Below are 115,343 nucleotides of genomic sequence, written 5' to 3' on the forward strand. Positions count from 1 at the left end.
CAAGATCATAACATTCCTATCAGATCGCTGGCAGCTACATCCAACAGTAATCACAGTAGATGTGGAAGGAGGGGATTAGTACAAGGTGGAAAAGAAAAATCAAGATTTCATTCCATGGTTAAAATCTCTTTTATTTGATTCATCTAAAGATAAAAAGTCTTCTAAACGACAATATATTATCGTTGTACTCGTTGTTGGGGTTGGCTTTATGCTTTTTAGTAATTTGTTTTTTGGGAAGCAAGAGGGTTCTTCATTAAACGCTGCGCTTCAAACTTCGGGTCAACCGGAGTCTGAATCACCAGTATTTAGTCAAAAAGATGACAACGTCCCTTCTACTATCTCTGACTATGAAACTCATTTTGAGAATCAGCTGAAAGAAGCACTGGAAGCAATAATCGGGGTTGGAAATGTTAACGTAGTCGTAAATGTCGACGCCACCGAAAAGCAAGTGCTTCAGAAAAACGTGAACACCCGCACGCAAACAACTGAAGAGAAAGACAAAGAGGGTGGAACTCGTAGTGTTCAAGAGAATTCAAAAGATGATCAAGTTGTCATGTCAAGAAAAGGGAATGATGAGCACCCAATCGTACTGGAAACGAAAAAGCCAGCTATCAGAGGTGTGCTTGTGGTAGCACAGGGCGCTGAAAATATAAATGTGAAGAAAATGATTTTGGAAGCTGTTACACGGATGCTTGATGTTCCGCAACACAAAGTTGCAGTCCTTCCAAAAAAATCTAAGGGGGAATAAGAATGTTATTGAAGAAACAAACAGTTTGGCTACTAACCATGTTAAGTTTAGTATTTGTTTTATCTGCATACTATTTTATTGGAAATCAAGCAGAAAATAACCAAATGGCTCAAGATCCTGCAAATGTACCTGGTATTAATGAAACTGCTGGTAATGAGGAAAACACAGATGGTGAAGATGGCGACAAGGCAGCAGGTACTGATGGAGAAGAGGCAGAAGGAAATACAGAAGAAGACGGTAGCGAAGTTGTCCAATATATTTCAGGCGATGAAGCCTTTGAAGAGTTACGACTGAATTTATCGAACCATAGAAGCCAAGTACGCTCTGACTTGAATGATCAAATTGCGAATACAGAATTACCAGCTGAGGTAATCTCAGAAGCAATCGATAAACGAAATGCCTTAGAGGAAACATCAGAAAAAGAGCAAATGCTAGAGCACAGCATCAAATCAAGAAAAGATGTAGAGGATGCAATCGTTCGAGTTACTGGAGAGCAAATCAAAGTATCATTAAAGGTAACTAGTGAGCCTAGCTCTAAAATAGCAAATGAGATCTATCACTTAGTACGTACTGAATTTACAAATGTTCGAAATGAAAACGTTGTGTTTGATTTTTCAGCGAGTAATAACTGAGGAAATTCGGGTGGTAACTAGCCACCCGAATTTTTGTGTTAAAGTAAGAAATGATAAAAAACGCTCCAGTGTTAAGTAAGGGATAAAAGCAAGGGTGCGACGCAGATACCCCTATTTATCTAACAAACAGGAAAAGAGCCATATAAAAAAGCTATCTTTCGAATTATCAAGTCCTTAAGAGGGGCCACATTGAGAGAGAATCCTTAGTAAAGGTAATCACTTCATTTCCACCCCGCCCGAACTTCCCCTATCAAAAAAGCAGGAAAATCCCTCAGAGATGTCCAACTTAACTAGTAGACAAAAAATAAAGCGTTTCCATTAAAAAGTCCTATTTAGCACTAGGTAATAACATCTATTACTATTTTAAAGTTGAATTTACATGTTCCGTATCGTATGATGAATATGAACTATTGGTGAAGTGTACATAATAAAAACACCGACCATCATCTAATGAAAAGAACAGGAATCGAGGAGTGAAAGAAATGTTAAAGATTCAAGAAATTAGAGAAATTATTAAACTGATCGACCAATCCAATATAGATGAATTCTTGTATGAGCAAGAAGGAACAAAAATTAAGTTGAAAAAACAAGGTGCTCAAACTGTAGTTAGTACGCCAGTAATTGCTGCACCACCTGTAGCAGCACAAGCTGTGGCTGCGCAAGCGACACAAGTGCCAGTAACTGAGGCTAAAGTCGAAGCTTCTGCTGCTCCAAAAGAAACAGCAAAGGTCGAAGACGAAAACCTACATAAAATTACTTCCCCTATGGTAGGAACGTTCTATTCTTCTCCATCACCAGATACTGCTGCTTATGTACAAGCAGGAGATAAAGTTGGAGAAAATTCCGTTGTTTGTATCGTAGAAGCGATGAAATTATTCAACGAAATCGAAGCGGAAGTTAAAGGCGAGATAGTAGAGGTATTAGCTGATAACGGACAGCTAGTGGAGTACGGACAACCTTTATTCCTTGTAAAAACAGTATAAGGAGAGGGTATTATCATGATAAAAAAGTTATTAATTGCAAATAGAGGAGAAATTGCGGTTAGAATTATTCGCGCATGTCGTGAAATGGATATAGAAACGGTCGCAATTTATTCAGAGGCTGACAAGAATTCGCTTCATGTCCAATTAGCGGATGAAGCATATTGTGTTGGCCCTACTGCATCCAAAGATAGTTATTTAAATTTCACGAACATTATTAGTGTCGCAAAGTTAACAGCTTCCGATGCGATTCATCCGGGTTACGGATTTTTAGCGGAAAATGCTGATTTTGCAGAGCTATGTAGAGAATGTAACATCACATTTGTTGGACCAAGTCCAGAAGCTATTACAAGAATGGGAACAAAGGATATTGCTCGTGAAACGATGAAAGAAGCAAACGTCCCAATTGTTCCAGGTTCGCCGGGAATCATTGAAACTATTTCAGACGGTATGAGCATTGCCAACGATATTGGTTACCCAGTTATCATCAAAGCAACAGCTGGCGGTGGTGGAAAAGGTATTCGTGTTGCCAGAAATGAAGAGGAATTAAAGAAAGGTATCTCGATTACACAACAAGAAGCTGCCACAGCATTCGGTAACCCGGGAGTATACCTTGAAAAATTCATTGAAGACTTCCGACATGTTGAAATACAAGTCCTTGCCGATACATTTGGAAACACAATTCATTTGGGTGAGCGTGATTGCTCGATCCAAAGAAGACTGCAAAAGCTCGTTGAAGAAACACCATCTCCTGTACTAGATGCAGAATTACGTAGTCAAATGGGAGAAGCTGCAGTGAAAGCGGCGAAAGCAGTAGACTATACAGGTGCAGGTACGATAGAATTTATATATGACTATCAAAACAAGAAGTTCTATTTTATGGAAATGAACACTCGAATTCAAGTGGAGCATCCTGTTACAGAAATGGTAACAGGGGTAGATTTGATTAAGGAACAAATTCGAGTAGCATCTGGTGAAAAGCTAACTTTAACACAAGAGGAAGTTACCTTCACTGGTTGGTCCATTGAGTGCCGCATTAATGCAGAAAATCCAGCAAAGAATTTTATGCCTTCTCCTGGTAAAATAGAAATGTATTTACCACCGGGTGGTTTCGGGGTTCGAGTAGATTCAGCTGTATACCCTGGCTATGCGATCCCGCCATATTATGATTCTATGGTGGCAAAGCTGATTACTTACGGAGCGACACGCGAAGAAGCCATTTCTAGAATGAAGCGGGCACTTAGCGAATTTGTAATAGAAGGTGTTCATACCACCATCCCGTTCCATCTAAAATTGATGGATCACGAGAAATTTAAAGACGGTAATTTTAATACGAAATTCCTTGAAATGTATGATGTCATGAATTCTTAAATTTTTAGGAGGGTTCTATAATGAGCGAAAGAAACTTATTAGAAATGGATAACAATGGTACACTCGGCAAAGTGGAAATTGCTCCAGAAGTAATTGAAGTTATTGCAGGTATTGCCGCTTCAGAAGTAGAAGGAGTTTCACAAATGCGTGGAAACTTCGCGGCAGGAGTGGTAGAAAGATTAGGGAAAAAGAATCACGGTAAAGGTGTGAAAGTAGACCTTTCTGAAGAAGGAATCAAAGTGGACGTATATTGTGTGATGCAATTTGGTATCTCTATTCCTACTGTGGCTCAAAAAGTTCAAGATAATATCCGTCAAGCGCTATTAAATATGACAGCACTTGAAATTACAGAAGTGAATATTCATGTTGTTGGAGTTCAATTTGAAATCCAAAAGAATGAAGTGGAAGTAGAACAAGAAATTTAAATCAGATGATCAAACTTACTTTGTAGGCATTCAAGAAGGAATGAGTGCCTACATTTTTTTTGTTTCTAGCAAAGATTAGCAGTAGCAAATTTCAATACATGATAGTTGCTGGACACGTGAAAGGGTATGCTAGTTGGAAAAGTTTCAAGTGTCAGTAGTATCTTGGTGGCTCGCTTTTCTAAATTCTCCTTGTATTCATCGCTAATGTTCGGTACAATTTTAGGCGCTTTCCTTTTTTATAAAAGAAGGCTTGAGCTAGGTATCTGACCGTATAACACGCATCAATCTAGGCTATGATGATGTTGAATTAACAAAAAAGTAAACATGTCTATTTGGATAAAGATGCTTCCCCAAAGCCTGTCGAATATCCAAAACACGAATGAAGCATTTGAGTGCTTTTAAAAATGTATGTGTTTTATGTGAAAAACGAATGAAAAATGTGTGTTTTTTTATAAAAATGTGCTATTATCTTATTATACTAGTTGAGCACGATAAGGAGATTATGAATGAAACGAAGTAAATCAAGAGAAAAAGCTTTTCAAGCTATCTTCCAAATGGATGTTAGTGAGTTTGAGCCTCAAGAAGCAATTGATAACGTGTTAGAAGAAGGAGAAAAAGCAGACGAATTTCTAAAAGGTATTGTTTATGGAACGATGGAGCATCGTCAAGAAATCGATTCCACGTTGATAGCACATTTAGAAAAATGGTCGCTTGATCGTCTTGGGACTGTGGACCGTACGATTCTACGTATGACGGTCTATGAAATGAAGTATGAAACAGAAATACCTATCAATGTAAGTATTGATGAGGCTATTGAATTAGCAAAGATTTATGGTGATGAGAAGTCAAGTGGTTTTATCAACGCTGTCTTATCAAAAGTAAAAACAACATTTGAAAAATAGTGAAATGCAACAGGCTAAAGGGGGAGCTATTCATGTCAGCAGTAATCATATCTGGAAAAGAACTAGCAACAGAGAAAAGAGCCTTTATTAAAGCGGAAGTTCAGAAATTGGTAAAAGATCAACAAATTCAACCAAGCTTAGCTGTTATATTAGTTGGTGATAACCCAGCATCTCACTCCTATGTGAGAGCGAAACAAAAGGCTTGTGAAGAAGCTGGAATGGAATGTATTCTAGATCATTATCCTTCGACATTAACAGAAAAAGAATTGCTCGATCGTATTGCACACTATAACCATGAAGGATCTGTTCATGGGATTTTAGTACAGCTGCCATTACCAGATCATATTAATGAACTTGCTGTCATCGAAAGTATTTCCCCAAATAAGGATGTGGACGGTTTCCATCCGGTGAATATCGGAAAAATGATGATCGACCAAGAAACATTTTTACCGTGTACACCTTATGGCATCGTCGAAATGATTAAATCGCTAAACGTGTCCATCTCTGGAAAACATGTGGTCGTTATCGGTAGAAGTAATATTGTAGGCAAACCTGTTGGACAATTATTATTAAAAGAGGATGCTACGGTTACATATTGCCATTCTCGGACAAAAGACTTAGCTTCTATTACGAAACAGGCAGACATTTTAATTGCTGCAGTAGGAAGAGCAAATCTTATTGGCCCTGAATTTGTGAAGGATGGGGCAATTGTTATTGATGTTGGCGTGAATAGGCTAGATTCTGGAAAACTTTGTGGGGATGTAGATTTTGACAAAGTGAAAGAAAAAGCGAGCTTTATCACACCGGTTCCTGGTGGGGTCGGTCCAATGACAATCACGATGTTATTGCAAAACACCCTGCAATCCGCACAAAAATCCGAAAGCGAAAACAAGACGTTTTCATGTTAATATGGTATGTTTAGAGATGGAGGGAACATTATGTTCTTCCGTCTTTTTTCATATACTTTTTTCTTAGTAAGAGCTATCGACTAAAGGGGCTATTTAAAAATGAGTGAACGCAGATACTTAACTGTTACTGCTTTAACAAAATATATTAAAAGAAAATTTGATGTCGATCCTCACTTGCAGGATGTTTGGTTAAAGGGGGAAATATCTAACTTTAAGCAACATAGCAGAGGACATATGTATTTCACTTTAAAGGACCAAAATGCTCGCCTTCAGGTTGTTATGTTTGCAGGACAAAATCGCAATCTTGTTTTTAAACCCGAAGAGGGAATGAAGGTGCTAGTTCGCGGAGAAATTACTGTTTATGAGGCAAATGGATCTTATCAGATGTACATAAAGGAAATGCAGCCAGACGGGGTAGGTAGTCTCTATCTTGCTTACGAAGAGCTGAAGAAAAAGCTAGCTAACGAAGGTTTATTTTCTGATACATATAAACAAAGCTTACCTAAATACCCTCAGGCAGTAGGAGTAATAACCTCCCCAACTGGTGCAGCAGTGCGTGATATTATCACCACTATTAAACGAAGGTACCCACTTACACAAATCATTGTCATTCCGGCACTTGTTCAAGGGGTAAATGCTGGACCCTCCATTGTCTCAGCGATCAAGCAAGCTAATACCATGAAAGAATTAGACGTATTAATTGTCGGTCGTGGCGGAGGTTCGATTGAAGAGTTATGGGCATTTAACGAAGAAATTGTTGCGAGAGAAATTTTTACGTCAGCTATTCCGATCATATCGGCAGTTGGACATGAAACGGACTTTACAATTGCAGATTTTGTAGCAGATATGCGTGCGCCAACTCCAACCGCAGCAGCAGAATTAGCAGTTCCACATATAAACGAATTGCTTGAGCGTCTTTCAGACAGGAAATTTCGCTTACATAGAGCATCAACCAAATTGATGCAAAGCTATAAGGATAGATTGACGCATCTTCAAAAATCGTATGCCTTCCGTTTTCCAAAAAATCTCTACGTTCAAAAAGAACAAGAACTTGATCGTTTACTAGAAGACCTTGACGTTGCAATGAAAAGATTGGTCGAAAAGAAACGTGACAAATGGGAGCAAATATCTACATTACTACAACGCAATCACCCAAGAAAGCAATGGGAAATGGAGAAAGTTTCTCTAGAACAGCAAACGAAAATGTTAACAAAGTACATGCAACAAGCCTTACAAAAGAAACAATGGGAGTTTCAAAATCAGTTAACAAAAATAGATGGATTGAGTCCACTTAAGATCATGAGTAGAGGGTATAGTGTTGCGTATGCATCAGATGGTGAAATTATCAAAAATATTGCCCAAGTTAATAAAGGAGACTCCATACAAGTTCATCTACAAAACGGGACATTAGACTGTGAAGTTCAGGAAATGAAGGAGCGGAAAAATGATGAGTGAAAAAAAGACAAAAAAAGTGGTTAATTTTGAGGAAGCAATGAAAGAATTAGAATCCATTGTAGAAAAGCTAGAAGAGGGTGATGTACCATTAGAAGAAGCTATTTCCTACTATAAAGAAGGAATGAAGCTATCAAAAATTTGTCATGATAAGCTTACCCATGTTGAGGGAGAAATGGAAAAAATCCTAAAAGAAAATGGCGAGTTAGAGTCATTTGCAATACAGGAGGATGAAGGTTAATTGTCCACTCATATAGACTTACAAATTTTTTTACAAGAGCGTAAAATGCTAGTAGAGGATCAGCTGTTTTGCTATATGGAAAACATGCAAGTCCCCGAGGTCCTTTTAAATTCTATGAAGTACTCCCTAAAAGCTGGAGGAAAAAGGCTAAGACCAATACTCGTACTTGCTACGTTAAATTCCTTTGGAAAACAAGAGGATATTGGCTTGCCTGTTGCCTGTGCCATCGAAATGATCCATACTTATTCGCTTATTCATGATGATTTACCAAGTATGGATAATGATGATTTCCGTAGAGGAAAGCCGACCAATCATAAAGTGTATGGTGAGGCAATGGCGATACTAGCTGGAGATGCCCTTTTAACTTATAGCTTTGAAGTAATGGAAGACTTAGTCACTAAAGGAATCCCTGCAAATACAATTGTTTCCTTAGTAATGGAAATGGCGAAAGCGGCTGGCCCGACTGGAATGGTTGGAGGGCAAGTGGCAGATATGGAAGGGGAAGGTAGAAGTTTAACGCTTGCTGAACTTGAGTATATACATAGAAATAAAACAGGAAAATTATTAGGCTATAGCATACATGCTGGTGCAGTTCTGGCAAATGCAACAAAAGCTCAACAAGAAATTCTAAAAGAGTTCTCTGATCACATTGGGTTAGCATTCCAAATAAGAGATGATATTCTTGATATTGAGGGAGAAGCAGAAAAAATTGGAAAACCGATTGGGTCTGATACGATAAATGATAAAGTTACTTATCCCTCACTTTTAACGATGGATGGAGCGAAAGAAAAATTAAACTATCACATTTTAGAAGCAAAGCGCTTACTTGAAAATTTACCTCTAGAGTCTGATTTATTATTCCAACTCTGTGATTTAATTGCCAAAAGAGATCATTAATCGACAAAAAACAGACGAAAATTGAGCATTTCATCTATTTATGATATAGTATATGATTGAATGGGTTGTAGAATATGCAAGTTCTAGGCATTCCTAATACTAAACGATCTATATGATCACGGTATGCACCCGATTTTTACATAATAAATTCACAACTTTAGAATGTTTTATTATTTTAATACAAATGCTTAACATATAAGGTGCAGAAATATACTATGTTTTAAAAAATGGAAAGAATCCATTAATTGGAGTTTAGCTATCGCCGTTATCACACTCGTGTTAGCGGCTATTTTTTCAATAAATCGTTTTTTAAAAGATAATGGGAATAATTAGCGTTAGCAGGTTTTAGCGATTATAAAAACTAAGTAAGCTGAACCAATTTGGAAAATAAGCGAAATTTAGCAAGGAAAGAGAGTGATCCCTTTTGGATCTTACAAAGATAACAAGTCCGCAATTTCTTAAGAATATGTCAATAGCTGAATTGGAGGAGCTCAGTGCAGATGTGCGTAGTTTTCTAATTGAGCAATTATCTACGTCTGGAGGACATATTGGCCCTAATCTCGGTGTAGTAGAACTAACCATTGCTCTCCATAAAGTATTTGATAGTCCTAAGGATAAATTTTTATGGGATGTTGGCCACCAAGCTTATGTTCATAAGATTTTAACAGGAAGAGCTTGTGAGTTTGATACACTTCGTAAATATAAAGGGCTCTGTGGTTTCCCGAAACGGAATGAAAGCGAGCATGATGTATGGGAAACTGGTCACTCCTCGACTTCCCTTTCGGGTGCAATGGGTATGGCGTTAGCGCGGGATATTAAAGGAACGAAAGAATATGTTATTCCAATAATTGGCGATGGCGCTTTAACTGGTGGGATGGCTCTTGAAGCTTTAAACCACATCGGGCATGAGAAAAAAGATATGATTGTTATTTTAAATGACAATGAAATGTCTATCGCGCCGAATGTTGGAGCTTTGCATAGTGCGCTTGGAAGAATGCGTACAGCCGGCAAGTATAACTGGGTAAAAGATGAGCTAGAAGTCTTTTTAAAGAAAATCCCTGCAGTTGGCGGGAAGTTAGCTTCTACAGCAGAGAGAATTAAAGACAGCTTGAAATACCTAGTGGTTAGTGGCATGTTTTTTGAGGAATTAGGGTTTACTTATCTTGGTCCAATTGATGGTCATAATTACAATGACCTTATAGATAATTTAAAGTATGCAAAGAAAACAGAAGGACCAGTTATTATCCATGTCGTAACGAAAAAAGGTAAAGGCTATCAACCAGCTGAAACCGATACAATCGGTACGTGGCATGGGACGGGACCTTACAAAATCGAGACGGGTGATTTCTTAAAGCCAGTTGGAGCACCACCTGCTTGGAGTAGTGTTGTTAGTGAGACGGTTAGAAAGTTAGCTCGAGAAGACGAGCGAATTGTCGCGATTACTCCAGCGATGCCTGTTGGCTCTAAATTAGAGAACTTCGCGAAGGAATTTCCTGAACGAATGTATGATGTCGGAATTGCGGAACAGCACGCCGTTACAATGGCTGCAGGACTTGCTACGCAAGGGATGAAACCGTTCTTAGCCATTTATTCGACATTCTTACAAAGAGGATATGACCAAGTAGTTCACGATGTCTGTCGTCAAAATCTAAATGTTTTCTTTGGAATTGACCGTTCAGGGTTAGTTGGAGAAGATGGAGAAACGCATCAAGGTGTGTTTGATATCGCCTTTTTAAGACATTTACCAAATATGGTACTCATGATGCCGAAAGACGAAAATGAGGGCCAACACATGGTTTATACGGCTAATAAATATGAACTTGGTCCCATCGCCCTGCGTTATCCACGTGGGAATGGATTAGGTGTGAAGATGGATGAAGAGTTAAAAGAACTGCCTATTGGCTCTTGGGAAGTTCTAAAAGAAGGTACAGATGCAGTCATTCTAACATTTGGAACAACCATTGGCATGGCTTTAGAAGCAGCCAAGCAATTAGCCAAAGATAATTTATCGGTAAAGGTAGTAAATGCTCGCTTTATTAAACCAATGGATGAAACCTTATTACATGATTTAGGTAAATCTGGTATTCCATTTGTAACCATTGAAGAGGCAGTTCTGCAAGGTGGGTTTGGTAGTGCGGTTTTAGAATTTATAAGTGATCATGGCTACTCGAATCGCGTTGTGCGGATGGGTATTCCTGATCGATTTATTGAACATGGAAGTGTGAAGGAACTACTCAATGAAATTGACTTAACATCAGAGAAAGTCATAGAGAATATTAAATTAATCACATCAAGAAGAAAACAAAAAAGGGCATAAAACTAATGGCGAAAAAAGAAAGACTAGACGTATTATTGGTGGAGCGTGGGCTGATAGAAACACGTGAAAAAGCAAAACGATCCATCATGGCAGGACTCGTATATACGAATCAACAAAGGTTAGACAAGCCTGGGGAGAAGGTAGCGATAGATGCCCCTTTAACTGTTAAAGGGAATCTTCTTCCATATGTAAGTAGAGGCGGCTTGAAACTAGAAAAAGCGTTAAAAATCTTCCAACTAGATGTAAAAGATAAGATTTTGTTGGACATTGGTGCTTCGACAGGTGGTTTTACTGATTGTGCTTTACAAAATGGTGCGAAGCTAAGCTATGCGTTAGATGTGGGATACAATCAATTAGCTTGGAAGTTACGTCAGGATGAACGCGTTGTTGTGATGGAACGAACCAATTTTCGCTATGTGACACCTGTTGATTTGGCGGAGGGTATGCCAGAGTTTGCAAGCATTGATGTATCCTTCATTTCCTTAAAATTAATTTTACCTGTCTTAAAAACGCTTTTAGTTCCAAACAGTGATGTGGTTGCTTTAGTAAAGCCTCAATTCGAAGCAGGTCGAGAACAGGTCGGGAAAAAAGGGATTGTCCGTGAACCCAAAATCCATGAAGCAGTTTTAGGAACCATCATCGAATTTAGTAGGAAACAGGGGTACGATGTGATGGATCTATCCTTTTCACCAATAACAGGGGGAGAAGGAAATATTGAGTTTCTCCTGCATCTGAAATGGAATGGCCCAAAAGATGAAGGGGTTAATCATTTAAAAGAAACGACTCAACAAGTAGTAGCATCCGCTCATCAACAATTAAAGGTAGAAAAAGGGGAATGACTGTTAGTAGTTATTCCTTTTTTTGCGAAAAAGATAGTATTCCTATAAATACTTTTACATACTGTTGTGTTTGAATTAACATAAAACATAGATAATGTCATGCTACATAGATAATGTAAGGGGTGTCGAAATGACCAAGGGGCAAAGACATATAAAAATAAGAGAACTAATTGCAAATAGCGAAGTAGAAACACAGGATGAGCTAGTGGATCGGTTGAAGAGTGCAGGTTTTAATGTTACTCAAGCAACTGTATCGAGAGATATTAAAGAACTCCACCTCGTAAAGGTGCCAATGTTAGATGGAAGGTATAAATATAGCTTACCGGCAGATCAGCGCTTTAACCCACTACAAAAACTTAAGCGCTCCTTAATGGACGCATTTGTGAAATTAGATATCGCTGGACATATGATTGTGATGAAAACTATGCCAGGAAATGCCAATGCAATAGGTGTCTTGATTGATAACCTCGACTGGCAAGAAATATTAGGAACTATTTGTGGGGACGATACATGTTTAATTATTTGTCGTACACCAGATCAAGCAGAAGAGCTTGCGGATAGATTTATTAATATGCTGTAAAAAGAACGATTCCGTAAAGGGTGTGATAGGATGATTGCAGAATTAACGATTAAAAATTTTGCTATTATTGAATCTCTTTCTGTCTCCTATGATAGAGGTCTTACTGTTTTAACAGGGGAAACAGGTGCAGGTAAATCGATTATTATTGATGCTATTCACCTTTTAGCCGGTGGAAGAGGTTCGCATGAATTTGTTAGATTTGGCGAAAAAAGAGCAGAACTTGAAGGGTTATTCTTGTTAGAAGATGAAAGTCATCCGTGCTACCGAGTATGTAAAGAGCTAGGTATCGACGTGGAAGATGAAATGGTCGTATTAAGAAGAGAAATTCATGCAACAGGGAAAAGTGTCTGCCGAGTAAATGGAAAGCTTGTCACGATAGCTTTATTAAGAGAAATAGGACAAACCTTAGTTGATATTCATGGGCAGCATGAACACCAAGAATTGATGGATCCAGACCTTCATCTCGCGCTTTTAGATCAATTCGGGGGAAAAGCCATCCAGAAAGAGTTACAAGCCTATACAGACGTATACAAGCGTTATAAGGAAGTAGAAAAGCGACTTTTGCAATTAACAGAGAACGAACAGAAGGTTGCGCATCGTTTAGATTTACTTCAATTTCAGGCAGAGGAAATAAACAATGCACAATTGACTGTAAATGAGGATGAAGTGCTTCTAGAGGAACGAACAAAAATCAGTAATTATGAGAGGCTTTATCAATCCTTAAACAATTGTTACTATTCCATGCATGGGGAACAAAAGGCATTAGATTGGATAGGCAAAGCGATGTCAGAAGCAGAAGGTTTAGAAGAAATTGATAAGAATTTAAAAGATGTGTATGATACGATATCGAATTCTTATTATCAGCTCGAAGAATTGTCTTATCGACTTCGTGATGAAATTGATCAACTTGAATTTGATCCGAAACGCTTAGACTTTATCGAGAGTAGATTAAACGAGATTAAGCAACTAAAGAGAAAGTATGGAAACTCAGTTGTAGAAATTCTAGAATATGCTTCTAAAATTGAAGAGGAATTAGAAACTTTACAGAACCGTGACTCTCACATTCATCAGCTACAAGAAACTCTTCAATCGTTAAAGGAGGACTTAGCACTAGAGGCAAGATCCTTAACGGAAGCCCGGATGAAAGCTGCAATGAAGTTGACGAAGAGCATTCATAAAGAATTGAAGGATTTATACTTAGAAAAAGCGATTTTTGATGTCCATATTCAACCTAGAAAAGACAAAAAGGACAACTCCTTTCTTTATCAAAAAAATGGTGTCGATAATGTGGAATTCTATTTAACAACAAATCCTGGTGAGCCCTTAAAGCCAATGGCTAAAGTCGCATCAGGAGGAGAATTATCGAGGATTATGCTGGCGCTCAAAAGTATTTTCTCTAAACATCAAGGTATTACATCGATTATCTTTGATGAAGTCGATACCGGGGTAAGTGGGCGAGTTGCTCAAGCGATCGCGGAAAAAATATACCAGGTTGCAGTTGATTCTCAAGTATTGTGTATATCTCATTTACCACAAGTAGGTGCAATGGCTGATACGCATCTTTTTATTAGTAAAGAGGTTACTGGAGAACGGACAAAAACGAAAGTGAAAGTCCTGAATGAAAGTGAAAAAATTAGAGAAATCGGTCGGATGATTTCGGGCGTGGAAATTACGAACCTTACGAAAGAACATGCCAAAGAATTATTAGAACTTGCTGGAAGCATGAAACAAGCGTAATACCTAAAAATGCGGTCCTCTTTTACGAGATGGAGCGCATTTTTTTGTTAAGCAAATTAATTTTCGATACGAAGACAAAAAACTACCTCAGTCGGAAGTGTAATGCCGCCTATTTCAGTTAAATAGCATACAGATAGAGGTGTATTTCTGCATTCTTAATTTATTCACAATCCTCAGCTAGAATAACTATCCATATTGGGTAGCTTTTTTATTTATATATTGGTTATAAATGTGGCGTGAGAAGGCAAAATTATATAATGTAGCCATGAAAGGTGTGGGTTAGGAGCGAGGAGAGTGAAAAAGTTTGAGAGAAGATTTAATTAGAAAAATAATTGGTGTATTTCTCCTTGTTTCAGTCATGGTGTTGTGTGTAAGTCAACCATTTAAAGAGTTTGTCCAAATTCCAAATAAATTAACGATATTTGAAGGGCAAGGAATACATTTCCAATCATCTGTTCCGGTAGATGCAACAATATCGGGTGAAAATCCTTCTGTTGGAATTGAGACGAAAAATGGCGGAGTAGCGGTTAATGGAACACAGAGTGGGGAAAGCAAAGTGATATTAGAGCTGGCTGGTATCCCCATTAAACAAGTTAATGTTGATGTAATTCCCGAATATAAGGTATATCCCGGTGGACAATCAATTGGAGTAAAATTAAATACTTTGGGTGTATTAGTTGTTGGACATCATCAAGTAGACACGGTTGAGGGAAAACAATCTCCAGGTGAAATTGCAGGGATTCAAGTTGGTGACATTATTACAAAAATTAATGGTGAATCCATTGAACAAATGAGTGATGTAGCTCCTTTTGTTCAAGAAGCAGGAAAAACTGGTAACGCACTTGACATTGTCATTACAAGAGATAAAGAAACCATTGAAACAAAACTAATCCCATTAAAAGATAAGCAAGATAGCTCATTTAGAATTGGTTTATATATTCGAGATTCTGCTGCTGGAATAGGCACAATGACTTTTTATGATCCTCTTACGATGAAATACGGTGCGCTTGGCCATGTAATATCAGACATGGACACAAAGAAACCAATTGTCGTACAGGACGGTCAAATTGTTCGTTCAACGGTTACGTCAATTGAAAAAGGAAGCAATGGAGTGCCGGGTGAGAAACTAGCCCGTTTCTCTAGTGATCGTTCTTCCATTGGTAATATCACGCGAAATAGTCCATTTGGAATTTTTGGGACACTTCATAAGGATATTGAAAACGGAATTATGGATCAAGCACTACCGATTGCACTTTCACACGAAGTGAAAGAAGGCCCAGCCAAGATTTTAACCGTTGTAAACGATGATAAAGTAGAAGAGTTCGATGTAGAAGTAATCAGTTCAATTCCGCAAAAATTCCCTGCAACCAAAGGGATGGTAATCAAAATTACCGACCCAGTTCTTTTAGAGAAAACAGGTGGTATCGTACAAGGAATGAGCGGTAGTCCAATCATTCAAAATGGAAAAGTTATTGGTGCGGTAACACATGTTTTTGTAAATGATCCAACATCAGGATATGGTGTTCATATCGAATGGATGTTAAATGAAGCGGGAATTAATATTTATGAAAAGGACAAACAGAAGAAAGTGGGCTAACTAAGCTCGCTTTTTTTTCTTTTAAATAGTAAGAATATACGATATGATGAACACGTAAAGATTATTCGACAAAACGTAAAATGATAAGTGGATTTATGCGTAATTAGTCGAAAAAAGCAGTTATCTGAAGAAAAACATTGATTTTATAATAAATTTAAGGATTATCGATTTTTTTAGAGGAATTGTAGTTGCATTGTCGAATTTAACATTTAGAATAGAAAATAGACTTATATAAAAAAGAATAGAATGTATAGGGACTGAGGAGGAAATTATCTGTGGGAATTAAAGTATGTGTGGTAGATGATAATCGTGAATTGGTTGGTCTATTAGAGGAGTATATTTCTGCCCAGGAAGATATGGAAGTAGTGGGAGTTGCGCATAATGGTCAAGAGTGTCTTCAATTACTACAAGATAAATTACCTGACGTATTAGTTTTAGATATCATTATGCCTCACCTTGATGGACTTGGCGTATTAGAAAAAATGCGTTCTTTAAACTTAACGAAACAGCCAAATGTTATTATGTTAACAGCCTTCGGTCAGGAAGATGTAACGAAAAAAGCTGTAGATTTAGGAGCGTCATATTTCATTTTAAAGCCATTTGATATGGAAAACCTAGTCGGTAACATTCGCCAAGTGAGTGGAAAATCATCACCAATATTACAACGTTCAAGCTCATCTTTACGATCTTCCAGCCCAGAACCTAAAGGTAGAAATCTTGATGCAAACATTACGAGTATTATCCATGAAATTGGCGTTCCTGCGCACATTAAAGGCTATCTATACTTAAGAGAAGCAATTTCTATGGTGTACAATGATATCGAACTATTAGGATCTATTACAAAAGTTCTTTATCCAGATATTGCAAAGAAATATAACACTACAGCCAGTCGTGTAGAACGTGCTATTCGTCATGCAATTGAAGTTGCTTGGTCCCGTGGAAACATCGATAGCATCTCCTCGCTATTTGGCTACACCGTATCCATGACAAAAGCAAAACCAACAAACTCCGAGTTCATCGCCATGGTTGCTGACAAGCTGCGCTTAGAACACCGCGCTTCTTGAAAGGGTAAGGAATAAGACGAATCAAGGGATTGATCCCATTAGTGAGTTTTGGGTAAGTGACACTACTGACCAATAACTATATATTCTGTGGGCTTTAAATATTATAAAAAGCAGTTAATAATGAACACCTTCTATTTGTTGAGTTTTTTCAACATTTGGGAGGTGTTTTTTGTTTTGCTGGATTTTTATTATCCTAAAAACACTTAAAGCTTTGAAGTGTAATGAGCAAGTGAAGGAACTTGTTATTGAATAACAGGATAAATTTTGTTAATTCTAAATATTTAAAAAACATATTGTGCATTGTATACAATATGTTATATAATGAATTCAATCTCAAAGAGGAGGAGCAAAAAATGCGATGAAGTTAAACAAGATTGAATCCGTTTCAATTGCCTCAGAAGTATTTGACCAGCTAAGAGTGAAAATTATAAGTGGTGAATTAAAAAACGGAGAACGCTTAGTCGAAATGGAGTTAGCAAAATATTTAGGTATTAGCAGAACTCCTGTAAGAGAAGCAATACAACGATTAGAACAAGAAGGATTAGTCGAAATACTCCCTAGAAAACATTGCCTTGTTAAAGGAATTACCTTTGAATCTATCAATGAAATTATCCTCATACGTTCTTTATTAGAACCTACAGCCGCTAGAGTTGCAGCAACTAAAATCACCGATGAACAACTACTAAAACTAAAAAGCTATTTGGAAATGTCTGAAATGTACTTTCAACATGGAAGAGTTGATGAGCTTATAAAGGTTCATGATTTATTCCATGCTGAAATCATTAAAACATCAGGTTTGAATAGATTAGTCAGCATTTTAGAAAACCTGCATGACTATATTGTTCATTTTAGGCTATCTTTTTTGAGTAGACCCCATCTTGTAGAAAGATCCATCAAAGAACATTTTGAAATTTATGAAGCTTTATGTAGTCGTGATCCTGACAGGGTCGAAAAAGTATTTATTAAGCACCTTAGCGGAATTAAAGATTATGCAAAAGTTGTAATAGAAGATAATGCGCTTTTCGAACAAGAAAAAAATATAGAGTAGGGGGATTTTAATGAGTAATATTAAAGCGAAAATTGTATCCGAGGAAATTAAAGAAACAATTCGAGTATTAAGTGAGGAAGTTGGTCAACGGTTTGCTGGTACTGAAGGTGAGTGGGATGGTACTGAGTATATATATCAACGCCTTAGCGAGTTAGGAGTAAAAACAGAAAAGCAAGTATACCCATTTGTAGGGTGGGAGCCTAAAGGAACACCTGAATTAGAAATTCTGTCACCGGTGTCTCAAGTACTAAAAACTGCCTATTTACTATTTTCTGGATCTACGCCAAACACAGGAATTAAAGGAAAGCTTACATATCATGGAGTAAAAGGATTGATTCCTGGTGTTTATGACATGCCGTGTTACAATGTTTTAGGTGTTGAAGGGGATATATTGGCTCAAGTAGTTGTTAATAGCGGTGGTGATCCGATTGCACTATTGAATCCAAGAGCAAAGTTCCCAATTCCTGCAGTCGTAATGAGTAATGAAGATCATCTTAAAATCCAAAAGCTATTAAATGAAGGACAAGATGTTGAGGTGTTTGTAAAGGTAGAGGGACATATAAAGACGTGTAAATCTGCCAATATCATCAGTCACCCATATAAAACAAACAATACAACAAATAGGAAAAAAGTGATTATCTGCGCTCATTCTGATACAACATTGAATACTCCAGGAGCTTATGATAACGGTTCTGGTGTAGCTGGAATCATTGAGATTGCAAGAAAATTAAATAAGAATCAATATGATTTTCCTTTCGATATAGATGTTATCGCATTTTCCAATGAAGAAGTGGGTTTCATTGGTGCAGATTATTATGTGAACAATTTGAAGGAAATGGGAAAAATTGATGAAATAGCAGCTGTTATAAATTTAGATCAAATCAGTGCTGGGGATAAAATATGGTCATGGGTTGGTCCTGAGGATTTCCGTCAAAAAGTGGAGGAAAGTTTTAGAGAATCTGGGGCTTATGACAGAAATGACTTCACAGTTGATGTGGATACGCCAAAAGCTGGTGCAGACGAATGGATGTTTCATTTAGAGGGTATTCCGACTGCTTTACTTATGTTTTGGAGATTACCAGACTATCATCGCCCGACAGATACCATTGAAAAAATCGAATATGACAAAGTGGAACTTATTATCGAAACTGTCTTTAATTTACTCAATAAAATAGAGTAAAGGGGATTGTTATGTCGAAAAAAACCATCTTTTTCTTATTGGCTCCATCAATCTTGATTTTACTGGGATTATTCATCCTTCCCTTAATAGTAGTTCTTAATAATTCTATCTTAGATGAACATGGAAAAATAACTCTCCAGCACTATCTTTCATACTTTAATGATCCATATTATTTATCAATTACATGGAGGTCAATAAAAATTTCTTTATTGACAACTTTTATAACATTGTTCGTCGGGTACTTTATTGCCTACTTTACTACTAGATATATTCAAAATAAAAAGCTTAAGAGAATTGCTTATATAGTCATTATTTCACCTTTATTTACGAGTGCGGTCGTCAGATCATTTGGCTGGATGGTTATCTTGGGGAATAACGGATTTATTAACAAAACGCTATTAGGATTAGGTATCATCTCACAGCCTTTAAAACTACTTTACAACGAGACTGGTATCATTATTGGTTTAGTGTATATATTAGCCCCTTTTATGATTTTATCAATTTCAACTGTATTGGAAAATATAGATGCAAGATTAGAAGAGGCGGCTGCTGATCTAGGCTTGAGTCCGCTTCAAACCTTCCTAAAGGTAACATTGCCTTTAACAGTCCCAGGAATATTAGTTGGAAGTGTGATGGTTTTTTCTCTGGCGATTAGTGCATACGTAACCCCTGCTATGCTTTCTGGTGGCAAAGTGCAATTGATAGCAACCGTAATTTATGAACAAATGATGCAGGTTTTTAACTATCAATTCGGTTCTGCAATTGCATTTGCAGTGTTGGTTTTTAGCTTATTAATTATTAGTATGAATCATTATTTATTAAAAACAGATTGGGTTGAGGAGGGGAGACGTTGATTTCTAAAGTGGTTATGTGGATAGTAGGAAGCTCGCTACTTTTATTTCTAGCCTTCCCTTTACTAGTTTTGATTAATGTTTCATTTACTGAACTAAATTATTTAAGTTTTCCTGGAGAAGGATTTACATTGAAGTGGTACAGAAAACTATTTGAAGATGCATCATATATTGAATCCTCTATATACAGTTTTAAGTTATCAGGTACTGCTACTTTTTGTGCGATATTAATTGGTATTCCTGCTTCTTATGGTTTAGCAAGGAATAATTTTAAAGGCAAAGGTATTGTGATGAATTTTATTTCGTCCCCACTTTTGCTTCCTCAAATCTTTTTAGGTTTAGCTTTACTGCAGTTTTTTTACTACTTTATGAATAGTCCTCAGAATTTCTTAACCTTAGTGTTTGCTCATATAGTTATTACGTTGCCGTATATTGTTCGGACGTGCGTGAACAGTTTTATAGGGATTAGCCCTTACATTGAAGAAGCAGGAAGAGATTTAGGAGCAGGCGCATGGAAAACATTTTTCAGTGTGACTTTACCTCTTATGAAATCTAGTATTATTGCAGCTGCTTTGTTTGCGTTTGCTGTTTCTTGGATCAATGTAGAAGTAACGATTTTCTTAACCTCTGCGGATCAAATGGCGCTTCCTGTGAAAATGTTCAATTATGTTCAGTACAGTATTGATCCGATGATAGCTGCTGTTTCAGCAATGACGATTTACCTTGCTTTTTTCTTAATTCTCATTATTGATAAGTTAGTAGGAATTGAAAATATTGCTTCAAAATAAACAATGAGACTAGGGGAGATTCTATGAAAAATCGAGGTTTGTATATAATGTTATTTGCAGCTCTTTTAGTATTTCTTGCTGGATGTGGAAAGCCTGTTCAGCCGAAAAGTGAAGCGACAAAAGCAAATACAAATGTCAAAGAAAATGAAATATCCATTGCTATTTTTGGTGGAGATTGGGGAGAAACGATTAAAACTCATATCATTAAACCTTTTGAAGAAGAGACTGGTATAAAGGTCAATATCATTGAAGGGAATTCAACGACAACGTTCTCCCGTTTATTACAGGAAAAAGGATCTCCTACTATTGATTTGGCCTTAATGGATTCTGGTATTTCTGAACTGTCATATGAAGAAGGGATTGTCGAAAGTATAGACAAAAATAAACTTAAAGAAAGCGATAAACTTTTGCCAGAAGCTTATCAAGTTCATGGTGAAGATATATTTGGTATAACTTTAGGTTACTGGGGATTAGGAATTGTATATAACAAGGAAATGATAAGTAACCCTCCAAAATCTTGGGAAGATCTTTGGAATGATGAATACAAAGGAAGATTAACAGTCCCTACACCAGCTACTACAGGTGGGCTTCCTTTGTTGGTACAAATCTCTGAGCTTGAAGGGGATGTGGAAGGCACAGTCGAAAAAGGGCTTGGTAAAATGAAGGAATTAGAAGTAGTTGCTTATTTTAATGGATCCGGTGCGGCGACAAATCTTTATCAAAGTGGGGAAGCTGCAGTTGGGGCTCATTATGGAGGACCAGCATATGTAATGAAAGATCAAGGTTTGCCGTATGAATTCATCATTCCAAAAGAAGGAGTTTTGGGAGCAGGAAGCTTTTGGCATATAGTGAAAGGTACAAAAAAATCTGACCAACTGTATAAGTTTTTGAATTTTGCTACAACTAAAAAGGCGCAAGAAGGTATTGCTAATGATTTATATTTGGCCCCAGTTCATAAGGAAGTTGAATTAGAAGAAAAAACCCTAGAAAGAATGCCATATGGTAAAAATGGTTCAATCCAAGATTTAAACATGCCGGACTATCATCTTATAAACCAGTATAGAGAAGAATGGAGTGAACTCTGGAACAGAGAAATCGGAAATTAAGGGGGAGTTATAGTGTTAGCTGTTCCAACCATAGTAAACAAAACATTACATGAAACCGAAGAAAAAAACAGCATTATCGAATTTAATGGTGTTACAAAGAAATATGGTCAAGCGATTGCAGTAGATAATATATCTTTCAGTATAAAAGAGGGAGAGTTTTTATCTCTCCTTGGGCCAAGCGGATGTGGGAAAACAACTACTCTTAGAATGATTGGTGGATTTGAACTTCCAAGTCACGGAAGTATAAAAATTGACGGAAAAGAAGCAGGTAAATTACCACCTAACCATCGTCCGGTAAACACGGTATTTCAAAATTATGCTTTATTTCCTCACTTAAGCATTTATGATAATATCGCTTTTGGACTGAAGCAAAAGAAAATATCCAAGGAACAAATCAAAAATGATACGAATGAAATGATTGAAATTATGGGACTACAGCAGCATATAGATAAATATCCAAGACAACTATCAGGTGGTCAACAGCAAAGGGTCGCGTTGGCAAGAGCTCTGATAAATAAGCCTAGAGTATTGCTATTGGATGAACCACTAGGTGCTTTAGATTTGAAGTTAAGAAAAAAGATGCAATTCGAATTAAAAAAACTTCACGAACAATTTAAGATTACGTTTATTTATGTAACACATGATCAAGAGGAAGCATTAATGATGTCGGATAGAATTGCTGTTATGAATCAAGGAAAAATCGAGCAAATCGATACGCCACAAAGGATTTATAACAACCCAAGCACTCTTTTTGTATCCGATTTTATAGGAGAAACGAATGTAATAGATGTAGAATTATTACAGGATCAGGATAAGAAAGAGGTTTTAAAAGAATTTCCGGAACTTAAAATCGAAAATAAAAAGCTTGTAATCAGACCTGAACACCTCACCGTATCCAAAAATCGCTTACAGTCTAATCGAATTTATTTAGAAGCAAAAATGAAAAAAATTCATTTTGTTGGATCAAAAAGAGTGATTGAGTTTACATCAGGGTCTCAAGAGATTATTGTAAATCTACCAGACGAGGAGATTTTAGATCAATTTAGCGAAAATATTTACCTATCTGCCAAAAGCAGTTTGGTGAGAATACTTTAGCGTACTATAACTATCTCTAGTAATGTTACATGTAGTAGGGTTTCGGTTCTTGCTGATTGTAACATCATAATTGAAAATTTTTAATGTACATGAGAATATTAAGAGGTTTGAAACATAGCAGATGATGGTATGTACTAAACAAGATACAAAAGAAAAGGAGTAGATGGTTATCTACTCCTTTTCTTTATGTTTAATATAACAATTCTGTTAGCATCCTTGTTATTAAGAAGAAAACAATTCTGTAAAGATTATTCATTTGATGGTTTATTTTAACTCTAGTTTACATAGTATCATTATTAATAATTGTAACGAATAGCAGAGTTCGTTCAGTGTGAAATGTAAAAAAAGTAATATATAGAACTCTTTACTAAATCTTAATACAGCGTTCTTAAAGGTAAGTTATACTTTTAACAAGTGCAAGTTTTGTTAGTTGCTTTCTGATTCTTGACGCTCTAATTCCACAAGTTTTTGCACTAAAATATGCTGTGGAATGTGCATGATTTGCTCGATGGGTACATCTAATGCTTTTGCGAGTTTTTGAGCAGTTTCAGCTGAAATTTGTAATGGGCGCATCAAAATCACCTCGATTTTTAATAATATTGTGCACTTTCAAGATATTTACTAAATAGTACATTAGTTGATCAAAAAATGTCGGTAAAACGAGAAAGGTGTGAAAATATGACGAAAATTTTTGGTCATCGTGGGTCAGCGGGTACACATCCGGAGAATACGATGATTAGCTTTAAACAGGCTGTTATCGATGGTGCTGATGGTATTGAGCTTGATGTACAATTAAGCAAAGATGGGATACCTGTTGTCATTCATGATGAAAAAGTAGACCGGACAACGAATGGTAAGGGTTTTGTTCAAGACATGACACTTAAAGAATTGCAAAATTTAAATGCTGTCTATAAATTTGCAAATAAATATAAGACTGCCACGATTCCAACCCTAGAAGAGGTCCTAAGCTGGGCGTCAAATAATAATATTTACATCAATATTGAACTGAAAAACGGAATCATTGCTTATGAAGGCTTAGAAGAAAAAGTAGTGGCACTTGTAACAAAATTTAAGCTACAATCGCGTATCATTTTCTCAAGCTTTAATCATTATAGTATAGCAAAGCTACATGTGCTAGTACCAGAGATAGAAAAAGCAGTATTATATATGGAAGGTATCTATAAGCCGTGGGAATATACAAAGTGGGTGGGTGCGCAATCTATTCATCCTAATATTAAAGCTTGCCCTGCTGAATTGATTGAGCAATCTCAAGTGGAAGGGGTGCCAGTCAGACCTTTTACCGTAAATGATCAAAAGGTAATGCAAAAGCTATTTACGATAAAGTGTGCAGGTTTCTTCACGGATTATCCAAAAATTGCTGTGCAATTAAAAAACTAGGCTGCCATGAAGATAAATTGTCTTTTTTTAAAGACTCTGTTTATTTCCGTATCAGGTATAGGCTTGGCTGCTCGATTTAACGAGTCGAAAATAAGAGAAAAACCGGATTTAGCAATAGCTGATCCGGTTTTTATTTTTGGAATTTTTTTTGAACTTTACTGCGTTTTCGATCACGATAAAAAATAAAGCCTGCTACAAACCATAGTCCAATTAGGAAGAAGAGTAGCCCGATTAAAAACTGAAGCCATAGGGCTGGAATCAATGGGTGGGAGATACTAAATACCATATCTCTCATTAGCTTTATTCCATAAACAGCGATACATCCTGGAATTAGTATGATGATTAATGCTATAAGTCGTTGCATAAGCAGATGGGCCTCACTTTCAAAGCGTTTCGTAAATATTATAACAGATTTTCACTTGCTTAGAAGAAAAATAACGTTTATGATGTAAGTGTGCAAGATATTTCATATGTTTTTAAGAACACTATGAATTTTCTTTCAATTTACAACTGGATGACATAAAAGTAGAAAATGATTTAGCTAGTCGTTCTTAACTTGATAAAGGGGTTTGTTATGCAGACTGTACTTATAGTTGGCGCTGGTAATGGTGGCTCTGCGATTTTAAAAATGTTAACGCATTCAGGGATGTTTAACCTAATCGGAGTAGTTGATGTTAATAAGAATGCTGCGGGGTTAGCGTTAGCAAACCAAATGGGGATACCGGTTGGAGAGAAGTGGGAGAGTTTTCTTGCGGAAAAAATTGATATCATCATTGAAGCCACCGGATCCGAAGTTGTTTTTCAAGAAATCAGAGAAAAGAAAGATAAAAAAACAGTACTTATCCCTGGAACTGTCGCCCATATTACGGCGAAGTTAGTGGAAGAAAAAGAAGAACTAATCGCTAAGATGAAATATGAGTCTCACAAACGAGATTTAATTTTTAATCTCCTTAACGACGGGCTATTGGTAGTGGATCAAACGGGCAGGGTCATTCTTTTTAATAAGAGTGCTCAAAGAATATCCGGGATAAAAACAGAGCATATCCTTGACAAGCACGTTTTAGATTACATTCCTTCCAGCAGATTAATTGATGTAATACATATAAAAAGAGTAGAAAAGAACAAAGAAATGTTGCTTGAGAATGGAAAAAAAATCATTACCACAAGATCACCATTAATTGATGAGGATGGTAATGTGATTGGAGCATTTGCTGTTTTCAAGGATATTACAGAAGTGGTTAATTTAGCGGAGGAAGTTACAAATCTAAAAGGTATTCAAACGATGCTTGAAGCAATAATTCAATCATCTGATGAAGCTATTTCTGTGGTAGATGAATTCGGACGTGGGTTGATGATTAACCCAGCTTACTCTAGACTTACTGGCTTAAGAGAAGAACAAATCATTGGGAAGCCTGCAACAGCTGATATTTCTGAAGGTGAAAGTATGCATATGAAGGTACTTGAAACAAGGAGAGCTGTTCGTGGGGTGAATCTGAAGGTAGGTCCAAGTAAGAAAGAGGTTATTGTAAATGTTGCTCCGATAATCGTTGATGGAAAGTTAAAAGGAAGTGTCGGAGTAATCCACGATGTTTCTGAAATTCAAACCCTGACGACAGAACTAGATCGGGCTCGCCAAATTATTCGGACACTTGAAGCAAAATACTCTTTTGAGGATATCACCGGAACTTCTGAGGAAATGAGCTTAGCGATTGAACAAGCGAAGTTAGGGGCAAAAACACCTGCTACTGTTCTTTTAAGAGGCGAATCGGGAACAGGAAAAGAGTTGTTTGCTCATGCGATCCATAATGGAAGCAGCAGGAAATATAATAAGTTCATTCGTGTGAACTGTGCTGCCCTTTCGGAATCGCTCCTAGAAAGTGAACTCTTTGGTTATGAAGAAGGTGCATTTTCTGGTGCGAAACGTGGTGGGAAAAGGGGATTGTTTGAAGAAGCAAACAACGGTAGTATTTTCCTTGATGAAATTGGAGAATTGTCTGCTAATACTCAAGCAAAACTATTAAGAGTGTTACAAGAAAATGAAATCATTCGAGTTGGGGGAACGAAATCATTCTCCATTAATGTTCGAGTGATTGCAGCAACCAACGTAAATCTTGAAAAAGGAATAGCAAATGGTACGTTTCGTGAAGATTTATATTATCGCTTAAATAGAATGCCGATTCATATCCCTCCATTAAGAAGGCGGAGAGAGGACATTGAATCACTGGCTAAACATTTAATCAGAAAAATAAATCAAGACTATGGTAGAAATGTGGAAGGGTTAACGCCACATGCGATTAGTTACTTATCTTCATATAACTGGCCAGGTAATGTTAGAGAACTAGAAAATGTTCTTGGACGAGCCATCATTTTTATGAAATTTAATGAAGTTATGATTGATACAAATCATATCCCGCCTTTGACTCAAGGAGAAATGGTAAGTCAAGAATCATCGGAAGTCATTCCAGAAAACCATACACTTGTAGAAATGGTTGAAGGATATGAAGCGAAAATCATTCAGAAGACATTGCGTAAAAATAAAGGAAACAAAACGAAAACAGCAAAAGAGCTAGGAGTATCTATCCGAAATCTTTATTATAAGATGGAAAAATTCCACATTGAATAAATATGCATGCAAGAATATGCATATAACGCAAAAATCTGCATGATTCTATAATGAGAAATAAAGCGTTTTCAAGGAATCGGTGTTGGCACGCTTCTTGCATAATGTAAAAGTGGAGTAGAAAGGAAGGGTCGAATAAATGAAATTAGAAGAACTAATCAGCCAAGCAACCCAATTACCATCTAAGGTAGTGGCGATTGCTGCTGCTGAGGATGCAGAGGTCATGGAAGCTGTGGCACATGCCTTAAATAAGGATTTAGCTTCCTTTATCCTGTATGGTGATGAGGAAAAGATTGTAAGCTTACTTTCGACTCATCAAATCGATAGCACAAATCCAAATTTGCGCATCGTTCCAGCAAGCAACCCAAAAGAAGCAGCGCAATTAGCAGTAAAGGCTGTTTCGAGTAAGGAAGCAGATGTATTAATGAAGGGGAATGTTCCCACTGCAACTATTCTTAAAGAAGTACTAAATAAAGAATATGGCCTTCGAACCGGTAGTGTTCTATCACACGTCGCTGCGTTTGAAGTACCAGGGTACGACCAATTACTATTTGTGACAGATGCAGCAATGAATTTAGCTCCAACCATAGAACAAAAAGTACAAATTGTACAAAATTCTGTCGCAGTAGCTCGTTCACTAGGAATTGAAAATCCTAAAGTTGCTCCACTTGCTGCAGTAGAAGTAGTGAATCCTGCTATGCAGGCTACTGTAGATGCAGCACTATTGACTCAAATGAATCAACGTGGGCAAATTAAAAACTGTATCATTGATGGACCTTTAGCATTAGACAATGCGGTTTCTGCATTAGCTGCAGAACATAAAGGGATTAAAGGTGAAGTTGCCGGACAAGCGGATATTCTGTTTGTTCCTACTATAGAAGTAGGAAATGTCCTTTATAAATCACTTATTTATTTTGCTAAAGCAAAAGTTGGCGCCATCATATCGGGTGCAAAAGCTCCGATTGTATTAACATCTAGAGCAGACTCAGCAGAGAGTAAATTAAATTCATTAGCATTAGCTGTCTGTTCTGTTAAATAATATAACAAACTAAATTTTTTAACTATCTTGGGGAGGAATTAAATCATGGAAATTTTCAAATATATGGAGACTTACGATTACGAGCAATTAGTTATTTGTCAGGATAAAAAATCAGGCTTAAAAGCAATTATTGCGATTCACGACACTACGCTTGGACCAGCACTAGGTGGAACACGTATGTGGACTTATGCTTCTGAGGATGCAGCGATTGAAGATGCACTTCGACTCGCAAAAGGGATGACATACAAAAATGCAGCAGCAGGTTTAAACCTTGGAGGAGGAAAAACGGTTATTATCGGAGATCCTCGTACAGACAAAAACGAAGAAATGTTCCGTGCTTTCGGACGTTATATTCAAGGCTTAAATGGTCGTTACATCACTGCTGAAGATGTTGGAACAACAGTAGCGGATATGGACTTAATTTATGAAGAAACTAATTATGTAACTGGAGTTTCTCCAGCATTTGGTTCATCAGGTAACCCATCACCTGTAACAGCATATGGTGTATACCGTGGGATGAAAGCAGCAGCAAAAGCAGCATTCGGAACTGACTCTCTTGAAGGAAAAGTAGTTGCAGTTCAAGGTGTTGGAAACGTAGCATTTAACCTTTGCCGTCACTTACATGAAGAAGGCGCACAACTAATTGTTACTGATATCAACAAAGAAGCAGTACAACGTGCAGTTGAAGAGTTTGGTGCAAGAGCGGTTGATCCAAGTGAAATCTACAGTGTAGATTGTGACATTTACGCTCCGTGTGCTCTAGGTGCAACAATTAACGACGAGACGATTCCACAATTTAAAGCAAAAGTAATCGCTGGTGCTGCAAATAACCAATTACTTGATACAAAACACGGCGACATTATTCATGAAATGGGTATTGTTTACGCTCCTGACTATGTAATCAACGCTGGTGGAGTAATCAACGTAGCAGATGAGCTTTATGGTTACAATCGTGAGCGTGCTATGAAAAAAGTAGAGGGTGTTTATGATAACATCGCAAAAGTAATTGAAATTGCAAATCGTGACAATATCCCGACATACAAAGCTGCTGACCGTTTAGCTGAGGAGCGCATTGAGCGCATGAGAATGTCACGTAGCCAATTTTTACAAAACGGACATCATATTTTAAGCCGTCGTAACGGACGCTAATATATAGAAAAATTAGGAACGTGGGGCTGTCCTTATCAATTTTAGGGACACCCCTGTTACCTGTTAATAATGGAGGTTTCCACATTGTTAGAAAAGGAATATCGCATACTTGTCATCAATCCAGGATCAACATCAACGAAAATCGGCGTCTATGATAATGAACGTTCTGTTTTTGAAAAGACGTTACGTCACGATAGTGAAACGATAAATTCCTTTGAATCGATCTTTGACCAGTATGAATTCAGAAAAACAACCATTCTAGAAACATTAGACCAAGAAGGCATAAACATCTCAAAGCTTCATGCTGTATGTGGACGTGGGGGGCTTCTTCGCCCGATTGAAGGTGGAACTTATGCGGTCAATCAAGAAATGCTACATGACCTAAAAGAAGGATTTGCAGGGCAACACGCCTCTAACTTAGGTGGAATTTTAGCTTATGAAATTGCAACAGGATTAAACATTCCATCCTTCATCGTTGATCCAGTAGTAGTAGACGAGTTATCAGATATTGCAAGAATTTCCGGATTCTCTCTTATTGAACGCAAAAGTATTTTCCACGCGTTAAATCAAAAAGCAGTTGCACGTAGAGTTGCAAAAGAGCTAGGTAAAAACTATGAGGACCTAAACCTGATTGTGACACATATGGGTGGTGGGATTACCGTAGGAACACATATTGGTGGACGTGTTGTTGATGTGAACAACGGATTACATGGAGACGGACCGTTCAGTCCTGAACGTGCGGGTACAGTACCAGCTGGTGAACTTGTATCCCTATGTTTCTCAGGAGATTACTATCGCGATGAAGTTATGAAAAAGCTTGTTGGACAAGGTGGACTAGTTGGTTACCTTGGCACAAATGATGCCGTACAAGTTGAAAAAATGATTGAAAAAGGCGATAAGCAAGCTGAGTTAGTTTATGAAGCAATGGCCTATCAAGTAGCTAAAGAAATAGCTTCAGCTAGTGCTGTCTTAGCAGGAAAAGTAGACGCAATCATTCTAACTGGTGGTCTTGCTTATGGAAAAGGATTTGTTAAGTCTATTTCTGATCGTATTAGCTGGATTGCGGATGTTATCGTACAACCAGGTGAAAATGAGTTGCAAGCACTGACAGAAGGTGCGCTTCGAGTTCTACGTGGAGAAGAGAACGCAAGGGTTTACCCAGGCAATAAAGTAGAAAACAAAGTACGCAGCTAAGAAGGGAGAGGCAAACATGGCACAAGAATATGATTTAGTCATTCTAGGTGGGGGAACAGGTGGTTATGTAGCAGCTATCCGTGCATCTCAGCTTGGCTTAAAAACAGCAGTTGTAGAAAAGAAAAAAATTGGTGGAACATGCTTACATGCAGGTTGTATTCCAAGTAAAGCATTACTACGCAGTGCTGAAGTTTTTGCACAAACAAAAAACAGTGAAGAATTTGGAGTAATTTCTGGTGAAGTGAAATTAGACTTCTTCAAAGTACAAGAGCGTAAGCAAAAAATCATCGACCAACTTCATGGTGGAGTTCAGCATTTAATGAAACAAGGGAAAATTGATGTTTTTTATGGTACAGGACGTATACTAGGACCATCGATCTTCTCTCCAATGCCTGGAACAATTTCCGTTGAATTCGAAAATGGCGATGAAAATGAAATGCTAATTCCGAAAAACGTAATCGTAGCAACAGGCTCTCGTCCTCGTTCTTTACCTGGACTTGAAATTGATGGTACACAAGTAATGACATCTGATGAAGCACTTTCTCTTGAAGAGCTTCCAAAATCTATCATCATTGTTGGTGGTGGAGTTATTGGAATCGAGTGGGCATCTATGTTAGACGATTTCGGAGTAGAAGTTACGGTTTTAGAATATGCGGACCGCGTTCTACCAACAGAAGATAAAGAAGTGTCTAAGGAAATGCAACGACTACTTAAAAAGCGTGGAATTAAAGTCGTTACAAGTGCCAAAGTACTTCCGGAAACATTAGAAAAAGCAACAGATTCCGTTACGATAAAAGCAGAGCATAAAGGAGAAGCGAAATCCTTTACAGCAGAAAAAATGCTAGTATCTGTCGGTCGTCAAGCAAACGTTGAAGGCATCGGAATTGAAAACACAGACATTCAGGTAGAAAAAGGGTTTGTTAAAACGAATGATTTCTTCCAAACAAAAGAATCTCACATATATGCAATCGGTGATGTAATTGGCGGATTACAACTTGCACATGTTGCTTCTCACGAAGGAATTGTCGCAGTTGAACACATTGCTAATGAAAAACCGGCTCCAATTGATTACTCAATGATTTCCAAATGTGTATATAGTAGTCCAGAAGTGGCAAGTGTAGGATATACGGAAGAAGAAGCAAAAGAAAAAGGATTTGACGTGAAAATTGGGAAGTTCTCATTCCGTGCGATTGGGAAAGCGCTAGTTTACGGAGAATCTGATGGATTTGTGAAGCTTGTGGTAAACAAAGAAAACGATGATATTCTAGGCGTTCATATGATCGGTCCTCACGTAACAGACATGATCTCTGAGGCTGGCTTAGCAAGAGTTCTTGATGCAACACCTTGGGAAATCGGACACACAATCCACCCACATCCGTCGCTTTCAGAAGCAATCGGAGAAGCGGCACTAGCAGTAGACGGCAAGGCAATCCATTCTTAATAAAAAGAATCTGTTAAAGTACAGTGTTATTTTTTTAGGTACCTAGCTGTTGATTGGAGCACGAGGCGAAGACTCCTTGCTCAGAGATAGCGTTTTGTGGAGACCCCACAGGCAAAGCCGAGGAGGCTCCACAAGCGCCCTCTGGATAAGCGCAGCCTCGTGCGGAAATCAACAGCGGTGTATAACAGAGCTAATAAAAAAAGTAAAAAAGAAAATAAGGGAGCAGTTCTTGCTCCCAACTTTCTACATAATAGGAGGTAAAACACATGGCAGAAAATCGCCACCAAGCTTTAGGGCTAAGTGATGAAAATGTATTAGACATGTTTGAAACAATGTTATTAGCGCGCCGTATTGACGAGCGTATGTGGTTATTAAATCGTGCAGGAAAGATTCCATTCGTAATCTCTTGTCAAGGTCAAGAGGCTGCGCAAGTAGGAGCTTCCTTCGCATTAGACCGTGAGAAAGATTATGCCCTACCATACTACCGCGACATGGGTGTAGTATTAGCTTTTGGTATGACTGCAAAAGAATTAATGCTTTCTGGTTTTGCGAAAGCCGAAGATCCAAACTCTGGTGGTCGTCAAATGCCTGGTCACTTTGGACAGAAGAAAAATCGTATCGTAACAGGTTCATCCCCTGTAACAACGCAAGTACCACACGCTGTAGGTGTCGCACTTGGTGGCCGTTTAGAAGGGAAAGATCTAGTAACATTCGTAACTTTTGGTGAAGGTTCTTCTAACCAAGGAGACTTCCACGAAGGTGCGAACTATGCAGCAGTTCACAAATTACCAGTAATTTTCATGTGTGAAAATAATAAATACGCTATCTCTGTCCCTTACGAAAAACAGGTGGCTTGTGAAAAAATTTCTGACCGTGCCATTGGATACGGAATGCCTGGTATTACAGTAGATGGTAACGATCCACTTGAAGTTTATGCTGCAGTGAAAGAAGCAGCAGACCGTGGTCGCAGAGGCGAAGGTCCAACACTTGTTGAGGCTATCTCTTACCGTTTAACTCCTCACTCCAGTGATGACGATGACAGAGCTTACCGTGAGCGTGATGAAGTAGCAGCAGCGAAACAAAATGATCCAATTATTAGCTTTGCAGCTTACTTAAAAGAAGCTGGCGTGTTAACTGATGAAAAAGAAAAAGAAATTAACGATAAAATTATGAACACTGTAAACGAAGCTACAGAATACGCAGAAAATGCTCCATATGCAGATGCAGAATCAGCTATGAAGCATGTTTATGCAGAGTAAGGGGGAACCATCATGGCAGTTATTTCTTATATAGATGCAGTAACAATGGCCATCCGTGAAGAGATGGAACGTGATTCAAAGGTTTTTGTACTTGGAGAAGACGTAGGACTTAAAGGTGGAGTATTTAAAGCAACTACTGGCCTTTACGACCAATTCGGAGAAGATAAAGTTATCGATACACCACTTGCAGAATCAGCAATTGCTGGGGTAGCTATCGGTGCGGCAATGTATGGAATGCGTCCAATTGCAGAAATGCAGTTCGCTGATTTTATCATGCCTGCTGTTAACCAAATTATCTCAGAAGCAGCGAAAATTCGTTACCGTTCTAACAACGACTGGACTTGTCCATTAGTTGTACGTGCGCCATACGGCGGTGGAGTTCACGGTGCGCTTTACCATTCTCAATCTGTGGAAGCTATTTTTGCAAACCAACCTGGATTGAAAATCGTTATGCCTTCTACACCTTATGATGTAAAAGGTTTACTAAAAGCTGCGATTCGTGACGAAGATCCTGTATTATTCTTCGAGCATAAGCGTGCGTACCGTCTAATCAAAGGTGAGGTACCAACAGACGACTATGTACTTCCAATTGGTAAAGCAGATGTTAAGCGTGAAGGTGAAGATATCACAGTCATCACATACGGTCTGTGTGTACACTTTGCATTACAAGCGGCAGAGCGTCTTGCACAAGATGGTATTTCTGCTCACATTCTTGACTTACGTACAGTTTATCCACTAGATAAAGAAGCGATTATGGAAGCTGCTTCTAAAACAGGAAAAGTACTTCTACTTACAGAGGATACAAAAGAAGGAAGCATCATGAGTGAAGTATCTGCAATCATTGCGGAAAACTGCTTATTCGATTTAGATGCTCCAATTATGCGTCTTGCTGGTCCAGATGTACCGGCGATGCCTTATGCTCCAACGATGGAGAAATATTTCATGGTTAACCCAGATAAAGTTGAAAAAGCAATGCGTGAGTTAGCACAATATTAATCAGAATACGATCTTTCAGTATAAGAAAAGATAGTGGTTTAAGCTTGCTTCTTTACTGAAAAAGGAGGTAAACATCATGGCAGTTGAAAAAATTACGATGCCACAGCTTGGGGAGAGCGTAACTGAAGGTACAATCAGTCGCTGGATCGTAAGCGTGGGCGATAAAGTTAATAAATATGACCCTCTAGCAGAGGTAATGACAGATAAAGTAAATGCAGAAATCCCATCTTCTTTTACAGGTACTATTAAGGAACTTGTAGCAGAAGATGGCGACACATTAGCAATTGGAGAAGTTATCTGCTATATCGAAACAGAAGGTGGAGGAGTAGCAGAAGGTACTACTTCTGAAGCACCAAAACAAGAGGCTTCTGCACCGAAAGCAGAGGCTGCGGCAGCACCTGCTGAAACAGATGCAGACGCGCCGAACAAGAGCCGTTATTCACCAGCGGTTCTACGTCTAGCTCAAGACAATAATGTTGACCTTGCGCAAGTAAAAGGAACAGGTGCCGGCGGACGTATTACACGAAAAGATATTCAAGCAGTTATTGCATCTGGTAATATTCCAACTGCAGACTCAAAACCAGAAGCGGCAGCAGCGCCTGCTCCAGAAGCGGCACCTACGAGCAAGCCAGCAGCACCAGCAGCAACGAGTGCTCCAAAAGCACAACCAGTAAACGTACCAGTGGAAGCTGGCGATATCGAGATTCCTGTATCAGGTATCCGTAAAGCAATCGCGACAAACATGCTACGTAGTAAGCATGAAGCTCCACATGCTTGGACAATGATTGAGGTAGACGCAACAAACCTTGTTGGATACCGTAACTCATTAAAGAACGAATTCAAGAAAAAAGAAGGTTACAACTTAACGTTCTTTGCTTTCTTCGTAAAAGCAGTAGCTCAAGCGTTGAAAGAATTCCCACAAATCAACTCTATGTGGGCTGGCGACAAAATCGTACAGAAGAAAGATATTAACATTTCCATCGCGGTTGCGACAGACGACGCATTATACGTTCCTGTTATCAAAAATGCAGATGAGAAAACAATCAAAGGTATTGCTCGTGAAATTACCGATTTAGCTAACAAGGTTCGCGCTGGTAAATTAACATCTGCAGAAATGCAAGGTGGAACATTTACAGTGAACAACACTGGCTCATTCGGATCTGTTCAATCCATGGGTATCATTAACTACCCACAAGCAGCAATCCTACAAGTAGAATCTATCGTAAAACGCCCAGTTGTCATGGATCACGGCATGATCGCAGTTCGCGACATGGTTAACCTATGTATGTCCCTAGACCACCGCGTTCTTGATGGATTAGTATGTGGTCGCTTCTTAGCTCGTATTAAAGAAATTATTGAGAAAATGTCTAAAGAGAATACTTCTATTTATTAATAGAGTGATGAGAGAACTGACGGGCTTAAGTGCCTGTCGGTTTTTTTGATTTGCTAGGAAAAGGAGGGGCGGCTCGGAAAGATGGACAGCTGGCTCAGAAAGGCGAGGGTCTGGCTCATAAATGTATGAGACTGGCTCAGATAAGAGTAATCAGCTCACAAAATAGTCAAACCGGCTCAGAAAAGTGTAGAGTCCGCTCACAAAACTGGCAAACCAGCTCACAAAAACGAAAAACCAGCCCAATAACCCAGAAAACATTCCTCCACTCCAAATGTTTTCTTTCATTGCCGTCTCCCCATAACTATATTAAAATAAAAATAAGGAATTTTTAGTTTTATGTGAACTTTTTGATAGATTTTATTGGTTTTCGCCTTTTTTGAAAGCGATTACTAATGAGAGTTAGAGGGGGATGGGACATGAATCAGTTAAGTAAAATGAGAGTCAACAGCTTCCCTGAAGCAACTATTCAGGATTGGACTGAGCAAGCGGAGAAGGCATTAAAGGGTAAGCCAGTTGAAAAGCTTTCGACTCATACATATGAAGGTATTACTCGTAAGCCAGTATACACCGATACTGATTTAGAAGAATTACAATCGGTTAACACGGTTCCTGGAAGCTTTCCTTTTATTCGTGGAAGTCAACCAGTACAGTCACAGAAGGCAAATTGGACAGTAAGCCAGCAGCTTTCACCATTGGAAACTTTCGCCCAACTTAATCATCAGCTACAGCATGAATTAAAAAATGGTCTTGAGGCAATTAACTTTTCTATCTATCCAGCAAGTTGCCATAGAGCCCTACCAATACGAAAAAGTAGTGACATAGACACTCTTTTAACCAATCTTCCTCTAGATACTGTTCCAGTTCAAATCTATGCAGGAACTAGTTTATCAACTTTTTTACAATTATTAAAAAATAGCACGATATCATCACTTAAAGGCATTATCGGAGTCGATCCAATCGGCGAGCTAGTAAAAGAAGGGAAGCTAACAGCTACTCTCAATGACTTATACGATGAATTAAAAAGTAATTTAGATTGGAAGCGTGAGCACTTACCAGAAGTTAAAACTCTTTGGGTTCAAGCAACTCCATATCATAACAGTGGCGCTAGTGCAGTGGAAGAACTTGCCGTGACCATGGCAACGGCAACAGAATACTTACAAGCACTTGTAGAACGAGGAGTACCTATTCAAGAAGCGGCAAGTGAATTTGCATTTACGTATCCTGTTGGAAGTGACTTTTTCATGGAGATTGCAAAGTTAAGAGCAGCAAGGCTTCTATGGGCTAATATAGTAGAAGCTTTTGGTGGAGATGAGCATGTACAAAAAATGACAATCCATGGGACAACGTCTCCTTTTACTAAATCAGAGCTAGATGTGCATGTTAACATGCTACGTACGACAACAGAGGCCTTTTCTGCCGTTATCGGGGGAGTGCAAAGCTTGAATGTCGATAGCTTCCAATCAGAAGCAGATACATTTTCGAGAAGGATTGCGCGAAATACGCACTATATTTTAAAAGAAGAAAGCTTCCTATCTCATGTAGTAGATCCAGCAGCGGGTTCTTATTATGTGGAATCCCTAACTCATCAACTAGCAGATGATGCTTGGAAACTATTCCAAGGAATTGACGAAGCTGGTGGTATCGTAGAAGCTTTAAAAGCGGGTTTTCTTCAAGAAAGAATAGCGAAAGTAAGAACGAAACGCTTACAAGACATCGAAGGTAGAAAGAAAGTATTAGTTGGAACAAATATGTATGCTAATTTGGCTGAAAAGCTTGAAAAAATGAGTCATAGTAATGTTCAAACAGAGTCTGGATCAGAAGCTGGTGTAACGATGACTATTACCCCATTAAAGCCTATTACTTTAGCACAACCATATGAACAGTTACGTTTTCAAGCGAAGCAATTTGAAGAGAATACCGCTAAAAAACCAACGATTAGTATGATTAATTTAGGTACCTTAGCGGCACATAAGCCACGAACCGATTTTGCCTCTGGCTATTTCCATGTTGGTGGATTATTTACAATAGGTAGTCCGAGCTTTACAAATGTGGAGGAGTTTCAAGCATGGCTATCTACTAATCTAAAGACAAATTATGTTTGTATTTGTGGAAATGACGACTCGTATTCAACCATGCTAGATGACGTGTTAATGACGATCAAAAGAAATAGCCCTCATACAAATATCTTACTAGCAGGATTACCAGATCAGCAGAGAAAAGAGGAGTTGTTAAGCTTAGGTGTTACCGATTTTATTCATTTAAAATCCAATTGCTATGAGCAGCTCTCCGCGATTCATCAAGAAATGGGGTTGACACTAAATGAAGCCTAATTTTTCTACTAAACCATTAAACAAGAAAGCTAGTAGTTTACCTGAACATGCAGTAAGCCAGGACAACTTGGATGAATTGCTTTTTGAAACGAATGAGCAAATAAAATTAAAAGCAATTTATACAAAAGAGGATACGAAGGATCTAGGACATTTAGGGACGCTTCCGGGTATTGCCCCATATTTACGTGGACCTTATCCCACTATGTATGTGAATCGTCCTTGGACCATTCGCCAATATGCTGGATTTTCAACGGCTGAGGAGAGTAATGCCTTTTATCGTCGTAATTTAGAAATGGGACAAAAGGGACTTTCTGTAGCCTTTGATTTAGCAACGCATCGCGGCTATGACTCGGATCATCCACGAGTGGTAGGGGATGTTGGAAAAGCAGGGGTTGCCATCGATTCTATTTTAGATATGAAGATACTATTTGAAGGTATTCCATTGGATCAGATGTCGGTATCGATGACGATGAATGGCGCAGTTCTTCCGATTATGGCATTTTATATCGTAACAGCCGAAGAGCAAGGCGTTAGTCAAGAACAGCTATCAGGAACGATTCAAAATGATATTTTAAAAGAATACATGGTTCGTAACACGTATATCTATCCGCCAGAGATGTCGATGCGAATCATTGGTGATATTTTTTCGTATACGTCAAAGCACATGCCAAAGTTTAATAGTATTAGTATTTCCGGGTATCATATGCAGGAAGCGGGGGCGCCAGCGGATATTGAGCTTGCTTATACACTTGCAGATGGACTAGAATATGTTCGCACAGGCTTAGAGGCTGGAATTGAAGTAGACGCGTTTGCGCCACGTCTTTCCTTCTTCTGGGCAATCGGAATGAACTTCTTTATGGAAGTAGCAAAAATGAGAGCAGCTCGTTTTATTTGGGCCAAAATGATGAAGGAATTTAACCCGAAAAATTCGAAATCGTTGGCACTTAGAACGCATTCGCAAACTTCCGGCTGGAGCTTAACCGAGCAAGATCCATTTAATAATGTGGCTAGAACATGTATCGAGGCGCTTGCTGCAGCAAATGGTCATACGCAATCCTTGCATACGAATGCTTTAGATGAGGCGATAGCCTTGCCAACTGATTTCTCAGCAAGAATTGCACGTAACACGCAGCTTTATTTACAAGAAGAGACAGCGATAACGAAGGTGATTGATCCTTGGGCAGGCTCTTTTTATGTGGAGTCCCTCACCAATGAATTAATTGAGCGGGCGTGGAAGCATATTGAGGAAATCGAAGAGCTAGGCGGAATGGCCAAAGCAATTGAGACAGGTCTACCGAAAATGAGAATTGAAGAAGCATCTGCTCGCCGACAAGCGAAAATTGACTCTGGTAAAGAAGCGATTATCGGTGTGAATAAATTCCGTTTAGACAAAGAGGATACGGTCATTGATGTTTTAGACATTAATAATGAAGAGGTTCGCAAAAAGCAAATTGAACGTCTGGAGTCGCTTCGTGAAAATCGTGACGAAGTAAGGGTGGTAGCTGCACTTGAAGCGATAACTGATGCTGCAAAATCAGGAGAAGGAAACCTATTGGAGCTTGCAGTGGAAGCGGCAAGAGCCCGAGCAAGTCTGGGAGAGATTTCCTTGGCAATAGAGAAAGTAGCGAATCGCCATCGTGCCATTATACGTTCGATTAGTGGTGTCTATAGTAGTGAATTTTCTAATGAGGAAGAGATAAATGGCGTGAAACAACAAATCGAAGAATTTTATGAATTAGAAGGTAGAAGACCAAGAATTATGATTGCGAAAATGGGGCAGGATGGTCATGACAGAGGGGCTAAAGTCATTGCCACTGCCTTTGCAGACTTGGGCTTTGATGTGGATATCGGACCTCTTTTCCAAACACCAGAGGAAACTGCCCTGCAAGCAGTTGAAAATGATGTGCACGTAATAGGAATCAGCTCCCTTGCTGCCGGACATAAAACTTTATTGCCGCAGCTGGTAGATGAATTGAAAAAATTAAACCGTGAAGACATTATTGTCGTGATTGGTGGAGTAATACCGGCTCAAGACTATGAATTCCTATATAGCAAAGGTGCTTCCGCTATCTTTGGACCTGGAACGGTCATTCCTCGAGCAGCCGAGAAGGTATTAGAGGAAGTCTATCATCGCCTTGGTTATGAGGATGTGGAAGCAACTAATGAGTAAAGAACGCAAAAAGGTACTTCGTAAACAAGAACGAAGCGCTGAGGAAATAATTGCAGGAGTGAAAGCTGGTATTCGTTCTGATTTAGCGCAGGCGATCACCCTTGTCGAAAGTAATGCTGAGCGGCATTTTCAAAAAAGCCAAACCATTCTACAAGAGATTATGAATGCAACTGGTAAATCAGTCCGCATTGGGATTAGTGGCGTTCCTGGTGCTGGAAAAAGCACGTTCATCGAGGCCTTTGGTTTGTATCTATGTGGAATTGGAAAGAAGGTTGCTGTACTTGCCGTTGATCCAAGTAGTTCAAAGACTGGTGGAAGTATTCTAGGGGATAAAACGAGAATGGAACAGCTTGCAAGACATCCCCAAGCATTTATTCGCCCATCGCCTTCAAGTGGTACGCTTGGAGGAGTTCATCGAAAAACACGAGAGAGTATTCTTTTATGTGAAGCTGCTGGATATGATGTCATACTTGTGGAAACCGTTGGAGTTGGGCAAAGTGAAGCGATTGTAAGAGACATGGTCGACTTTTTCTTGTTACTGGTTTTAACAGGTGCAGGAGATGAGTTGCAAGGAATGAAGAAGGGAATCATGGAGCTAGTCGATGCTGTTGTCGTCAATAAAGCAGATGGGGATAATAAAGCTAAAGCCATGAAAACTGCGGAAGAGTATAAGCAGATTCTCCATTTTTTGCAGGCAGCTACAAAAGGGTGGGAGACCCAAGCCTTTACTTGTTCTGCCTTACATAATGTCGGGATCGATAAAACCTGGGACGTTATCACGGATTTTCTGGAGACAACAAAAGCTTCAGAAGAGTTTTACGAACGGAGAAACGAGCAAAAGAAGACTTGGCTCTATACATCGTTAAAACATCAGCTAGAAATGCTGTTTTTCCATAATAGCTCGATAAAAAAACAGTTACCAGAGATAGAAAAACAGATTAAAGAAGATCAAGTTTCCGTCTCCATTGCTGTGAATCAGTTAATGGAAATGTATAAAAAAGAGCAATAAAAAAAGGAAAGTGAACGTTCACTTTCCTTCATCTAGGGAGAGTTGGGGTATGGAATTCTAGATGTTACTTTTATAATACCCCATCATTTTATAATTAAACTTGCATTTTATTTTCTTTATCCGTCAGAAATTGGTATGATAGTAATAGTTTAAAATAGAGGTGAGACAACATGAATATGGATTTTAATTTATTTATGAATGATGTTGTTCGTCAAGCTAGAGAAGAAATGGAAACGGCTGGCTACGAACAATTGAAAACAGTAGAAGATGTAGAAGAAGCATTATCACGCAAAGGCACCACGCTTGTTATGGTAAACTCCGTTTGTGGTTGTGCAGGTGGAATTGCTAGACCAGCAGCGTCACATGCTGTCCATTACGATAAACGCCCAACAAACCTTGTAACAGTATTTGCCGGGCAAGATAAAGAGGCAACAGAAAAAGCTCGTGAATACTTCGAAGGTTTTCCACCATCCTCTCCATCATTCGCATTATTAAAAGATGGAAAGATTATTACAATGGTAGAGAGACATGAAATCGAAGGACATGCGCCAATGTCTGTAATCACAAAGCTACAAGGATATTTTGACGAACATTGTGAAGAACTTTAAGAGGATCGCAGCGTAGAGACGCTGCGATTTTTTTTTAGTGACTAGAGCAAATGTAAAAGGAAGCCCTATATTAAAACCGGGCTTCCTCTTCATGACTAGTTAATACCTAAGTCGTTAAAAATATCCTTTAATGTTTTCCCATTTGTTTTATCTTTTGGCGTTGGAGGGTTATCTTGACTTGGATTAACCATTAAGTAATTCTTTTCGACAAACTTAATGTCCTTTTCATCGACTGTGCCATCAAAGTTAATATCAGCATGTCGATTATCTGATCCCCAATGTTCCTTAATTTCTAATGCATCATAGATATCGATTACACCATCACCATTGACATCTCCCGCGATAATGTCATGGGAAGGAATAGTGTATGTTTTTCCAAATAATTTTCCATTATGCTCAAAGCCAATAAATTGTTTACTCTTTGTTACAAAGTGACCAGGTACCTTAAACTCCACGGTATAGGCGTCTTTGTGTAATGGCAGTCTAGGAATTTCAAATCGACCAGTCTGGTTGAAAGTGTTTATCTCATATGCTTTGCCATCCGTATCGGAGAATTTAACTTTACCTCCAACTTTAGTCCAATCCTTTGCTTCAGCATAACCGTTAGCATTTTTAAATCCTTCAGGGATAAAATTTCCTACTATAGAGTTGAAGTTAGGCTGTATTTCTAACTGAAAGCCAGCACTTAGTAACGATTTTGTTGAGCTTGTTGAAGTACTATATGTTGCAGTTGGTTCAACTGCCCCTTCAAGAACTACTAAATCAGCGTCAACAGTTAGGGTAACGTCAACAATCGCTGTATGATCTAATACTGCGGTTGGACTATTAAATGTTACTTTTACTTTCGTTCCATTCACTTCAATAGTAGCATTGTCCGCAAATTCATCCGTGAGCTTAGCTTGTACATGTTTTGCATAATTAATATTAAATAATGGTACGAAATTCCATTCAACTTCTGTTACTTCGTCTAGATTATCTAAAACTAATTGTAAATCTAATTTTTCTCCAGTAACTATTTCTGTAATATCACTTTTCGCATAGGTAACTGGAGTACCTTCTTTCACAAAATAATAGCCTTTTCTTCCTGATCTATTTCCAGCAGCATCATAACCATCCATACGGAAATGTAGGGCTTCGACACTTTCATTCATTGCAATTTCTTCAACCAATTTCCCTTGCTTGTCCATGTAGATAGGAGAAGATGGGAATGTTGAGTTCCAAAAGTAAATCATTGCATTGTTAGATTGGTTAAGATCTATGCCGATATTTTCCATATACTCTGTCTCTGCATCTAATAGTTGGATTTCAAACGGATATGTTGCTTGACCAGGTTTGTACTCAATAAATGGTGACTGGCCATCTAACGAACTTACAAAAGTAGGTCGATCAACATCTATATACATGTCTCTAGTTTCTGTTATGACTTTACCAGTAACACTTTCTCCGATGAATTTTAATTTGTAATGTCCTGCTTTTGTAATGCTTCTCTCACTTGCAATAGGCTGAGTCGGATCTCCTGTAAATTTATAATAGGTACCGTTAAAAGCATTTAGTAGCATATTAGTATCCTCACGTACAGAATGAAGCGTTCCAAGAAATCCAAGATCTTCACCTGTTTTTCCATCTTGAATAACCACATCGATAGTGTTCATTGGTGCATTTAAGCTCATCTCTGCATACAATGCTGGCAGTTTCATGTAATTAAAAGGACCTTGGTGATAGTTTTGTGGAGAATATGCTGGATTTGCGATAGTAATATCTCGAAACCCGTCTTCGCCTATTTTCACACTAAATGGCATACGGTAGACTTCACTTGCATTTGCTTTGTTTGTAAATGTAAGATAGCCTTCATATACGCCAACCTTTGCTGATTTGGGAATCATGGCAAAGATATTGGTTTTTGTTACTTTATTTTTTGTTGCATTAATCACTTTACTTGCTTGGATGGAAATTCCATTTGCTTTTAAGCTATTGGATCCATTCGCGATATTTTCCTCGACTACGACATCAAAGGCTTTGTTTGTTGTACTAGAGTTTGTTAAGTGAATGCTTTTTGTTACCTTAATATGCTTTTCACCTACTCCATAATGGCTATCAAAGCTTAATCCACCCGTTTGTTCTTTGATGTTGATAAGGGTAGCCTCTTCTGGAATTAGAGTTTCATCTTGTACTTGAATCATCATTTGGCTGTGAATTGCTTCATATGGAGAAACACGACCAGCACCAACATCAAATACGCTATAATCCCCATTGAGTGGAACCGAAGTATTCATTAAGATTGTTTTAATCGCTGCAGGATCTAGGTTGGGATTGGATTCTAGTAAAAGCGCTGCAATTCCTGCTACGTGTGGAGTAGCCATGGAAGTACCATTCAGTCTTGCATAAGCAAACTCATAATCTGTTGGATCCTCTTTATTTACCATGAAACCTGGATAAGCAGAGAGGACGTTTACTCCTGGTGCGACTACCTCTGGTTTCATATCGTTGTTAATACGGACAGGGCCTCTAGAACTAAAGCTTGCTAACGTATCGCCTTCAGTATGACCCAATTTTTCATTGGAAAAAGTAAAGCTCGTGTTACCTGATTGGATGGCTGCTAGTAACTCCGATCCAGCTTTTTGTGTCATAGAGAAGGAAGGAATAAGATCCTGGTTTTCTCCGATATTTGGAACATGACCATCCATGTTGTTATACATAATGACAGCAACTGCACCGTTGTTCTTTGCGTTCACTATTTTTTCAAATAAGGTATAGGTGCCGCGAGCGATAAAGGCAATCTTTCCATTCACATCTTTACCTTCGTAATCCTGAACAGCCCCTAGTCCAACATCGACTAATTCAAGTGTTTGACCTTCTAAAGTTGAGAAATCATCGCTATAGCTTCTTCCTATACTGACAATTTCCGTATGCCAATCAGATCCTACACTTCCTTTAAAGGTTGTAATGGCAACAGGTACATCACTTGCGCCAACTGTTAAAGCCAAAGCTGCTGATCCAGGTGACCCTAATGTGAAAGGATTTGGTCCAGCATTTCCAGCTGCAACAACTGAAGTAACTCCCTGTAACACAGCATAGTTAATGGCTGTACTAGTAGGGAAGTAAGGATCATTGATTCCAGCTCCTAAAGAGAGGTTTAATATATCCATCCCATCTTCTACAGCACGTTCTATCCCGGCAATAACCCCATCTGAAGTCCCGCTACCATAAGGTCCAAGTACGCGATATGCATATAGATCTGCCCCTGGAGCAACCCCTTGTACGGAAATATCACTATTATTCCCACTATTCTGGCCAACTATGGTTCCTGATACATGTGTACCATGAGAGGTGTAGTAAGAGCTGCTACCAGCGAATTCTGGGGATCCAGATTCCTTCCAATCCTCATAAGTAGCTTCCATCGGATCATCGTCGTTATCAACAAAGTCATATCCGCCTTTATAAGCATCTTTTAAATCGGGGTGGTTGTAATCTACACCAGTATCTAGAACTCCAATCTTTATTCCTTCACCAGTAATTCCTTCCTCATGGAGCTTGTCAATCTTTAAATGGGAAATACTTTCTACTACGGTGGTAGGTGTTGTAGCTGGATCTGCATCAATTGCTGTTTCAATTGTTACAGGATCTACCGTGAACTCTGCATTTTTATAGACTGCTTGAACCACTTCGGATTGCATTAATGTTGCGACTTTACTAGCAGGGAGGGTCATTGCCACTCCATTATAGGCTGTCTTAAATTCACGGGTAATGTTGCCGCCCAATGCTTTCCCTTTTAGATTTTTAGCTGTAGGTAATATTTCCTGTAAGTCCTCTTTGAATTGCTTATGTTCCTTTTCTACCTGTGCTCTTGCATCGGCTTTTTTCAATTGTTTTCCTTTCATAGAAGCGGCTAGTACAGCTACTTCTCCTGGATCCGAGTTGAATTGGACGATAACAGAAACTTCCTTGTCTTCTTTAAGTTCCTTTTCGCTAAACCCTTGTACTCCGTAGCTTTGCGTTGCTTCTAATTGTTGTAGAGCTTGCCGTTGTTCTTCCGTAAGAGTCTGAAGAATTTGTTCCGCTCTAGTTGGTTGCTGCGCACTTGCGGTTGGTAGATACGCCTGGAAAGGACTTACAAGTAGCCCTACCGTTAAAGTAATAGCTGCAGTTCTCTTGACGAATTTTTCTTTAATTCTCATGATTCCACCTCAATCGTTTAATTTTCATACTAGTAAGAAAGACGTAATTTTCTGTAAATAACTCTTGTTTAAATTGTAAGAGAATTATCGAAATTTAGGTATCGGGGGAATGAAGATAAGTTAAAAGTCCTGATTCGTGAAGATATATAGATATAAGGGTTTCGATTTAGTGAAATTTTAGGGTATTTTGCTTATAAAATTAGGGGGATTTTTGATCGCAGTTCAAAGACAAGAAGTCCAATTAGGAAAAAACGGATAGAAAAAAGCTTATCTTACAAACCTGTAAGACAAATGTAATCTAGATAGATGGGAAGCGAACCGCGAAGTACCTATAATAAAGTCAATAGCGACGAGTTATTAGAAGGAGGGTTGAAAATGAAAATAGCCATAGAAATTATAATAGCCGTATTAGAAGTTTTAATGGATGGGAAGCAAGTAGCGAATCAATTAAACGAAGGAGAAATCTATCATTCAGTTAATTAGCCTGAATAATTTTAATACAAAATAGGAGCTGAACACATGAGAAAGTTAATAGGAGTATCTCTAACGGTAGTTATTGCAGGGGCTTTGATGATAGGGTGGAGTGCAATTAAAGATTCTTTTGTAAAAGCTAATGGGGTTATTTTATACGGCGACCATAATCAGATAGAAGAAGTATTAAATCAAGAGAAGAATGTTAAAGAAAAAGTACAATATAAATTTAAAATTTTTGAAGATGGTGAGCAAAAAATAATGATTATCGACGAAACAACAGCGAATGCTCTTGTGAATATATCGTTGATAAAAGAAGTGAAAGAAGAACCTGGCACTGAAGCGATTAAATCAATTCCCAGAGTGACAAAAGGTAAAGGACTTCTATTTGCCAAAGAAACTACGGACAATATCGATCTGGATGGACAAGTAATACAAGTGTCGTACGAAGGAAATAAGATTATTGGTGATGGAAGAGTTTATAGTGATATGTTCTTAATTATGAACGATATGGATTGGTCTGTTATGAAAGGAACTGAGAAATCGATGGGGATAATAGAATACGCTAAAGATCCAGCAAAGAAACTCGGTGAATTCAATGTGGAGGGAGTACAGTTGGTAAAAATAATTAACTAAATAGAAAAGGGTCTGCTCTATTTAAAATAGGACAGACCCTTTTCTTGAAAAATAGAAGGAAAGGCATATGATAAATTTCTGCAAGAAAAGAGGAGCAAGTGTTGGAAGTTATGCAATAACGCTTGAATATCCCTTGGTTTTAGGTTACTATCGTAGTGGTAACTTTTAATTATAGGGAAGTGATATGATGGATAGACGAGTTTATTTATTAACGATTGTTTCATTTGTTGTAGGAATGTCGGAATTGATTGTAGGTGGGTTGCTTGACTTAATCTCATCAGATTTAGGCGTGAGTCTAGGTGAAACGGGACTACTCATAACCGTGTTTTCACTTGTGTTTGCAATAGCAGCTCCTATTTTATTGACTTTAACGTCACGAATGGAGCGGAAACGTTTAACATTAATTTCCTTATTCGTTTTCTTTTTAGGGAATATGATAGCAGTCTTAAGTACAACCTTTAGTGTATTATTACTAGCGCGAATCATTTCAGCTGTGAGTGGATCATTGATCGTCGTTTTATGCGTAACGATAGCGTCCAATATTGTAACGGAAAAATACCGCGCTCGTGCCATTGGAGTGGTATTTATGGGAATAAGCGCTTCTCTTGTATTGGGAATTCCAATCGGATTAATGTTGGGAAATGCCTTTGGTTGGCAGGCTCCTTTTATCATGATCGCGGTGTTAACCTTGTTTTCCGCTATTGGTGTGCATTTCTTTATGGGGGAAATTGCTCCAAAGCCCCCCATTCCAATCGGAGTACAGCTACGTACATTAAAAAATCGCAAGATATTATTTACACAATTGACATCTTTTCTGTTTTTGGCGGGTCATTTAACCTTATATGGATATTTGACACCATTCTTAAAAATGACGTTAGGACTAGATGGAACTTGGGTTAGTATTGTTTATTTAATCTTCGGAGTTGCAGCAGTAGTTGGTGGAGGGTTAGGCGGAATGTTAGCTGATCGGTTCGGTACAAAACCTACCATTCTATCTGTAATTATCGTGTTTGGATTATCGATTTTTGCGATTCCCTACACAACATTCGCTTTGCCGTTATTTTTAATTGTAATGATTATTTGGAGTATGTTAAGCTGGGCAATTACACCAGCCATACAAGGCTATCTTATTGAGTCCTCACCTGAAACTTCTGATATACAGCAAGGCTTAAACAATTCTGCACTTCACTTTGGGATTGCTTTTGGTTCCTTAGTTGGTGGGATTGTTATTGAAAGTGCATCTGTTGAACAAAATGCTACAGTCGGCGGATTATTTATCATCTTAGCCCTAGGTACGGCCGTTATTTCTATGGCGAAAGCAAAGAGTAGTTCCATATCTTTTTTTAGGAATAGCGAAGTGAGTAAGTGAATTGATGCTAAAAAAGCTTGTGTATAAGGGCGATTGAATTGTTATATGAAAAAATGTAATATGAAAAAAGAGGCTGGTTCAGATGTTTGTTTTAATAACATTCTGAGTCAGCCTCTCTATGTATCAATTTCCGATTAGGAGAAAATAGCTACATTACTAGTAGCGTAATTTCATAAGTATAGTTCTAATCTCTTCATCATTCATTAATAATTCAGCGTGTTTATCGGTAATTTTTGCTAGGGCAACATCATGATAGAAGAACTCCGTGAATACTTTAATAAAAGGCTTCGACATTGTTTTCAAAGCTTGCCAAGATTGATCCTCCATACCAGCAAATATAACTTCTTTATCATCAATGATGATTAATCGGAATTGTTCTAATGATTGATGTTCTTTTGCAGGAATGAGGGTGTGTATATTCGAAAGATCTGTTTTCAATTCACCTACTACAAGTACTTCTACATGAACGCCTTGCTCTTCTTTTTCTTGTAAAATAGTTACATATTCCTTTATATCATCATTCCAAGCAGAGACTCGAACAGATTTTGTTGCATCTTTAATAAGCTGTTTACATTGTGCTCGAATAGATGAATCAACTTTTAAACTCCAGACTTGTTCATCATAAAAAGTCTTTTTGTAATTGTTGTTTTCTAATTGCTTCACATTATCCTGAAATTCAGTTGTCAGCTTTTCAATAACAAGTGATAACGGCAATGCAGTATACAACTTTTTCTTCTCAGAAACGGAATCGAATACCATCCCTTTTTCTATTAAACGTGAGATAATCTCATACACCTTAGATTTTGGTACCCCTGAATATTTAACGATATTCGTAGCATCCATTGGTTCCTCACTTGAGGCAAGGACATTAAAAACTTTACTTTCATACTGTGAAAAACCAAATTTTTGTAGCATATTTCCTCCTAAAAGATAACATTTAAACGAACCATTAAAAAAGTACTTCCTTTATAATAATAAAGGAAAATTGAAACCAAATACAACACATGTGTCATTCCACTAAAATAAGTTTTAAAAACAAGGCTTTGTTAAGTTTATGGTTTAACAGATTGAGTCTTATCATCAGGGAGTTTAAAGGTGACACTCTATTTTCAGGGTAGCCAAAAACATAAGAAAACTGCTCAAATTGGTATAATTCTACCTTTGAGCAGTCGCTTTACTAATTAATGAACATTCAGTGCTTTTAAAATATCCTCTAATGTTTTTCCGTTTGCTTCTTCCTTCGGTGTAGGTGTATTATCCTGACTTGGATTTACTTTCAAATAATTCGTTACAACATAATGGATATCCTTGGCGTCTACTACACCATCAAAGTTGATGTCTGGATTACGAGAATCAGAGCCCCAATGCTCTTGGATCTCTAAAGCGTCATAAATATCAATGACACCATCACCATTTACATCACCGGCAACGATATCATGGGAAAGAATATGGTGAGCTCTACCGTATAATTTTCCATTATGCTCAAAACCGATTAATTGTTCACTCTTCGTGATAAAGTGACCTGGTACAATAAATTCTACTGTATAGGGATCCTTACTCAAAGGAATCTTAGGGATGTGATATTGTGCTGCTTGATCAATGTAAGGCGTACCATCAAACACTTCTCCAGTTTGACTATACAGCTTAACTGTCGCACCAACTTTGCTCCAATCTTTGCGCTCATAATAGCCTGATCCACCATTTGAGCCTTCGATATAGAATCCTTTCGGTGTCACATGCCCATATGCTCTAGAAAAATCTGGTTGAACCTCGAAGTTAAACCCACTACTTAATAGCGTACTAGATTCACTAGTGGAAGTTTTATAGGTTGCTCTTGGTGCAACCTCACCGTAAACAAAGTACTCTTCATCCTGTACCTGTAGAGTTAGATTGATAGCTGCTGCCTTATCTAATTTTTCACTAGGGTTGTTAAAGGTTAGCTTTACCTTAGAGTCTTCCACTTTAATGGAAGCTTTATCTGCAAATGCTTCCGTTAGTGTAGCATCTACGAGATGTGTGAGTGAAATACCATTTTGTGAAGCAAAATTCCACTCAACTTCTGTTACGGCTTCAACATTATCTAAAACTAATTGCGCTGTAATTTCCTCTCCCGTTTCTGCAAATTTAACATCGCTCTTTGCGTAGGTAACAGGAGTTCCTTCTTTTACAAAGTAATAGTTTTTGGTAAGTGCTCTATTTCCTGCAGAATCATAGCCATCCATACGGAAGGAAAGGGCAGGAACGTTTTCATTCATTGCAATTTCTTCGACAAACTTTCCGTTTTCATCCATAGGTAATGGAGTGGAAGGGAATGGAGTATTCCAGTAATAGACCATTTGGTTTCTAGAATGGTCGATATCAACTCCTAAAGCCTGCAATTCTTCTACAGCTGTATCTGTAATTTGAATTTCAAAAGGATAGGTTGCTTGTCCTGGTTTATATTCAAGAAACGGCGAATCTCCATCTAAGGAGCTGGTAAACGTAGGTTTATCAATATCGATTAAGAAGTCACGAACTTCCGTGAACGTTTTACCCGTTACACTTTGCGAAATAAATTTGAATTTGTAATGTCCTGTACCAACTTTACTTTGCTCAGATGAAATCGGTTCATTTGGATTGCCTGTAAATTTATAGTAATGTCCGTTAAAAACATTCATTAGTAAATTCGTATTGTCGGGTCGAGAGCTTAAGTTTGCTGTTCCAATAATACCAAGGTCATTTCCCGTTTTCCCATCCTGTACGATAACGTCCATCGTATACATTGGTGCACTCATGTTGAATTCTGCAAAGACAAAAGGATTTTTCAAACTATTAAATCCCTCTTGATTTAAATAGCTCGGAGAATAGGCTGGATTATAAAGTTCTAAACTGTTGAATCCGTCACCGCCAATTTTGACACTAAAAGGCATCCGGAATACTTGCTTTGCATCCGCTTTATTCGTAAAAGTAAGGTAACCTTCATACACACCTGGCTGTGCTGACTTCGGTATCATGGCGAAAACATTCGTTTTCGTTAGTTTATTCTTGGTTGCGTTAAGACTTTTGCTTGCTTGAATGGTGATTCCATTTTCCTTCATGCTTTTAGAACCATTTACAACGTTTTCTTCCACCTTCACGTCAAAGGTTTTGTTTTCTGAGCTGGAATTGGTGATATGAATGCCTTTTGTTACTCGGATATGCTTATCACCTACTCCATAGTGGCTATCAAAGCTTAATCCGCCAGTTTGCTCTTTTATCGTAATAAGATTTTCTTCTTCAGGGATAAGTGTTTCATCCTGAACCTGGAACATAATTTGACTATGAACGGCTTCATAAGGTGAAACTCTACCTGCTCCTACATCAAATACACTGTATTCACCGTTAAGTGGAACAGAAGTATTCATCAAGATAGTTTTAATAGCTGCAGGATCTAAATTTGGGTTGGACTCAAGTAACAGGGCAGCAATTCCTGTTACATGTGGTGCAGACATAGATGTACCAGAAATTTTGGCGTAAGCGTACTTATAATCATTAGGATTATCCTTAAACATAAACGCTGGGAATGCAGAAAGCACATTCACACCTGGAGCGACAACTTCCGGTTTCATGTCATTGTTTTCACGAACTGGACCACGCGAGCTGAAATCTGCAAGTTTGTCTCCTTCGGTTTGCGCTTGAACCTCATTGGAAAATGTAAAAGTTGTTTTACCTTCATTTATTGCTGCTTTTAATTCTAAACCTGCTGCTTCCGTCATTGAGAAGGAAGGGATAAGTGCCGGATCTTCTCCAATAGTTGGAACATGTCCGCCCGTATTATTATACATGACAACAGCCACTGCGCCGTTTGCTTTTGCGTGAGCAATTTTGTCAAATAAGGTGTGCACCCCACGAGCAATAAACGCAATTTTTCCATTCACATCTTTACCTGAAAAGTCTTCTGGGCCAGCTAATCCCACATCCACTAATTCAAGAGAAGTTCCTTCTAGGTCAGAAAGATTATCTTTATAACTTCTGGCCATGCTTACAATCTCAGTATTCCAATCACTGCCAACACTGCCTGTATATTTAGTAATATCTACAGGAACATCACTTGCCCCTACAGTAAGTGCTAAGGCAGCCGTTCCTGGTGATCCTAATGTGCCTGAATTAGGTCCAGCGTTTCCAGCAGACACAACTGACGTAACTCCCTGTAACACAGCATAGTTAATAGCATTACTTGTAGGGTAGTAAGGGTCATTAATCGACGCTCCTAATGATAGGTTAATAACATCCATTCCATCTTCAACAGCTCGTTCAATTCCAGCAATGACACCATCTGATGTCCCGCTACCATAAGGACCAAGGACTCGATAGGCATAAAGCTCTGCATCCGGGGCAACTCCTTGCAAGGAAACCTCGCTATCATTTTTGTTTTGTCCAACAATGGTTCCAGAGACATGTGTACCATGGTACGTGTAGTAGGAGTTACCTTGATACTCTGGATATCCTGATTTTTCCCAATCTTCATAGGTTGTTTCCATCGGATCATTGTCATTATCTATAAAATCATAACCGCCTTTATAGGCATCCTTAATATCTGGATGGTTGTAGTCAACCCCAGTATCAAGAACGCCAATTTTGACACCTTCTCCAGTAATTCCTTCTTCATGAAGTTTATCAATTTTTAAGTGTGCAATACTTTCAACAACAGTTGTAGGAATATTTGTAGGCTTCGCATCTTCAGAGGTTTCTAGTTGTAGTAAGGGGTCGACTTTAAATTCCGTATTTTTATAAACAGCTTGGACGACATCAGATTGCATTAATAACTCTACCTGATTTGCAGGAAGTGTCATCGCAACACCATTATAAGCTATTTTATATTCACGATTAATTATACTACCAAGCTTTTTCCCCTTTAAATTCTGCGTAGGGAGAATGTCTTTCATATCTTTTTTAAACTGGTTATGTTCAGTGTCCACTTGATTTTTTGCATGGGCAATTTTTAAATTTTTGCCTTTTGCAGCAGCAGCTAAGACAGCTACTTCTCCTGGGTCGGATTTAAATTGAACAATGACAGATACATTTTTGTCTTCTTCTAATTCTTTCTCCTTGAAACCATGTAGTCCGTAGTTTTGTTGAACTTCTAATTTGTGAAGGGCTTCTCGTTGTGCTTCTGTTAAAGACTGAAGGATTTGCTCGGCGCGTGTGGGTTGGTCAGCACTAGCTGTTGGTATGTACGCTTGGAAGGGACTTACTAAAAGCCCAACCGTTAACGTTACAGCAGCGGTTCTCTTGAATAGTTTTGCCTTAATCTTCATTTTTTCACCTCGTTTTTAGTGTAGCTAACTATCAGAATCGTAAATTTCTGATAATTAACCTTGGCTAAATTGTAAGAGATTCATAGATCTATTGGTATTGGGGGAATCGTTTTGAGTAAAAAGTCTGAAAATCAAGAAAAATGTAGAGGGAAAGTTACTATTTTATAAAAAGCAAAACCAATTTAGTTAAAAATAACCAGATGTTTTTAGGGATTTTTCATAATAATTACCCCGATTTACTTCTTGTGTAGCAGCTTCTACTATTAATAGTGCGAATAATTAGAAAATAATCGTTCGCATGATTAAAGAAAAAGGGTGAGAAAATGAGAAGAATCTCGAAAAAAATGGTTGTTTATGCTTTTATTCTTGTTTTACTGGTAAGTAGTTTTGCATCACCTGCAAGTGCACAGTTTGAGGTGCAGAAGCAGGTGGATCATCAGGCGAAAGAAAATCAACCTGCAATTCCTTTTTCCGTAGATAAGGGGGATCACCCTTTATACGATAAGGACGGTACAGAAATTGATCCAAATGAAAAAGTAAGATTGATCGTAGAAGTAGACGTAAAGAAAAACACAAAGAATCTACCAAATGTTCAAGTAGAGCAAGTGAAGAAAGAGTTTATGAAAAAACGTGATGATTCTTCTAAAGTAAGGCATACCTATACCTCTGGTTTCTACGGATTTAGTATGGAAACAACGATGGCAGAAGCAGAAAAAATTCAAGCGGTAAATGGTGTCAAGGATATTCGTCTTGCGAAGACTTACGAGCATACCGTGTTAAATAGTAAGGATATCGTTGAAGCGATGAATGTTTGGTCGTCCTATAGGGTATCATTGATTTAGTAATGATGCCCTATTTTTTTGTTGGAAGGGGAAATAGGGAACGAGGACTAGCGGCCCATGCCCTAAAATCAGGAAAGTATGAAAAATTAGGGATGCTAGTCGGGAATAATCGACACATTGTATCAAATGTTCCATAGAGTATTTGACTTGTTTTTGTCGGTTAGCTATATTAAATCTTGAATACATGGATTTAATTTCCAGTACAGGTAATAGAAAGTAAAGAAGTGCTATGATTTTTAATCCTGATTATGATATGGGAGGGCTTCAATGGAATTAGTAGATATACTTAAACGGAAAAATATGAATGTAGTTGAAATGCCGAATGAGGGATCATCCTTAAGAAAGCAATGGGAAAAAAACTTTGCTAGTCATATTACTGCTAGTGAAAAAGATAAAATCTTTTTATATGATACTGATGGTACAAGTGGCTTCTTGTGGCATATTTTTAGTTACAATAAACGGGACTTCTTTGAAGGAGAAAAAGCAGAGGAAGATTTTAATTTACAAAGTAAGAAAAGCTGTTATATCTTTTATCAACATTCCGATCATGCATTTATGATTGAAACAGCCTCTACACTTAACCATCGTGACCTATTAGATGAAGAAGATATCTATGTAGTAGATACAGAGTTTACCTGGACGTATGTTAGAACGCATGAATCAGGATGGTGCGGTCCTTATTATAGTCGGAAAAAGTAAAAATCAAATTACCAATATAGTACTAAAAAGCTTGGATTACTTGTTATTTTAAATAATGAATAAAAAGATAAGTTACAAAGCACGAAATAAGAAAAAGTTGTAAATTAATATTGACTAGTAGAAGATAATTCGATATATTAATTAAAAATTCAAATAATGCATCGATGAGGACATGAGTTTTTCTTTACGGTTCACAGAGAGGGAGGGGATGGCTGAAAACCTCCTAACACGAAAGAATAGCTTACCACCTTGGAGCAGTATTGGTGAACTCAAAGTAATCAATACCGTAGCGCTACGATACAGCAAAACGAAGCCATCATTTGTTGCTTTAAGTGATGGGAAGTTGGGTGGAACCACGAGACAACACACTCGTCCCTTTTATGAGGGATGGGTGTGTTTTTTATTTTTAACTAAATAGGACAAAGCACGGATAAGGACATGAGTTTTTCTTTACGGTTCACAGAGAGGGAAGGCACGGCTGGAAACTTCCCAACACGAAAGAATAGCTTACCGCCTTGGAGCAGTATTGGTGAACTCAAAGTAATCAATACCGTAGCGCTACGATACAGCAGAACGAAGCCATCATTTATTGTTAAAGTGATGGGAAGTTGGGTGGAACCACGAGACAACACACGCTCGTCCCTTTTAGGAGGGATGGATGTGTGTTTTTATTTTTCAAAAAAATAAGGAGTGGTGAAGCATGAGTCAAAGAGAAGTTGTCATTAAGTTTCCAGATGGAAAGGAAAAGAATTATTTTCAAGGTATATCTTTAGCGGAAATTGCACAGTCCGTAAGCCCGAGTTTAAAAAAGAAAACGGTGGCTGGTATGGTAAACGGTTCATTATACGATGTAAATAGGAGCATTATCCAGGATGCAGATATTGAGCTATTCGATCTTAATTCTTCAGCTGGGATTGAGATTATGAGACATACAACTGCCCATGTATTAGCTCAAGCGGTTAAGCGACTATATGGCAATGTTCAATTAGGAATAGGTCCAGTGATTGAAAATGGCTTTTATTATGATTTTGAGTTAGAGCACACTCTAACTAGCGATGAACTAGCTAAAATAGAAAAAGAGATGAATAAAATCATTGCTGAGAATTTATCTGTTATCCGAGAAGAAATATCACGCGAAAAGGCAAATGAAATCTTTGCACATGACTCATTAAAGCTAGAACTATTAGCCGATATACCAGAAAGCGATGTTGTCACAGTATATCGTCAAGGTGAGCACGTTGATTTATGTCGCGGGCCGCATTTGCCAGCAACAAGGTTCATTAAAGCCTTTAAATTAACACATATGTCTGGGGCTTATTGGCGAGGGGATAGTGAAAATAAAGTATTGCAGCGAATTTACGGTGTCGCGTTTGCATCAAAGGAAGAGTTAGAGGAGTATTTTCATTTTTTAGAGGAAGCACAAAAACGAAATCATCGAAAATTAGGGAATGAATTAGAACTATTCATGTTCTCCGAAGAAGCACCTGGAATGCCCTTTTATTTAGCAAATGGACAGTTAATCCGAAATGAGCTGGAGGCATTTTTAAGGAAGCTACAAACAGCAAACGACTATAAAGAAGTTCGCACGCCACTGATGATGAATCAGCGACTTTGGGAGCAGTCAGGACATTGGAATCATTACAAGGAAAATATGTATTTTACAAAAGTAGACGATCAGAGTTTTGCCTTAAAGCCGATGAACTGTCCAGGACATATGCTGATTTTTAAAGATAAGCTTCATTCTTATCGTGATCTTCCGATTCGGATGGCCGAGTTCGGGCAAGTCCATCGTCATGAATTCAGTGGTGCTTTAAATGGGATGCTAAGGGTTCGTACTTTCTGTCAGGACGATGCTCATATCTTTGTTACACCAGATCAAATCGAAGCTGAAATTACAGCAGCGTTAAAGTTAATCGATTATGTCTATCGTACTTTCGGGTTCCACTATGATATTGAGCTTTCAACAAGACCGGACGATCATATGGGAGAAGAGGCGTTATGGGATCAGGCAGAAGGTTCATTAATGAATGTGTTAAATAAGTTAGGCTACGATTATAAAATTAATGAAGGGGACGGAGCGTTCTACGGGCCAAAAATTGATATTCACATTAAAGATGCTTTGAAGAGAAGCCATCAATGTGCGACTGTTCAGCTAGATTTCCAAATGCCTGAAAAATTTGATTTATCTTATGTAGATGAGCACAACAAAAAGGTCCGTCCGGTGGTCATACATCGGGCAGTATTTGGCTCTATTGACCGCTTTCTTGGAATCTTAATTGAACATTTTGGCGGTGTCTTTCCTGTATGGCTTGCACCTGTTCAAGTGAAAGTAATACCTGTATCAAATGACATTCATCGAGAATATGTAGAAGAACTTACGCAACAATTGAAACAAGCGGAAATACGTGTTGACCTTGATTTACGTGACGAGAAATTAGGCTATAAAATACGTGAAGCTCAAATGAAGAAGATCCCATATATTCTTGTTGTGGGTGATAAGGAATTAGAAAAACAAACTGTAAATGTAAGAGAGCATGGTAAAGAATATTCGAATGAAGTGAAGCTAGTGGAGTTCATTTCTGATATAAAAGAAAGTATTAACAATAAACGTTTAGATAAATGATGGAATAGAAGGCGCGCTTCATAGTGAAGCTGGCCTTCTATTTTTCTCTATTAAAATTGGAAAATATGAAACTTTTTTCCTTAATTTTACGTAAATAGAGTAAATACGAGGGGGGATCTGAAAGTGCTAACATATATTAACGATCATCTTCTAGATTTAAAAGATAAAATGAGAAAGAAGCAGAAATGGGAGAAGCAATTAGAGGATTATAAAAGAGAATTAATGGGAATTGAGAATGCGATTTCTAATCTGCTCCATAAGTTGGCAACCGAACAGAAGGATGTAGAAAAGCTAGAGGGATTCAGTGTAACAAAATTATTTCTTACTTTACGGGGAACAGTCGAGAACCAGTTGGACAAAGAAAAACAAGAAGTCGCTGCCCTTCAATTAAAGTTAGAAGAAGCCATGCTCTCACGTAGTGAAATTCAAGAAACCATTCTACAATTGGCAGAGAAGCTCTCTGAACTAGCAAATGTCGAAAGTGATTATTATAGCTTATTTACTACAAAAGAAACGTATATAAAGGAAAGTAACATGCCTTCCTCCATAAAACTATATGAGTTACAGGAGCAAGAAGGAGGTATAAAAGCAGCTCTAACTGAATTGTACGAAGCAATTGACGCAGGAAATAAAGTGAATCAATCTCTCCACAATGCCATTGAATCTTTAGAGAAGGCGAAAGGTTGGGGTACCATTGACATGTTTGGTGGTGGAATGCTTTCCACAGCAGTCAAGCACAATCATATTGATGATGCCACCAGTTATATTCACCAAGCTCAATCCCGTATGCGAAGCTTTCAAAAGGAACTATTAGATCTAAATGAAGAAGCAGATTTACAGCTCAATATTTCAGCTTTATTAAAATTTACCGACTTCTTCTTCGATGGTTTAGTGGCAGATTGGATGGTTCAAGGAAGAATTAAGAATTCATTAGAGCAAACTAGAAATCAACAATCTGAAATTAGTAGCATCATCTCCAAATTAAAAACACAAGCAACCGAGAAAAAAAGGGAACTGAAACGTACTAAAGCTAAGAGGAGAGAATTTGTGGAAAGCGTGTAAATGCAAACGACATAGAAAAGGGGCATTTCCTGAATTTTGAGGAATGGCCTTTTTTATATTTTCATAAAAAATTCAATATGCAGCAGTTTTTTCAAAAACAAAGCAGGAAAACAAACTAAAATACAGAATATATGTTCTTATAATCGAATTGGGGGTCTAAACATGAACCTAGAGTCACTTACAATAAATAAGCAAAGCTGGGATGAAGTAGCAGAGCGATTTTATGGAAGAAATCCGCTTCCTGAATATGGTCCGTTAGCACCGACCGAGGACGAGTTACTATTATTCGGCGATGTAAGCAATATGAAAGTACTAGATATTGGGTGTGGCAGCGGTCATTCCCTCCTATATATGCAACAGCAGAATGCTAGGGAGCTCTGGGGAATAGATTTGTCCAATAAACAAATCGAAGCTGCAAAAGCATTATTAGAAACTAGCAATGCCCCTGTACATTTATTTGAATCTCCGATGGAAGAGAACCCAGGTCTGCCCGAAAGGTATTTTGACATTGTCTATTCTATTTATGCTTTAGGGTGGACGACAAATCTTGAACAAACATTGGAAAATATTCATCGCTATTTGAAGCAAGGTGGAACCTTCATTTTTAGCTGGGAGCATCCACTACATAGTCGTATAGCTAAAATAGAAGAAAAATTAACGATTCATAAATCTTATCATGATGAGGGTTCTTACGACCATGAAGCATGGGGTGCACCAGCCATCATGCAGCAATTTAGAATTAGTACCTATATAAATACTTTAATCAACTATGGATTTCAAATCGAAAAAATAATCGAGGATGTTCGCTTAACAGAAGAGGATATTCAGCGACACGAAAATAGATGGTATTCGTATGAAAAAGCCAAAATGGTACCTACTACGTTCATAATAAAATGTAAAAAAATCTAGCTCAAAGTAAAAGGCGGGTACGATGGAAACGATTAAAAATGACAGCATATTAGAAGATATATTGATGTGCTGTAAACAATTATTTGACATGGATGTTACAAAAGCAGTTCCTATTCATCGGGGGTGGCTGAATCTCAAGTGGAAGGTAAAAACGAATTCAGGCAATTTTCTAATCAAGCAGTTTAATAAAGATAGGTTCCGACTCTACAATGAGAAGGAGCTTTTATATACGTTTTCTCAACAAAAAAGATTGTATGACGAGGGTTTCCCTTGCCCGAAATTATATCCCAATTGTAATCGGTTCTTGTTAGAATCCGAAAATGGGGAGCGTTTCATGGTAATGGAATTTTGTGAAGGGAAGCTGCATGCACCAGGTACAGTAAATGAACAACAAATGTTTGATTTAGGAAAAGTGACAAGTAAAATGCATTGCCTTTTAAATAATGGTGCTACTAGAAAGAAAAAGAAGGCTGAATTTATTCCGCCACCTCCCGAAAAAAGGCTGGAGCATTGGCGGTCTGTTAGGAAGGAAGTTAAAGCAGCTGGAAACCTTTCATTATTACCAACGATTGAGTTGCAGTTAAGTCTTACCGAAAAAATGAGCCTTACTGATTTTAATCTAAATGAAACAGGTTGGGCTCATCGCGATTTATTTTTAGATAATATTTTATTTGCCGAAAGCCATGTTTCCGCCATTTTAGATTTTGATAGGATGAAATATGACTATCCTCAACTTGATGTCGCAAGAGCAATTATGTCAGCTACTTTACTCCATCATTCCTTAAACTTATCACTTGTGCAGGCTTTTATAGAAGGCTATAAGGTAGAACAAACGATAGGAAAGGGATTCTTAACTAAGGCACTTTCCTTACTTTGGTATATGGAAAGTACTTGGTGGATTGAACCGAATATGGAACACCATAAAGGACCTCCTGTACGATTTGCGGAAGAGATGATATGGCTTTCTGAGAATTTCTTAGAATTAGAAAGTATCTTAGGAGATTTATAATGTAACGTGAAAAGGAGAAGAAATTGACCGTTATAGATGAAATATATGGAGAATTCTTGATTGAAGGGCTCTTGGAAGAGTTAATTCTCAGTAGTCCAGTTCAACGATTAAAAGGTGTCTATCAAGGTGGGTCAAGCTATTTAGTGAATGAGAAATGGGATGTCACAAGGTATGAGCATTCCATCGGTGTCATGCTGCTAATTAAGAGACTCGGAGGTTCTTTAGAAGAACTAGTCGCTGGATTGTTGCATGATGTCTCCCAAACTGCTTTTTCTCATGTCATTGATTTTGTTTTTGAAAATAAAGAAGAAAACTATCACGAGAAAATCTTCACTACTACCATTGCGGAGTCTGAAATCACGCAAATACTTAGCAACTATGGCTATGACTATCAATCTATTCTGTTTGACGATTCAAAAAGGAGCATACTCGAACAGCCAGTGCCTGCGTTATGTGCTGATCGAGTGGATTACACGATTCGTGATATGTATCGGTACGGGTAGAAGAGGTTCACTATTTTTTAGAGAATTTGATTATTTGGGACGGGAAAATGTGCTTGAAAACGGTGTCAGCAGCTGAATGGTTTGTGGAAACTTATTATAAAGAAGTGATTGGATGTTTCATGGACCCACTAAATATCTATGGCTATGACCGTTTAGCATAGGTGATGAAATTAGCGCTGGACAAACATCTAATGGACCTATCTGCATTACAAGCTACAGATAAAGAAGTCATGCAGCTTCTAGAATCTTTAGACGATCAAGAAATCCAAAGCCTATTAATGGAGCTTCATCGGAATGTACAAGTCAAAGAAGATAGGAATAAATATGATATACATCTGACTAATAAAGTGAGACTAATAGATCCGCTTGTCCTTTATCAAAAAAAACTACAAAAAGGATCGGGCTTATCTGAGAATGTTAGACGAATGGGAGAAGAAGCTAAAAAGAAATTTGAGTGTGGGACATATGTAAAAGTAATAGTAAGAGAGTTTTGTTATAAAATAATTAACAAAATTATCGTTGGATCTTAACTGATACATCTAACAACACCTTTTAATGGTTTACACTTCTTAAAATCTAACTTGTGGGATTTGTTACAGTAGAGAATGGATTATATGAAGAATTATCTAGTGAAATTACTAAAGGAAGGGAGGGAATTCAAACGAAAAAAATCATTCTTCTAATGCTATTTTGTTTTACCTTAATATTATCTGCTTGTTCACAAGGTGAAGAAGATAAACAAGGGTTTTCAGGGGTTATTAGTGATGGGGACACTATGGGTTATGAGTACACCGTAACTAAAGAACAAAGATCATTTTCTTGGAAGGTTGGATATAGAGGAGATACAACTATTATTAAAGAAAGTACCGCAAATAAAAATGATTTAGAAAATTTTAGGACTGCTGTAAATGATAGTAAAGAGGTTTTAGGAAAACTAATTATTTCAGTATCATACTTTTTAATTGTAATAATTACAACGCTTACTCTTTATAAGAAAAAAAGAAAAATGTTAAAAGAAGTAAGTGTTGTTATCGCTGTGTTAGCAGGTTTTGCATTTTACATTGCTGTTGAATCATCATTTGATTTAAATAGTTCGTTACGAGATGCAAAACACTATTATTTAATACTAACTAAATAGAGGATGATTTCTTCAATAGAAAACAAAATTTAATCAATATCATCCCCAGGAAGAACACCTAAAACAACTACTAACAAAATAAATAAGAGACGTATTCTAATGTCATGTGTAACAAATTTAAATAGGACGATAAACACGATTCCTAAGATTGGATTTTCTTCAAGCTGGAGAATTACAATGATTTCTAACAGGGAAACTACAGCTTCTTGCACTTGTTCGTCGTTAAACATAATCTCCTTCCTTTCTGTCAGTTGCTTTAGCATACTATAGGAAAAGCGAAATGGTGTATGTATTATTGAAAATGTATATTTGTCGGATAAATAAAAAAAATTAGCTGTTCTTGCGTTTGAAATAGGTAACGATTCCTTAATGCGAAGGGGGTGCCTCATGGAATTTATCATCAATCATACAGCTTTTAAAAATGCTGTATTGGAAGTTGGCAAAATTGTTTCAGAGAAGGCTACTCTCCCGATTTTGTCTGGCATAAAAATTATTGCAGAAAAAGACAATCTGACGATAATTGGTAGTAATTCTGATCTTGTGATAGAGAAGATTATTCCTACATTTTCAAATGGATCCAAAGTAGTAGAAGTGCTTCAACCAGGTAGCATTGTTATTTCTGCTAAGTATTTAAGTGAAATAGTCAAAAAGTTGCCGAATGAGATTCATTTTACGGTGAATGAAAATAATCGGGTAACAATACAATCTGACGAAATTAGTTCAAGGCTAAATGGTTTTTCTGCCTCGGAATATCCCAACCTACCTCTAATGGATGATACGCAGTACATACCTATGGCACGCAAGGTACTAATCGAAATGCTAAAACAAACCGTTTTTGCAGTATCTAAAAATGAAACGAGGCCTGTCTTAACGGGTGTATACTTTCATTTTTCTAAAGGTGAGCTTACATGTGCAGCAACTAATTCTATTAGACTAGCATTAAGTAAACGGGTTATAAACGCTCGTGTAAACTGCTCTTGTATAGTCCCGAGCAACGTTATTAATGAACTATCTAAATTAATGAATAACACTTCTGAAACAATCGACTTATTCATTAGTGATCATTACATCATGTTTAAATCAACGATGTCGAAACTTTATTCAAGAATACTCGTAGGAACGTATCCGCATATCTTACGGCTAATACCACAAGAGTTTCAAACAACGATTACGATGGAAAGAAAGCAGTTATTAAACGGAATAGATAGAGCAACACTTTTTTCAAGTGTTACAAACAATAACAAAATATATTTAGAACTAAAGGAAGGTTCGAAAATAAAAATTCGCTCACATGGAACAGAGTTGGGAGAAATTGAAGAAACACAATATTTAAAAGGAATAGAAGGTGAACAAGAACTAAGTATTGCGGTAGATGGAGGATATTTAATAGAGGCTCTAAAAGCATTAAAAGAAGACGAGATCTCGTTAAGCTTTAGTGGTCCGATGAGACCGATTTTATTAAAGCCAATAGGATCAGATAATCAGCTTCATTTAATATCACCTGTACGGACATAGTGAAGAATCCCTTAAAATAATCCTAAATTAGGGAAGGGTTGATGATATGTCAGATTTCCTGGTTCTCGCTTTACTAGCAAGTCCTTTCGTATACATATCTGAAAAAAAGAATACTTGCAAAGATTAATGGATTGGTACTAATTGCTTACTTTGTTAGCTGATGAATCTCATACAATATAAAGGAATGCCCTTTGTCCTGAATGTTGATCAGGTAATATGGGTTATCTTGTTAACGACAGTATTAATGTTTCTTTTTGTAGGAATTGCCATGTTGTTTAATAAAATTTTACCAAGTATGAATAAGTATCTTATTCCAATTATTATTATAGTTGTGTTATGTATTGGTCTTTTTCTTTCGCTAATCGTTTTTGGAGAAACTGATCCTCTTGACATATTGTTGTTCTATTTTACCCCATTGTACGTTGGGGCATTTATATTAATCGGATTGATTCAGTATGAAAGAAATGCAAGATAAGATGAGAAAAAAGGGATAGACGTAACCATATACGTCCATCCCTTTTTATTATGGAGTTTCTAAAGACTTTAATAGTTCACTTGTTTTTTCTTATTTTTGAATAGGAGGGAATGTGCGTTGCCGACTTTTTCTTCTAAGTAGTCAAGAGAAAAGTTACCAGACGGATCTGCCATATCCCCAACTGCTCGGGAAAGGTTGTCGATTACTTTATTTAGATCCTCACATGCTCTTTCTTCATTCTTTAAATTCATTTCATCCATAATTTCATGGGCGAGCATTTGTACTCTTCGTAAACGTATTCCGCTTGATTTCATGGACAATCATAACCTCCTTTCATGACCTTTTTACAAAAATTATATGTGGAAGCATAAGATTATTTCCAATTATTTTTATAAATCCAATTTTAGTTGTTAAAAGAAAATAACTGTTGACACTGATAATCATTATCAACTATTATAGTGTTAGTTAATTGAAAACGATTATCAGTAAGGAGGCTATGCACATGAAAGCATTTATTGGCTATGTAAGTATGTCTGGTAATACAGAGGACATGGCAAATATTTTGAAGGAAGTCCTGCTCGCTAAAGGATGGGACGTGGAGATGGATTGTCTGGATGCGATAGAAGTAGAGCGAATTTTAGCATATGACTGTGTTTTCTTTGGGGCATACACATGGGGTGATGGTGATCTTCCTTATGAGGCAGAAGACTTTTTTGAAGAATTGAATGAATTAGAATTAGAGGGTATTCATGCTGCTTGCTTTGGTTCAGGTGATCATGACTACCCGAAATTTTGTGCAGCGGTCGATATCATGGTGGAAGCACTAGCAGAAAAAGGCTGTGTTGTTTTTAATCAAACGTTAAAAATGGAGCTCAATCCTGAAACAGATGAAGACGTTGCAGAATGTCAGCAATTTGCAGAAGCTGTCTACGAATGGATGCTAGCAAAAGAGGGGATAAAACATGTTTCATAAAGGGTCAACTGCAGTATTATCCACTCCAGAGCTACCTTTCCTTGTTGCGGTAAAAAAGGCTGGCATTTACTCCTTTGAAGAAGGGGAATGGTTTCTGGAATACGGTCTCTCTCAAAATATTTATAAGTTAGTACGTCTAGGGCAATACATATTTGGGATTGGAGATTATGGAACTATTCTTCGTTACGACCCATATCAACAAAAATGGACGCATACCTCCTTTCCTACTACACAGCGTTTATGGGATATAACAGGTAATGGTACTGGATTAATTGTCACGCATGGAGGAAGTAATCTATATGTCTCGGCTAATTTTGGCTCTAGCTGGACTGTTATTAAACCATTCCAATCTCTAGGGGCATCGCCATTAATCCGAGCTTTATTATATGACAAAGACTATATTTACATAGGAACACAAGTGAATAGAGAACATGGTGGCTTGTGGAAATATTCGATGATAACCAGAGAACTAACCTTGGTAAAAAAAGAAGAGCATTCTATGATTTCTTCTATTTGCATAAATGATGACGATTCTCTATTTATTACAAAAGGAAATGTTCAATTAGGAGAGGGTTCTATCGAAATGACAAACTCGGATAGATCTCAATGGCTAAAGTTCGATCAGCCAATTTCCGAAAAAGCCTTTCTAGATTTATTTATGGCAAACGAAAAGTTATATGCAACTTCTAGTAAAGATGAATTTGGTTTTTCGAGAATTTACGAGGTAGATAAAGAGTGGATGACACTTTTGCCAATTGAAACGGTAGAAGGGCATGGATTTAGAGGAGCTGGCTTCGATGATCAGATATTTATTTCCTCACCAGTCGAGAGTAAATGGATCGATAACAGGTATGAAGTGCCAAAGCTATTACATTAAAATGGAGTGATCGTATTGAGAATAGGGGTTTACTATGCAAGTATGTCAGGGAATACAGAAGCGATTGCGGATATTATTGCCGAGGAATTAAAAGAGCAACAACAAGAAGTTGCGCTGGAGGAGATCGTTAATATGGCGAGCGCCTCCGAGTTATTAAACTATGACCTTACCATTATCGGAATGTACACGTGGGGAGATGGAGAATACCCGGACGAATGTCTTGATATTACAGACGAATTGGAAGAGTTAGAGCTTGAAGGTCACCCATTTGCCATCTTCGGATCGGGTGACACATCCTATCCCGAATTTTGCGGCTCATTGAATCAGCTAAAGGAGCTTCTTGAACAACAAGGAGGAGTGGTACTACATGAACCGCTAAGAGTAGAGTTTAATCCAGAGCCAGAAGATGAAGAAGATATCAGAGCATTTGTTTCAAAAGTACTGTCTGAGCTAAAAACGAGAGCGTAAGAAGAGGTAGGGAATCAACGTGAAAAAGAAAATGATGAGTCAATTAATAGAAGAAAATAAGAAAAATATATTAAAAGATAATGATAGAATCGAGCAAATTTACAATAAGATAGATGAATCGATTATAACAGAGACAAAGAAAAGTAAAGCGGTTTAATAAAAGTAATGCAAAAACGTAGAGAGGATGTGCGGTCTTCTCTACATTTTTTATATGGTGAAATTAAATAAATTATGTGTACTCGTGTTTAAGTGGCAAAGTGCTTTTCGGTATGATTCCCGAAAACGACAGTCGGATTATTCCGTAAGTATATTAATATAAAAGTGGATAGATGTGAAAGAGGGATAAGAATTATTATATAATATATGGAAGAAAAACTTTCAATGAAATAGGATCGGACGAATGAATAAAGATTTTGGATGAATGTTTTATCATTTCGGTCGAAAGGAAGTAGATTGCGGATGAATTCTAGGTGAATTTGGACGGATAAGCGAAGAAGCCGGTCGAATGACAAGAATACGGACTAATTACTGGTTGAACTAAAGGGTAGCGTTAACTGTATGCTACGTATTAGTATAAAAACTAAAGAATCGTGAGGAAACCAATTGAAAATCATTGATACTATTCCATTTTTTCTAGACAATTACCAACCTTCTATTCATTTTTTAAGGAAGTACTACAATGAATATCCTGATGTATTTAAAGAATATTTTGCTTATCATTGTAAGGATACCGAAGAAAGACATAACAAATCCATTGCTAAGTACCCTTCATTTTTATCAAGCATCAAACAAGTCCACCGTCAGATAATCCCTATTATTCAAGATATAACAGATGAATATTTTAGAATATTTCACGTTTCGTTTCCAATTGAAGTACATTTAATCGTTGGTGGTTTTGGCTCCAACGCATATACACATCGGCAAATCATTCCCAATATAACATTTGCATTGGAGAAGTTATCTCCAGAACCTGACCATTTACGTGCAATTGTTGCACACGAATTTGGTCATGCTACGCAAAACATTATATCCAATGAGGCAGGCATGGAATGGACAGCGCTTCCATGGGATAGTCCGCTCATATGGCTGAATCAAGAGGGTGCAGCTACACATTTTTCGAGAAGAACCGTGACGAATTTGTCTCCATCTGTTTACTTTTCCTTTGATGACGCAGGGGGGGAATGGCTGAACTTTACGGAAGCGAATAAACAAGCTATTAAAGTGGAATTCGCAAAAGACTATGCAACTGAGACTCCTCAAACCTTATTTCGTGAGTGGTTTTCGATAAATGGTGGTAAAAGATTTGGTGTTAGTAGATTAGGATATTTTCTCGGAGATATGTTTTTCCAAGATCAAATCAAAGAGTTAGGTGAAAAGAATGCTGTCATTGCTTGGAAGGAGCAAGAATTTGAAGCACGTGCTTCAAATTGGTTATATCAAAATGTAAGAGTAAGAGAAAAAAATGACTAATTTTGTGCAGTACAGAACCGTGCCCCATACATTGGATCACGGTTCTGTCCCCATAGCTCTCCTAATCTTCATTGATTTTATCAAGCATTGTTATTGCATCCACAAGATGATTATTAAAGATTTGTCGGGCAACATCTAGTAGTTCAATAATCATCGAATCCCTCAATGAGTAGATAACGCGATTACCATCTTTCGTGCCTGTGACAATGTTTTTTGTTCTAAGTACGGTTAATTGCTGTGAAACAGCTGAACCTTCACTTCCCACAAGATTTTGTATTTCGTTGACGCTTTTGTCTCCTTCGGCTAAAAGCTCAAGAATTCTTATCCTGAGAGGATGAGAGAGTGCTTTGAAAAATTCTGCTTTAAATCGTTGTATTTCTAAATTCAAGTTTTTTCCTCCAGTTCATGAGCTGACTAAAAAGATTTAACTGTTTCTCCTCTATCTTGAGAATCCTCTTGTACACAAGAAAGTGTTGTACATTCCTTAAAGGCAAAGTTTTTACATCCTAGACATTTGTTCTTATTTAACTGTTCAAGTGCAAAATTTATTGCATCTCCAGTATGTTCAAAGAAATTGCTTTCTCCAATAAATTCAGCTAAACCTGTTTTTATTAACATATTTTTAGGTTGACTTTTAATACCGGATATTAAGACAATCCCATCTTTTGAGAAATCTTGGATGATGCTAGATAAATAGGATTCGCCAGTTGTATCGATCAATGGAACACGCCCCATTCTTAATAGTAAAATATTTGGCTTGTCATTGATTGAATTTAGGATCGATTGTTCAAAAGCTTGAGCAGAACCAAAAAATAAAGGGCCTTCTATATTATAAATACTGATTTGGGGACAATCATGTGAATCTGTCACCATTTTTATTTCTACTTTTTCATTTTTTGACTTTGGATTAGGTAATGCTTTAGCTGTTACCATAATAGCACTCATTCGTTTTGTAAATAAAATAACAGCTAAAAAAAGTCCCACTTCTACAGCAACCGTAAGATTCACAAATACCGTTAATGAAAAAGTGACAGCTAAAACAAGCGAATCTTCTGTTTTGGTTTTTAGCACATGTAAAAATGTATGGCTTTCACTCATGTTCCAAGCGACTATCATTAAGATAGGTGCCATACTTGCTAATGGGATATTGGATGCAAATGGAGCAAAAAGTATTAATATTAACATAACTACAATACCATGAATCACTCCAGAAAGTGGCGAAACTGCCCCGTTTTTTATGTTTGTCGCAGTTCTTGCGATTGCTCCTGTAGCAGGAATTCCACCAAAAAAGGGGGTCACTATATTCGCTATCCCCTGTCCAATGAGTTCTCGATTACTATTATGTTTACTTTTCGACATACTATCAGCAACCACGGCAGATAATAAAGATTCAATCCCTCCAAGTACTGCAATAACAAACGCTGGGCCAATTAAGAGCTGGATACGTTCTATCGTAATCTCCGGAACTTTGAAATGAGGTAATGAATTTGGAATGTCTCCAAAAGTGGATCCAATTGTTGCAATATGACTTGGATAGAATATAGTCGCAATCGCTGTTGATAGCAGCAAACCCAAAAGAGGGGCTGGAACCTTTAAAATAAATTTAGGAGTGAGCAAAACAGTTAATAGGCAAATCACAGCGGTTAAAACACTATAGAAATTTATTGATAAAATATGAGTAGCAATTTCTTTTATATTACTGATAAACGATTCATGTTTTTCCACGTTTGTTAAGCCGAGAAAGTTTGGGATTTGTCCTACAAAAATAATCACGGCAATCCCTGATGTGAAGCCAACAGTCACTGGTTTTGGAATAAATTTCATTAACGAGCCGAGTCTAAATATTCCCATTAAAAGTAGCATGATACCTGCTAAAAATCCAGCAATTAATAGGTTTTCATACCCAAATGTCATAACGATTCCAAATAAAATAGGGATAAATGCACCTGTTGGTCCACCGATTTGATATCTTGAACCACCGAACAGGGAAATTAAAATACCTGCAATAATTGTAGTGTAAATACCGTATTCTGGTTTTACTCCAGAAGCAATTGCAAATGCCATTCCCAGTGGTATAGCAATAACTCCAACAACGAAACCAGATAAGAGATCTTTTTGGAAGCTTTCCAAAGTATACCCACTAAATCTCCTAGTAAAAAACCACTTTCGTAGCATAATAAACCCTTCTTTTCTTTTAATATTTATATAATTGTATATCTGAATATTTGAATATACTATTATGTAAATTTATAACGATTACTTTGATATGTCAAGGAACCATGGGGCGAAGTTCTTGTCCTCGGACCTCAATTTCCCTAGGTGCTAATATTTACCGCTACTTCACTACGTGTCATCATATTACAATGATAGATAACTAATTTAAGAGGAGGACTTTGTAGCGGAATGCAACGTAGACGGAATAAGAAGAAATTAATTGTTTTTTCACTTGTAATGATATCTATCATCGGATTGTTGACCTATTGGTTGGTAAGAAATGATGACAATAATATAGCAAGTCCTACGACGAGTAAGGAAGATACGAAAGAGATACCCCCGGTGGATCAACCACCTGAGATTAGTGAAATCATGATTTCATCTATAGAAAGTGAAGGATCATCAGTAAGCGGCGACGTTTCATTGTCTGTCGAAGTGAAAGATGATAATGAAATCACTAAGGTAGAGTTTTATAGTAGTGATGGAGATTATTTAATTGGTGAGGTAAAAGAGGAACCTTATACGATTAATTGGGCAACAGATCCATGGGTTCCAGATGGGGAGCAAGTGTTAAAAGTTGTCGTGTATGATAGCTCAAATCAAACAACTGAGGTCTCCCAAAAAGTATTAGTAAACAACTTGCAAAATAAAGCGCAGCATGACTTTAAGTTGGTCGGTTATTATGCAGGTTGGGCCACTTATTCTGGCTATAATGTGAAAGACATTGATGCAAGTAAGCTGACACATCTTAATTATGCTTTTGCCAACATCTCAGCGGATGGCAAGCTAGAAGTAGGCGATCTGTGGGCAGATGTAGATAATCCATTTTCTGGGGATTCTGATTCGCAAGTAGTAAAAGGGAACTTCTATCAACTACAAAAGCTAAAGGAGGAGCATCCACACTTAAAAACGTTAATTTCAGTTGGTGGATGGACATGGTCCGATAAATTTTCGGATGTGGCTCTAACGGAAGAATCGAGAGCAATTTTTGCGGAAAGTGTTCGGCAGTTTCTTTTAAACTATGGTTTTGACGGGGTCGACTTAGATTGGGAATATCCAGTTAGCGGAGGAGCTCCTGGAAACAAGAATCGCCCAGAGGATAAACAGAACTACACGCTTCTATTAAAAAAGATTCGCGAAACATTAGATGCCCAAAGTAAGAAGGATGGAAAGGAATATCTGCTAACGATTGCGGCAGGAGCAAGTAAAAACCATGCTGCTAATATGGAATTAGGGATTCTTCATCAGTATGTCGATTATGTTCAGCTAATGACCTATGATATTCATGGAGAGTGGGATACCTTGTCTGGTTTTAATGCTCCATTACACGAAGATCCAACTAGTGGATTTGAGAGTGAATGGAGTGTTCAGGACGGGGTAGAAACATTCATAAAAAGTGGTGTTCCAGGAGATAAACTGGTAATGGGACTTCCCTTTTACGGTAGAGCCTTTAAGCAAGTCGATAATGAGAATAACGGCTTATACCAATCCTTCTCAGGTGGGGGCTCCTCTCTCACCTATGCCAAAATTGACGCAGACTATATTGAGAAAAACGGATTTACGAGAAGCTGGGATGAGACTACCAAAGTGCCATTCCTCTTTGATGGTACAACCTTTATTAGCTATGATGATGTTGAATCGATTGGTTATAAAACTGCATTCATACAAGAAATGGGACTTGGTGGTGCTATGATGTGGGAGCTAAGTCAGGATCCGGATGAAGTGCTGTTAACGAAGATTTATCAAGAGTTGAAGAAATAGACGAAAATAAAAATGAGCGTTCAGGTCTCGGCTTGAACGCTCAATTTTTATATTTCAGATTAAAGTACAAAAGTTTCATGAATCATGCTTTCTATAATTAGTATAGCATAGGGAAAAAATGATTATTAGTCTATTAATTTTGCTAGTGGTAGCTTAAACTGTAAAAATCATACTGGAAAATTAGAAAGTGAGTAGATGTTATGAAAGTAGGAACTGCGAGAGCGATAGCTTTGGAATGGGTAAAGGAGTATGCAAGTCGAGAAGTGTGGTTTCATGGCGCATATTTCAGCGGTTCGACCAGTGAAAAAGCCGAGGACGAAGAATTACCGGTAAGCTCTGATGTGGATATGTCCTATAGCTATCGATGGTAGTCGACAATTGATACGGTCCGGCGATCATCGTGAAGCAATCTTCTGGATAGTGGCCACCTTTGCCCGCTGCCATACTATATTATCAGCAGATGCTCCAATAGAATTGCAACAGGGACTATACCCAGCTTTTGAAGAAATCGTTTCTGATCTTGGCATAAACTCTAGCGAAGACATTCCTCGCCGAGCGACAGACGCACTGAAATTCCTGCCAAGGCTTTGGGAGACGACAGAGGCTATTTTATTAAAAAATAGCAGAATCAATCCATAGCTTCCCCGTAAATAACAGCTAAATCAGAGAGTTAGCCACTCTGACGGAAAGCAACAGCCGCATTATAAAAAAGGAAAAATATCTATTGCTGTTGAAGTTATGTAAAAACGTTTTTTTGGTCCCCACCGATTATTATCCTAAATACGCAAAGCATCCGATTACTTCCGAAGCCTAGGTAATTGGTTAATATATCTCAAGTAAAGGCATTAAATTAGAAAGTAGATGAATTAATATGAGTAAATTCGATTCCAATTATATGATTACCATGAAAGATATCGTAAAAGAAGGTGCCCAAATTTTACGAAAAACAACGACAGAAGTGCAAATTCCAATTTCAGCAGAAGTAAGGGAAGAGCTACTTTGTATGCTACAATACTTAAAAAATAGCCAGGACCCTACTATCTCCAAAAAATTTAAGCTGCGTCCTGGTTCTGGATTATCCGCCAATCAAATTGGACTTGATAAACAGATGTTTGCTGTCTTATTTAATGATGAAAAAGATCAAGATTACGAATTTATGCTAATTAATCCAAAAATAATTAGCCATTCTATAAATATGATTTATCTTCCTGAAGGAGAAGGTTGCTTGTCCGTGAATAGAGCAGTAAACGGCATCGTTCCAAGATATGAAAGAATCAAAGTAAAAGCGTATAATATTGCTGGAAAAGAAGTCATCCTGTCCTTCAAAGGCTATGGCTCAATTGTCATGCAACATGAAATCGATCATCTAAATGGCATTATGTTCTATGATCGAATTAATAAGAAAAATCCATATAAGCTACCGGACAATGTTGTTATAGAAAGCCTATATTAATGGCGTTTCTTTTCATATTTCAAGGCAAAAGCAGCACTAGCTATGATAGTGGCACACATGAAAAGGATACTACCGATTCCCATAAGTATATTCATTATTTCATCCCTCCTTATTCGTAATGGTAAAGTATGAAACGCGTTTCAGAGCAAGGGAAAGTTTGCAGAAAAGGTGATTTTTTTTGGCAAATATAAAAGATATCGCAAAAATAGCTGGGGTTTCCGTATCGACTGTTTCTCGGGTGATAAACAATCATCCCTATGTCAAAGAGGAAAAAAAGCAAGCAGTATTAGAAGCAATAGAGAAAACAAACTATCAGCAAAATATCAATGCTATACATTTAAGTAAAGGAAAAACATTTCTCATAGGGGTAGTTGTTCCCTTTAACAATCATCCTTATTTCGGATTATTAATCGAAGGAATTGCAAAAGAAGCAATGACTCATCATTATAAATTAGTTCTCTTTCAAACGAATTACGAGGAAGAAAAAGAGCTAGAAGCATTAAATATGTTAAAGCATAAACAAATTGATGCTTTGATCATTTGTTCAAGAAAATGCAGTTGGGGTATAATCGAAGAATTTGTGTCCTATGGCAACGTTGTTGTGTGCGAGGATTCAAAAAGGAGCAAAATTTCTTCTACCTATATTAATCACTATGAGAGCTTTATGAAAGCATTAGAGTATTTACATAAAAAAGGTCATCGGAAAATTGGATATTGCATCGGAAGACGAGAGAGTGGCAATAGTAATCAGCGAAATATAGCATATAGGGATTTCCTCTTTAAAATGAATGAAACCTATAATTCCTCCTATATCTTCCATGAGTGCTACAATCTTGAAGACGGGAAACGAGTGGTGGATCAATTAAGTGAGATGCCAAACCGACCAACCGCATTGTTAGTAACAAGCGACCAAGTAGCGGCTGGCATTATAACTTGTAGCAAGGAACAAAACCTAGCTATACCAGATGACCTTGCTATTATGGGCTTTGATAATCAACCAATTGCCAAAATCATGAATATCACGACATTGGAGATTCCGTTAGTAGAAATGGGAAGGAAGCTGTTTCTTCAGGCTATGGAGCATGGAACTATTTCTCATGAAGAGATTACAGTGAAATTAATGGAAAGAGCCTCAGTTTAGAGAAACAAAGCAGATAGGGTTATCCTTGTTTTTCAAAAAAGAAGGAAGAAGTACGAGTCCCTTTCAAGAAGGTGAAAAACCAAGTTAATTTAAAATTAAGGAAAAGTCGCTCTCTATATGGGATCGACTTTTTTAGTTTGGAAGTTTCGTTTACCAACACAATTACAAAAATAGAATTGTATGAAAATTTTAATATTTTTTACATTAATGATAGAAATTCCTTAACAAATTTACAAACTCTTTACATTGTATTAATAAATGATTAATTAAGAATGGTTATAGTGGGTAATGTAGAGAATAAGTAAACAAATAATTGCCGAAAGATTGATGATCTTGGAGGTTACAGTATGGGATTTATGAATAAAAAATCGTTATTATTGATATTTATTTTTGCAGCAGTTCTGACAGCATGTGGTAAACCGAATGATGGAACAGGAACCTCGAGCGGCGGTAGAGAAACAATCTCGATTTCTGGTTCTACTTCTGTAGGGCCGTTAGTTGAAAAGCTAGCGGATAAATATAAGCAGAAAAAGGCCAATGTAAATATAGAGGTAAATCAAATCGGGTCTTCTGCTGGTATTACGAATGCAACAAGTGGTGTATCGCAAATCGGAATGTCCTCGCGTGAATTAAAGGATGGAGAAAAGGCGAATGGCTTAGTGGAAACAATTGTTGCTTACGATGGAATTGTTGTTGTCACCCATCCGAGCAATAAAGTAAAAGACTTGACGATGGAGGAAGTGAAACTGGTTTTTACCGGGGAAATCAGAAACTGGAATGAACTTGGTGGGAATGATATGGAGATTGTTGTTGTTTCACGTGAAGACGGATCAGGTTCACGGGATGCCTTTCAGGAAATTGTCGGGTATTCTTCTGGAGAATTGATTAGAGAAGCAATTGTTGCGAGTGGCAATGGAAATATTAAGACGACCGTAGCAATGAATAAACATGCAATTGGATTTGTTTCTTTTGAATATATTGATGAGTCGATTTCAACATTGAAAATTAATGGCGTGGAGGCTACTGCAGAAAACGTGCTCCAGCAAAATTACAGCTTGTCACGGCCCTTCTTATTTGTCCATAAAGAAGAAAATTTCACTGAAGCCGGACAGCAATTCATTGATTATATCTTAAGTCCGGACGGACAGGCTATTGTTTCAGAGGCCGGAGCGATCCCGGTGAAATAGTAACGGGAAATTAACATCCTATGTAAATGTGATCTTGGAGGAATGTAGTATGCCAAGCCCAACGAGCGAAGAGCAGATTGTAAAATTAGGGAAATCTAATAAAAGAAAATATATGATGGAGAAGCTGTCGGAAAGAATCTTTCTGATTTGTGCGCTTCTTTCTGTAGTAAGTTTATTGTTAATCGTCGGATTCGTATTTTATAAAGGTTCCCACCCATTTGTGGCAGAAGGATATAGCTTTATCGATTTTCTTTTTGGAATGGATTGGGTGCCGAGTGAAGATAAATTTGGCGTTCTACCTATGATTGCCGCTTCCATATTTGCAACTTTAGGAGCATTAATTATCGGTGTACCGATTGGGCTATTTACAGCCATCTTTTTAGCAGAAATTGCGCCTAAAAGCGCTGCTAGATTGATTTCACCTGCAGTACAGCTATTAGCAGGTATTCCATCTATATTATATGGAGTATTTGGACTTGCGATTATTGTTCCGTTTTTACAAAATAATTTAGGTTTAGCAAAAGGACAAAGCTTATTAGCAGTTATTCTTGTACTTGCTATTATGATGCTGCCGACGGTCGTTACCGTAGCCGAAACCGCAATCCGTGCAGTTCCGAGAACGTATCGGGAAGGGTCTCTTGCACTTGGAGCTTCAGAAGTAGGCACAATCTTTAAAGTAGTGGTGCCAGCAGCCAAGTCGGGCATTATGGCAGCAATTGTACTCGGATTAGGTAGAGCAATTGGAGAAACGATGGCTGTTATATTGGTAGCAGGAAACAGTTTAGTCTTACCGACCAGCTTAACAGACAGCGTGCGTCCGCTGACAACAAATATAGCACTAGAAATGGGTTACGCTTTCGGGACGCACCAAGATATGTTATTTGCGACTGGTATCGTGTTGTTCTCCTTTATTTTATTGTTGAATTTTGTACTGGCAAAAATCGCTTCGAAGGGTGGCAATTAAGTTGAGAAAGTTTAAAGATCAATTAATGCGTGGATTGCTGTGGTTTTCAGCTTTTCTAACAGTTGCCGTTCTCGTGATTATTGTTGGGTATATTTTTTATAAAGGTTATCGTTTAATCAATCTTGAGTTTATCTTCGGGGATTATTCACCAACAGGAGGCGGTGGTATATGGCCAATGATTATCACGACCATATACACGATTCTCATATCATTGTTAATTGCAACACCTATTGGAATATTGGCGGCAGTTTATTTGCAGGAATATGCAAAGCAAGGCCGAATGGTTAGAATGATCCGTTATGCGACGGAAAGTTTAACTGGAATTCCTTCCATTATTTACGGATTATTTGGAGCGGTATTTTTTGTAACGACATTGAAATTAGGCATGTCTATCATCGCTGCCTCGCTAACATTAACAATCATTGTATTGCCTGTTATTATTCGTACAACGGAGGAAGCGTTAAAAACGGTTCCGAATACGTATCGAGAAGGATCACTTGCTTTGGGGACAACGAAGCTACAAACTTTATATAAAATAATTTTACCGAGCGCAATGCCGGGTATATTATCAGGGATTATACTTTCTATTGGGAGAATTGTCGGTGAGTCGGCTGCAATTTTCTTAACAGCGGGTACAGTGGCTGCCATGCCGGAAAGCATTTTCTCATCAGCTAGAACATTATCCGTGCATTCTTTTCTTGTTACACAGGAGTCAGGAGATATTGAACTGGCCTCTGCAGTCGGAATTGTGTTAATTGTCATTATATTGGTGCTGAACCTTTCGGCAACGTTTATCTCCAAGAAATTGAATAAAGCTGATTATTAAATGAGGTGGATTTAATGAGTGCAACAGTAGTGGAGCGTAATAAGGAAGCAAGGAAAAGAATAGTTTCAGATAAAGCGGCTAAAATCAGTGTAAAAGATCTGAATTTATATTATGGGGAGAAACAAGCACTATACAGTATTGAATTGGATATTCAGGAAAAAGAAGTTACTGCTTTAATTGGTCCTTCTGGTTGCGGGAAATCAACATTTTTACGAACGCTGAATCGCATGAATGATTTAATAGACGGGGTAAAAATTAGCGGAGATATCGTGATTGATAATGAAAATATATATAAATCCAATGATGTCATCAAGTTGCGGACGAAGGTAGGAATGGTATTCCAAAAGCCTAATTTATTTCCGATGAGTATTTACGATAATGTAGCATATGGACCTCGTATGCAGGGGATAAAAAGTAAGAAAGAATTGAATAGAATTGTGGAAGAGAGCCTAAGAGGCGCAGCCATCTGGGACGAAGTGAAAGATCGCTTGAAAACGTCGGCGCTAGGATTGTCAGGTGGGCAGCAACAGCGTGTCTGTATTGCACGTGCAATTGCAATGAAGCCCGAGATTATTTTAATGGATGAACCAACATCTGCATTAGACCCAATCTCCACGTTAAAAGTAGAAGAATTGATTGCGCAAATGAAAAAAGATTATACAATAGTAATTGTAACCCATAACATGCAGCAAGCAGCACGTGTGTCAGATAAGACTGCGTTTTTCCTAAGCGGTGAAGTGATTGAGTATGATGAAACAAACACAATCTTCTCCATGCCAAAAGATCAGAGAACAGAAGATTATGTAACTGGCCGATTCGGCTAAAACGAGGGGTGAGGGAAATGGTCGTTCGCGAAAATTTTGAGAATAATTTACAAGAATTGCAAAACAAAATGACGGAAATGAATGAACTTACTATTGCTGCATTTGAAAAAGCTTTTTCAGCTTTCAAAGCTCAGGATGTCGAACTTGCGTTAAAAGTAATGGAAGAAGATACAGTGATTGACAATTTGGAAAATGAAATAAACCAATTTGTCGTTTGGCTAATGGTAAAAGAGCAACCTGTTGCAAGAGATTTACGCAGAATTATCGGCGCTTTGAAAATTTCATCCGATATTGAGCGAATTGCTGATTTTGCTGTAAACATCGCTAAATCAACAATAAAAATTGGACAAATCAATTCATTACTCAATATAACAAACTTGGAGCAAATGAAAGAAGTTTCCATCAATATGTTAAATATGGCGGTAACTTCCTTTATCGATGAAAACATTATGCTTGCGAAAGAAGTTGCTGAGTTAGATGATCAGGTAGATAATTATTACAGTGAAACATATAAAAGCATTACCGGCTACTTGAGAGAACATCCGGAAGAAACAAACCAGTTAGTGCAGTTATTATTCATTAACCGTTACCTCGAACGGACGGCTGATCATATTACGAACATCGCAGAAAGTGCTGCCTACTTAATAAAAGGGCGGATATATGATTTTAACACATAAAAAAGAAGCATATTTTTGAAGCTGCTGAATCAAATCGGCAGCTTTTTTGTATTGGTGGGAAACTAATTGGTTTTGTATAATGGATAATACAGAAGGGGGAATTAACTATGACAACTTCAAAGAAACGTTTGAAAATTTGTGACAAAGGACATGAATTTTATAAAAGTAGTGATTGTCCAAGCTGTCCGACTTGTGAGAAAGAACGTAAACGGGAAAGCGGATTTCTTTCAAAGCTCTCTTCACCTGCAAGAGGTGCTTTGGAACATGAGGGAATTACTACCTTGCAAAAACTATCAGAGTATACCGAAAAGGAGATTTTAAAAATTCATGGTATCGGTCCGGCATCGTTACCAACACTAAGAGCTTCTTTAGAGGAGGAAGGACTATCATTTAAAATGAAAGTTAAATAAAAAGCTGATGATTTGCTGACTTGGGACACTTTATTTCTCTCAATAGAGTGTCCTGTTAAATTTTGTAGGCTTTGTTACATAGCCCTCTCCATACATCAATGAATGGCTATATAAATATCTACAAAATTATCTTTATTATTCGGGTGATATTCTTCTCCCCACATTTCAAAATCATAATTTTTCAGCTTATAGGTAGAATGTTTTAAGTAATCGTGATATAGGTAATGGTATATTTGATCAATGTCTGACTCTGGTCCATTATAGTATAAATAATTACTCTTGCTCACGTATTGATAGCTCATGCCAGCAGGAATATCAATTGCGTGATGAACCTGAAGGCAAACAAAGTGAACAAATGAATCTATCGTTCCATCAAAATCTTCTTTCTCTGGATAAATTTGCATTAAGAAGACTTTTTCATTCACTCTATGTTTCAATAGTTTTTCTTGGGAAATTAGAGTTTCGTATAAATCTTGTCGAATACCAGATTCGAACTCTTTAACTGTTGTTTCCACTTTAAAACCAACTAAATGCAGTGATTCAAAAGTTACAATCCTTGGCTTCATTCAACTACTCCCTCTTTCCATCCTAGGTTTATTCAAACAAAGTATTTGCCTACCGTTTAATTTTACATATAACTAAGACCAATTGACCATCATTTTATCGTTTATTTCGCAAAAACTTTGAATAATTAGACATATAACTTTCTAAATAATGTAAAATTAAAAAAGATTGCACTAATTGGAGGAACGAAATAATGACAATGCTTTATCGAAAGAGAGAGGAAATATGAATCTCGGAAAATAGAAGAATAAAACTTGATTATACAAAAATAGGATACTAAAAGGACTGGACTATACAAATAAATATACGCTCTAATAAACCTATCTACCAAATGAAGTGCAAGATGTCTTTACGCAAAGTTTGCATGATGCAACGATTGAGCGAATAGAACGTTCTGAAAATATCCTTCATCTTTACATCAATACAGATGGTGGGTTTTCGTCGAAATCATTGATTCATTTTACTTTTCAACATGTTACTACAGAAGAAACGGATGAACCGTTACAGGTTGGGCAATGGCTGATTTACTACGAGCTGCAGAAAACGGATAGTGGATTTGCGTTTCGTGTGTTATTTGAATGTCCTGAAGCGGAGTGGACGATTGCTATGAAAAGATTGGAGGCGAAGTATTATATTATGAAATGAATAAGCAAACGAATATATTTGATGATGTTCCAGAAGGTGGAATTATCAGTTATGAACATCTTTTATATTATTTGGAACAGGGAAGAGAAGTAGAATTTATTTATCAGGGAAAAGAATATTTTATCTCTTATTCGAAAGATGGAAGAACTGTATGGACTTGTAAAACAAGAGTAAGTGATTGTTTTGGTGACCGTCATAAAAATACTGTAGACTTTACAAAAATAGATGGAATCACTTTAGCAGAACTATTCAAACAGAATAAAATTAAAATTACTACTATATTTTAGAGTAGACACCAATGCAAGGAGAAATCGCAACATGGAAGATGAAAAAGTGGACCGTAATCTATTCTTGTCTCCCCTGCAACGGAGATCATCCGGGTGTTTACCAAGTAATCAATCTATTTTCAGGGGCGCCTCAGTATTTCCCTCTATTCTCAATCTTTAATTTGTCAAAAAAATCAAAATAAATATTTACATCCTCATGTAACCATGTTAGTATGTTTTAAAATAATGAACATTGCGATGAAGAGAAGAGTAAGTAAAAGGGTACTTTACAGAGAGCTCCGGTGGCTGAAAAGGAGTAAGAATACTTTTACTGAACCAAGACTCTGAGCATTACATCGGAACTTCACTATCGTGTTGGGATGATATAACGGGTGCTCCCGATATAGAGCTAGGGTATAAGCAAATTTATATTTGCCGTACTTGATAAGGTTAATATGGTGACATATTAACAAACTGGGGTGGCACCGCGACTAATAATCTCGTCCCCAAGACAACTGTCTTGGGGGTGGGATTTTTTTTATTGTCTTGAATAATAAATGTCACGGGAGGGAAACACGATATGGAAAAGAGACTTTCATCATGGAAATACCCAATCATTTTGCTATTTGGAATCGGCATTTCTAACATAGGAATGTGGATTTATTTTATCGCATTGAATTTAATGGTGTTTAATATGACTGGTTCAGCGCTTGCTGTAGCAGCCTTATATATTATTAGACCGCTCGCGACATTATTTACGAACCTTTGGTGCGGAAGTGTCATTGATCGCACGAATAAAAAATATATGATGATTTTACTCGACGTTACGCAAGGTATTCTCATCACTTGTTTAGCCTTTTTCTCCTCTTCAGTAGGAATGATCTATTTGCTCGTTTTTTTCATTAATATGGCATCTTCCATCTATGGACCAACATCTATTAGTTATATTACGAGATTAATTCCAAGTAACAATAGACAAAAATTCAATTCCTGGAGAAGCTTACTAGATTCTGGTGCATTTTTTCTAGGGCCAGCCATTACGGGAGTACTGTTTATGATTGGCACACCGATTTTTGCGATCTACATCAATGCAATCGCGTTTTTCTTTTCCGCTTTTGTGACATTATTTATGCCAAACTTAGAGAAGAAGAAAGTCACAACTACAGCTACAGAAAAGATGTCAGTAGATGTATTAAAGAAAGATTGGAAGCTAGTTTTACAGTTTAGTCGTTCACATGTCTATGTGATGACGATTTACTTTTTGTTTATTGCTTTTATTGTGATGCAAACGGCCATTGATTCCTTGGAGGTTGCTTTTTCAAAGGATGTTATTCATTTATCAGATAGTGAATATGGTTTTCTTGTTAGTATTGCAGGTGCTGGTATAATAATCGGAGCGTTTATTAATGTCATCTTGACGAAGAAATTAGTAGTTTCTTGGATGATTGGGCTTGGGTCGGTAATTGTGTCAGTCGGTTATTTAATTTTTGCATTCTCTCCTAACTTTTTCATGGCTGCCATCGGATTTTTCATTCTCGCATTTGCGAATGCATTTGCCAACACTGGTTATCTTACTTTTTATCAAAATAACATCCCGGTGGAGGTAATGGGGCGATTTGGAAGTATTTACGGATTTGCGGAGGCTTTATTAGTTATAGTTGCAACGGCTCTTTTCGCAGTAACAGCTCATTTAGTGTCCATTAAATTTGTTGTTGTTTCCGGGGCTATTTTCACCTTGCTGTTAACTTTAGTTTTATTACTGCTGAATATCCGACCTTCCAAACAAAAGCTTTATCATGTACTGCCAGATGAAGGGAAGCACGTCTGAGAATTAACGATTACAAAGAGGGGTAGATGTACATTACTCTACCCTTTCATTCTTGATTTCTATGTAGCTGCACTTATTCGGTAGTAGAGGCAGGCTGTTTAGTAGCAACTTTTTCATACATGTATTGAAAGCCATACATGACGATAGACTTCACTAAAAAAACAATCGATAGTTGAAATTTTGTTAGTCTAACTAGGGTAACATACCCCAATTTTTTAAACCAATCAATCATCAAATAGGAGAAAATAGTATCAATAATAAGATTCACTTTTAGATACAAATAAAAATTTCCAAAGGTGTATTTTAGGATCCAAAGAGAACCAACTAAAAATCCTCCGAAAATTAATGGGAACTCAGCTAAAACATTCGGTTTTATGGATACAGGAAACCACCACCATTTTCGCTTTTCCGCAACCATTCCTTCAAAAATCAAATATAGACATATAAATGCTGCTCCTGGAATGAATCTTTTTATCGTATTTATCCCGATTAATGGGATAGAAAGCCAAGGTAATACCGCCAATAAAATCATAAGTATTTTTGTGTGCTTCATTTTCAAACATCCTTTGCTTGATTGTGTTACATTTATTTTCCCTCTTTCCCAACAAGTTATGTAATGGTAGTTGTAATTAAAGCAAACTAGGGTAACGAACATTAAAGAATAGCGTTACTTCTTGCACAATATTTCAATAAAAAATCATTTCTTAGTTCTTTCTAACGTAGTTATTAAAGAAGAGAAGGAGGGGAAATAGATGATCCCTATTTGGGACGAACAATTATTTTGGCTCGAGGTTTTGCAGGATCATTCCTATTTTGTAAGGGATAATCTTTCTGTTAGTGAAGCAGATTATGTGAATGTAGCTCAACAGTATATTGATTTATTCGGTGAACTGATAGCTAGGCTACAAAAAGTTCCACGTTCCGTGACACATAAGGACGAGATTATGATTAATTTTTCAAAGAGTGCACATCCGATTGCTCAAGGTTATTTTGAATTTGAAGGACACTTACAATCGCTTAGAATTGATAATAAAGTGAATTTAAATTTATCCCCAACCTATTTAAATGGCACTTTAGCTGAGAATCAAGAATACTTACGGCTGTTAAACCAATGGGTGCAAGGCAAAGAGCCTCAACCACTTTCGTTAGTAGAATTGATGGATTTATGGCTAGAGGACCAGCTTGGGCATGCTTTATTGTTTTCAGATTTAATCGATCCGATTGAAATATTCGCGACAAGACAGGCAGACGTGTTTATCGGTATGTTTCAAGCCTATATCGTACAAAATCGCCTTATAAAGGGTTATTTGCGCTTCAAAGAACCAGGGTTTGCTAGGCAAAGAGAATTCGCCTATCAAGTTGGGCAAACAACGTTAGAAATGAACGAGTATATCTCCACTATCGTTCTAAAATACAAAGATAACACGCTCCTAAATAAAACAACGTTACGTTTTATCGAGCATCATTTCCCAGAAACTTGTTACTTTATCAAAAAACTCAGCTACTATGCCCCGAGTTTGCAAGAGAATGCTAGCAAATGTTCTTTAAGAAGACCATCGTATCTGAATAGTAATTGAATTCTATTACGTAGGAATCGTAATCAAGAAGCTGCTTCCTTTTCCTTTCTTACTTTCTACATCAATTGTGCCCTTTACCTTATTCACGGTGCTGAAAACCATCAGCATCCCAAGTCCTGTTCCTTCTTCTTTTGTAGAGAAATATGGCTTACCTAAGCGTGAAATTTCTTCCTTAGTCATACCTACTCCTGTGTCCTGAATTTTTATAAGGATGTTTTTCTTGCTTTCAGAGACATCAATGGAAAGTGTTCCGCCTCTACCTTTCATTGATTCGATACCATTCTTATATAAATTTATTAAACATTGCTGAATTTGGTTTCGATCATACCTTTTATTTAACGTGTTGCTAAAGCGATATTGCACATCCACTTGATGCATGGTTGCATATGGAAGGATTAGGTTTTTCGTATATTCTACCTCAGTTTCTAAATTGGAGTGCACCATATTTTCTGATTGCGGCTTAGCAAATGAAAGGTAATCACTAACGATTTTCTCAGCACGATTTAATTCTTGTAAGGATAGCTCAATATATCCTTTCTCCACTTGTGTAATGTTTTTTGACTTTAATAACAGCTGTAGGAATCCGCTAGTAACAGTAAGAGGATTTCTGATTTCATGGGAAACGCTAGCGGATAACTCACTGACTACATTTAATTTTTCTGAAAGTAAAAAACGCTCTCTATTCTCCATGTTGTTAATCATTCGTTCGATTAGCACAATGAAAATCAGCATCAAGCTTGTATGTGTCGTTAATGCATAACAGGCAAGCTCCCAGAATTCTTTAGTTAAGGTTTCAAAATACATACTTAAGATCATCAAATAGAGCCCCATTGTAAGAAAAGATACTATTGGAGCACTTATAATTCTTTTCTTAGAGTCTAGCCCAAGAAATTGTTTATTTAGCAGAGGGACTAGTATAAAAATCACGGTGGAGAAAAGAAAGGACTCAAGAACACCGTCTCCACCTATGTAAAGCCGATATATATTTAAGGCAATATAAAGTGGGTAAACCTTTTTATACCCACCGTAAAGAGCAACGATAATAAATGGAATATATCGCAAATCAAATATAAAGCCGATTTCTAATCGAATGGGAAAGCTAATGCAAAGAATCATCGTGACAGTGGAAAGAACAATAAAAATGTATTTATGATAGGAATGTGGTCGGTTTTCAAAGAAAAGGAGAAAAATTAACATTGGTATAATTAATATTAAAAAGTTCAAAAGAAATGTTTCTAACAAGAGGAATCTCCTTTCAACTGCAAATTAGGAAGAGCTCATTTAACTTAACACTTATCATATATTACCGATAATGAAAAGTTTTAGTCAATGAAGAGTTTTTTGTCACAATTAATTCCTTCTCATCGTCTTGAGGATGAAAAGGAGGAATTTACATGAATAAATACGAGGTAGCAATTATAGGTGGAGGGATTGCGGGATTAACGGCAGCAATTTTTCTAGCACAGGAAGGGAAAAAGGTCTTAGTACTTGAGAAGGCTCCACGGTATGGTGGAAGAGGGATGACGATTAATAAAAATGGCATTCTGATGAACCTAGGAGCGCATGCTTTATATAAAGGAGGAGAAGCAAAAAAGATCTTAGACGAACTAAAGATTCCGATTTATGGAAAAGAACCTTCAAAGGATGGTCATGTTATCTGGAAAGATGATGTTTACCAAATTCCGATGGATTTCTCTTCTCTATTTTCGAAGCAATTTCTTAGTGTAACGGAAAAGTTTCATCTTGCTAAACTAATGAATCAACTTAGTAAGATGAACGTTCGTCTCGTGCAAAACGAATCTCTTCAGGCTTGGGCCGAGCGGGAAATTAAGCGTCCGATCGTACGTCATTTCTTCTATGCCTTTTGTCGAACAACAACCATTACATTTCTCCCGCATTTGCAGCTAGCACGTCCTGTTTTAATGCAGGTTCAGAGAGCTTTAACGGAAGGAGTTCTATATATTGATAATGGGTGGGAATCCATTGTGACCGAGTTCAAGAAGGGGGCAATTCAATTAGGTGTGGAGCTTCGTGAAGCTAGAAAAGTGACTCATATTGATGGGAACGAAAAGGTAGAACGGGTCGTTTGTGCTACTGGTGAGTCCTTTGAAGTGGAAAATGTCATTATTGCGACTCCTCCACAAGAGGCATGTCGTCTTGTCCCCCAATTGCAGAAAACCTCGCTATTCCGCTGGCAACGGGAAGCTCTTGCTGTAACGTCATCTTGCTTAGATATCGGATTAAGAAGGTTACCTAATCCTAAACATCAATTTGTCCTAGGGCTTGATCAGCCGATCTTTTTTACGAATCAATCAAGAGCAGCGAAATTGAGTGATGATGGAAGCTCTGTCGTTAGTCTAGTAAAGTATCATGATGAAAATAGAAACACTAGTGATGTACAGCAGGATAAAAAACAACTAGAGCAGATGATGGACGTGATACAACCAGGCTGGCGAGAAGAGGTGGTCGAGCAGCAATATTTGCCTCATATCACGGTTGTCCATAATTTCCCTCATGTGAAAAGGACAGAGGTGCCTGGCACCGAGATTCCTGAAATGAAGGGACTTTATATAGCAGGAGATTGGGTATGTGAGGAGGAATTATTAGTAGATGCAGCGGCAGTAAGTGCTAAACGTGCGGCGTTACAGATATTAAAAAAGGATCGTGTGCTTATATGAAGCAAGAAAATATCGAGCTGGAACAATTATATACCGAATATAAGTCACTGCTTTTTTCATTAGCATATCGAATGCTAGGAAGTGTGATGGATGCAGAGGACATTGTACATGAAGCATTTCTTACCTTTGATAAAGTAGAAGATAAGCAGGCTATTAAAAATGTTAAAGCTTATCTATGTAAAATTACGACTAATCGTTGTATTGATTTATTACGATCCTCAGCACATAAAAGAGAAACATATGTCGGCACTTGGCTTCCTGAACCAGTTGGAGAAGAGTATATGCAAGATCCGGCAACATCTTATTATAGAAAGGAATCAGTGACGACTGCTTACCTCATGCTGTTACAGCAGTTATCAGAGGTAGAGCGAGCGGTGTTCCTTTTACGAGAGGTCTTTCAATACGACTATGATGAAATTGCGTCGATGGTCGATAAAAGCAGTACAAATTGCCGACAAATATTCTATCGTGCGAAGAAAAGTCTTGGATATGAAGAGACCGATTATCGAAAAGAATATACTCAATTTAGTAGCTATATCGAACGATTCACTACTGCCCTACAAAAAGGAGAAGTGTCAGAAGTGCTCCAGATGCTGCAAAAGGATGCAATATTCTTCTCAGACGGTGGTGGAAAAGTGAAAGCAGCCCTCAATCCGATTTATTCAGCAGAGCGAATCGTCCAGTTACTATTCAATCTTATGAAGAAATTGCCGAATGAAACCTTATTGGAACTGAAGGAAGTAAACGGTGGACCAGGAATTATTGTTCGAACGAATGGAGTTGTAACCTTCGTTGTCACTTTTGAGTTTGAAGCGAGGAAAATCAAATCCATTTATATGGTCGCAAACCCGGATAAGCTACGAGCTTTTCATGAAAATAAACAATGAAAATTTTTAAAGTAGTGTTAATTTATAGGCGTTCCTGGAAATAGGGGACGCCTTTTTTTCTTGTACAAATAAAAAGAATGTGAGTTATGGTAGAATCGGAGAGTAACAGAGGGGGGATGAGTCATGGAAAGAATCGCAATTATTGGTTCAGGTGGATCTGGTAAATCTACGATGGCAAGGAAGTTAGGGAAACTATTACATATAGAAGTGCTTCATCTGGATGCCTTGTTTTGGAAAGAGGGCTGGGTAGGTACTTCAAAAGCGGAACAACGAGAGGTCCAACAAGAATTAATTCAAAAAGAAAAGTGGATTTTTGATGGGAATTATGGTGGAACAATGGATTTAAGGCTTAAAAAAGCAGATACAATCATATTTTTGGACATGCCACGTTCCACTTGTCTGTATCGCGTACTCAAAAGAAGATACCAATATCGAAATAAAACACGACCAGATATGGGTGAGGGTTGTGAAGAAAAACTAGATTTGGAGTTCTTGAAGTGGGTTTGGGAATATCCCGTTACAAAGAAGCCCGGTATTTTGGAAAAATTGAAGGTGCTTTCTGAGGAGAAAAGAGTGATTGTTTTACACTCACGTAAAGAAGTGGAGCAATTCCTCATTCAGGTAAAAGATAAATACACACTCTAGTAAGCAGGCCATTTTTTACAAAGAGGTCTGTTTTTTTCGTGAAAAAGGAGTTTGCAAAATTTTTAGCGAATAATATAACAAAACTACCACCACATAGGAGTGATGTTGTGAGTTACTTGGATTTTGAAAAACCAGTTGTGGAGATAAAGAAGAAGATTGAAGGACTAAAAAAACTAATGAAAATAAATGATATTGATTTTACAAATGAAGTATTGCTGCTTGAAAAGCGTTTAATCAAAATAGAAAATGAAGTGTATCAAAACCTAACACCTTGGCAGCAGGTGCAAATTGCCCGGCATCCGCAACGTCCGACTACCCTTGATTATTTTCCATATCTCTTTGAAAATTTTTTGGAGCTACATGGGGATCGTTATTATGGAGATGATCAAGCAATCGTTGGGGGTATTGCAAAGTTTGAAGGTTTACCTGTTACGGTTATTGGACATCAAAGAGGCAGAAATACGAAAGAAAATGTCCAACGAAACTTCGGAATGCCCCATCCTGAAGGCTATCGCAAGGCCTTGAGATTAATGAAGCAAGCAGAAAAATTTAATCGTCCTATTATTACGTTTCTTGATACGAAAGGCGCCTATCCAGGAACAGAGGCCGAAAAAAGAGGGCAGTCTCAAGCCTTGGCCAACAATATATTTGAAATGTCAGGCTTAAAAGTTCCAATCATTTGTATCGTCATTGGGGAAGGCGCAAGTGGTGGTGCCCTAGGGATTGGTGTCGGTAATCATTTACATATATTAGAGAACTCCTGGTTTTCCGTCATTTCTCCAGAAGGAGCAGGTGCCCTATTATGGAAAGATAGCTCCAAGGCTCAGTTGGCAGCAGATACGATGAAAATAACAGGTTCTGACTTAAAGGAACTAGGGATTATCGATCAATTAATCGAAGAGGTTAAAGGTGGTGCCCACACCAATCATCAGGAGCAGGCACAACTAGTAAAACAAGCAATCAGGGGGTCACTAGAGGAATTAGGACACCTTTCAGAAACAGAAATTGTCGAGCATAGGAGGAAGAAATACCGTGAAGTTGGGGAATATTCTTTTTTGTTTTCTAAGGAGCCGGTGTTGTGAAGTGAGTATCTAAAGAAAAACCTCGTTCCTAATCATCAGGAACGAGGTTTTTCTCCTTAATTAGAAATCCATAGTTAGTAAAGTCAATTTGTCCAAAGGAATGTGATTCAACATTTCCTGAACTTTATCTAACATTTCCCAAAATCCCATCCGTACTAAGAGTGATTTCCCCTATCCACTACCACCTCTGTATTTCTCTAAAAGTAAAACTAAAATTCATCATTCAGGATATCCTAAATTCTGGAGGGATGTTAGATGAAAATCAGAACTATAGTACTACTAATGATCTGCTATCATACTTTTTCCACGAATGCTTCGGCTGAGGTACCATTGAAAGCAGCTTTTATTAGGGATCATCAGCTTTGGATGGTGGAGGGAGCAGTGGAAACTCAGCTAACAAAAGGGGGCTTTATTTCTTCACCAAAGTGGTCGTATGATGGCCGTTTTATCGGATATTTAGTTCATGGTGATGATGAGCAACAGGAAACCTCTAATCTACATGTATATGATACACAACAAAAAAGCAGTTACCAACCTTATGAAACGATTGAAACTAGAAACTTTCAATGGTCGCCTATCGCAAATCAGATTGCCTATAATGCTGGAGGCGTACTGAATGTTACCAAAACAAAAAATGGACGCCCAATGGGGTTTGAAAATGTTTCGCTAGGTGTGAGTGATTTTGTTTGGTTCCCAAATGGGAAGGAATTCATTGTTTCCTCACAAGCCGCATTACTTCCTACTGGATGGGGGCCGATTCATCTTTTTAAAATTCCAGCAGACGCAAACCTCGACACCCAAAAAATAAAGCCTTTTTATACGATCGAAACAAATACTACGGATTTATTTGCGATTGATGCGAATTATTTTAAATGGAGCAAAGACAATAAATGGGTTAGCTTTCTTGCCATCCCAACGGCTTCAATGTCTAATGATAGCAATACACTATGTGTGCTCTCCTCGAAAGGAACCGACTTTCAAGCTGTAGGGAAAATGCTAATCAACAAAGATTGGATTAAATGGTCCCCTACAGAAAATAAGCTCGCTTACATTGCTGGTGAAGGTAGATTTTATGTGGAGGATAAAAAAACGACAGTTGCAGATATCCCGATTTCAAAGCAGCAAAAGGAATATACTCCGAAAGGCTATGTGGACCTTGATCTTGCTTGGTATTCTCTGGATGAGATAATTGTTGCACGTGCGAAGGAAAATAAAGAATGGCAAGAAGGACCGGTTCCGACTATGTTTTCATCTTTATACATCATTAATCTGAAATCATCGGAACAAAGACAAATAACTTCTCCACCCAATGGGGAACTAGATAGGAACCCTCAAGTGGTAGGACCATACATTTCATGGTACCGAAAAGGGATGAAACGAGGAGATATTTGGTTAAAGAAAGGAATCAATTCCCTTGAACATCTTTGGCTCAAGGATGTCGATGAAGCACCAGTATTTTATATGAAAAATTAAAGGAATCTTAAATAACTTGGTAAGGTGTTAATCCTATTCAAACGAACACCTTACCAAAGCTTGCATTACATCAACTGCTTATTCCAATACTTCGCTTTCTCTAAAGAAAGGCTATCATTCGCCACTTCTCCAGGTTTTACTCCTGTCCCAATCATGTAATCAACCATTTCCATTCCAACAAAATCGAATATATATTGGAATTGCTGCACAAGTGGGAGGCCCTTAATCTTAGCATCCTTGCCACCTGTGATCACCACATAGGCTTTTTTCTTTTGTAGCTCAGCTTTAAAAGCAAAGCGCTCATCTCGTAAATATTGGGACCATCGATCAAAGAAGTCTTTCATTGGACCACTCATACCATACCAATACAATGGAGTTGCAAAGACGATTGCATCATGATTCATCATTAACTCAATAAGTTTATCGTAGTCATCGTGAACAGGAGAAAATCCTTCCTCGGTATGACGTTGATCTACAATTGCTTCAATATGTAAATCCGCTAATGACACAACAGTATGCTCCACACCATCCACAACTTTATTCGCAAGAAACTCAGAGTTTCCATTTTTTCTTGTGCTTCCTAAAAGGACTAGAACTTTCATCGAATACCCTCCAATAAGGTGTAAAGATTATTTTAAATTAGATTCTACTAGAGTATAACAAATTAATGCTGTTTCGTTCGAGGAGCAGAACTTTTAATCATGATTATTTCAAATCTTCTATTAACAAAATTTTCTAACAATACTGTATAATATATTGGAAGGTTATGGTCATTGTACGAGGAGTTTATATGAAGGAGTGCTAAATTGTTAAGATTATTGTTGTTTCCACTTGGATTATGCATCATGCTTTCTTTAAATGTATTGACCAAATCTAATCTAATTTTATTTATTGGTTTTTACTTGTTGTTTTTTTATGTAATGGAATGGGTTTTACGCTATAGAAAGATAACGTTTAACTTGAAAAATAAATATGTCATTTTTCTGATTTTCCTACTTTTCACATCTTCTCTTATCTATAGTATTCTATTTGCTTGGATTTGGTAAGAAATTATAGAGATTTATCCTTGTATTCCTACTAACTAATTTACGTCTCTAGACTGAGAAGAAATCATTCTTCATTTGGACTATTTATTTGGTTAGTTATCTTATAATTAGTAGAGAAAGAAAATTCGTAATATTTCGTAAGGAGGCGTAATATGCTAGCAAAATCAGTGATTGAAGATGTTCTAACAGCGGCACTCGCAACTGGCGGGGATTTTTCGGAGGTGTTTGTAGAGGATCGCTATACGAATAAAATCGTACTGCAGAGCGGGAAAATAGATAATAGTTTAGCAGGAAGAGAATTTGGAGTAGGAATTCGCGTCTTTAAAGGTTTTCAAAGCGCCTATGCTTACACAACAGATTTGTCTAAAGAAGGGTTATTAAAAGCTGCCCAAAATGCAGCGCAAGCGATTTCAGGAAACGTGATGCTACAAACCAAAAGATTAGATAAAGAAGTGATTACTTGTGCTCACCCTATTTTGATTAACCCTAGGGAAGTAGATAAGCTAAGAAAAGTAAATGTGATGAGAAAAGCTTATGATATCGCGAAAAACTATCATTCTAGCATACAGCAAGTAATGGTCAGATATTTTGATGAGGAACAGAATGTGCTTATTGCCAATTCAGAAGGAAAGTTTGTCGAGGATAAAAGAGTAAGAAGCCGATTAGCTATCCAATCAATTGCCTCCGATGGTAACCAAATGCAGTCTGGTTTCTATGGTCCAGGTGCTCACAAAGGCTTTGATTTTATGGAAAATCTGAATCTTGAACTCTATGCAAATGAAGCGTCAAGAATTGCCGTAACCATGCTAGGTGCGGATCCATGTCCAAGCGGAAAGTTCCCAGTTATTATCGATAATGAGTTTGGAGGAGTTATTTTCCATGAGGCATGCGGACATGGATTAGAAGCAACCGCTGTAGCCAAAAACAACTCGGTTTTTGCTAATCGGGTTGGAGAAAAGGTTGCCTCTGATATCGTGACTTACATTGATGATGCCACATTGGAAAATGAATGGGGCTCTATCACTATAGATGATGAGGGTGAAAAAGGGCGCAAAAATGTCCTTATTGAGAATGGAATTTTAAAAGGATACTTGATTGATAAGTTAAATAGTCGTCGTATGGGGATGGAAGCAACAGGATCAGGTAGGAGAGAATCATACCGGTTTGCCCCGACTTCTAGAATGACGAACACTTATATCGCAAACGGAGAATCGACCCCTGAGGAAATCATCGCTAATACGGAGAACGGTATTTACACGAAATATATGGGTGGTGGCCAAGTAAATCCGACAACAGGAGACTACAATTTTGCTGTCATGGAAGCGTACCTTGTCAAAAATGGCAAGCTAGATAAACCATTAAGAGGAGCAACACTCATTGGAAATGGTGCTGAAACACTTCAGCTAGTTGATATGGTCGGCAATAATTTAGGACATGGTGCTGGTATGTGTGGAGCAGTCAGTGGAAGCCTTCCTGTTAATGTAGGTCAACCGATGATTCGGGTAAGTGAAATGACAGTAGGCGGCAGAAAGGGGGACGAATAATATGCAATTGCAGGAATTTCAAGTGAAATTGTTCGATTTGGGAGAGAACCACGGCTTTACTGATATGGAGCTGTATTATGAAAGAGAAGTAGTGTTCGGCTGCAAGCTATATGAAGGAGAAATAGATTCCTTTGAAACTGCGGATGTCTTTGGAGTTAATTTTAGGGGAATAGTGGGAGGGAAAATCGGCTATGCCTTCACTGAGATAATGGATGAAGAGTCACTCCTTTTTCTCGTGGAAAACGCTAAGGCAAATTCTCAGATAGTGGAGGATGAGGAACAGGAAGAGATCCTTCCGGCAAGCAGCCATTATCAAGAGCGTTCTTTCTGCTCTAACCAGCTAGAGGAAGTATCCATTGCAGATAAAATAAATCTATTAAAAAATATTGAAAAACACTTATATAAAGACGAAAGAGTCACAGGAGCTGATTATTTTCAATTAAGCAGTGTCGAGGCAGAGCGTGCGATCCTAAATAATAAAGGGCTGACTCTACAAGAGAAGCAAAATTATTTAGCTGTCCTTGTATCGGCTATTGTGAAACAAGATGCAGAAATAAAAACTGGCCATCACATTGAATTTACGAAAGATTTTTCTACCCTTAACCCAGAGGAGATTGCAAGAAAAGCGGTAGAGGAAGCATTATCCCAGTTAGACGCTCAGTCAGTCGAGAGTAAAAACTATCCTGTTTTGTTGCGCCATGATGCAGCAGCTAACTTAATGGCTACATTTACGCCAATATTTTCAGCTGAAAATACGCAAAAAGGACACTCTTTACTAAAGGATAGAGTAGGACAGGAAATCGCGGTCACTAACTTACAACTAGTAGATGACCCGTTTTTAGAAGAGGGCTTGTTCAGTCGAACCTTTGACAGTGAGGGATCAGCGACTGCTCCAAGAGAGATTATAAAAGATGGAAAGCTGGTTAGTTTCCTGCATAATCATAAAACAGCTAAAAAGGATAAGGTTCAGTCGACAGGTCATGCTTATCGAGGTTCTTATAAAGACGCCATTACAGTCGCTCCTACCAACTTCTACGTCGTACCAGCTGAGAAAAGCTTTCGTGATTTAGTTTCTTCTATGAAGGAAGGTATAGTTATTACTTCTTTATCGGGTCTGCATTCTGGAGCAAATACAGTATCTGGTGATTTCTCAGTTGCAGCGAATGGACACTACATTAAAAATGGCCAAATTACAAATGCTGTGAAACAAATGACAATAGCCGGGAATTTTTACGAACTACTCCATAATATCGAAACCATTGGATCAGATCTCAAATTTACCACATCCTTTGTTGCACCAGGTTATATCGGTTCGCCTTCGTTGTTGATAAAAGAATTAGCTGTGACGGTTGAATAGAAGGACTTATATGACATGGAGAATATTTGAGTCAGTTTTATTAATAGTCCAGTAATGATGATGAAATATTTGTAGTAGTTAATCAGATGGTAAAATTATGCGGATTTAAAAACACGAAAGTAAGTATATTAACAGTCTATTTAGTAGATAAAATAGGCTGTTTTTTGTAGTAAGCCTTTATATAACGGCTATTAGAAGTGGAGTGGACGAAAATGAAAGAACAAAGCACTAAAAATAAAAAAGCATGGGAGTACCGCGCTTATGAATTTTGGATCAAAAAGCATGGTTCACCAAAGGAACTTGCAGAGCAACTATTAGTAAACCCTAGAGCTCAACTAAAAAAGCATAAACATTTTTTTGAGCATGTGGAAGGCAAGAAGATGGCAAATATTTGTGGGTCAAATGGAAGAAAAGCCATTCCCTTAGCGCTTTTAGGAGCTGAAGTTACAGTATTCGATATTTCAGAAGAAAACAAAAAATATGCTATAGAATTAGCAGAGAACGCAAACACAAAAATCCAATATATTGTTACAGATATTTATGAAATAGACTTATTAGAGTATGAAGGTTATTTTGATATTCTTTATTTAGAAGGAGGAATACTGCATTATTTTAATAATATGGATAAATTCATGTCAATTCTATTTTCCTTATTAAAGGATGGTGGAGAAATGGTTCTGAGTGATTTCCATCCCTTAGGAAAGTGTATCGTGAAAACTCAAGATTCCCAAACCCCTTATCAATTCGAACCAAGGTACTTTGATAAGGAACTACGGGAAGGTAACGTAGCTTATAAACATTACTTTGATGAAAAAGAACAAGAGGACTTTCCATCTGTTTCGATTAGGTCGTATACACTTAGTGAAATTATAAATTCTGCCATTACAGCTGGATTTATAATAAAGAAATTTGATGAACATCGAGACTGGAAAAATGAAAATATACCATGGGAATTTACTATTCTTGCAAATAAATAAGTTAGCTAGGAGACTTAAATAAGAATGCTTTAAGCCAATTTTGCTCGGAGCATTCTTTTTTTTATGAAATCTAGGCTCCAATGTCACACATACTGCCTTTTTTTCCTATTATATATAAACGAATATACAAATAATGCTACGCTTATTAGTAGTAAAATGTTAGATAGAAATGTAAGGGCAATTTCAATATCAGTTTTTAAGAAATAATTTGGAATTAAAATATACGAGCTTAAGATAATCAAAATTAGTGCATACCCCTTTAACTTATCTTTCTTTAATACATAAGAACCAATAATCCACCATAAAAGTATGCTAATTAGCGCGCTAACACCTATAGCAAACCAGAGTATGAAATCAGGCATCTTTTCGGTCCCCCTCCTTGTGAATACCAATTTTTACATATTTAGTTTAGCAATTATTTTGAATAACAGTCAAGGGGAATATCCCGTGATTATAGGTAAATACTCAATTGAACTACTGTTAAATTAAGTAAGATTTTGCACTACTACCTATGTGCAATAAACAAGATAACCTAAAACGAAGTACATTCCCTAAGCATATGACATAGGATAGCTTTATAACTCTGTGAAGGGAATGAAAAGGATGTATTATGTTCCTAATCATATGTATCCATATTCTTATTATGTAAACCATCAAGTGTATAACCCGGATTTTATGTTAAGAAACAATCTGCAAATATCTGAATCCATCCTTGCAGCAATGAAAGGTGAAGCTACAGCCATAAACCTCTATAGTCAATTAGCAAGTGTTGCACCAAATCAAAACCATCGAAATGCAATTTTACATGCTTTAGAAGAAGAAAAAATTCATTTGAAGCAATTTACAGATCTATATTCGACATTTACTGGAAGTCAGCCTCAGTACGAAATAGACCAAGTTACATTTAATTCGTATCAAGAGGGATTACAAAAGGCTTTGGAAGTAGAAGTAGAAAATTACGAAGAATACAGTAAAAATTATTTACTTACTCAACATTTGCCATTAAGAGATGTTTTTTTAAGGGCTTGTAATGATACAGTTGAGCATGTTAATCGATTTAGCTTGTTATTTTACAATAACGATGAAAGCTATAGATTAAAAGATTATGGACTAGAGCCGTTTGTTGTTGATATCGAGGAAGCTACTAAGCTAAATAACACGTTTCGAACAGCTTTATGGACAGGAAGTCATTTGCAAGTGACGGTAATGAGTATTGATGTTGGAGATGACATCGGTTTAGAAGTTCATCCTACGGTTGATCAATTCTTGCGTATTGAAGAAGGGCAAGGAATCGTTCAAATGGGTGACAGGGAGAATCAATTAGATTTTGAAGCAGAAGTTTATGATGATTATGCCATCATGGTGCCTGCTGGTAAATGGCACAACCTAACCAACACAGGAGATAAGGCCCTTAAGCTTTATACAATCTATGCACCGCCTGAACATCCATTTGGTACCGTTCATGAAACGAAGGCAGTAGCTATAGAAGCAGAGGAACACGATTAGTGAAAAGTTATGGTGTAAAAATAGATTATGAAAAGTCGTTAATAGAAAAGGGCTGGTAGCAAGTTTGATCATGTGATAGTGGAGAAAACGTAATAGAAAAAAAGCTTGAGTATCATGATATGCTCAAGCTTTTTTCTTTATTATCTACTATAATAAACCTCATTAGATTGTAACTCCAGACCATTTCCTTGTAGCAATTCTGAAACGGTTACCATTTCATAACCCTGTTCCTTCAATTCTCGTACGATCACTTCGACCGCATCAGCCGTTGTTTCGTGAATATCGTGTAAAAGAATGATGGCGCCGTCATGAACGTTTGGTAGCACTTCTTGGACAACCGTATCAACATGACGATACTTCCAATCTAAACTATCGACAGACCAAAGAATTGTAGGAACGCCAGAAAGCTCTTTCACTAACTCATTATAGGAGCCATAGGGAGGACGAAAAAGCGTCGGTGCTTCACCTAAGACGCTTGCTACCGCATCAGAGGTACTCCTTAGTTCGTTTTGTACTTGTTCTGATTCAAAAATGGTGAGATCTGGATGATTCCAACTATGGTTCCCTATTTCATGTCCTTCCTCTTTTATTCTCTTTAACACATCAGGATAGAATTCTACCCGACTGCCAAGAACAAAGAAGGTTGCTCGCGCATCGTATTTTTGCAGTGTATTTAATATTTGAACCGTATATTTTTGATGTGGTCCATCGTCAAATGTTAAGGCAACTTGTTTTTTGTTTGGATCAGGCTGGATAGGTGTTTGTTCAGCTTCCTCTTTCTGCTCCACTTCCTTTTCGTTTTCTTCCATTTCGTTTATCAACTCCGGTTGAAACTGTTCATTTAAGTAAGCGGCCGCATCTTGAAGCGGAATCGTTACTTTTGCAATTCCCAGTGCCCCTGCGCCAACTTCATATTTATCATATACAAATTGGATAGAGTCTTTTGTGAGAATGAATTTCTCGAAATTTTCTTTAACAGGAGCCGTTTCTTCATCTATCATATCTTCAAACAAAAAGTCATGATACTCTTCCTGCTCATACAAACGTGATTTGATTTCCTTTGATAAAAAATATAGATAATCTGTATTAACATCAAACACATCATCTATTTGAAGATACTTGCCATTGTCAATATCCACCACATATGTTTTCGTTTGTTCCATTGCATTTGCTCCACCGGTGTAAGTCCCAATAGTAAACAAAAAGGAATAAATCGAATCTGATACTTGCTCAATAGTAAACTGAACATTGAACATATATGGATGCTGTTCTACAAATTCTGGATTTGGAATGTCCGCCACAATCTCCAAGAATTCTTCTTTTCTCTCATCAACAAAGCTTGTGATTTCCTGATTCAAATTTTCCTTATCAAAAATCGGATAGCTTAAAGCTAGGTGATACAGCTTTTCATCCTCTACTTCTGTGAGGATATGAATTCCTTCATAAGTAGATTCAGCTACCTCCATCAACTCTTGATCAGTTGGTTTTTCTGTTATAGATGGTCCACTTTTTTCTCCTTGTTTTCCACAGCCAACTAGCATTAGAAAACAGCTTAAAATTAGGAACCAACCTGCTTTTTTAACGTTCAATTTACTTTCCGCTCCCTTCTACAAAATATAAGATAGCATATAAAGGGCAAGAATGGTTGTGTAAACTTTAGAAATTTTTATGAAGTTATAATGAGGAGTCCGATTATAATATCATTCCTAATTAAGGTTAAGGCGATACAGAAGGTGGCTCGCTAGACAGAGTTTTAGGAAAAATTAGATAGACACTAAAATGAAACGAGAAATTCCTGTTTTGATACGTAAAAAAGAATAAAATGGCAAACGTACGTTCCGTAATATATAATAAAAGAAGATAAAAACTTTTAAAAAGCTATAAATTACAAAAAAAGGAGCTCCACTTTATGACAACAGCACTTAAAGATATCTATAATCAATCATTCATCTCACTCGTAGCTAAGTCGATTCACAAAGTCTACCCAGAGTTGGATGAAGCTCTATTTTTCCACCTCGTTTTTAATGAAACTTGGGAACAGAAAACATTAAAGGAACGTATGCGACATATTACCATCTGCTTACATAAACTATTGCCAGCTGACTATGCAGAAGCTGTGGGGATTTTAAAAAAAGTCGCCCCAGATCTCGCCAATCATGAGCTTGCTGCTATCATACTTCCAGATTATATCGAACAATACGGCTTATCTGACTGGGAGGTTTCGATTCCGGCGTTAGAATGGTTCACGCAATATTCCACAGCAGAATTTGCTGTACGTCCTTTTATAATGAAAGATCAAGAGCGAATGGTCAAACAGATGACAGAATGGTCTCTTCATCCCAATCATCGAGTGAGAAGATTGGCAAGTGAAGGAATACGACCGAAACTTCCTTGGGGGATGGTGCTACAAAACTTGAGGAAAGACCCAACGCCGATTATTCCTATTTTAAACAATCTAAAAGAGGACGAATCACTCTTTGTTAGGAAAAGTGTCGCCAATAACTTAAATGACATTTCCAAGGATCATCCGTCCGTCGTATTAGAAATTGTAACATCATGGTATGGGAAGCATAAGCATACCGATTGGATTGTGAAACACGCTTGTCGCACCCTATTAAAACAAGGACATCCACAAGCACTTGCTCTATTTGGCTTCAACCAAGCAAACTCCATCCACATTCACAACTTCAACATAGAAAAAAACAAAGTGAAAATTGGAGAAGATCTGTATTTTTCATTTCAGGTCACTAATAAAGACGAGCAACCAAGCACAATACGGATAGAATTTGTCATAGATTATGTAAAAGCGAATGGCAATCGCTCCAAAAAAGTCTTCAAAGTTGCAGAAAACAAGATTGCAAGAGAGAAGAATTTAAACTATCATAAAAAAATTTCATTCAAAGATCTAACAACAAGAAAGCACTATAAAGGCATACACACCATCTCTATATTAATTAATGGCGAACTAAAGAGTTCGTTAGACTTTGAAGTAGAATAACTGGAAGGAAGGGTAGAAAATGCTGAAATGTCCAGTTTGTAAAGAGGAGAACAACTGCGCAGTTGCAAAAAAAGAAGAACCTACTTCTTGTTGGTGCATGAAAGTAACGATTCCAAAGGAACTACTCGAGAAAGCGTCAATAAAGGATCACTGCATATGTGAAAAATGTGTGGAGGATTATCGTTTGACTTTAGAGAAAATGAACTAGTTGAAGGAAGGTAGCAGTCTATCAGGGATAGGCTGTTTTTTATATGAATTATGCTATTTTGGGTTTTTAATTTGGGGGATTTCCGACGAAGAGAAAACACCTAATAAGAATTGCTTTTTTATACATACTAATACATGAAGGAGGGATATCATGATTAACATTCTCTTGTGGATTGTATTCGTGTTTTTATTTATATTAATCATCGCGTATCTCTACCTTATTTATCGAAAGTTATCATTTGATTATCACCAGAAACAAAAAGAGGGTTGGAAAGGTAAATTACGTCCAATCATTCACGAGTGTATGAGAAACGAATGCATCCAAGAGATTCCTAAAAAAGCAATTGCATTAGAAGCAGCAGAGGGAATTTTAATTCAATATTTATCAGTGTTAAAAAACCGAGAGATGAGAAAAAGAGTTAAATGGATTGCTCATCAATTGTTCTGTGGCTTTTACAAGAAAAGGTTAATGAATAGAAAGTGGGTGATTCGCTTGAACACCTTACATTATATAGATATCTTTCAATTTAAGGATTTTGAAGATGATGTACTCACACTTCTACATAAACCATTTATTAGAAAAGAAGAAGCCTATTTGATATACAGTATTTTGGCATCCTTTCAATATTCAGGGTTATATAATCTTTTATGTCAATCAAAGGAGCCATTACCTTCCTTTTTATGTAAGACTATTATGGATCGACTAAGTCCAGAGCTTTTTCAGGAATTCCTACATTCTTACTCGGCCTGTCCTCCAGCTATTCAAAAAAGTATTATTGATGTGCTAGGGAACAAAAGAGAGCTGAAGTTTGTATCGTTCATGGAAGAGTTATTAGTTCATCAAGAAGTGGAACTGAGAATTCGATCTTTAAAAGCAATAAGTAAGATAGGAATATTAAAAAATGAAACCATTTTATTTGATTTGGTTTTATCCGCCCATTGGCAAGAAAGAATGATGGTTGCTAAGGTAATGGGAGTCTTACAAAACGAGGAGTTTATCAATTATTTAAAGGATTTACTTTCTGATCAATCGTGGTGGGTAAGAACGACTGCAGCCCAATCTATTCTCCAGTTTTCAGATGGCATTCAGATTTTAGAAGGGATCGTCGGAAATAAAGATATACACTATGATCCTTACGCAATAGATATGTCAAAAGAATGGATTGCAAGGAGCTACGAGAAGCATGGTCTTTAATTTAGGAGATTCCATTATAAGAAATGTAAGTAATTTCATTATCGTCTATACGTTTTTTAGCGCATTCCTCTATTTGTTATTATTTATAATCTCTGCTAGGAAAATTAAGAAGAATTATAGTTTAGATCTTAAGTATAAGTTTGAGGACATCATCGAGTCGGACTTTTCTCCCCCCGTATCTATACTAGTACCTTCATACAATGAAGAAGCGGGAATCTATGCCTCGGTAAAATCACTGATCGATTTACAATATCCAACATTTGAAATAATTATTATAAATGATGGTTCAACTGATCTTACACTACCACTTCTTATAGAACGATTTGACATGGTAGAGGTAACTCGGACGATTAGAAAGCAGCTAGCAACAAATCCGATTAAAGGAATCTATCGTTCGTTGTATTATCCTAATCTGTACTTGATTGATAAGGAAAATGGGGGGAAATCAGATGCGTTGAATGCAGGAATTAATCTCTCCCGATATCCCTATTTCTGCTCCCTCGATGGAGATTCGATTCTTGAATCAGATGCTTTTTTAAAAATCATGAAACCGATTCTAGATTCAGAAGAGGAGATTGTTGCGGTTGGTGGAAATGTTCAAATTGCTAACGGATGTAAGATAGAAAAGGGAAAAGTATTAGAAATCGGTTTACCTAAAAACATTCTTGTTATTATGCAAATCATCGAATATTTGAGGGCTTTTCTAATGGGAAGGTTGGGGTTAAGTCATTATAATTTACTTCTCATTGTATCCGGGGCCTTTGGTGTCTTCTCTAAAGAGTGGGTCATTCGAGCGGGAGGTTATAAAAAGAATACAGTTGGAGAAGATATGGAGCTAATTGTAAGGTTACATAGGAAGATTAAAGAAGAAAAAAAGAAGGCAAAGATTTTCTTTATTCCACAACCTGTGTGCTGGACGGAAGCCCCAGAGTCTGCTTATTTTTTAAAAAGACAACGAACTCGTTGGCATAGGGGACTGTATGAGAGTTTATGGAATCATCGATGTATGTTGTTCAACCCTAAATACGGAGCAATTGGGATTATTTCAATGCCTTATTTTTTGCTCGTAGAATTATTAGGACCAATTATCGAATTTCTTGGCTATATTCTAATTGTAATCGGATTAATTAGAGGGGATGTTTTTATTGAATATGCCTTTATCATTTTTTTACTAGCAATGCTCTATGGATCAGCCCTATCTATGGGAGCTGTATTACTAGAAGAATGGAGTCAACGTAGGTATTCGAGGATTTCTCATGTATCCAAATTGTTTTTCTATGCACTAACGGAATCATTATGGTATAGATTAATGGTTTCTTATTGGCGGTGTATTGGCTTTTTTCAAGCGATTAGAGGAAAAAAAGAATGGGGACATATTCAAAGGAAAGGTCTTATCAAATGAAACATGTTTGCTTAAGTGGCTAAAAGGACAGAAATGCTCAATTAGAAAATATGAAGGCTGAAAAGAAGCGAAAATAGAATCAACTTATGAGAGAAGTGTTTTGGAAAATAGAATAGTGGAACCTACGGAACATGGTTCGAAAAATGGAAAAGGCACAACTATTTTTGTTAGCTGTGCCTTGTTTTTATTGAAATGAATTAATTGGAAAAGCAAGAGTATTCATATTGTTTTATTTTGGAAAATATAATAAACTTCAATTAGAAATGCTCCATTTCTATTCTATCTTCAACTAAAGGATGATCCATATGCTTGGAATAGATAATTACACGCCAATATTTTATACAGATTCGGCTCAACTAGTTGCGAATGAAAAAGAAAAGTTAACTAGTTTAATAGGACAACGAATCAAGGAAATTTGGGTTGCTTGGGAACAAGAGGAAAATTATTGGTTTAATAGTCTACCAGTAATTTTCATATTGGAGAATTGCCAACTGGAATTATGCGCGTATCAATCAGAGGTATATGCGATAACGTTTAATCAAATTAATGTAGACGATAGTGTAGATTTTTTTGGCGCAGTTAAATGGGAAAAGGATAAGTTGAAACAACTAAATCTTACTTCCTATATTAATCAAGAAGTTATCTCTATTGAAATTATGGAACCAATTGTGGAACCTATTTCAGGGGTAAAGTGTGAGTACGATACTTTTGGTGTGGGTGGAATAGGGTTTAGCTTAGAAAAAGGCTATTTGGCAGTATGTAATGGGTTTGATGAAAATCGCTTCATCTATGAAAGAAAGTATAGTTGTTTTACATATAAGTATACGAAAATCTAGTTGGGGGAGAAATCCGATGTTTTTGCTAAAGCTAGCAATTATTTTTATTATTTCCGTTCTATTCATTTGGCTTTTACAGTTTACGTTAAGAAAGGCGTTTAACATCGAAAAGAGAAAAAGTACATTCTCTTACAACCATGTAAACAAAACGCATCGAAGGCTAGATTGGTTGATTAGAATTATGAGCATGCTTTCTTTACTTTATTTGGTGTACTTGATTTTCTATAGAGATAATTCGATAACTTTATTTTTTATCGGCTTAATTATTTTTACCATTTTATCTGATACTGTCAGAGCCTATTTTGAATGGAAACATTCACCTCATCCGAAGCACTCAATCCTCACAATTAGTGAAATGCTAGTATTAATAAGTGTGCTCGTTGCATGCATACAGTTTGATTTGTTAGCGCTTCTTTAATTTAAAATCAAAAGTACAGGCACCTTCCTAAATTGTGGGAGGTGTTTTTATTTGCCCATTTTTCAAATTGTCGAACAGTTATTATTGTTTTATTATGGAAAATATAATATACTACATTACAACACTAATGCACTATATTAGAGGGGGTGTGAAGTTGATTTTAAATACGGACGGTACAAAGCCGATTTATGTACAGATTGCTGAGTGGCTCGAGACTGAGATATTAAATGGAAACTTTGAACAAGATCAGAAGGTGCATTCGCAGTATCAGTTGGCCGAAATTTTTAATATTAATCCGGCGACAGCTGCCAAGGGACTGAACATATTAGTCGATGAAAAAGTCTTGTATAAAAAGCGAGGGCTTGGAATGTTTGTGACAAGGGATGCAAAGGAGATTATTCTCACGAAAAGAAAAGACCATATTTTAAACCATTTAGTGACAGATCTAGTAGTGGAAGCAGAGCGGTTACAGGTAAGTGATGAAGAATTAATTCAGATGATTCATTTCGTAAGTAATAAAACAAGGGGGAAGAGGGATGAAGGCAATTGAGTGTAAGGAGCTTTCAAAAGTCTATTGGCAAAGGAAGGCTTTAAATGACTTGTCTTTTACTATAGAAGAAAACACCATTACAGGACTTATCGGGAGAAATGGAGCGGGAAAAACGACGTTACTAAAGATCATTGCTGGGTTTTTATCAGAAACAGCTGGTGAAATAAAAGTATTTGGTGAAGAACCATTTAATAATTTAACCGTGTCAGCTAATTCGATCTTTGTTGATGATTTTATGAGTTTGCCGACGTCTTTAAATCTAGAAGAGACGTTAGAGGCTGCCGGGAAATTTTATGCAAAGTGGGACGGGGAGCTTGCGAAGCGATTGTTTGATTATTTTTCCTTTGATCCGAAGCAGCGTCATGAATTTCTTTCCAAAGGGATGAAAAGTACGTTTAATATGATTATTGGTCTCGCATCACGCTGCAGTTTAACGATTTTCGATGAACCGACAACAGGGATGGATGCAGCGGTACGAAAGGATTTTTACCGAGCGTTATTAAAGGACTATCTAGCTCATCCACGTACGATTATTTTATCTAGTCATCATCTTGATGAAATCGAAGACCTCATTGAGGATGTGCTGTTGCTTGATGGTGGAAAGAAGCGACTACATCTTTCAGCTGCAGACTTAAAGGAATATGCAATTGGCTTAACTGGAAAAGCTAGTTTACTAGAAGAATGGACATCAAATAAAGAAGTGTTATTTACGAAAAGTATCGGCACGGACAGTCGATATGTTGTGATGGAAAATGATTGGACGGAAGAGAGTGTACAGGAAGCACGACAGCTCGGAATCGACATAACCCCGGTATCAGCAAGTGATGTTTGTGTCTATGTAACGGGGAATACAAAGGGGGGAATCGACGATGTCTTTAACTAAAGTGACCTTGGTGGATGTGGTGAAGAAGCAGTATTTTTATAAGTTGAAGGCATTTTCGGGAGTGTATACATCCCTAATCCTCGTGCAGCTAATTGCATTGCTTTTCTCTTTTGTCTCATCGATTGGATCCAGTTCTAGTTCTAGTTCAGAAGGACTAACTGTATCAGCCAGCTTTTATTCAGTAGATATGGTGATTAGCTTTACGATGCTTTGGGCCTTCATTACAGCAATCAATGTTACAACGAAGGCTTATCGAAATGATGATTTTACCTTTGTAACGAATCGATTAAGTAGTGATCTTTCGAACATAGCTTTCTTATTTACAGTGAGTTGCATTGGAGCTCTTACAGCTTTATTATCTAGTTTTCCATTAAAAATTGCTCTGTACTTCACAACGGAACAACCCATTCATTATACTTCCTTGTTAGCAACACCAGGCATTCTTTTTGCTGGGATTGGCGCTACGATCCTCTACAACATCATGTTTGCCGCTTTAGGTTATTTGATTGGTACATTGATTCAGTTGCATAGCATCTTAAAAATAGTACTGCCGGTTGCATTTTTTGGAATGTTTTTTGGGTGGGTGATTCTTGGATATGCCGATATAATTTCATCTATCGCAACCTTCTATTTTCAAGAAGATTCTATCTGCTTATTTATCCAAAAGGTTTTCGTTACAGTCATAGCATTTTTTAGTTGTTCCGTTTTAATATTCAGAGGAGTGGAGGTTAGAAAATGAATATTATCATCATAATTTTTCTTATCTTTATCGGATTTCTTCTGTTTTCTCCGCAGATAAAAAAACAACGAGCGGTTCTTTCAAGCAACAAAAGTGTCAAGATTCTAGGTGGATATGCTGCGATTCTACTTATCTCTACAGGCATCACTTTTTTACTTCCAGATGATACATTTATCACTAATAAAGCTAATATTAGTGAAGAAGGAATAGATGACACAACCTATCATGCTTTAATTAATAAGCAGCCAGTAGAGAGTAATTTTGTAAAAAAGAAGGCGAGCATTCCATATGAAGAAAAACAACTTCACATAAACGTTAATAATCCAAACTATTCTGGTTTTGCTCTGATTTATGAAAAAGATCCCACTTTAGAAAATAGACTCGAAGTAACAACCTATGTAGGTAAATCAACCGTAAATGATATCGATATATCAGATTTTATTCATTATCCAATGGTTAATATCGATGACCAATCATTAATTATCCTTCAACCTAAGCCGATAGATCTTAAGTTTACCATGCTAAAAAAAGAATTCCCGTTTTCCCAGTTTAATGGTGAGAATTGGATGGACCACTATAGCAGTTTTGCAAACCCTATTCTCTATATAAAGGTACCAGCAGATGTAGAAGTAACGATAGACGAGACTATCTTTTACGAGGAAGTAAAGTAACTCCCAAATTAGTGTAGACACTTAGACGACAATCTAAGTGTTTTTTCTATCTTTTTCTAAATATCGGAAAATAATAGATGTTGTCCTTTTTTGATGAACTATATAATAGAAGGACAAACTTAAGAAATTCTTAAGAAAGTTAGTCAATGAATATTAAGATTTTCCGTGTAGGATGTAGATAATGAAAGATGGCGTCAGAGAGAAGGGTGAGGGATGGAGAAGTATACGGTACTAGTGGTCGATGATGAAAAAGAAATTCGGGATGCGATTGAGATTTATTTGAAAAATGAAGGGGTTATTGTTTTAAAAGCAAAGGACGGAATTGAAGCATTGGAGCTACTTCATGAGAACCAGGTGCACCTGATTATTTTAGATATTATGATGCCGCGGCTTGATGGGATCTCCGCTACATATAAGATTCGCGAGGAAAAGAATATTCCAATCATTATTTTGAGTGCGAAAAGTGAAGACACAGATAAGATATTAGGGCTGCAGGTCGGTGCCGATGACTATGTGACAAAGCCGTTTAATCCGATGGAACTTGTCGCACGAGTGAAATCACAGCTTAGAAGATATGTGTCATTTGGAACGTATGAAGGTGTCAAAAAAGTGATTGATCTGAACGGTTTAACGTTGGATAAAGTAGCTAAAGAGGTACGAGTACAGGGCGAGCATGTCAAGCTTACGCCTATTGAATACAAAATAGTCGAATTGTTGATGACCAATGCTGGTCGTGTGTTCTCCATTAATGAAATTTATGAGCGAGTGTGGAAGGAACCTAGTTACAATGCGGAAAATACCGTGGCCGTCCATATTCGTAAAATTAGAGAAAAAGTCGAAATTGATGCGAAAAATCCAACATATTTAAAGGTGGTGTGGGGAATTGGTTACAAAATGGAAAAGTAGGATTTTTATCTTCTTTATGGCTTTATTATTTACGATCGGCTTAAGTGGAATCTTTTATTTCTTTAACGACTTTCAAAGATACAGTCCGCAAAGTTATTTTGATACGGAGGAATTTCAATACGAAGCTGTTGACGAGTATCTAACATATTTAAATCTATTTGAATTAAGCGGATTAACGAAAGAGCAAGCGAAGAGGTCCATCACGGTAACAACAGATGAAATTAATGAGCATCGTTATCGATATGGGAATTTAGCAGAACAATTGCAATCGATTCATCTTCAATACGAGGATCGCATTGAAGAAGCGAAACAATTGGAAAATAAAGAAGTGGCCGAGGCCTATATACAAGAAAGAGATGCGAAAATAGAGGATATTACAAATAATTTTAAGAGTGATGATTCTGTAAGAGCAAAAGTTAAAGCTGAAAAAGAAGCCATTATTGAAGAGCATTTTAATGAGAGAAATCGTATGAAAGAGGATTATTCCAGATTTAATGAATTTCAATATTATTTTACAGATGTTAAAACAGGGAAGGTCTATACGAATGTAACATTAGAAAAAGATCAAACAATCGAGGATGTTTTTCAAAAACAATACATGCATTATTTGACGAACACGATGAGAACATCTAACTATGAAACGATTAATTATTACAATGACTACACTCACTATGATTGGCTGGTCACCTTATTATCTGATGCAAGTAAACAGTTAAGGGGGCAAATAGCAGTACCAAAAACCTTGTCTCCAACAAGTGAATGGTGGTTACAGAGCGAAAGTTACAATAATCAAAGGCTTCTATTTATCGGGTATAACGCGACAGCTGGCATCGCATTTTTATTATGGCTCCTTCTTATGAGGAAAATGAAAGTACTTCCAGCGGAAATGGTGCGTTGGAAGTTCTATTATAATAAACTACCGATTGATGTAAGAGCTGTCTTTTTTGGGCTGACGGTCATTGCTGCGATTTTTAGTATATTCATGCTTCATGATTCCCTGCGTTTTGCTGCATTTAATCCATTTGCTGAATATGGAACACTTTCAGCAAATGCAATGGACTATCTGTTTATTTTGTTCATAGCAACACTCCTTTGGCTTCTAACCTATGCTCAAGGAAGATTCATCCTTATCGATTTACGTGAAAGGGATAATGTAGCGAAAGAATGGAAAAGGGGACTGTTGTATAAAGGATGGAACCGCTTGAAGCTAATGTTCCGTAATGTTTTACAAAGCTTACAAGAAGTATTTCTGAATCAAACAACTGGTATACAGCTATTTCTAGTACTAGGACTAGTATTTGGTTTAGGTCTCGCTGGTATTATGATGTTTATGCATCCGGTGTTCTTCCTATTTTACCTTATACTTCTTGGTTTTGTTGGTCTACCAGTATTGATGATCTTAATTAGGCATATCGGGTATTTTAATAAAATTGTGTTGAAGGCGAGTGATATGGCTGTTGGAAAGCTGGGTGACAACTTGGAGGTAAAAGGAAATTCTACCCTTTCAAACTTAGCAAGTAATCTGAATGCGTTAAAGCAAGGAGTAAAAACGTCCCAAAGTGAACAGGCAAAGAGTGAACGTCTAAAAACGGAGCTCATTACTAATGTTAGCCATGATTTACGGACACCATTAACCTCCATCATTACGTATACGGAATTATTAAAAGCAAGTGATTTGTCACATGAGGACAAATCGGCCTATCTAGAAATCATCGATCGCAAATCTCAGCGGTTAAAGGTATTGATTGATGATTTATTTGAAGTATCGAAAATGACGAGCGGCAATATTGAATTGAATAAGGCTAAGGTAGATCTTGTGCAGCTCATCCAGCAAGCACTTGCGGAGCACGACAGTTCATTAAAGGATTGTAATCTACAGTTTCGAGTTACTAGTTCAGAGCAACCAATAAATTCTTTTGTAGATGGACAGAAGCTATGGCGTGTTTTTGATAATTTGATTGGGAATATTGTGAAGTACTCATTAGAACATTCACGGGTTTACATTAGTGCTCAAACTTTGGATAAGCAAGCCATCCTTACTTTTAAAAATATTTCTAAATATGAACTTAATGATAGTAGTGAAGAGCTCTTTGAACGCTTCAAAAGAGGAGATACATCGCGACACACGGACGGTTCTGGCTTAGGTCTTGCGATTGCAAAATCGATTATTGATCTTCATGAAGGTAGTCTTGAGATTGATACAGATGGGGATTTGTTTAAGGTAACCATCAAGCTCGAACTTGTAGAGTAATAGTAAGATCTCGATATAGAATGTGGGGAAGGTTATGAAAAGTAAAATAGAATTTTCGGAAGTGTACAGTATGTTTTACAAAAGGCTTTTCCAAATAAGTTATTCCATAACAAGAGATCGCCACCATGCAGAGGATATCGTGCAGGAAACCTTTATCAAAGCGCTGAGTAAAATGGAAACATTGATGGAAGCAAGTAAAATTGGCGCTTGGTTATCCGTGATTGCAACGAGAACGGCCATTGACTTTGTTCGGAGAGAGAAGAAAAGAAAAGGGATTCCAATGGAGCTTTCGATGCTTGATTGTCTTGGAAAGAAAACGAAGCAAAATGTGGAGGAGGAAATCGAGACAGTTTTTTTGGAGGAGCGAATTAATGGAGCATTACGTGAGCTAACTCTTGAGTATCAGGATGTCCTGATACTCAAGCTCGGCCAGGGCTTAAAGGAGCACGAAATTGCAAAAGTCCTAGACTTAAAACCTTGTACGGTTAAAACGAGAATTTATCGGGCACGGAAACAGCTGAAGTGTTTAGTTCTGGAGCAGATGGGGGCTTAAATGAAGAGCGGTTACTTAAATGAATAGAATAGAGAAAATAGAACAGCTATACTGGTGATATAAAAGAAGATAGGTGATAAGAAGCATGAAATTAAATCGAGATTCACAGTATATTAGATATCTCAACTTAAAAAAAGATCAAATTCCTTCATATGAGAAATTTCCTTTTAACCTCCCTGTAATAACGAACTTTCATGAAATAGCTTTCCATCCAAGTGTTACTTATATTGTTGGGGAAAACGGGATGGGTAAATCTACTTTACTGGAGGCTATTGCGATTAATTTAGGCTTTAATCCAGAAGGTGGTACACGCAATTTCAATTTTTCGAACTATGATTCGCACTCCAACCTCGATGAATATCTCCTATTAGCAAAAGGGGTTAATCGGGCTAAGGATAGTTTCTTCTTTCGCGCAGAATCCTTTTATAATCTTGCGACAAACATTGAAGAGTTAGATAAAGAGCTTGGTGGTCCGAAGATTATCGACTCTTTTGGTGGGAAATCACTACACGAACAATCACACGGCGAATCCTTTTTCGCAGCTTTCATGGAACGTTTCCAAGGAAATGGTCTCTATATTTTAGATGAGCCAGAAGCAGCCCTTTCTCCACTAAGACAAATGTCGATGTTAGCAAGAATCAACGAGCTAGTGCAACAAGGATCACAATTTATCATTGCGACTCATTCACCAATCATAATGGCATACCCCGACGCCAAAATACTTCAACTAACCGAAACGGGGATGATGGAATCAACCTTAGAGGAAACAAGTCATTACTCTATGATGAAGCAATTTTTTGAAGACAAGGATAGGTTGCTGTATCATCTTTTTCAATGAATGTAAGTAGCCTTCCTTAAAATAAAATGGAGGTCCCTTATTCAGCCACTCCATTTTTATTCTTCCATCTGAATATTTATACTGCCAGCATTAATATTCTTTTCTGTACCTATCAATTCAATATACGAACGGTCCTGAATATAGGCTTAAAGATATACAGGGACCTGGCAGCGTTTGGATAAATTGTCCAAATGGTGCCAGGCCCCAAAAGAAGATATCTAAAATTATTTAATTATGTGTGTAGAAAGTCCACGCCCAATAAGATTTGCTGAAACAGGTTTTTTGTCAAGTTCTCTCGCCCAGATAGATAATTGTCCGATATGATGGATTTCGTGGACAATGACATGGCGTATAACTTCGCCCCATGTATCTGTATCGACTCTTCCATTAGGTTGGATATCGGAAAGGATATTGTTTTCCATACTTTCATTCCAATTTTTCACAAATGGTTCGACATCCTTACGAAATTCAGCGTCTAATTTTCGAATTTGATCCAAACTTTTGTAATTATCGAAGCTCTCTTCAAAGTCGGGTTTCCCTTGTAAAAGTCGAATCCAGCTCCACTCAACATCAACAATATGGAAGAGTGTCTGTAAAATGCTTCCTACTCCACCTGTTCGTTTCTGTAAAAGTTCCTCTTCGGTTAACTCCTCACACCATTTATACCATTCTTCTCTGACCATCCAATTATAATGAAACAATGTTTGCACTGAAATCCCTCCATATTTTAAAACTACTTAAACTATTTTTGATAATAAAACAACATAATCTCCCATTCTACTAATTCAACTAGTTTAGTATTTATTCCTCCCAAACCATGAATATGTTTTCATTAAAACCTACAAAAGAATGCTATTTCTCATCTAAATCTATTAAATATATTTTCACTAACCCTTATACTTACATAAATATACTTCTTTTTTAGCTAAAATAAGTACACTAAAAATGATTTTCTATATTTTATTATCACCAAATATAGTATACTGAAAGTGTTAAAGTGTTTTTTCGGAATAATGTAAAAAATGAGACTTTATTTATTTTTATTTGTCTTGTTGCATAAGTATTTATGTGTGTTAAAATACATTTATCCGAATAAACATGCATAAATAATAATGCTTGAAATAAACTTAAGTTTATTTCATAATAGTATTAAATTTTTATTTTTTCTGAAAATAGTATTAGGGGGAAGTTATTGTGAAAAAGTGGTTTTTATTTTCGTTAATGAGTATTTTAGTAGTGGGTCTACTAGCAGCATGTGGAACATCTAATAACGATGACCAAACAAGTGGTAGTGGAGAAGGAGAAGGTAAAAAAGAAGTCCTTCGAATGGGAACATCAGCTGACTATCCTCCATTTGAGTACATCGACACAACAGTAGGGGAAGAAATTATCGGATTTGATATTGATCTAGCAAAAGCAATTACAGAAAAATTAGGATATGAGTTACAAGTACAAGATATTGATTTTGGTAGTTTAATAACTGCAATGGATGCAGGAAATATCGATTTAATCTTAGCCGGCATGACACCAACAGAAGAACGCTTAAAACAAGTTGATTTCACGGATGTTTATTTTACAGCAAATTATATGATTGTTTCTTTAAAAGATAGCAATATTACGAAATATGAAGATCTAGAAGGTAAAGTTATTGGGGCGCAACTTGGTTCCATTCAATATGATAAGGCCGAAGAAATTGCAGAAGAAATCAATGTGAAGAAAATTGAAAACCGTGACCGTATTCCTCAATTAATTCAAGAGTTAAAAACAGGCCGTATTGATGTAGCAATCATTGAAGATACCGTTATGAAAGGCTACTTAGAAAAAGATGAGAACTTATCTGGTTTCTTACTTGATGCTGGTGAAGAAGGGTCTGCTATTGCATTACCAAAAGACAGCGAATTAACAGCAGAATTTAACCGTGTGTTAGCAGATATGAAAGAAAACGGCGAACTTGAAGAATTAGTAGTTAAATGGTTCGGTGGCGAAGAAGAATAAGCTTACACACTAATCAAAAGGGTACAAGCCTACCCTTTTGATTTTGTTGTTATTGGTATTTTTGCAGAGGGGAATGGTAGCTCTTGAATTTTGATTTCTTAGATTTTGGCGCATTAAGTGGCTCCACCACGTTTATCCTAGATGGACTAAAGGTAACTTTACAGGTTGTCGCTTTAGCTGGGATTTTAGGATTTGTTATTGGGACCTTACTAGCATTATGTAAAATTGGTAGAGTAAAAATCTTATCTTTTCTAGCAGATGCTTATACATCCGTTTTCCGTGGTACACCACTAGTATTACAATTAATGTTAATTTATTATGGTCTTCCGCAGATAACAGGGACAAACATTGAACCTGTAACAGCTGCTGTTCTAGCGTTTGGTTTAAACTCAGGAGCCTATATTTCCGAAGTAATCCGAGCAGGAATACTGGCAGTGGATAAAGGGCAACAAGAAGCTTCAATGGCGCTAGGTGTTCCTTACCATCAAATGATGAAGGATATTATCTTACCACAAGCACTAAAAAATATTTTACCTGCACTTATGAATGAATATATTACACTTACAAAAGAATCTGCCATTATCACCGTAATTGGGGTAATGGATATAATGAGAAGATCCTATATGGTCGGATCTACCACGTACGCATACTTAGAAGCCTTTATATTTGCAGGGCTAATCTATTATGTTCTTGTTATGATACTTACACTCCTTGGTAAAGTGATTGAAAGGAGAATGAGACGCAATGATTAAAGTCGATAATTTGCATAAATCCTTTGGTAAGCTAGAGGTATTAAAGGGGATTTCCACCCAGATAAAAGAAGGGGAAGTAGTAGCAATTATCGGTCCATCTGGATCAGGAAAATCTACGTTTCTTCGATGCTTAAATCTATTAGAAATGCCAACATCTGGTCAAATATTTGTGAATGATCAAGATGTGACGAATAAGAAAACGAATATTATGAAGGTACGCCAAAACCTAGGTATGGTATTCCAACATTTTCATTTATTTCCTCATAAATCGGTGCTAGAAAATTTAACATATGCTCCAGTTTCTGTAAAAGGAATGAATAAGAAAGAAGCGGAAGAAAAGGCATTGAATTTGCTTGAAAAGGTTGGACTTTCTGAAAAAGCGAAGGATTATCCGAATCGTCTATCGGGTGGACAGAAGCAACGTGTTGCCATTGCCCGTGCTCTTGCAATGGACCCAGAAGTCATGCTCTTTGATGAACCTACTTCGGCACTTGACCCAGAAATGGTCAAAGAAGTATTAGAGGTTATGAAATCTCTGGCCCACACAGGAATGACGATGGCGATTGTGACTCATGAAATGGGATTTGCTCGTGAAGTAGCAGACCGCGTACTATTTTTAGATAATGGAATGCTAGTGGAAGACGCACCACCACAGGAATTCTTCACAGCACCTAAGTCCGAACGTGCGAAGATTTTTTTAGAGAAGATGTTATAAAAAGGCTGTTTTCGCATAGAGTGTTGCTTTTCGTATACCTTAAAAAAG

At 37.3% G+C, this 115,343-nt stretch carries 109 protein-coding genes, 1 pseudogene and 2 other annotated features (1 of these 112 running past the window's edge); of the genes and pseudogenes, 94 read left to right on the top strand and 16 right to left on the bottom strand.

The features are described 5' to 3' along the window. The 23 genes from spoIIIAF to BK580_RS07880 all read left to right on the top strand — a co-directional run. Positions 1-79 carry the final stretch of a stage III sporulation protein AF gene (spoIIIAF, locus tag BK580_RS07770; RefSeq protein WP_078379776.1) on the top strand. Its footprint begins 554 nt before the window's first position, so 79 of the gene's 633 nt are visible here — the last part of the coding sequence; the start codon falls outside the window, past its left edge; it ends in the stop codon at positions 77-79. 6 nt (positions 80-85) lie between these two features. After that, positions 86-748, top strand: a complete 663-nt coding sequence (spoIIIAG, locus tag BK580_RS07775; protein WP_078379777.1) for a stage III sporulation protein AG — start codon at positions 86-88, stop codon at positions 746-748. A gap of 2 nt (positions 749-750) precedes the next feature. Beyond that, on the top strand, positions 751-1,380 hold the full coding sequence (locus BK580_RS07780) for a SpoIIIAH-like family protein (RefSeq protein ID WP_078379778.1): 630 nt from the start codon (positions 751-753) through the stop codon (positions 1,378-1,380). 482 nt (positions 1,381-1,862) lie between these two features. Next, complete coding sequence (gene accB / locus BK580_RS07785) at positions 1,863-2,363, top strand: acetyl-CoA carboxylase biotin carboxyl carrier protein (protein WP_078379779.1); 501 nt, start codon at positions 1,863-1,865, stop codon at positions 2,361-2,363. A gap of 15 nt (positions 2,364-2,378) precedes the next feature. Further along, positions 2,379-3,731 (top strand): acetyl-CoA carboxylase biotin carboxylase subunit, encoded by a 1,353-nt coding sequence (accC, locus tag BK580_RS07790; protein ID WP_078379780.1) that lies wholly within the window; start codon positions 2,379-2,381, stop codon positions 3,729-3,731. Positions 3,732-3,751: 20 nt separating this feature from the next. Further along, entirely contained in the window at positions 3,752-4,156 is a 405-nt protein-coding gene (locus BK580_RS07795) for an Asp23/Gls24 family envelope stress response protein (RefSeq protein ID WP_078379781.1), read from the top strand. Positions 4,157-4,662: 506 nt separating this feature from the next. Then, on the top strand, positions 4,663-5,058 hold the full coding sequence (gene nusB / locus BK580_RS07800) for a transcription antitermination factor NusB (protein ID WP_078379782.1): 396 nt from the start codon (positions 4,663-4,665) through the stop codon (positions 5,056-5,058). Positions 5,059-5,090: 32 nt separating this feature from the next. Next, positions 5,091-5,966 carry a bifunctional methylenetetrahydrofolate dehydrogenase/methenyltetrahydrofolate cyclohydrolase FolD gene (folD, locus tag BK580_RS07805; protein WP_078379783.1) on the top strand — a complete coding sequence of 292 codons (876 nt, stop codon included), beginning with the start codon at positions 5,091-5,093 and terminating at the stop codon, positions 5,964-5,966. A gap of 99 nt (positions 5,967-6,065) precedes the next feature. After that, positions 6,066-7,421, top strand: coding sequence for an exodeoxyribonuclease VII large subunit (gene xseA / locus BK580_RS07810; protein ID WP_078379784.1), 1,356 nt, complete (start codon positions 6,066-6,068; stop codon positions 7,419-7,421). Continuing rightward, positions 7,414-7,659 carry an exodeoxyribonuclease VII small subunit gene (locus BK580_RS07815; RefSeq protein WP_078382685.1) on the top strand — a complete coding sequence of 82 codons (246 nt, stop codon included), beginning with the start codon at positions 7,414-7,416 and terminating at the stop codon, positions 7,657-7,659. Before xseA ends, BK580_RS07815 begins: the two co-directional genes overlap by 8 nt. Before the next feature lie 45 nt (positions 7,660-7,704). Continuing rightward, a complete protein-coding gene (locus BK580_RS07820; RefSeq protein WP_078382687.1) occupies positions 7,705-8,556 on the top strand; it encodes a polyprenyl synthetase family protein in 852 nt (283 codons plus the stop codon). Positions 8,557-8,980: 424 nt separating this feature from the next. Further along, positions 8,981-10,873, top strand: coding sequence for a 1-deoxy-D-xylulose-5-phosphate synthase (gene dxs / locus BK580_RS07825; RefSeq protein WP_078379785.1), 1,893 nt, complete (start codon positions 8,981-8,983; stop codon positions 10,871-10,873). A gap of 5 nt (positions 10,874-10,878) precedes the next feature. Next, positions 10,879-11,712 (top strand): TlyA family RNA methyltransferase, encoded by an 834-nt coding sequence (locus BK580_RS07830; protein WP_078379786.1) that lies wholly within the window; start codon positions 10,879-10,881, stop codon positions 11,710-11,712. Between the two features lie 130 nt (positions 11,713-11,842). Continuing rightward, positions 11,843-12,292 carry a transcriptional regulator AhrC/ArgR gene (gene ahrC / locus BK580_RS07835; RefSeq protein ID WP_078379787.1) on the top strand — a complete coding sequence of 150 codons (450 nt, stop codon included), beginning with the start codon at positions 11,843-11,845 and terminating at the stop codon, positions 12,290-12,292. Between the two features lie 30 nt (positions 12,293-12,322). Next, positions 12,323-14,029 (top strand): DNA repair protein RecN, encoded by a 1,707-nt coding sequence (gene recN / locus BK580_RS07840; RefSeq protein WP_078379788.1) that lies wholly within the window; start codon positions 12,323-12,325, stop codon positions 14,027-14,029. Between the two features lie 304 nt (positions 14,030-14,333). Then, complete coding sequence (gene spoIVB, locus BK580_RS07845) at positions 14,334-15,626, top strand: SpoIVB peptidase (RefSeq protein WP_078379789.1); 1,293 nt, start codon at positions 14,334-14,336, stop codon at positions 15,624-15,626. A gap of 275 nt (positions 15,627-15,901) precedes the next feature. Next, the gene (gene spo0A, locus BK580_RS07850) at positions 15,902-16,690 is read left to right on the top strand and encodes a sporulation transcription factor Spo0A (protein ID WP_078379790.1); all 789 of its coding nucleotides are present in this window, start codon (positions 15,902-15,904) and stop codon (positions 16,688-16,690) included. Between the two features lie 358 nt (positions 16,691-17,048). Further along, entirely contained in the window at positions 17,049-17,738 is a 690-nt protein-coding gene (locus BK580_RS07855; protein WP_078379791.1) for a GntR family transcriptional regulator, read from the top strand. Between the two features lie 10 nt (positions 17,739-17,748). After that, positions 17,749-18,918 carry a M28 family metallopeptidase gene (locus BK580_RS07860; RefSeq protein ID WP_078379792.1) on the top strand — a complete coding sequence of 390 codons (1,170 nt, stop codon included), beginning with the start codon at positions 17,749-17,751 and terminating at the stop codon, positions 18,916-18,918. 11 nt (positions 18,919-18,929) lie between these two features. Continuing rightward, positions 18,930-19,772, top strand: coding sequence for an ABC transporter permease (locus tag BK580_RS07865; protein ID WP_078379793.1), 843 nt, complete (start codon positions 18,930-18,932; stop codon positions 19,770-19,772). Continuing rightward, positions 19,769-20,557 carry an ABC transporter permease gene (locus BK580_RS07870; protein ID WP_078379794.1) on the top strand — a complete coding sequence of 263 codons (789 nt, stop codon included), beginning with the start codon at positions 19,769-19,771 and terminating at the stop codon, positions 20,555-20,557. The genes BK580_RS07865 and BK580_RS07870 overlap by 4 nt, the downstream gene beginning before the upstream one ends. A 23-nt stretch (positions 20,558-20,580) precedes the next feature. Further along, complete coding sequence (locus BK580_RS07875; protein WP_078379795.1) at positions 20,581-21,663, top strand: ABC transporter substrate-binding protein; 1,083 nt, start codon at positions 20,581-20,583, stop codon at positions 21,661-21,663. A 12-nt stretch (positions 21,664-21,675) separates the two neighbouring features. Beyond that, positions 21,676-22,758: an ABC transporter ATP-binding protein gene (locus BK580_RS07880; protein ID WP_328589042.1), complete on the top strand. Its 1,083-nt coding sequence runs from the start codon at positions 21,676-21,678 to the stop codon at positions 22,756-22,758. A 426-nt stretch (positions 22,759-23,184) separates the two neighbouring features. Here BK580_RS07880 and BK580_RS07885 read toward each other — a convergent pair whose 3' ends face one another. Then, a complete protein-coding gene (locus BK580_RS07885; protein ID WP_078379796.1) occupies positions 23,185-23,331 on the bottom strand; it encodes a YycC family protein in 147 nt (48 codons plus the stop codon). A 105-nt stretch (positions 23,332-23,436) separates the two neighbouring features. Here BK580_RS07885 and BK580_RS07890 point away from each other — a divergent pair, with 105 nt between their 5' ends. Beyond that, on the top strand, positions 23,437-24,156 hold the full coding sequence (locus BK580_RS07890) for a glycerophosphodiester phosphodiesterase (RefSeq protein ID WP_078379797.1): 720 nt from the start codon (positions 23,437-23,439) through the stop codon (positions 24,154-24,156). Between the two features lie 130 nt (positions 24,157-24,286). Here BK580_RS07890 and BK580_RS07895 read toward each other — a convergent pair whose 3' ends face one another. Next, positions 24,287-24,520 (bottom strand): DUF2627 domain-containing protein, encoded by a 234-nt coding sequence (locus BK580_RS07895; RefSeq protein ID WP_078379798.1) that lies wholly within the window; start codon positions 24,518-24,520, stop codon positions 24,287-24,289. Between the two features lie 210 nt (positions 24,521-24,730). Here BK580_RS07895 and BK580_RS07900 point away from each other — a divergent pair, with 210 nt between their 5' ends. The 12 genes from BK580_RS07900 (at position 24,731) to BK580_RS07955 (ending at position 41,364) form a co-directional block, all read left to right on the top strand. Continuing rightward, positions 24,731-26,779 carry a sigma 54-interacting transcriptional regulator gene (locus tag BK580_RS07900; protein ID WP_078379799.1) on the top strand — a complete coding sequence of 683 codons (2,049 nt, stop codon included), beginning with the start codon at positions 24,731-24,733 and terminating at the stop codon, positions 26,777-26,779. 136 nt (positions 26,780-26,915) lie between these two features. Next, positions 26,916-27,815, top strand: coding sequence for a phosphate butyryltransferase (gene yqiS / locus BK580_RS07905; protein ID WP_078379800.1), 900 nt, complete (start codon positions 26,916-26,918; stop codon positions 27,813-27,815). 45 nt (positions 27,816-27,860) lie between these two features. Continuing rightward, positions 27,861-28,964, top strand: coding sequence for a branched-chain amino acid dehydrogenase (bcd, locus tag BK580_RS07910; RefSeq protein WP_078379801.1), 1,104 nt, complete (start codon positions 27,861-27,863; stop codon positions 28,962-28,964). Positions 28,965-29,033: 69 nt separating this feature from the next. Next, the gene (gene buk / locus BK580_RS07915) at positions 29,034-30,158 is read left to right on the top strand and encodes a butyrate kinase (RefSeq protein WP_211279011.1); all 1,125 of its coding nucleotides are present in this window, start codon (positions 29,034-29,036) and stop codon (positions 30,156-30,158) included. A gap of 16 nt (positions 30,159-30,174) precedes the next feature. After that, positions 30,175-31,599, top strand: a complete 1,425-nt coding sequence (gene lpdA, locus BK580_RS07920; protein ID WP_078379803.1) for a dihydrolipoyl dehydrogenase — start codon at positions 30,175-30,177, stop codon at positions 31,597-31,599. Positions 31,600-31,865: 266 nt separating this feature from the next. Next, the gene (locus BK580_RS07925) at positions 31,866-32,858 is read left to right on the top strand and encodes a thiamine pyrophosphate-dependent dehydrogenase E1 component subunit alpha (RefSeq protein WP_078379804.1); all 993 of its coding nucleotides are present in this window, start codon (positions 31,866-31,868) and stop codon (positions 32,856-32,858) included. A 12-nt stretch (positions 32,859-32,870) separates the two neighbouring features. After that, the gene (locus BK580_RS07930; protein WP_078379805.1) at positions 32,871-33,854 is read left to right on the top strand and encodes an alpha-ketoacid dehydrogenase subunit beta; all 984 of its coding nucleotides are present in this window, start codon (positions 32,871-32,873) and stop codon (positions 33,852-33,854) included. 76 nt (positions 33,855-33,930) lie between these two features. Continuing rightward, a complete protein-coding gene (locus BK580_RS07935; protein ID WP_078379806.1) occupies positions 33,931-35,247 on the top strand; it encodes a dihydrolipoamide acetyltransferase family protein in 1,317 nt (438 codons plus the stop codon). 416 nt (positions 35,248-35,663) lie between these two features. Continuing rightward, complete coding sequence (locus BK580_RS07940) at positions 35,664-37,577, top strand: methylmalonyl-CoA mutase subunit beta (RefSeq protein WP_169864862.1); 1,914 nt, start codon at positions 35,664-35,666, stop codon at positions 37,575-37,577. Next, a complete protein-coding gene (gene scpA, locus BK580_RS07945) occupies positions 37,567-39,747 on the top strand; it encodes a methylmalonyl-CoA mutase (protein WP_078379808.1) in 2,181 nt (726 codons plus the stop codon). The genes BK580_RS07940 and scpA overlap by 11 nt, the downstream gene beginning before the upstream one ends. Continuing rightward, positions 39,725-40,756: a methylmalonyl Co-A mutase-associated GTPase MeaB gene (meaB, locus tag BK580_RS07950; RefSeq protein ID WP_408055239.1), complete on the top strand. Its 1,032-nt coding sequence runs from the start codon at positions 39,725-39,727 to the stop codon at positions 40,754-40,756. The genes scpA and meaB overlap by 23 nt, the downstream gene beginning before the upstream one ends. 170 nt (positions 40,757-40,926) lie before the next feature. Further along, positions 40,927-41,364, top strand: coding sequence for a BrxA/BrxB family bacilliredoxin (locus BK580_RS07955; RefSeq protein WP_078379810.1), 438 nt, complete (start codon positions 40,927-40,929; stop codon positions 41,362-41,364). Positions 41,365-41,459: 95 nt separating this feature from the next. Here BK580_RS07955 and BK580_RS07960 read toward each other — a convergent pair whose 3' ends face one another. Next, positions 41,460-45,539, bottom strand: a complete 4,080-nt coding sequence (locus BK580_RS07960; protein WP_078379811.1) for a S8 family serine peptidase — start codon at positions 45,537-45,539, stop codon at positions 41,460-41,462. Between the two features lie 519 nt (positions 45,540-46,058). Between BK580_RS07960 and BK580_RS07965 the strand changes: the two genes are divergently transcribed. Together BK580_RS07965 and BK580_RS07970 are read left to right on the top strand one after the other, a co-directional pair. Beyond that, entirely contained in the window at positions 46,059-46,646 is a 588-nt protein-coding gene (locus BK580_RS07965; protein WP_078379812.1) for a lipoprotein BA_5634 family protein, read from the top strand. 187 nt (positions 46,647-46,833) lie between these two features. Beyond that, complete coding sequence (locus tag BK580_RS07970; protein ID WP_078379813.1) at positions 46,834-48,015, top strand: MFS transporter; 1,182 nt, start codon at positions 46,834-46,836, stop codon at positions 48,013-48,015. A 156-nt stretch (positions 48,016-48,171) separates the two neighbouring features. Here BK580_RS07970 and BK580_RS07975 read toward each other — a convergent pair whose 3' ends face one another. Both BK580_RS07975 and BK580_RS07980 read right to left on the bottom strand, forming a co-directional pair. Beyond that, positions 48,172-48,930 (bottom strand): TrmB family transcriptional regulator, encoded by a 759-nt coding sequence (locus BK580_RS07975; RefSeq protein WP_078379814.1) that lies wholly within the window; start codon positions 48,928-48,930, stop codon positions 48,172-48,174. A gap of 266 nt (positions 48,931-49,196) precedes the next feature. Further along, a complete protein-coding gene (locus BK580_RS07980; protein ID WP_078379815.1) occupies positions 49,197-53,291 on the bottom strand; it encodes a S8 family serine peptidase in 4,095 nt (1,364 codons plus the stop codon). A 323-nt stretch (positions 53,292-53,614) separates the two neighbouring features. Here BK580_RS07980 and BK580_RS07985 point away from each other — a divergent pair, with 323 nt between their 5' ends. The 8 genes and pseudogenes from BK580_RS07985 (at position 53,615) to BK580_RS08025 (ending at position 62,076) form a co-directional block, all read left to right on the top strand. Beyond that, positions 53,615-54,133 carry a protease inhibitor I9 family protein gene (locus BK580_RS07985; protein ID WP_078379816.1) on the top strand — a complete coding sequence of 173 codons (519 nt, stop codon included), beginning with the start codon at positions 53,615-53,617 and terminating at the stop codon, positions 54,131-54,133. A gap of 267 nt (positions 54,134-54,400) precedes the next feature. Continuing rightward, a complete protein-coding gene (locus BK580_RS07990) occupies positions 54,401-54,832 on the top strand; it encodes a DUF4275 family protein (RefSeq protein ID WP_078379817.1) in 432 nt (143 codons plus the stop codon). 152 nt (positions 54,833-54,984) lie between these two features. Next, positions 54,985-55,212 (top strand) — a binding site (T-box leader). Between the two features lie 320 nt (positions 55,213-55,532). Further along, positions 55,533-57,455: a threonine--tRNA ligase gene (thrS, locus tag BK580_RS08000; RefSeq protein WP_078379819.1), complete on the top strand. Its 1,923-nt coding sequence runs from the start codon at positions 55,533-55,535 to the stop codon at positions 57,453-57,455. 123 nt (positions 57,456-57,578) lie between these two features. Continuing rightward, positions 57,579-58,517 carry a hypothetical protein gene (locus BK580_RS08005; RefSeq protein WP_078379820.1) on the top strand — a complete coding sequence of 313 codons (939 nt, stop codon included), beginning with the start codon at positions 57,579-57,581 and terminating at the stop codon, positions 58,515-58,517. A 162-nt stretch (positions 58,518-58,679) separates the two neighbouring features. Beyond that, positions 58,680-59,426 carry a class I SAM-dependent methyltransferase gene (locus BK580_RS08010; protein ID WP_078379821.1) on the top strand — a complete coding sequence of 249 codons (747 nt, stop codon included), beginning with the start codon at positions 58,680-58,682 and terminating at the stop codon, positions 59,424-59,426. A 22-nt stretch (positions 59,427-59,448) separates the two neighbouring features. Further along, complete coding sequence (locus BK580_RS08015) at positions 59,449-60,435, top strand: phosphotransferase (RefSeq protein ID WP_078379822.1); 987 nt, start codon at positions 59,449-59,451, stop codon at positions 60,433-60,435. 23 nt (positions 60,436-60,458) lie between these two features. Continuing rightward, positions 60,459-61,468: pseudogene (locus BK580_RS08020) on the top strand (HD domain-containing protein). Between the two features lie 53 nt (positions 61,469-61,521). Further along, positions 61,522-62,076, top strand: coding sequence for a geobacillin-26 family protein (locus BK580_RS08025; protein ID WP_078379823.1), 555 nt, complete (start codon positions 61,522-61,524; stop codon positions 62,074-62,076). A gap of 29 nt (positions 62,077-62,105) precedes the next feature. On the opposite strand, the gene BK580_RS08030 is transcribed toward BK580_RS08025, so the two are convergent. Continuing rightward, a complete protein-coding gene (locus BK580_RS08030) occupies positions 62,106-62,306 on the bottom strand; it encodes a hypothetical protein (protein ID WP_078379824.1) in 201 nt (66 codons plus the stop codon). Positions 62,307-62,463: 157 nt separating this feature from the next. On the opposite strand from BK580_RS08030, the gene dnaN reads away from it, so the two are divergent. After that, a complete protein-coding gene (gene dnaN / locus BK580_RS08035) occupies positions 62,464-63,591 on the top strand; it encodes a DNA polymerase III subunit beta (RefSeq protein WP_078379825.1) in 1,128 nt (375 codons plus the stop codon). A 226-nt stretch (positions 63,592-63,817) separates the two neighbouring features. Further along, complete coding sequence (locus BK580_RS08040) at positions 63,818-64,066, top strand: hypothetical protein (protein ID WP_078379826.1); 249 nt, start codon at positions 63,818-63,820, stop codon at positions 64,064-64,066. Between the two features lie 68 nt (positions 64,067-64,134). Here the strand turns inward: BK580_RS08040 and BK580_RS08045 are convergent, their stop codons facing one another. Continuing rightward, positions 64,135-64,380, bottom strand: coding sequence for a hypothetical protein (locus BK580_RS08045; RefSeq protein WP_078379827.1), 246 nt, complete (start codon positions 64,378-64,380; stop codon positions 64,135-64,137). 188 nt (positions 64,381-64,568) lie between these two features. On the opposite strand from BK580_RS08045, the gene BK580_RS08050 reads away from it, so the two are divergent. From BK580_RS08050 to BK580_RS08065, 5 genes are all read left to right on the top strand, one after another. Further along, on the top strand, positions 64,569-65,039 hold the full coding sequence (locus tag BK580_RS08050; protein WP_078379828.1) for a flavodoxin: 471 nt from the start codon (positions 64,569-64,571) through the stop codon (positions 65,037-65,039). Further along, positions 65,029-65,916, top strand: coding sequence for a beta propeller repeat protein (locus BK580_RS23825; RefSeq protein ID WP_211279013.1), 888 nt, complete (start codon positions 65,029-65,031; stop codon positions 65,914-65,916). The genes BK580_RS08050 and BK580_RS23825 overlap by 11 nt, the downstream gene beginning before the upstream one ends. 6 nt (positions 65,917-65,922) lie before the next feature. Next, entirely contained in the window at positions 65,923-66,384 is a 462-nt protein-coding gene (locus BK580_RS08060) for a flavodoxin (protein ID WP_235864008.1), read from the top strand. Between the two features lie 19 nt (positions 66,385-66,403). Beyond that, a complete protein-coding gene (locus tag BK580_RS23305) occupies positions 66,404-66,541 on the top strand; it encodes an FbpB family small basic protein (protein WP_235864009.1) in 138 nt (45 codons plus the stop codon). 446 nt (positions 66,542-66,987) lie between these two features. After that, entirely contained in the window at positions 66,988-67,854 is an 867-nt protein-coding gene (locus BK580_RS08065; protein ID WP_078379830.1) for a hypothetical protein, read from the top strand. Between the two features lie 61 nt (positions 67,855-67,915). Here BK580_RS08065 and BK580_RS08070 read toward each other — a convergent pair whose 3' ends face one another. Both BK580_RS08070 and BK580_RS08075 read right to left on the bottom strand, forming a co-directional pair. Beyond that, a complete protein-coding gene (locus BK580_RS08070; RefSeq protein ID WP_078379831.1) occupies positions 67,916-68,242 on the bottom strand; it encodes an ArsR/SmtB family transcription factor in 327 nt (108 codons plus the stop codon). A 26-nt stretch (positions 68,243-68,268) separates the two neighbouring features. Next, on the bottom strand, positions 68,269-70,029 hold the full coding sequence (locus BK580_RS08075; protein ID WP_078379832.1) for a SulP family inorganic anion transporter: 1,761 nt from the start codon (positions 70,027-70,029) through the stop codon (positions 68,269-68,271). A 228-nt stretch (positions 70,030-70,257) separates the two neighbouring features. Here BK580_RS08075 and BK580_RS08080 point away from each other — a divergent pair, with 228 nt between their 5' ends. The 11 genes from BK580_RS08080 (at position 70,258) to BK580_RS08125 (ending at position 79,311) form a co-directional block, all read left to right on the top strand. Next, positions 70,258-71,829: a glycosyl hydrolase family 18 protein gene (locus tag BK580_RS08080; protein ID WP_078379833.1), complete on the top strand. Its 1,572-nt coding sequence runs from the start codon at positions 70,258-70,260 to the stop codon at positions 71,827-71,829. 200 nt (positions 71,830-72,029) lie between these two features. After that, a complete protein-coding gene (locus BK580_RS23525) occupies positions 72,030-72,200 on the top strand; it encodes a hypothetical protein (protein ID WP_169864865.1) in 171 nt (56 codons plus the stop codon). Positions 72,201-72,207: 7 nt separating this feature from the next. Further along, positions 72,208-72,468 carry a hypothetical protein gene (locus tag BK580_RS08085; RefSeq protein WP_078379834.1) on the top strand — a complete coding sequence of 87 codons (261 nt, stop codon included), beginning with the start codon at positions 72,208-72,210 and terminating at the stop codon, positions 72,466-72,468. 232 nt (positions 72,469-72,700) lie between these two features. After that, entirely contained in the window at positions 72,701-73,282 is a 582-nt protein-coding gene (gene def / locus BK580_RS08090; protein ID WP_078379835.1) for a peptide deformylase, read from the top strand. 178 nt (positions 73,283-73,460) lie between these two features. Beyond that, complete coding sequence (locus BK580_RS08095; protein WP_078379836.1) at positions 73,461-74,423, top strand: LacI family DNA-binding transcriptional regulator; 963 nt, start codon at positions 73,461-73,463, stop codon at positions 74,421-74,423. A gap of 347 nt (positions 74,424-74,770) precedes the next feature. Further along, entirely contained in the window at positions 74,771-75,610 is an 840-nt protein-coding gene (locus tag BK580_RS08100; RefSeq protein ID WP_139364858.1) for a phosphate ABC transporter substrate-binding protein, read from the top strand. A 49-nt stretch (positions 75,611-75,659) separates the two neighbouring features. Next, positions 75,660-76,574 (top strand): phosphate ABC transporter permease subunit PstC, encoded by a 915-nt coding sequence (gene pstC / locus BK580_RS08105; RefSeq protein ID WP_078379837.1) that lies wholly within the window; start codon positions 75,660-75,662, stop codon positions 76,572-76,574. A gap of 1 nt (position 76,575) precedes the next feature. Continuing rightward, positions 76,576-77,400, top strand: a complete 825-nt coding sequence (gene pstA, locus BK580_RS08110) for a phosphate ABC transporter permease PstA (RefSeq protein ID WP_078379838.1) — start codon at positions 76,576-76,578, stop codon at positions 77,398-77,400. A 14-nt stretch (positions 77,401-77,414) separates the two neighbouring features. Continuing rightward, on the top strand, positions 77,415-78,224 hold the full coding sequence (pstB, locus tag BK580_RS08115; RefSeq protein ID WP_078379839.1) for a phosphate ABC transporter ATP-binding protein PstB: 810 nt from the start codon (positions 77,415-77,417) through the stop codon (positions 78,222-78,224). Positions 78,225-78,241: 17 nt separating this feature from the next. Beyond that, positions 78,242-78,901: a phosphate signaling complex protein PhoU gene (gene phoU / locus BK580_RS08120; protein WP_078379840.1), complete on the top strand. Its 660-nt coding sequence runs from the start codon at positions 78,242-78,244 to the stop codon at positions 78,899-78,901. Between the two features lie 107 nt (positions 78,902-79,008). Continuing rightward, positions 79,009-79,311 carry an RNA polymerase alpha subunit C-terminal domain-containing protein gene (locus tag BK580_RS08125; protein ID WP_078379841.1) on the top strand — a complete coding sequence of 101 codons (303 nt, stop codon included), beginning with the start codon at positions 79,009-79,011 and terminating at the stop codon, positions 79,309-79,311. Between the two features lie 95 nt (positions 79,312-79,406). On the opposite strand, the gene BK580_RS08130 is transcribed toward BK580_RS08125, so the two are convergent. Beyond that, on the bottom strand, positions 79,407-79,877 hold the full coding sequence (locus BK580_RS08130) for a GyrI-like domain-containing protein (RefSeq protein ID WP_078379842.1): 471 nt from the start codon (positions 79,875-79,877) through the stop codon (positions 79,407-79,409). 334 nt (positions 79,878-80,211) lie between these two features. On the opposite strand from BK580_RS08130, the gene BK580_RS08135 reads away from it, so the two are divergent. The 3 genes from BK580_RS08135 (at position 80,212) to BK580_RS08145 (ending at position 82,614) form a co-directional block, all read left to right on the top strand. Next, the gene (locus BK580_RS08135) at positions 80,212-80,520 is read left to right on the top strand and encodes a DUF4085 family protein (protein ID WP_078379843.1); all 309 of its coding nucleotides are present in this window, start codon (positions 80,212-80,214) and stop codon (positions 80,518-80,520) included. Continuing rightward, positions 80,517-80,807: a hypothetical protein gene (locus BK580_RS08140; protein ID WP_078379844.1), complete on the top strand. Its 291-nt coding sequence runs from the start codon at positions 80,517-80,519 to the stop codon at positions 80,805-80,807. The genes BK580_RS08135 and BK580_RS08140 overlap by 4 nt, the downstream gene beginning before the upstream one ends. 228 nt (positions 80,808-81,035) lie before the next feature. Further along, positions 81,036-81,297: a binding site (T-box leader), on the top strand. Positions 81,298-81,366: 69 nt separating this feature from the next. After that, positions 81,367-82,614: an MFS transporter gene (locus tag BK580_RS08145; protein WP_078379845.1), complete on the top strand. Its 1,248-nt coding sequence runs from the start codon at positions 81,367-81,369 to the stop codon at positions 82,612-82,614. A 73-nt stretch (positions 82,615-82,687) separates the two neighbouring features. On the opposite strand, the gene BK580_RS08150 is transcribed toward BK580_RS08145, so the two are convergent. Further along, the gene (locus BK580_RS08150; protein WP_078379846.1) at positions 82,688-83,167 is read right to left on the bottom strand and encodes a hypothetical protein; all 480 of its coding nucleotides are present in this window, start codon (positions 83,165-83,167) and stop codon (positions 82,688-82,690) included. 199 nt (positions 83,168-83,366) lie between these two features. On the opposite strand from BK580_RS08150, the gene BK580_RS08155 reads away from it, so the two are divergent. Continuing rightward, entirely contained in the window at positions 83,367-84,191 is an 825-nt protein-coding gene (locus tag BK580_RS08155; RefSeq protein WP_078379847.1) for a DUF2935 domain-containing protein, read from the top strand. Positions 84,192-84,197: 6 nt separating this feature from the next. Here BK580_RS08155 and BK580_RS08160 read toward each other — a convergent pair whose 3' ends face one another. Continuing rightward, positions 84,198-85,433: an ATP-binding protein gene (locus BK580_RS08160; protein ID WP_078379848.1), complete on the bottom strand. Its 1,236-nt coding sequence runs from the start codon at positions 85,431-85,433 to the stop codon at positions 84,198-84,200. Positions 85,434-85,585: 152 nt separating this feature from the next. Here BK580_RS08160 and BK580_RS08165 point away from each other — a divergent pair, with 152 nt between their 5' ends. The 5 genes from BK580_RS08165 (at position 85,586) to BK580_RS08185 (ending at position 90,956) form a co-directional block, all read left to right on the top strand. Beyond that, positions 85,586-86,869 carry a phytoene desaturase family protein gene (locus BK580_RS08165; protein ID WP_078379849.1) on the top strand — a complete coding sequence of 428 codons (1,284 nt, stop codon included), beginning with the start codon at positions 85,586-85,588 and terminating at the stop codon, positions 86,867-86,869. Between the two features lie 11 nt (positions 86,870-86,880). After that, complete coding sequence (locus tag BK580_RS08170) at positions 86,881-87,756, top strand: RNA polymerase sigma-70 factor (protein ID WP_078382690.1); 876 nt, start codon at positions 86,881-86,883, stop codon at positions 87,754-87,756. A gap of 123 nt (positions 87,757-87,879) precedes the next feature. Then, positions 87,880-88,401, top strand: a complete 522-nt coding sequence (locus BK580_RS08175; RefSeq protein ID WP_078379850.1) for a DNA topology modulation protein — start codon at positions 87,880-87,882, stop codon at positions 88,399-88,401. A gap of 107 nt (positions 88,402-88,508) precedes the next feature. Next, complete coding sequence (gene accA / locus BK580_RS08180; RefSeq protein ID WP_235864011.1) at positions 88,509-89,483, top strand: acetyl-CoA carboxylase carboxyl transferase subunit alpha; 975 nt, start codon at positions 88,509-88,511, stop codon at positions 89,481-89,483. 255 nt (positions 89,484-89,738) lie between these two features. After that, positions 89,739-90,956 (top strand): TolB-like translocation protein, encoded by a 1,218-nt coding sequence (locus BK580_RS08185; protein ID WP_078379851.1) that lies wholly within the window; start codon positions 89,739-89,741, stop codon positions 90,954-90,956. A 65-nt stretch (positions 90,957-91,021) separates the two neighbouring features. Here BK580_RS08185 and BK580_RS08190 read toward each other — a convergent pair whose 3' ends face one another. Further along, positions 91,022-91,558 carry a flavodoxin family protein gene (locus tag BK580_RS08190; RefSeq protein ID WP_078379852.1) on the bottom strand — a complete coding sequence of 179 codons (537 nt, stop codon included), beginning with the start codon at positions 91,556-91,558 and terminating at the stop codon, positions 91,022-91,024. Between the two features lie 596 nt (positions 91,559-92,154). On the opposite strand from BK580_RS08190, the gene BK580_RS08200 reads away from it, so the two are divergent. From BK580_RS08200 to BK580_RS08210, 3 genes are all read left to right on the top strand, one after another. Continuing rightward, entirely contained in the window at positions 92,155-93,546 is a 1,392-nt protein-coding gene (locus BK580_RS08200; protein WP_078379854.1) for a TldD/PmbA family protein, read from the top strand. 1 nt (position 93,547) lies between these two features. Then, a complete protein-coding gene (locus BK580_RS08205; RefSeq protein ID WP_078379855.1) occupies positions 93,548-94,903 on the top strand; it encodes a TldD/PmbA family protein in 1,356 nt (451 codons plus the stop codon). A gap of 212 nt (positions 94,904-95,115) precedes the next feature. After that, entirely contained in the window at positions 95,116-95,880 is a 765-nt protein-coding gene (locus BK580_RS08210; protein ID WP_078379856.1) for a class I SAM-dependent methyltransferase, read from the top strand. An 83-nt stretch (positions 95,881-95,963) separates the two neighbouring features. On the opposite strand, the gene BK580_RS08215 is transcribed toward BK580_RS08210, so the two are convergent. Further along, positions 95,964-96,242 (bottom strand): hypothetical protein, encoded by a 279-nt coding sequence (locus BK580_RS08215; protein ID WP_078379857.1) that lies wholly within the window; start codon positions 96,240-96,242, stop codon positions 95,964-95,966. Between the two features lie 232 nt (positions 96,243-96,474). On the opposite strand from BK580_RS08215, the gene BK580_RS08220 reads away from it, so the two are divergent. Continuing rightward, the gene (locus tag BK580_RS08220; RefSeq protein ID WP_328589043.1) at positions 96,475-97,386 is read left to right on the top strand and encodes a cupin domain-containing protein; all 912 of its coding nucleotides are present in this window, start codon (positions 96,475-96,477) and stop codon (positions 97,384-97,386) included. A 140-nt stretch (positions 97,387-97,526) separates the two neighbouring features. Here BK580_RS08220 and BK580_RS08225 read toward each other — a convergent pair whose 3' ends face one another. Further along, positions 97,527-98,975, bottom strand: a complete 1,449-nt coding sequence (locus tag BK580_RS08225) for a polysaccharide deacetylase family protein (RefSeq protein ID WP_078379859.1) — start codon at positions 98,973-98,975, stop codon at positions 97,527-97,529. Positions 98,976-99,295: 320 nt separating this feature from the next. Between BK580_RS08225 and BK580_RS08230 the strand changes: the two genes are divergently transcribed. From BK580_RS08230 to BK580_RS08295, 14 genes are all read left to right on the top strand, one after another. Beyond that, the gene (locus tag BK580_RS08230) at positions 99,296-100,384 is read left to right on the top strand and encodes a DNA alkylation repair protein (protein ID WP_078379860.1); all 1,089 of its coding nucleotides are present in this window, start codon (positions 99,296-99,298) and stop codon (positions 100,382-100,384) included. 19 nt (positions 100,385-100,403) lie between these two features. Then, positions 100,404-100,592, top strand: coding sequence for a cysteine-rich CWC family protein (locus BK580_RS08235; RefSeq protein ID WP_078379861.1), 189 nt, complete (start codon positions 100,404-100,406; stop codon positions 100,590-100,592). Positions 100,593-100,742: 150 nt separating this feature from the next. Beyond that, positions 100,743-101,786, top strand: a complete 1,044-nt coding sequence (locus tag BK580_RS08240) for a HEAT repeat domain-containing protein (RefSeq protein ID WP_078379862.1) — start codon at positions 100,743-100,745, stop codon at positions 101,784-101,786. Further along, positions 101,776-103,188: a glycosyltransferase family 2 protein gene (locus BK580_RS08245; protein WP_078379863.1), complete on the top strand. Its 1,413-nt coding sequence runs from the start codon at positions 101,776-101,778 to the stop codon at positions 103,186-103,188. The genes BK580_RS08240 and BK580_RS08245 overlap by 11 nt, the downstream gene beginning before the upstream one ends. A 305-nt stretch (positions 103,189-103,493) precedes the next feature. Beyond that, on the top strand, positions 103,494-104,024 hold the full coding sequence (locus BK580_RS08250) for a hypothetical protein (protein ID WP_078379864.1): 531 nt from the start codon (positions 103,494-103,496) through the stop codon (positions 104,022-104,024). A 16-nt stretch (positions 104,025-104,040) separates the two neighbouring features. Then, positions 104,041-104,442: a DUF4181 domain-containing protein gene (locus tag BK580_RS08255; protein WP_169864868.1), complete on the top strand. Its 402-nt coding sequence runs from the start codon at positions 104,041-104,043 to the stop codon at positions 104,440-104,442. Between the two features lie 154 nt (positions 104,443-104,596). Further along, positions 104,597-104,992, top strand: coding sequence for a GntR family transcriptional regulator (locus BK580_RS08260; RefSeq protein ID WP_078379866.1), 396 nt, complete (start codon positions 104,597-104,599; stop codon positions 104,990-104,992). Beyond that, positions 104,979-105,875, top strand: a complete 897-nt coding sequence (locus BK580_RS08265) for an ABC transporter ATP-binding protein (RefSeq protein WP_078379867.1) — start codon at positions 104,979-104,981, stop codon at positions 105,873-105,875. The genes BK580_RS08260 and BK580_RS08265 overlap by 14 nt, the downstream gene beginning before the upstream one ends. Further along, a complete protein-coding gene (locus BK580_RS08270; protein ID WP_078379868.1) occupies positions 105,862-106,614 on the top strand; it encodes a hypothetical protein in 753 nt (250 codons plus the stop codon). Before BK580_RS08265 ends, BK580_RS08270 begins: the two co-directional genes overlap by 14 nt. After that, positions 106,611-107,285 (top strand): hypothetical protein, encoded by a 675-nt coding sequence (locus BK580_RS08275; protein WP_078379869.1) that lies wholly within the window; start codon positions 106,611-106,613, stop codon positions 107,283-107,285. Before BK580_RS08270 ends, BK580_RS08275 begins: the two co-directional genes overlap by 4 nt. Positions 107,286-107,498: 213 nt before the next feature. Further along, positions 107,499-108,191, top strand: a complete 693-nt coding sequence (locus tag BK580_RS08280) for a response regulator transcription factor (protein ID WP_078379870.1) — start codon at positions 107,499-107,501, stop codon at positions 108,189-108,191. Next, complete coding sequence (locus BK580_RS08285; RefSeq protein WP_078379871.1) at positions 108,169-110,442, top strand: sensor histidine kinase; 2,274 nt, start codon at positions 108,169-108,171, stop codon at positions 110,440-110,442. The genes BK580_RS08280 and BK580_RS08285 overlap by 23 nt, the downstream gene beginning before the upstream one ends. Before the next feature lie 34 nt (positions 110,443-110,476). Continuing rightward, a complete protein-coding gene (locus BK580_RS08290; protein WP_235864012.1) occupies positions 110,477-110,995 on the top strand; it encodes an RNA polymerase sigma factor in 519 nt (172 codons plus the stop codon). A gap of 85 nt (positions 110,996-111,080) precedes the next feature. After that, on the top strand, positions 111,081-111,833 hold the full coding sequence (locus tag BK580_RS08295; protein ID WP_078379872.1) for an AAA family ATPase: 753 nt from the start codon (positions 111,081-111,083) through the stop codon (positions 111,831-111,833). Positions 111,834-112,057: 224 nt separating this feature from the next. Here the strand turns inward: BK580_RS08295 and BK580_RS08300 are convergent, their stop codons facing one another. After that, positions 112,058-112,543 carry a DinB family protein gene (locus BK580_RS08300; RefSeq protein ID WP_078379873.1) on the bottom strand — a complete coding sequence of 162 codons (486 nt, stop codon included), beginning with the start codon at positions 112,541-112,543 and terminating at the stop codon, positions 112,058-112,060. A gap of 484 nt (positions 112,544-113,027) precedes the next feature. Here BK580_RS08300 and BK580_RS08305 point away from each other — a divergent pair, with 484 nt between their 5' ends. The 3 genes from BK580_RS08305 (at position 113,028) to BK580_RS08315 (ending at position 115,295) form a co-directional block, all read left to right on the top strand. Further along, positions 113,028-113,828 (top strand): transporter substrate-binding domain-containing protein, encoded by an 801-nt coding sequence (locus tag BK580_RS08305; protein ID WP_078379874.1) that lies wholly within the window; start codon positions 113,028-113,030, stop codon positions 113,826-113,828. 83 nt (positions 113,829-113,911) lie between these two features. Then, entirely contained in the window at positions 113,912-114,580 is a 669-nt protein-coding gene (locus tag BK580_RS08310; protein WP_078379875.1) for an amino acid ABC transporter permease, read from the top strand. Further along, positions 114,573-115,295, top strand: coding sequence for an amino acid ABC transporter ATP-binding protein (locus BK580_RS08315; RefSeq protein WP_078379876.1), 723 nt, complete (start codon positions 114,573-114,575; stop codon positions 115,293-115,295). Before BK580_RS08310 ends, BK580_RS08315 begins: the two co-directional genes overlap by 8 nt. The last annotated feature ends 48 nt before the right edge of the window (positions 115,296-115,343 follow it).

This window comes from Sutcliffiella halmapala (genome assembly GCF_002019665.1).
Classification (GTDB): Bacteria; Bacillota; Bacilli; order Bacillales; family Bacillaceae_I; genus Sutcliffiella_A; species Sutcliffiella_A halmapala.

What these genes read in the sequence shown, in the direction of transcription:
- BK580_RS08165 (WP_078379849.1), top strand. Translation starts at nt 85,586, where the DNA reads ATGAATAAATACGAGGTAGCAATTATAGGTGGAGGGATTGCGGGATTA.
- BK580_RS08270 (WP_078379868.1), top strand. Translation starts at nt 105,862, where the DNA reads ATGTCTTTAACTAAAGTGACCTTGGTGGATGTGGTGAAGAAGCAGTAT.
- BK580_RS23825 (WP_211279013.1), top strand. Translation starts at nt 65,029, where the DNA reads ATGTTTCATAAAGGGTCAACTGCAGTATTATCCACTCCAGAGCTACCT.
- BK580_RS08230 (WP_078379860.1), top strand. Translation starts at nt 99,296, where the DNA reads ATGACAACAGCACTTAAAGATATCTATAATCAATCATTCATCTCACTC.
- BK580_RS08240 (WP_078379862.1), top strand. Translation starts at nt 100,743, where the DNA reads ATGATTAACATTCTCTTGTGGATTGTATTCGTGTTTTTATTTATATTA.
- BK580_RS08280 (WP_078379870.1), top strand. Translation starts at nt 107,499, where the DNA reads ATGGAGAAGTATACGGTACTAGTGGTCGATGATGAAAAAGAAATTCGG.
- BK580_RS07875 (WP_078379795.1), top strand. Translation starts at nt 20,581, where the DNA reads ATGAAAAATCGAGGTTTGTATATAATGTTATTTGCAGCTCTTTTAGTA.
- BK580_RS08275 (WP_078379869.1), top strand. Translation starts at nt 106,611, where the DNA reads ATGAATATTATCATCATAATTTTTCTTATCTTTATCGGATTTCTTCTG.
- BK580_RS07865 (WP_078379793.1), top strand. Translation starts at nt 18,930, where the DNA reads ATGTCGAAAAAAACCATCTTTTTCTTATTGGCTCCATCAATCTTGATT.
- BK580_RS08080 (WP_078379833.1), top strand. Translation starts at nt 70,258, where the DNA reads ATGCAACGTAGACGGAATAAGAAGAAATTAATTGTTTTTTCACTTGTA.
- BK580_RS07990 (WP_078379817.1), top strand. Translation starts at nt 54,401, where the DNA reads ATGGAATTAGTAGATATACTTAAACGGAAAAATATGAATGTAGTTGAA.
- BK580_RS07885 (WP_078379796.1), bottom strand. Translation starts at nt 23,331, where the DNA reads ATGCGCCCATTACAAATTTCAGCTGAAACTGCTCAAAAACTCGCAAAA.
- meaB (WP_408055239.1), top strand. Translation starts at nt 39,725, where the DNA reads ATGTGGAAGCAACTAATGAGTAAAGAACGCAAAAAGGTACTTCGTAAA.
- BK580_RS07970 (WP_078379813.1), top strand. Translation starts at nt 46,834, where the DNA reads ATGGATAGACGAGTTTATTTATTAACGATTGTTTCATTTGTTGTAGGA.
- BK580_RS07985 (WP_078379816.1), top strand. Translation starts at nt 53,615, where the DNA reads ATGAGAAGAATCTCGAAAAAAATGGTTGTTTATGCTTTTATTCTTGTT.
- BK580_RS08140 (WP_078379844.1), top strand. Translation starts at nt 80,517, where the DNA reads ATGAATAAGCAAACGAATATATTTGATGATGTTCCAGAAGGTGGAATT.
- BK580_RS08290 (WP_235864012.1), top strand. Translation starts at nt 110,477, where the DNA reads ATGAAAAGTAAAATAGAATTTTCGGAAGTGTACAGTATGTTTTACAAA.
- xseA (WP_078379784.1), top strand. Translation starts at nt 6,066, where the DNA reads ATGAGTGAACGCAGATACTTAACTGTTACTGCTTTAACAAAATATATT.
- BK580_RS08220 (WP_328589043.1), top strand. Translation starts at nt 96,475, where the DNA reads ATGAAAAGGATGTATTATGTTCCTAATCATATGTATCCATATTCTTAT.
- BK580_RS07930 (WP_078379805.1), top strand. Translation starts at nt 32,871, where the DNA reads ATGGCAGTTATTTCTTATATAGATGCAGTAACAATGGCCATCCGTGAA.
- pstB (WP_078379839.1), top strand. Translation starts at nt 77,415, where the DNA reads ATGAGTGCAACAGTAGTGGAGCGTAATAAGGAAGCAAGGAAAAGAATA.
- BK580_RS08010 (WP_078379821.1), top strand. Translation starts at nt 58,680, where the DNA reads ATGAACCTAGAGTCACTTACAATAAATAAGCAAAGCTGGGATGAAGTA.
- pstC (WP_078379837.1), top strand. Translation starts at nt 75,660, where the DNA reads ATGCCAAGCCCAACGAGCGAAGAGCAGATTGTAAAATTAGGGAAATCT.
- BK580_RS08100 (WP_139364858.1), top strand. Translation starts at nt 74,771, where the DNA reads ATGGGATTTATGAATAAAAAATCGTTATTATTGATATTTATTTTTGCA.
- accB (WP_078379779.1), top strand. Translation starts at nt 1,863, where the DNA reads ATGTTAAAGATTCAAGAAATTAGAGAAATTATTAAACTGATCGACCAA.
- BK580_RS08015 (WP_078379822.1), top strand. Translation starts at nt 59,449, where the DNA reads ATGGAAACGATTAAAAATGACAGCATATTAGAAGATATATTGATGTGC.
- yqiS (WP_078379800.1), top strand. Translation starts at nt 26,916, where the DNA reads ATGAAATTAGAAGAACTAATCAGCCAAGCAACCCAATTACCATCTAAG.
- BK580_RS08175 (WP_078379850.1), top strand. Translation starts at nt 87,880, where the DNA reads ATGGAAAGAATCGCAATTATTGGTTCAGGTGGATCTGGTAAATCTACG.
- thrS (WP_078379819.1), top strand. Translation starts at nt 55,533, where the DNA reads ATGAGTCAAAGAGAAGTTGTCATTAAGTTTCCAGATGGAAAGGAAAAG.
- BK580_RS07925 (WP_078379804.1), top strand. Translation starts at nt 31,866, where the DNA reads ATGGCAGAAAATCGCCACCAAGCTTTAGGGCTAAGTGATGAAAATGTA.
- BK580_RS07975 (WP_078379814.1), bottom strand. Translation starts at nt 48,930, where the DNA reads ATGCTACAAAAATTTGGTTTTTCACAGTATGAAAGTAAAGTTTTTAAT.
- BK580_RS08050 (WP_078379828.1), top strand. Translation starts at nt 64,569, where the DNA reads ATGAAAGCATTTATTGGCTATGTAAGTATGTCTGGTAATACAGAGGAC.
- BK580_RS08125 (WP_078379841.1), top strand. Translation starts at nt 79,009, where the DNA reads ATGACAACTTCAAAGAAACGTTTGAAAATTTGTGACAAAGGACATGAA.
- def (WP_078379835.1), top strand. Translation starts at nt 72,701, where the DNA reads ATGAGTAAATTCGATTCCAATTATATGATTACCATGAAAGATATCGTA.
- phoU (WP_078379840.1), top strand. Translation starts at nt 78,242, where the DNA reads ATGGTCGTTCGCGAAAATTTTGAGAATAATTTACAAGAATTGCAAAAC.
- BK580_RS08295 (WP_078379872.1), top strand. Translation starts at nt 111,081, where the DNA reads ATGAAATTAAATCGAGATTCACAGTATATTAGATATCTCAACTTAAAA.
- BK580_RS08265 (WP_078379867.1), top strand. Translation starts at nt 104,979, where the DNA reads ATGAAGGCAATTGAGTGTAAGGAGCTTTCAAAAGTCTATTGGCAAAGG.
- BK580_RS07940 (WP_169864862.1), top strand. Translation starts at nt 35,664, where the DNA reads ATGAATCAGTTAAGTAAAATGAGAGTCAACAGCTTCCCTGAAGCAACT.
- BK580_RS07965 (WP_078379812.1), top strand. Translation starts at nt 46,059, where the DNA reads ATGAGAAAGTTAATAGGAGTATCTCTAACGGTAGTTATTGCAGGGGCT.
- BK580_RS08315 (WP_078379876.1), top strand. Translation starts at nt 114,573, where the DNA reads ATGATTAAAGTCGATAATTTGCATAAATCCTTTGGTAAGCTAGAGGTA.
- BK580_RS23525 (WP_169864865.1), top strand. Translation starts at nt 72,030, where the DNA reads ATGAAAGTAGGAACTGCGAGAGCGATAGCTTTGGAATGGGTAAAGGAG.
- BK580_RS08210 (WP_078379856.1), top strand. Translation starts at nt 95,116, where the DNA reads ATGAAAGAACAAAGCACTAAAAATAAAAAAGCATGGGAGTACCGCGCT.
- folD (WP_078379783.1), top strand. Translation starts at nt 5,091, where the DNA reads ATGTCAGCAGTAATCATATCTGGAAAAGAACTAGCAACAGAGAAAAGA.
- BK580_RS07980 (WP_078379815.1), bottom strand. Translation starts at nt 53,291, where the DNA reads ATGAAGATTAAGGCAAAACTATTCAAGAGAACCGCTGCTGTAACGTTA.
- BK580_RS07815 (WP_078382685.1), top strand. Translation starts at nt 7,414, where the DNA reads ATGAGTGAAAAAAAGACAAAAAAAGTGGTTAATTTTGAGGAAGCAATG.
- BK580_RS08255 (WP_169864868.1), top strand. Translation starts at nt 104,041, where the DNA reads ATGTTTTTGCTAAAGCTAGCAATTATTTTTATTATTTCCGTTCTATTC.
- BK580_RS08030 (WP_078379824.1), bottom strand. Translation starts at nt 62,306, where the DNA reads ATGTTTAACGACGAACAAGTGCAAGAAGCTGTAGTTTCCCTGTTAGAA.
- BK580_RS07830 (WP_078379786.1), top strand. Translation starts at nt 10,879, where the DNA reads ATGGCGAAAAAAGAAAGACTAGACGTATTATTGGTGGAGCGTGGGCTG.
- BK580_RS08250 (WP_078379864.1), top strand. Translation starts at nt 103,494, where the DNA reads ATGCTTGGAATAGATAATTACACGCCAATATTTTATACAGATTCGGCT.
- accC (WP_078379780.1), top strand. Translation starts at nt 2,379, where the DNA reads ATGATAAAAAAGTTATTAATTGCAAATAGAGGAGAAATTGCGGTTAGA.
- bcd (WP_078379801.1), top strand. Translation starts at nt 27,861, where the DNA reads ATGGAAATTTTCAAATATATGGAGACTTACGATTACGAGCAATTAGTT.
- BK580_RS08235 (WP_078379861.1), top strand. Translation starts at nt 100,404, where the DNA reads ATGCTGAAATGTCCAGTTTGTAAAGAGGAGAACAACTGCGCAGTTGCA.
- BK580_RS08205 (WP_078379855.1), top strand. Translation starts at nt 93,548, where the DNA reads ATGCAATTGCAGGAATTTCAAGTGAAATTGTTCGATTTGGGAGAGAAC.
- BK580_RS07890 (WP_078379797.1), top strand. Translation starts at nt 23,437, where the DNA reads ATGACGAAAATTTTTGGTCATCGTGGGTCAGCGGGTACACATCCGGAG.
- BK580_RS08215 (WP_078379857.1), bottom strand. Translation starts at nt 96,242, where the DNA reads ATGCCTGATTTCATACTCTGGTTTGCTATAGGTGTTAGCGCGCTAATT.
- scpA (WP_078379808.1), top strand. Translation starts at nt 37,567, where the DNA reads ATGAAGCCTAATTTTTCTACTAAACCATTAAACAAGAAAGCTAGTAGT.
- BK580_RS07935 (WP_078379806.1), top strand. Translation starts at nt 33,931, where the DNA reads ATGGCAGTTGAAAAAATTACGATGCCACAGCTTGGGGAGAGCGTAACT.
- BK580_RS07955 (WP_078379810.1), top strand. Translation starts at nt 40,927, where the DNA reads ATGAATATGGATTTTAATTTATTTATGAATGATGTTGTTCGTCAAGCT.
- lpdA (WP_078379803.1), top strand. Translation starts at nt 30,175, where the DNA reads ATGGCACAAGAATATGATTTAGTCATTCTAGGTGGGGGAACAGGTGGT.
- BK580_RS07795 (WP_078379781.1), top strand. Translation starts at nt 3,752, where the DNA reads ATGAGCGAAAGAAACTTATTAGAAATGGATAACAATGGTACACTCGGC.
- BK580_RS07900 (WP_078379799.1), top strand. Translation starts at nt 24,731, where the DNA reads ATGCAGACTGTACTTATAGTTGGCGCTGGTAATGGTGGCTCTGCGATT.
- BK580_RS08155 (WP_078379847.1), top strand. Translation starts at nt 83,367, where the DNA reads ATGATCCCTATTTGGGACGAACAATTATTTTGGCTCGAGGTTTTGCAG.
- BK580_RS08185 (WP_078379851.1), top strand. Translation starts at nt 89,739, where the DNA reads ATGAAAATCAGAACTATAGTACTACTAATGATCTGCTATCATACTTTT.
- BK580_RS07780 (WP_078379778.1), top strand. Translation starts at nt 751, where the DNA reads ATGTTATTGAAGAAACAAACAGTTTGGCTACTAACCATGTTAAGTTTA.
- ahrC (WP_078379787.1), top strand. Translation starts at nt 11,843, where the DNA reads ATGACCAAGGGGCAAAGACATATAAAAATAAGAGAACTAATTGCAAAT.
- BK580_RS08150 (WP_078379846.1), bottom strand. Translation starts at nt 83,167, where the DNA reads ATGAAGCACACAAAAATACTTATGATTTTATTGGCGGTATTACCTTGG.
- BK580_RS07895 (WP_078379798.1), bottom strand. Translation starts at nt 24,520, where the DNA reads ATGCAACGACTTATAGCATTAATCATCATACTAATTCCAGGATGTATC.
- nusB (WP_078379782.1), top strand. Translation starts at nt 4,663, where the DNA reads ATGAAACGAAGTAAATCAAGAGAAAAAGCTTTTCAAGCTATCTTCCAA.
- BK580_RS07820 (WP_078382687.1), top strand. Translation starts at nt 7,705, where the DNA reads ATGCTAGTAGAGGATCAGCTGTTTTGCTATATGGAAAACATGCAAGTC.
- BK580_RS08130 (WP_078379842.1), bottom strand. Translation starts at nt 79,877, where the DNA reads ATGAAGCCAAGGATTGTAACTTTTGAATCACTGCATTTAGTTGGTTTT.
- BK580_RS08190 (WP_078379852.1), bottom strand. Translation starts at nt 91,558, where the DNA reads ATGAAAGTTCTAGTCCTTTTAGGAAGCACAAGAAAAAATGGAAACTCT.
- BK580_RS08200 (WP_078379854.1), top strand. Translation starts at nt 92,155, where the DNA reads ATGCTAGCAAAATCAGTGATTGAAGATGTTCTAACAGCGGCACTCGCA.
- buk (WP_211279011.1), top strand. Translation starts at nt 29,034, where the DNA reads ATGGAGGTTTCCACATTGTTAGAAAAGGAATATCGCATACTTGTCATC.
- recN (WP_078379788.1), top strand. Translation starts at nt 12,323, where the DNA reads ATGATTGCAGAATTAACGATTAAAAATTTTGCTATTATTGAATCTCTT.
- BK580_RS07960 (WP_078379811.1), bottom strand. Translation starts at nt 45,539, where the DNA reads ATGAGAATTAAAGAAAAATTCGTCAAGAGAACTGCAGCTATTACTTTA.
- BK580_RS07855 (WP_078379791.1), top strand. Translation starts at nt 17,049, where the DNA reads ATGAAGTTAAACAAGATTGAATCCGTTTCAATTGCCTCAGAAGTATTT.
- BK580_RS08145 (WP_078379845.1), top strand. Translation starts at nt 81,367, where the DNA reads ATGGAAAAGAGACTTTCATCATGGAAATACCCAATCATTTTGCTATTT.
- BK580_RS07860 (WP_078379792.1), top strand. Translation starts at nt 17,749, where the DNA reads ATGAGTAATATTAAAGCGAAAATTGTATCCGAGGAAATTAAAGAAACA.
- BK580_RS08045 (WP_078379827.1), bottom strand. Translation starts at nt 64,380, where the DNA reads ATGAAATCAAGCGGAATACGTTTACGAAGAGTACAAATGCTCGCCCAT.
- BK580_RS08075 (WP_078379832.1), bottom strand. Translation starts at nt 70,029, where the DNA reads ATGCTACGAAAGTGGTTTTTTACTAGGAGATTTAGTGGGTATACTTTG.
- BK580_RS08245 (WP_078379863.1), top strand. Translation starts at nt 101,776, where the DNA reads ATGGTCTTTAATTTAGGAGATTCCATTATAAGAAATGTAAGTAATTTC.
- dnaN (WP_078379825.1), top strand. Translation starts at nt 62,464, where the DNA reads ATGGAATTTATCATCAATCATACAGCTTTTAAAAATGCTGTATTGGAA.